Source organism: Candidatus Spechtbacterales bacterium, from assembly GCA_040879145.1.
Taxonomy (GTDB): domain Bacteria; phylum Patescibacteriota; class Minisyncoccia; order Spechtbacterales; family 2-12-FULL-38-22; genus JAWVZY01.
Window position 1 is genome coordinate 5,239 of record JBBDKX010000021.1, and the last position, 98,734, is coordinate 103,972.

101 protein-coding genes and 7 tRNA genes are annotated in these 98,734 nt (G+C 40.2%); 14 read left to right on the top strand and 94 right to left on the bottom strand.

Annotated features, from left to right (window positions below; genetic code table 11):
• Positions 1 to 166 precede the first annotated feature (166 nt).
• From rplK to WDZ40_02040, 7 genes are all read right to left on the bottom strand, one after another.
• Positions 167 to 592 carry a 50S ribosomal protein L11 gene (gene rplK, locus WDZ40_02010; protein MEX0877623.1) on the bottom strand — a complete coding sequence of 142 codons (426 nt, stop codon included), beginning with the start codon at positions 590 to 592 and terminating at the stop codon, positions 167 to 169.
• A 90-nt stretch (positions 593 to 682) separates the two neighbouring features.
• Positions 683 to 1,228 (bottom strand): transcription termination/antitermination protein NusG, encoded by a 546-nt coding sequence (gene nusG / locus WDZ40_02015; protein MEX0877624.1) that lies wholly within the window; start codon positions 1,226 to 1,228, stop codon positions 683 to 685.
• A gap of 124 nt (positions 1,229 to 1,352) precedes the next feature.
• Complete coding sequence (gene secE / locus WDZ40_02020; GenBank protein ID MEX0877625.1) at positions 1,353 to 1,556, bottom strand: preprotein translocase subunit SecE; 204 nt, start codon at positions 1,554 to 1,556, stop codon at positions 1,353 to 1,355.
• A 624-nt stretch (positions 1,557 to 2,180) separates the two neighbouring features.
• A complete protein-coding gene (gyrB, locus tag WDZ40_02025) occupies positions 2,181 to 4,265 on the bottom strand; it encodes a DNA topoisomerase (ATP-hydrolyzing) subunit B (protein MEX0877626.1) in 2,085 nt (694 codons plus the stop codon).
• Positions 4,266 to 4,503: 238 nt separating this feature from the next.
• Positions 4,504 to 6,537: a phenylalanine--tRNA ligase subunit beta gene (gene pheT, locus WDZ40_02030; GenBank protein ID MEX0877627.1), complete on the bottom strand. Its 2,034-nt coding sequence runs from the start codon at positions 6,535 to 6,537 to the stop codon at positions 4,504 to 4,506.
• 1 nt (position 6,538) lies between these two features.
• Positions 6,539 to 7,600, bottom strand: a complete 1,062-nt coding sequence (gene pheS, locus WDZ40_02035) for a phenylalanine--tRNA ligase subunit alpha (protein MEX0877628.1) — start codon at positions 7,598 to 7,600, stop codon at positions 6,539 to 6,541.
• 131 nt (positions 7,601 to 7,731) lie between these two features.
• Positions 7,732 to 9,357, bottom strand: a complete 1,626-nt coding sequence (locus WDZ40_02040) for an acyl-CoA dehydrogenase family protein (GenBank protein MEX0877629.1) — start codon at positions 9,355 to 9,357, stop codon at positions 7,732 to 7,734.
• A 141-nt stretch (positions 9,358 to 9,498) separates the two neighbouring features.
• On the opposite strand from WDZ40_02040, the gene WDZ40_02045 reads away from it, so the two are divergent.
• Complete coding sequence (locus tag WDZ40_02045) at positions 9,499 to 9,915, top strand: hypothetical protein (GenBank protein ID MEX0877630.1); 417 nt, start codon at positions 9,499 to 9,501, stop codon at positions 9,913 to 9,915.
• A gap of 35 nt (positions 9,916 to 9,950) precedes the next feature.
• Here WDZ40_02045 and WDZ40_02050 read toward each other — a convergent pair whose 3' ends face one another.
• The 23 genes from WDZ40_02050 to pilM all read right to left on the bottom strand — a co-directional run bounded on the left by WDZ40_02050 (position 9,951) and on the right by pilM (position 27,417).
• On the bottom strand, positions 9,951 to 10,472 hold the full coding sequence (locus WDZ40_02050; GenBank protein MEX0877631.1) for a hypothetical protein: 522 nt from the start codon (positions 10,470 to 10,472) through the stop codon (positions 9,951 to 9,953).
• Entirely contained in the window at positions 10,459 to 11,085 is a 627-nt protein-coding gene (locus tag WDZ40_02055) for a methyltransferase domain-containing protein (GenBank protein MEX0877632.1), read from the bottom strand. The genes WDZ40_02050 and WDZ40_02055 overlap by 14 nt, the downstream gene beginning before the upstream one ends.
• A 207-nt stretch (positions 11,086 to 11,292) precedes the next feature.
• Positions 11,293 to 11,370: transfer RNA gene (locus WDZ40_02060), tRNA-Asp, on the bottom strand.
• Between the two features lie 30 nt (positions 11,371 to 11,400).
• Positions 11,401 to 11,473: transfer RNA gene (locus tag WDZ40_02065), tRNA-Met, on the bottom strand.
• A 26-nt stretch (positions 11,474 to 11,499) separates the two neighbouring features.
• Positions 11,500 to 11,570, bottom strand: a tRNA-Ile gene (locus WDZ40_02070).
• 36 nt (positions 11,571 to 11,606) lie between these two features.
• Positions 11,607 to 12,161: a hypothetical protein gene (locus tag WDZ40_02075; GenBank protein ID MEX0877633.1), complete on the bottom strand. Its 555-nt coding sequence runs from the start codon at positions 12,159 to 12,161 to the stop codon at positions 11,607 to 11,609.
• 5 nt (positions 12,162 to 12,166) lie between these two features.
• The gene (gene gatA, locus WDZ40_02080) at positions 12,167 to 13,585 is read right to left on the bottom strand and encodes an Asp-tRNA(Asn)/Glu-tRNA(Gln) amidotransferase subunit GatA (GenBank protein ID MEX0877634.1); all 1,419 of its coding nucleotides are present in this window, start codon (positions 13,583 to 13,585) and stop codon (positions 12,167 to 12,169) included.
• Positions 13,586 to 13,598: 13 nt separating this feature from the next.
• Entirely contained in the window at positions 13,599 to 13,916 is a 318-nt protein-coding gene (gatC, locus tag WDZ40_02085; GenBank protein MEX0877635.1) for an Asp-tRNA(Asn)/Glu-tRNA(Gln) amidotransferase subunit GatC, read from the bottom strand.
• A 3-nt stretch (positions 13,917 to 13,919) separates the two neighbouring features.
• Positions 13,920 to 15,968: an NAD-dependent DNA ligase LigA gene (gene ligA / locus WDZ40_02090; GenBank protein MEX0877636.1), complete on the bottom strand. Its 2,049-nt coding sequence runs from the start codon at positions 15,966 to 15,968 to the stop codon at positions 13,920 to 13,922.
• A gap of 6 nt (positions 15,969 to 15,974) precedes the next feature.
• Positions 15,975 to 16,382, bottom strand: coding sequence for a pilus assembly PilX N-terminal domain-containing protein (locus tag WDZ40_02095; protein MEX0877637.1), 408 nt, complete (start codon positions 16,380 to 16,382; stop codon positions 15,975 to 15,977).
• Between the two features lie 22 nt (positions 16,383 to 16,404).
• Positions 16,405 to 16,995: a hypothetical protein gene (locus WDZ40_02100; GenBank protein MEX0877638.1), complete on the bottom strand. Its 591-nt coding sequence runs from the start codon at positions 16,993 to 16,995 to the stop codon at positions 16,405 to 16,407.
• On the bottom strand, positions 16,982 to 17,521 hold the full coding sequence (locus WDZ40_02105; protein ID MEX0877639.1) for a prepilin-type N-terminal cleavage/methylation domain-containing protein: 540 nt from the start codon (positions 17,519 to 17,521) through the stop codon (positions 16,982 to 16,984). Before WDZ40_02105 ends, WDZ40_02100 begins: the two co-directional genes overlap by 14 nt.
• Positions 17,521 to 18,117 (bottom strand): type II secretion system protein, encoded by a 597-nt coding sequence (locus tag WDZ40_02110; protein MEX0877640.1) that lies wholly within the window; start codon positions 18,115 to 18,117, stop codon positions 17,521 to 17,523. The genes WDZ40_02105 and WDZ40_02110 overlap by 1 nt, the downstream gene beginning before the upstream one ends.
• On the bottom strand, positions 18,117 to 18,983 hold the full coding sequence (locus WDZ40_02115; protein MEX0877641.1) for a prepilin peptidase: 867 nt from the start codon (positions 18,981 to 18,983) through the stop codon (positions 18,117 to 18,119). The genes WDZ40_02110 and WDZ40_02115 overlap by 1 nt, the downstream gene beginning before the upstream one ends.
• A 75-nt stretch (positions 18,984 to 19,058) precedes the next feature.
• Positions 19,059 to 19,538 (bottom strand): type II secretion system protein, encoded by a 480-nt coding sequence (locus WDZ40_02120; GenBank protein MEX0877642.1) that lies wholly within the window; start codon positions 19,536 to 19,538, stop codon positions 19,059 to 19,061.
• Between the two features lie 307 nt (positions 19,539 to 19,845).
• The gene (locus tag WDZ40_02125; protein MEX0877643.1) at positions 19,846 to 21,051 is read right to left on the bottom strand and encodes a type II secretion system F family protein; all 1,206 of its coding nucleotides are present in this window, start codon (positions 21,049 to 21,051) and stop codon (positions 19,846 to 19,848) included.
• A gap of 167 nt (positions 21,052 to 21,218) precedes the next feature.
• Positions 21,219 to 22,289: a type IV pilus twitching motility protein PilT gene (locus tag WDZ40_02130; GenBank protein MEX0877644.1), complete on the bottom strand. Its 1,071-nt coding sequence runs from the start codon at positions 22,287 to 22,289 to the stop codon at positions 21,219 to 21,221.
• Positions 22,290 to 22,497: 208 nt separating this feature from the next.
• Complete coding sequence (locus WDZ40_02135; protein ID MEX0877645.1) at positions 22,498 to 22,869, bottom strand: response regulator; 372 nt, start codon at positions 22,867 to 22,869, stop codon at positions 22,498 to 22,500.
• 241 nt (positions 22,870 to 23,110) lie between these two features.
• On the bottom strand, positions 23,111 to 24,856 hold the full coding sequence (locus tag WDZ40_02140; GenBank protein ID MEX0877646.1) for a GspE/PulE family protein: 1,746 nt from the start codon (positions 24,854 to 24,856) through the stop codon (positions 23,111 to 23,113).
• 16 nt (positions 24,857 to 24,872) lie between these two features.
• Complete coding sequence (locus WDZ40_02145) at positions 24,873 to 25,259, bottom strand: hypothetical protein (protein ID MEX0877647.1); 387 nt, start codon at positions 25,257 to 25,259, stop codon at positions 24,873 to 24,875.
• Between the two features lie 4 nt (positions 25,260 to 25,263).
• Positions 25,264 to 25,812 (bottom strand): hypothetical protein, encoded by a 549-nt coding sequence (locus WDZ40_02150; GenBank protein MEX0877648.1) that lies wholly within the window; start codon positions 25,810 to 25,812, stop codon positions 25,264 to 25,266.
• A gap of 1 nt (position 25,813) precedes the next feature.
• The gene (locus WDZ40_02155) at positions 25,814 to 26,293 is read right to left on the bottom strand and encodes a hypothetical protein (protein MEX0877649.1); all 480 of its coding nucleotides are present in this window, start codon (positions 26,291 to 26,293) and stop codon (positions 25,814 to 25,816) included.
• Between the two features lie 83 nt (positions 26,294 to 26,376).
• Positions 26,377 to 27,417 (bottom strand): type IV pilus assembly protein PilM, encoded by a 1,041-nt coding sequence (gene pilM, locus WDZ40_02160; protein MEX0877650.1) that lies wholly within the window; start codon positions 27,415 to 27,417, stop codon positions 26,377 to 26,379.
• A 178-nt stretch (positions 27,418 to 27,595) separates the two neighbouring features.
• Here pilM and WDZ40_02165 point away from each other — a divergent pair, with 178 nt between their 5' ends.
• Positions 27,596 to 30,130, top strand: coding sequence for an ATP-dependent Clp protease ATP-binding subunit (locus WDZ40_02165; protein ID MEX0877651.1), 2,535 nt, complete (start codon positions 27,596 to 27,598; stop codon positions 30,128 to 30,130).
• Positions 30,131 to 30,212: 82 nt separating this feature from the next.
• The gene (locus WDZ40_02170) at positions 30,213 to 30,920 is read left to right on the top strand and encodes a phosphoribosyltransferase family protein (GenBank protein MEX0877652.1); all 708 of its coding nucleotides are present in this window, start codon (positions 30,213 to 30,215) and stop codon (positions 30,918 to 30,920) included.
• A gap of 50 nt (positions 30,921 to 30,970) precedes the next feature.
• Here WDZ40_02170 and WDZ40_02175 read toward each other — a convergent pair whose 3' ends face one another.
• The 14 genes from WDZ40_02175 to WDZ40_02240 all read right to left on the bottom strand — a co-directional run bounded on the left by WDZ40_02175 (position 30,971) and on the right by WDZ40_02240 (position 44,409).
• A complete protein-coding gene (locus WDZ40_02175; protein MEX0877653.1) occupies positions 30,971 to 31,438 on the bottom strand; it encodes a hypothetical protein in 468 nt (155 codons plus the stop codon).
• A gap of 127 nt (positions 31,439 to 31,565) precedes the next feature.
• The gene (locus tag WDZ40_02180; protein MEX0877654.1) at positions 31,566 to 31,889 is read right to left on the bottom strand and encodes a hypothetical protein; all 324 of its coding nucleotides are present in this window, start codon (positions 31,887 to 31,889) and stop codon (positions 31,566 to 31,568) included.
• Positions 31,890 to 31,960: 71 nt separating this feature from the next.
• A complete protein-coding gene (locus tag WDZ40_02185) occupies positions 31,961 to 32,569 on the bottom strand; it encodes a class I SAM-dependent methyltransferase (protein ID MEX0877655.1) in 609 nt (202 codons plus the stop codon).
• A gap of 66 nt (positions 32,570 to 32,635) precedes the next feature.
• The gene (locus tag WDZ40_02190; GenBank protein ID MEX0877656.1) at positions 32,636 to 33,169 is read right to left on the bottom strand and encodes a hypothetical protein; all 534 of its coding nucleotides are present in this window, start codon (positions 33,167 to 33,169) and stop codon (positions 32,636 to 32,638) included.
• 90 nt (positions 33,170 to 33,259) lie between these two features.
• Complete coding sequence (locus tag WDZ40_02195) at positions 33,260 to 33,886, bottom strand: AAA family ATPase (protein ID MEX0877657.1); 627 nt, start codon at positions 33,884 to 33,886, stop codon at positions 33,260 to 33,262.
• A gap of 69 nt (positions 33,887 to 33,955) precedes the next feature.
• A complete protein-coding gene (locus WDZ40_02200) occupies positions 33,956 to 34,333 on the bottom strand; it encodes a RidA family protein (GenBank protein ID MEX0877658.1) in 378 nt (125 codons plus the stop codon).
• Positions 34,334 to 34,348: 15 nt separating this feature from the next.
• On the bottom strand, positions 34,349 to 34,765 hold the full coding sequence (locus WDZ40_02205) for a hypothetical protein (protein MEX0877659.1): 417 nt from the start codon (positions 34,763 to 34,765) through the stop codon (positions 34,349 to 34,351).
• Positions 34,747 to 35,484, bottom strand: coding sequence for a winged helix-turn-helix domain-containing protein (locus WDZ40_02210; protein MEX0877660.1), 738 nt, complete (start codon positions 35,482 to 35,484; stop codon positions 34,747 to 34,749). Before WDZ40_02210 ends, WDZ40_02205 begins: the two co-directional genes overlap by 19 nt.
• Position 35,485: 1 nt before the next feature.
• A complete protein-coding gene (locus tag WDZ40_02215) occupies positions 35,486 to 36,772 on the bottom strand; it encodes a DUF2130 domain-containing protein (protein MEX0877661.1) in 1,287 nt (428 codons plus the stop codon).
• A gap of 18 nt (positions 36,773 to 36,790) precedes the next feature.
• Entirely contained in the window at positions 36,791 to 39,844 is a 3,054-nt protein-coding gene (locus WDZ40_02220) for a type I restriction endonuclease subunit R (GenBank protein MEX0877662.1), read from the bottom strand.
• Complete coding sequence (locus WDZ40_02225) at positions 39,834 to 41,015, bottom strand: restriction endonuclease subunit S (protein MEX0877663.1); 1,182 nt, start codon at positions 41,013 to 41,015, stop codon at positions 39,834 to 39,836. Before WDZ40_02225 ends, WDZ40_02220 begins: the two co-directional genes overlap by 11 nt.
• Positions 41,012 to 42,610, bottom strand: coding sequence for an AAA family ATPase (locus WDZ40_02230; protein ID MEX0877664.1), 1,599 nt, complete (start codon positions 42,608 to 42,610; stop codon positions 41,012 to 41,014). Before WDZ40_02230 ends, WDZ40_02225 begins: the two co-directional genes overlap by 4 nt.
• A gap of 4 nt (positions 42,611 to 42,614) precedes the next feature.
• On the bottom strand, positions 42,615 to 44,195 hold the full coding sequence (locus WDZ40_02235; protein MEX0877665.1) for a type I restriction-modification system subunit M: 1,581 nt from the start codon (positions 44,193 to 44,195) through the stop codon (positions 42,615 to 42,617).
• Positions 44,196 to 44,199: 4 nt separating this feature from the next.
• Positions 44,200 to 44,409, bottom strand: a complete 210-nt coding sequence (locus WDZ40_02240; GenBank protein ID MEX0877666.1) for a helix-turn-helix transcriptional regulator — start codon at positions 44,407 to 44,409, stop codon at positions 44,200 to 44,202.
• 64 nt (positions 44,410 to 44,473) lie between these two features.
• Here WDZ40_02240 and WDZ40_02245 point away from each other — a divergent pair, with 64 nt between their 5' ends.
• Entirely contained in the window at positions 44,474 to 45,235 is a 762-nt protein-coding gene (locus WDZ40_02245; GenBank protein MEX0877667.1) for a hypothetical protein, read from the top strand.
• A gap of 1,133 nt (positions 45,236 to 46,368) precedes the next feature.
• On the opposite strand, the gene WDZ40_02250 is transcribed toward WDZ40_02245, so the two are convergent.
• The 6 genes from WDZ40_02250 to WDZ40_02275 all read right to left on the bottom strand — a co-directional run bounded on the left by WDZ40_02250 (position 46,369) and on the right by WDZ40_02275 (position 48,659).
• On the bottom strand, positions 46,369 to 46,749 hold the full coding sequence (locus WDZ40_02250; GenBank protein ID MEX0877668.1) for a hypothetical protein: 381 nt from the start codon (positions 46,747 to 46,749) through the stop codon (positions 46,369 to 46,371).
• Positions 46,720 to 46,807: transfer RNA gene (locus tag WDZ40_02255), tRNA-Ser, on the bottom strand. Before WDZ40_02255 ends, WDZ40_02250 begins: the two co-directional genes overlap by 30 nt.
• A gap of 4 nt (positions 46,808 to 46,811) precedes the next feature.
• The gene (locus tag WDZ40_02260; GenBank protein ID MEX0877669.1) at positions 46,812 to 47,015 is read right to left on the bottom strand and encodes a hypothetical protein; all 204 of its coding nucleotides are present in this window, start codon (positions 47,013 to 47,015) and stop codon (positions 46,812 to 46,814) included.
• 85 nt (positions 47,016 to 47,100) lie between these two features.
• Positions 47,101 to 47,517: a hypothetical protein gene (locus WDZ40_02265; GenBank protein MEX0877670.1), complete on the bottom strand. Its 417-nt coding sequence runs from the start codon at positions 47,515 to 47,517 to the stop codon at positions 47,101 to 47,103.
• A gap of 38 nt (positions 47,518 to 47,555) precedes the next feature.
• Positions 47,556 to 47,640 (bottom strand) — tRNA-Ser (locus WDZ40_02270).
• A gap of 20 nt (positions 47,641 to 47,660) precedes the next feature.
• Entirely contained in the window at positions 47,661 to 48,659 is a 999-nt protein-coding gene (locus WDZ40_02275) for a hypothetical protein (protein ID MEX0877671.1), read from the bottom strand.
• Between the two features lie 77 nt (positions 48,660 to 48,736).
• Between WDZ40_02275 and WDZ40_02280 the strand changes: the two genes are divergently transcribed.
• The 4 genes from WDZ40_02280 (at position 48,737) to recG (ending at position 52,428) form a co-directional block, all read left to right on the top strand.
• Entirely contained in the window at positions 48,737 to 49,177 is a 441-nt protein-coding gene (locus WDZ40_02280) for a DUF5673 domain-containing protein (GenBank protein MEX0877672.1), read from the top strand.
• 39 nt (positions 49,178 to 49,216) lie between these two features.
• Positions 49,217 to 49,289, top strand: a tRNA-Arg gene (locus WDZ40_02285).
• Positions 49,290 to 49,314: 25 nt separating this feature from the next.
• A complete protein-coding gene (locus WDZ40_02290; protein MEX0877673.1) occupies positions 49,315 to 50,307 on the top strand; it encodes a DMT family transporter in 993 nt (330 codons plus the stop codon).
• Between the two features lie 9 nt (positions 50,308 to 50,316).
• On the top strand, positions 50,317 to 52,428 hold the full coding sequence (gene recG, locus WDZ40_02295) for an ATP-dependent DNA helicase RecG (protein ID MEX0877674.1): 2,112 nt from the start codon (positions 50,317 to 50,319) through the stop codon (positions 52,426 to 52,428).
• A 149-nt stretch (positions 52,429 to 52,577) separates the two neighbouring features.
• Here the strand turns inward: recG and WDZ40_02300 are convergent, their stop codons facing one another.
• The 9 genes from WDZ40_02300 to WDZ40_02340 form a co-directional block, all read right to left on the bottom strand.
• Positions 52,578 to 53,129, bottom strand: a complete 552-nt coding sequence (locus tag WDZ40_02300) for a hypothetical protein (GenBank protein ID MEX0877675.1) — start codon at positions 53,127 to 53,129, stop codon at positions 52,578 to 52,580.
• 276 nt (positions 53,130 to 53,405) lie between these two features.
• The gene (locus tag WDZ40_02305) at positions 53,406 to 53,687 is read right to left on the bottom strand and encodes a hypothetical protein (GenBank protein ID MEX0877676.1); all 282 of its coding nucleotides are present in this window, start codon (positions 53,685 to 53,687) and stop codon (positions 53,406 to 53,408) included.
• 5 nt (positions 53,688 to 53,692) lie between these two features.
• Positions 53,693 to 53,968 carry a BrnT family toxin gene (locus WDZ40_02310; protein MEX0877677.1) on the bottom strand — a complete coding sequence of 92 codons (276 nt, stop codon included), beginning with the start codon at positions 53,966 to 53,968 and terminating at the stop codon, positions 53,693 to 53,695.
• 355 nt (positions 53,969 to 54,323) lie between these two features.
• A complete protein-coding gene (locus WDZ40_02315; protein MEX0877678.1) occupies positions 54,324 to 55,922 on the bottom strand; it encodes a glycosyltransferase family 2 protein in 1,599 nt (532 codons plus the stop codon).
• 65 nt (positions 55,923 to 55,987) lie between these two features.
• Positions 55,988 to 56,461, bottom strand: a complete 474-nt coding sequence (locus tag WDZ40_02320; protein ID MEX0877679.1) for a DUF3920 family protein — start codon at positions 56,459 to 56,461, stop codon at positions 55,988 to 55,990.
• A gap of 138 nt (positions 56,462 to 56,599) precedes the next feature.
• Positions 56,600 to 58,198 carry a SpoVR family protein gene (locus tag WDZ40_02325; protein MEX0877680.1) on the bottom strand — a complete coding sequence of 533 codons (1,599 nt, stop codon included), beginning with the start codon at positions 58,196 to 58,198 and terminating at the stop codon, positions 56,600 to 56,602.
• Positions 58,195 to 59,574, bottom strand: a complete 1,380-nt coding sequence (locus WDZ40_02330) for a DUF444 family protein (GenBank protein MEX0877681.1) — start codon at positions 59,572 to 59,574, stop codon at positions 58,195 to 58,197. The genes WDZ40_02325 and WDZ40_02330 overlap by 4 nt, the downstream gene beginning before the upstream one ends.
• A gap of 96 nt (positions 59,575 to 59,670) precedes the next feature.
• Positions 59,671 to 61,764, bottom strand: a complete 2,094-nt coding sequence (locus tag WDZ40_02335; GenBank protein MEX0877682.1) for a hypothetical protein — start codon at positions 61,762 to 61,764, stop codon at positions 59,671 to 59,673.
• 191 nt (positions 61,765 to 61,955) lie between these two features.
• The gene (locus WDZ40_02340) at positions 61,956 to 63,446 is read right to left on the bottom strand and encodes an AAA family ATPase (GenBank protein MEX0877683.1); all 1,491 of its coding nucleotides are present in this window, start codon (positions 63,444 to 63,446) and stop codon (positions 61,956 to 61,958) included.
• 284 nt (positions 63,447 to 63,730) lie between these two features.
• Between WDZ40_02340 and WDZ40_02345 the strand changes: the two genes are divergently transcribed.
• Positions 63,731 to 63,805 (top strand) — tRNA-Glu (locus WDZ40_02345).
• 201 nt (positions 63,806 to 64,006) lie between these two features.
• Positions 64,007 to 65,266, top strand: a complete 1,260-nt coding sequence (gene tsaD, locus WDZ40_02350; GenBank protein MEX0877684.1) for a tRNA (adenosine(37)-N6)-threonylcarbamoyltransferase complex transferase subunit TsaD — start codon at positions 64,007 to 64,009, stop codon at positions 65,264 to 65,266.
• A gap of 84 nt (positions 65,267 to 65,350) precedes the next feature.
• On the opposite strand, the gene WDZ40_02355 is transcribed toward tsaD, so the two are convergent.
• From WDZ40_02355 to WDZ40_02370, 4 genes are read right to left on the bottom strand one after another with little or no spacing between them, the layout of a single operon-like run.
• The gene (locus WDZ40_02355) at positions 65,351 to 66,358 is read right to left on the bottom strand and encodes a hypothetical protein (protein ID MEX0877685.1); all 1,008 of its coding nucleotides are present in this window, start codon (positions 66,356 to 66,358) and stop codon (positions 65,351 to 65,353) included.
• 17 nt (positions 66,359 to 66,375) lie between these two features.
• Positions 66,376 to 68,691, bottom strand: coding sequence for a DUF87 domain-containing protein (locus WDZ40_02360; protein ID MEX0877686.1), 2,316 nt, complete (start codon positions 68,689 to 68,691; stop codon positions 66,376 to 66,378).
• Between the two features lie 2 nt (positions 68,692 to 68,693).
• A complete protein-coding gene (locus WDZ40_02365; protein MEX0877687.1) occupies positions 68,694 to 69,113 on the bottom strand; it encodes a hypothetical protein in 420 nt (139 codons plus the stop codon).
• Position 69,114: 1 nt separating this feature from the next.
• On the bottom strand, positions 69,115 to 69,765 hold the full coding sequence (locus WDZ40_02370; GenBank protein MEX0877688.1) for a hypothetical protein: 651 nt from the start codon (positions 69,763 to 69,765) through the stop codon (positions 69,115 to 69,117).
• A gap of 153 nt (positions 69,766 to 69,918) precedes the next feature.
• Here WDZ40_02370 and def point away from each other — a divergent pair, with 153 nt between their 5' ends.
• Positions 69,919 to 70,599 (top strand): peptide deformylase, encoded by a 681-nt coding sequence (def, locus tag WDZ40_02375; protein ID MEX0877689.1) that lies wholly within the window; start codon positions 69,919 to 69,921, stop codon positions 70,597 to 70,599.
• Positions 70,600 to 70,731: 132 nt separating this feature from the next.
• Positions 70,732 to 71,673 carry a methionyl-tRNA formyltransferase gene (gene fmt / locus WDZ40_02380; protein ID MEX0877690.1) on the top strand — a complete coding sequence of 314 codons (942 nt, stop codon included), beginning with the start codon at positions 70,732 to 70,734 and terminating at the stop codon, positions 71,671 to 71,673.
• 36 nt (positions 71,674 to 71,709) lie between these two features.
• Here fmt and WDZ40_02385 read toward each other — a convergent pair whose 3' ends face one another.
• From WDZ40_02385 to metG, 10 genes are all read right to left on the bottom strand, one after another.
• The gene (locus tag WDZ40_02385; protein MEX0877691.1) at positions 71,710 to 71,901 is read right to left on the bottom strand and encodes a hypothetical protein; all 192 of its coding nucleotides are present in this window, start codon (positions 71,899 to 71,901) and stop codon (positions 71,710 to 71,712) included.
• A 36-nt stretch (positions 71,902 to 71,937) separates the two neighbouring features.
• Positions 71,938 to 72,492: a hypothetical protein gene (locus tag WDZ40_02390; GenBank protein ID MEX0877692.1), complete on the bottom strand. Its 555-nt coding sequence runs from the start codon at positions 72,490 to 72,492 to the stop codon at positions 71,938 to 71,940.
• Positions 72,493 to 72,512: 20 nt separating this feature from the next.
• Positions 72,513 to 73,319, bottom strand: a complete 807-nt coding sequence (locus WDZ40_02395; GenBank protein MEX0877693.1) for a DsbA family protein — start codon at positions 73,317 to 73,319, stop codon at positions 72,513 to 72,515.
• 141 nt (positions 73,320 to 73,460) lie between these two features.
• Positions 73,461 to 74,336, bottom strand: a complete 876-nt coding sequence (locus WDZ40_02400; GenBank protein MEX0877694.1) for an alpha/beta hydrolase — start codon at positions 74,334 to 74,336, stop codon at positions 73,461 to 73,463.
• A 135-nt stretch (positions 74,337 to 74,471) separates the two neighbouring features.
• A complete protein-coding gene (locus WDZ40_02405; GenBank protein MEX0877695.1) occupies positions 74,472 to 75,113 on the bottom strand; it encodes a hypothetical protein in 642 nt (213 codons plus the stop codon).
• 88 nt (positions 75,114 to 75,201) lie between these two features.
• Positions 75,202 to 75,807, bottom strand: a complete 606-nt coding sequence (locus tag WDZ40_02410) for a uracil-DNA glycosylase (protein ID MEX0877696.1) — start codon at positions 75,805 to 75,807, stop codon at positions 75,202 to 75,204.
• Between the two features lie 99 nt (positions 75,808 to 75,906).
• Complete coding sequence (locus WDZ40_02415; protein MEX0877697.1) at positions 75,907 to 76,557, bottom strand: hypothetical protein; 651 nt, start codon at positions 76,555 to 76,557, stop codon at positions 75,907 to 75,909.
• 296 nt (positions 76,558 to 76,853) lie between these two features.
• On the bottom strand, positions 76,854 to 77,090 hold the full coding sequence (locus WDZ40_02420) for a hypothetical protein (GenBank protein MEX0877698.1): 237 nt from the start codon (positions 77,088 to 77,090) through the stop codon (positions 76,854 to 76,856).
• A gap of 65 nt (positions 77,091 to 77,155) precedes the next feature.
• Positions 77,156 to 77,566, bottom strand: coding sequence for a hypothetical protein (locus WDZ40_02425; protein ID MEX0877699.1), 411 nt, complete (start codon positions 77,564 to 77,566; stop codon positions 77,156 to 77,158).
• 75 nt (positions 77,567 to 77,641) lie between these two features.
• Positions 77,642 to 77,965 (bottom strand): methionine--tRNA ligase subunit beta, encoded by a 324-nt coding sequence (metG, locus tag WDZ40_02430; protein MEX0877700.1) that lies wholly within the window; start codon positions 77,963 to 77,965, stop codon positions 77,642 to 77,644.
• 148 nt (positions 77,966 to 78,113) lie between these two features.
• Between metG and WDZ40_02435 the strand changes: the two genes are divergently transcribed.
• Positions 78,114 to 78,410 carry a hypothetical protein gene (locus WDZ40_02435; GenBank protein ID MEX0877701.1) on the top strand — a complete coding sequence of 99 codons (297 nt, stop codon included), beginning with the start codon at positions 78,114 to 78,116 and terminating at the stop codon, positions 78,408 to 78,410.
• Between the two features lie 96 nt (positions 78,411 to 78,506).
• Here WDZ40_02435 and WDZ40_02440 read toward each other — a convergent pair whose 3' ends face one another.
• The 19 genes from WDZ40_02440 to WDZ40_02530 form a co-directional block, all read right to left on the bottom strand.
• Positions 78,507 to 81,203 carry an HAD-IC family P-type ATPase gene (locus WDZ40_02440; protein MEX0877702.1) on the bottom strand — a complete coding sequence of 899 codons (2,697 nt, stop codon included), beginning with the start codon at positions 81,201 to 81,203 and terminating at the stop codon, positions 78,507 to 78,509.
• Positions 81,204 to 81,211: 8 nt separating this feature from the next.
• Positions 81,212 to 82,306 (bottom strand): vitamin K epoxide reductase family protein, encoded by a 1,095-nt coding sequence (locus WDZ40_02445; protein MEX0877703.1) that lies wholly within the window; start codon positions 82,304 to 82,306, stop codon positions 81,212 to 81,214.
• Between the two features lie 54 nt (positions 82,307 to 82,360).
• On the bottom strand, positions 82,361 to 82,804 hold the full coding sequence (locus WDZ40_02450) for an ion transporter (protein ID MEX0877704.1): 444 nt from the start codon (positions 82,802 to 82,804) through the stop codon (positions 82,361 to 82,363).
• Positions 82,805 to 82,807: 3 nt separating this feature from the next.
• A complete protein-coding gene (locus tag WDZ40_02455; protein ID MEX0877705.1) occupies positions 82,808 to 83,794 on the bottom strand; it encodes a sodium:calcium antiporter in 987 nt (328 codons plus the stop codon).
• A gap of 120 nt (positions 83,795 to 83,914) precedes the next feature.
• Positions 83,915 to 84,385: a hypothetical protein gene (locus WDZ40_02460; GenBank protein ID MEX0877706.1), complete on the bottom strand. Its 471-nt coding sequence runs from the start codon at positions 84,383 to 84,385 to the stop codon at positions 83,915 to 83,917.
• A gap of 199 nt (positions 84,386 to 84,584) precedes the next feature.
• Entirely contained in the window at positions 84,585 to 84,830 is a 246-nt protein-coding gene (locus WDZ40_02465; protein ID MEX0877707.1) for a hypothetical protein, read from the bottom strand.
• A 79-nt stretch (positions 84,831 to 84,909) separates the two neighbouring features.
• Complete coding sequence (locus tag WDZ40_02470) at positions 84,910 to 85,803, bottom strand: PHB depolymerase family esterase (protein MEX0877708.1); 894 nt, start codon at positions 85,801 to 85,803, stop codon at positions 84,910 to 84,912.
• Positions 85,804 to 85,835: 32 nt separating this feature from the next.
• Entirely contained in the window at positions 85,836 to 86,843 is a 1,008-nt protein-coding gene (gene obgE / locus WDZ40_02475) for a GTPase ObgE (GenBank protein ID MEX0877709.1), read from the bottom strand.
• A gap of 13 nt (positions 86,844 to 86,856) precedes the next feature.
• On the bottom strand, positions 86,857 to 87,405 hold the full coding sequence (gene msrA / locus WDZ40_02480; GenBank protein MEX0877710.1) for a peptide-methionine (S)-S-oxide reductase MsrA: 549 nt from the start codon (positions 87,403 to 87,405) through the stop codon (positions 86,857 to 86,859).
• Positions 87,406 to 87,424: 19 nt separating this feature from the next.
• Positions 87,425 to 87,670, bottom strand: coding sequence for a hypothetical protein (locus WDZ40_02485; GenBank protein MEX0877711.1), 246 nt, complete (start codon positions 87,668 to 87,670; stop codon positions 87,425 to 87,427).
• Between the two features lie 42 nt (positions 87,671 to 87,712).
• Positions 87,713 to 88,075 carry a rhodanese-like domain-containing protein gene (locus tag WDZ40_02490; protein MEX0877712.1) on the bottom strand — a complete coding sequence of 121 codons (363 nt, stop codon included), beginning with the start codon at positions 88,073 to 88,075 and terminating at the stop codon, positions 87,713 to 87,715.
• Between the two features lie 151 nt (positions 88,076 to 88,226).
• Positions 88,227 to 89,270: a hypothetical protein gene (locus WDZ40_02495; GenBank protein ID MEX0877713.1), complete on the bottom strand. Its 1,044-nt coding sequence runs from the start codon at positions 89,268 to 89,270 to the stop codon at positions 88,227 to 88,229.
• Positions 89,267 to 90,151: a cytochrome c biogenesis protein CcdA gene (locus WDZ40_02500; GenBank protein ID MEX0877714.1), complete on the bottom strand. Its 885-nt coding sequence runs from the start codon at positions 90,149 to 90,151 to the stop codon at positions 89,267 to 89,269. Before WDZ40_02500 ends, WDZ40_02495 begins: the two co-directional genes overlap by 4 nt.
• A 1-nt stretch (position 90,152) precedes the next feature.
• The gene (locus WDZ40_02505; protein MEX0877715.1) at positions 90,153 to 90,662 is read right to left on the bottom strand and encodes a DUF1573 domain-containing protein; all 510 of its coding nucleotides are present in this window, start codon (positions 90,660 to 90,662) and stop codon (positions 90,153 to 90,155) included.
• A 70-nt stretch (positions 90,663 to 90,732) separates the two neighbouring features.
• Positions 90,733 to 91,185 carry a hypothetical protein gene (locus WDZ40_02510; protein MEX0877716.1) on the bottom strand — a complete coding sequence of 151 codons (453 nt, stop codon included), beginning with the start codon at positions 91,183 to 91,185 and terminating at the stop codon, positions 90,733 to 90,735.
• Positions 91,186 to 91,223: 38 nt separating this feature from the next.
• Entirely contained in the window at positions 91,224 to 93,386 is a 2,163-nt protein-coding gene (locus tag WDZ40_02515) for a heavy metal translocating P-type ATPase (protein ID MEX0877717.1), read from the bottom strand.
• A gap of 1 nt (position 93,387) precedes the next feature.
• Positions 93,388 to 93,657 (bottom strand): metal-sensitive transcriptional regulator, encoded by a 270-nt coding sequence (locus WDZ40_02520; protein MEX0877718.1) that lies wholly within the window; start codon positions 93,655 to 93,657, stop codon positions 93,388 to 93,390.
• A 99-nt stretch (positions 93,658 to 93,756) separates the two neighbouring features.
• Positions 93,757 to 94,176, bottom strand: a complete 420-nt coding sequence (msrB, locus tag WDZ40_02525) for a peptide-methionine (R)-S-oxide reductase MsrB (GenBank protein MEX0877719.1) — start codon at positions 94,174 to 94,176, stop codon at positions 93,757 to 93,759.
• Between the two features lie 62 nt (positions 94,177 to 94,238).
• Entirely contained in the window at positions 94,239 to 95,111 is an 873-nt protein-coding gene (locus WDZ40_02530) for a rhodanese-related sulfurtransferase (GenBank protein MEX0877720.1), read from the bottom strand.
• A 114-nt stretch (positions 95,112 to 95,225) separates the two neighbouring features.
• Between WDZ40_02530 and WDZ40_02535 the strand changes: the two genes are divergently transcribed.
• Positions 95,226 to 96,278 (top strand): AI-2E family transporter, encoded by a 1,053-nt coding sequence (locus WDZ40_02535; GenBank protein MEX0877721.1) that lies wholly within the window; start codon positions 95,226 to 95,228, stop codon positions 96,276 to 96,278.
• On the opposite strand, the gene WDZ40_02540 is transcribed toward WDZ40_02535, so the two are convergent.
• Together WDZ40_02540 and WDZ40_02545 are read right to left on the bottom strand one after the other, a co-directional pair.
• Positions 96,247 to 97,737, bottom strand: a complete 1,491-nt coding sequence (locus tag WDZ40_02540) for a hypothetical protein (GenBank protein MEX0877722.1) — start codon at positions 97,735 to 97,737, stop codon at positions 96,247 to 96,249. The two genes, WDZ40_02535 and WDZ40_02540, sit on opposite strands and share 32 nt — an antisense overlap.
• A 14-nt stretch (positions 97,738 to 97,751) precedes the next feature.
• On the bottom strand, positions 97,752 to 98,734 hold a 983-nt coding region (locus tag WDZ40_02545), incomplete at its 5' end, for an ATP-binding cassette domain-containing protein (protein ID MEX0877723.1).

Consider the following 98,734-nt stretch of genomic DNA (forward strand, 5'->3'; position numbering starts at 1 on the left):
CTATCATTGGTGGCCTTGTACTTGTAAAAAGCTCGACAATCAAGGATTTTCAGATTTTCGCTTAGTTCGCGGAGGCACCGAGTAGCGGAATAAGGCGTAGGTAATAACTACGCTGTCGAGCAACGCAGGCGCTGACAAAGAAATAAGCGAAAAGATAAATCCGCTATTATTTTTCTACATCTATTCCCATACTCTTTGCTGTACCGGCGATAATCTTAGAAGCCGCGTCAACATCGTTGGCACTTAAATCTTCCATCTTTTGTTCAGCTATTTGTCTCAATTGAGCTTTTGATATTTTTCCCGCTTTTACTCTAGGTACCTCTCCCGAACCCTTTTCCACTCCGGCGGCTTTGCGCAAAAGATCAGACGCGGGAGGCGTCTTTAATTTAAAATCGAAACTTCTGTCTTCAAAGATAGAAAGCTCAACAGGTATAATGTTTCCTTTTTTATCCTGGGTAGCGTCGTTAAATTTAGTTACAAACTCCTGAATATTAATACCGTGAGGACCGAGTGCGGTTCCCACAGGCGGTGCCGGTGTTGCCCCTCCGGCGGGTATCTGAAGTTTTACTACTGTTTTTACTTTTTTTGCCATGGTTTGTTAGTGAATACGAGCCCATGGCGAAGTGTGAACTTACAAACCATGAGCCCCGCCGTAGCTTCATGCGAAGGCGGGCCACTTATTTTATATCTTAGTTATTTGCAAATAGTCCAGTTCCACAGGAGTTTCGCGTCCAAACATGTTTACCAATACATATATCTTTCCTTTTTCCTCGTCTATGGAAGAAACTTTGCCGTCAAAATCCTTAAAAGGACCGTCATTAATTTTTACCGCATCCCCTTCCTGCACATCAATCTTGTATTTAGGCTCTTCAACACCCATTCTTTTTTGAAGACTATCTATCTCTTTTTGATCTATGGGTATAGGAGTCGTACCCGAACCCACAAAACCTGTAACGCGCGGGGTATTACGCACAACATACCACGAGTCGTCGGTAACTACCATTTCAACCAGTACATATCCGGGATATATTTTTTCCTCTATAATGCGCCTCTTCCCTCCACGTATCTTTATTTTCTTTTCTTTCGGAACAATAACATTAAATATCTTATCCTGCATACCCATAGACTCAATACGCTGAAGAAGGTTCTGGCGAACGGCATCCTCATATCCTGAGTATGTGTGTATAACGTACCAACTTTTACCTCGTTGTAGTTTTTGTTTAGGCATGTTCTTTCGCCGCTTTGCGGCTCAATCAAATTTAAAATTTAAAATGCAAAAGTAAAAATTTTGGTTGTCCGCCTGTGGCGGACTTTTCATTTTTCGTTTTTACTTTTAAATTTAGAAGTTTGTGCTATAAAACAAACTTCGCGAGTAGCCACTGGAAGAAAAAGTCCAAACCCCCAAGAAAAATTCCTGTGACAATTGAAACACTCAAAACCAGAAGTGTGTAATTTAACACTTCTTTCTTCGTTAACCAATTAACACGCTTCATTTCTATTTTCACCTCGCGTAAAAATCTGATTATAAAAAAAATAGGTTTTTTTACTAAATCCATTTTTAAAAGCCCTCGTGGGGCCCATTTATTTATCTGCCCTCAATAATAACAAAGAATGTGCTACTTTGTCAATGTTTTAAAAAGGCAAAACCAAATTTACTTTTAAGCAACCATACTTAAAACAGCAATAAAGAGCAGATTTGGCAGAGAGATTAACTATATATCAAGATTCTGTACCTTTTGCGCGTGGGTCTGTATAAACCTTTTTCGTGGCGCTACTTCTGAGCCCATAAGAATATCAAATAACGATCATAAAATTTTCCCCGACCCCCTTCTTTTAAAACCTTGCGGTCAGTCCCCTAATTAACAACTGAAATACGCTTTAGAAGCACAGGAATGAGTCAGATTCACGAAGCGAGGGTGAAGGAGTAGTTTATACTACTTCAATGCCCGACTGACTAGAAGATGGCTCATTCCTGTGCTTCCCGAAGGGCGGGTGTATATTTTCCATATCCTTTGTTTTCATCGCTCATGCACATCTGTGCATTTCACTCTTCAGGCCTAGGCTATGGAAAATATTCACTCCGCTAAATGAATTTCAGTTGTTACTTAGGGGGCAAAACGTTTTGCGCCTGCCGGCGCAAAGACTACTTCCACCACGGGGAAAATTTAATATTTGATATTCTATATATCAAGATTCTGTACCTTTTGCGCGTGAGTCTGTATAAACCTTTTTCGTGGCGCTACCTCTGAGCCCATAAGAATATCAAATATTTTATCTGCCTCTTCGGCGTCTTCAACATCAACCCTGAAAAGAACGCGGTTTTCAGGATTCATGGTAGTTTCCCAAAGCTGGGATGGGTTCATTTCACCGAGACCCTTGTACCGCTGAAGGCTTACACCGGACATGCTTTTTGCTTTTTCTTCAAGATCCTCCCCTCCTTCGGGAATGTCTTTGGGTTTTTCTTTCTTTCCTTCTTTAGCTACCTTTTCTGCCAGCATTTTTTTCAGTATATTTTCTTTTTGGGCTTCCGTATACGCATACTCAAAATGTTTGCCTTTTTGTATCTTATACAAAGGCGGCTGTGCTATGTAAAGATATCCACCCTCAATAATCGGTCTGTAATACCTATAAAACAAGGTGAGTAGAAGCGTTCTTATGTGCGCGCCGTCAACATCCGCGTCTGTCATAATAACCACTTTGTGGTAGCGTATTTTTTCCAAATTAAATTCTTCCGCTATCGCGGCGCCCAAAGCAATAATAAGGGTTTTAACCTCCTTGTTTGCCAGTATCTTATCCAAACGCGCGCGCTCAACGTTTAATATTTTACCGCGAAGCGGTAAAATTGCCTGAAACCTTCTATCTCTTCCCTGTTTCGCGGAACCTCCCGCTGAATCTCCCTCCACTATAAAAATTTCAGAATCTTCGGGCCTGCGACTTGAGCAATCTGCTAACTTTCCGGGAAGCGTTAAGCCATCGAGAGCCCCCTTTCTGATAACCGTATCTCGTGCCGCTTTTGCGGCTTTTCTTGCTTTAGCAGCCAAAAATATTTTCTCTATAATCTGCCGGGCATCTGACGGGTTTTTATCTAAATACTCTTCCAGGGCATCAGACACTACGGAATCAACCCCGCTTCTGGCTTCGGTATTGCCAAGTTTTGCCTTAGTTTGTCCCTCAAATTGCGGATCCGGCAACTTTACCGAAACCGCAACCGTTAAACCTTCACGAACATCCTCTCCTGTAAAGGCTTCATTGTTCTTCATAAGGTTGTTCTTTTGAGCATACGAATTCAAGCCACGAGTAAGCGCCGTTCGAAAACCTGTAATGTGCATTCCCCCTTCGGGTGTGTATATATTGTTGGCAAAAGCAAGTTCTTTCCCTTGCAGGTCATCTGTGTACTGAAACGCCACCTCTATAAGCAAGTCCTCATGCTCACGCTCCACATAAAAAATATTGTTGTGTTTTTTTACCTCACCGCGATTAAGATAATCTACGAAAGACACAAGACCGCCCTCAAAATAAAACTGGTATGAATAAGGGAGTTTTTCCCTTTCGTCTATAACTTTAATGTGCACCCCTTTTGTAAGATAAGACTGCTGTCGCAAATGATCAAGGATTTTTTTAAGGCGAAGTTCTCCCTCTTTAAATATTTCTTTGTCGGGTTCAAATGTTACGGTGGTGCCAGACTTACTCTTAGGACATGTTCCTACTTTTTTCAAAGCACCGAGAGGTTTGCCTCGCTTATACTCCTGCGCGTACCTTACTCCATCACGACAAACCTCTGCTTTGAGCCAAATAGAAAGAGCGTTTACTACAGAAACTCCCACTCCGTGCAACCCTCCGGATATTTTATAACTATCACCGCCAAATTTACCCCCCGCGTGCAGAGTTGTCATTACGGTCTCTAAAGCCGATTTTTTGGTTTGAGCGTGCTTTTCTACAGGGATTCCGCGACCATCATCTGAAACACTGACTTTTCCGTCTTTCAGTAAAGTAACTTCTATATTTTGTGCGTGTCCAGCCATTGCCTCATCCAAGCTATTGTCCACTACCTCCCAAACAAGGTGATGCAATCCGTCTTCTCCTGTTGACCCAATGTACATACCGGGTCTTTTACGAACAGGGTCCAAACCTTCCAAAACATAAATATCCTTAGCGCTGTATTCTCCATTTTTCTTTGGCGTCTCCTTTTTTGCTTTTTGTGCCGGTCCGCCTTTTGGCGCGGGCTTAGCCGAACTTGTAGATTTCTTTTGCGGTTGTTTTGCCATAATTTATTAGTAAGCGCGAGCTTCAGCGAAGCGCGAACTTATAAGCATGAGCACCCCGCACTTATTTTGCGTGGTGCTGCAAGCGGCGCAAGGGGCGAATAGCCCCTGCCCTATACGGGCACAGCGCCGCTATATTTAAAATATTTTTAATTTGTATTCCCGCTATTATTTGCTATGCGAAGCAAAATAAGTGCGGGGTAAGTTTCGCTAAATTCACTAACGTTCATTAAGCTCAACTTTATTTTATTTCCCATCCCTCGCGGGTTTTAATTTCTTTAATAATTTTTTCCATAATTTTATCTACCTCTTCAGACCTCAAAGTTCTGTCATAAGCCTGAAAAACCAAATGAAAGGCCATACTTTTTGATTCGGTATTACTATCCTCCTCATAATAGTCAAACATATCCACATCACGCAACAATTTCCCGCCTGTTGTATTTATTATACCAACAACCTCTTCCGCGCGGGTTTGTAATGGAACTATAAGCGATACATCTCGCACTACCTGCGGAAAACTTGATACAGGGTTGTAAATTTCCTCTTCCTCAGCCAGTTCTATAAGTTTGCTTAATTGTATGTCCGCAATAAATAAAACCCCTTTTAGTCCTTCCTCTTCAGCTATAGCGGGATGCACCTGCCCGATATATCCTAAAATACTATCTCCCGATTTAACAAGGGCTCTTCTGTTGCTGTGAAGATAAGAAAGGGCGGTTTCTTCGTTTTTATCTAAAACAGGGTCAAGCCAGATATCGGATATACCGATACTGTGGAATAAATCTTCAACCTCTCCTTTAAGCTCGTAAAAATATTCGCGATTATCCTGCCTTGAGGCAATAGACAAAGAGAGGCGCGCCTCCTCTTTACCCGTGTATCTGTAAAATACCTCCCCTGTTTCAAAAAACTTTACCTTATCATAAAACTTAATATTTTCACGGGCAGTCTTTAGCGCCAAAGGAGCAATTGAGGGCCGCATGTACTTAAACTCGTCATTTGAAGGATTTTGCAATTCCCATACTTCCGATTTTTGAAAACCCCACAACTTAAAAATATTTTCTGAGACGAAAACATAGTTATAAACCTCGTTAAAACCCGAAGCTGCCATGTGGCGGTTAATCTGCCTTAACCAGTAGTTTTTAACATTCCTCTTAGGGGGGTATAAAGCCGCCCTGGGCATTTTAGGCTCCGTGTTCTCATACCCCAAAATCCTGCCAATCTCTTCTATAACATCTACCTCTCTTTCTATGTCAAGCCTGAAATAAGGAGGTATAACCGTTAAAAATTCTTTCTCTTGGCGGACATCAAACCCAAGTCCTTTGAGTATTTTTTTGGCATCTGAAATTTTAACTTCAACACCGAGTAGAGATGATGCCCTGTTTATATCTGTCTTTATTTTTGAATGTGTAATTTCTTTTTCTAAAGTGTCTATAGCTGTCTTGTCCGCATTTCCTCCCGCAATATCAAGTATCAATTCTACTACGAATTGAAGTCCCTCTTTCGCGAAAGCCAGAGGAACTTCGTGTTCAAACCTCCACGACGCGTCTGTGTGCAACGCAAGCTTGCGCGTAGTATTTCTTATATTTACAGGAGTAAAGTTCGCGCTCTCAATTACTATATTTTGCGTATTCTTGTCTACCTCCGCCTTTTTACCACCCTTAACACCCGCGATGGCTAAGGGGTCTTTTTCATCCGCTATCACAAGAATACTTTCTTCTAAATCGTACTTCGCGTTGTCCAAAGTTGTAACAGATTCGCCCTTGCCTGCTTTTCTAACTACGATTTTGTGTCCCTCTAATTTATCATAATCAAAAACATGCAAAGGCTGGCCCGTTGCAAGCATTGCGTAGTTTCCGGCATCAACAATATTGTTTATTGAATTTATACCTATATTTTCAAGCGCGTCTTTAAGCCATTTTGGAGAAGGTCTTACTTTTACACCTTCAATTTTAACCGCCATATAGCGCGGACATAAACCCGGGTCTTTTACATCCACGCTAAGACCCTCAACTTTGTTTTTTGATGTTTTTAAAGCGGGATATTTTTTAAGCTTAAGAGCGCCTCCGCTCAGTAGCGCGGCTTCACGGGCAATGCCTATGTGCGATGCTGAATCATGCGCCCTGTTTGGCAGGATGTCTATATCTAAAATATGGTCCGCACCCTTCTTCTCCACTCCCTCAACCTCATAGGCGTGCATTGTTAAAAGCTCCGCCAGTTTATTAGGAGCGGGCAGCTTTTTATCTACGTATTGTTGTATAAAGTTATAAGAAAACTTCATATTACTTAAATTGCTCCAAAAAGCGTATATCGCCCGCATTAAACAGCCGCACATCGTCTATCTTGTACTTCATCATGGCAAGGCGATCTATACCGACGCCAAACGCAAAGCCCGCGTATTCATCAGGATTATACCCCGCGGCCTCAAAAACCCTTGGGTGTACCATGCCGGCGCCCATAAGCTCAAGCCATCCTGTTTGAGAGCAAACCGAGCACCCTTTAGCATCGCAGTTGATACAGTTTATATCTACCTCAAAACCCGGCTCTACAAACGGAAAAAAACTGGGCCTTAATCTTATACTTATATCTTTTTTAAAATATCGGCTTAAAAACTCTTTCATTACAGCGCGGAAGTTCGCGATACTTATGTCTTTATCTACCATAAGTCCTTCAAGTTGACGAAATTGTATCTCATGGGAAGCATCGGTCGCCTCGTATCTAAAAACCTGCCCGGGAGCGATAATCCTTATGGGAGGATTATTCTTTTGCATATACCTTATCTGCACAGGGCTTGTATGTGTGCGTAAAAGCATGCGCCCCGGATTCTGTTTTGTAACCGGTCCTTTAACTTCCTTATCTTGCTTCATCCAAAACGTATCCCAAAGGTCGCGCGCGGGGTGGTCTTCGGGGATATTTAAAGCTTCAAAATTATACCACTCATTTTCTATTTGAGGACCTTCTGCTGTTTCAAACCCCATAGCGCTAAAGATATCTTCAATCTCGGCGATAGTCTTAGTTATGGGGTGCACACTCCCTCGTAATTTTTTAGGTAGAGGTCGGGTAACATCGAGCCATTCGTTTATAATCCTGTTCCTATACTGCTCTTCACGAATCTTTGAAGAGTACTCTTCAAGCATAGAACCTATGTCCTCTTTGATTTTATTTAAAGCATTACCGTATTTTTTACGGTCCTTTTCGGCCATGTCTTTAAGGGAGCGAAGCTCTTGAGTAAGTTTCCCTTTTCTACCCAAATAGGCGCGGCGAATGTCGTCAATCTCGGTTAAATTTGATGTCTTTTTAAGGGCATTTTCGGCCTCTTTTTTTAGTTCATCCAGTTTGCTCATAGTGTTTAATACCCTTATATTTTACCGTATTTTAGCCCCAAAAACAAGCTGCAAATAAATGGGAAAACCGGCTTTCCCATTTAGCTAATTTCATATAAAAAACCCCGTAAAACGGGGTTTTTAAGTACTTTTTATAGATAAGTCTTTTCCAGCTGTTCAAATTCGCCGTCTGAAATGGCAAAGCACCTCTTAATGACTTCATTTGAAGCTTCAGTAAATTCTCCTGAGCCAAACTGCCGCCCTGCAGCCACAAGAGTAGAAGCTTCAAGGCTTCCAAACGCTCTTGTAAGCTCAAAATAAGGAGCCGGCAAATTATATGGGTCCGAAACCGGGTATTGACCGCTGGCATCCTGTAGTGCCTTTAAGAAGCGCTGGCGCCTCTCGTAGATATTGAAATCGCTTTCAATATCTACCCAGCCTTTTGCGCTCTCCAAGTTTACCGGAGAAAAAGGCCAAACTTTGACAATATCTGCAGGTTCCCCTGCTAATTCGCCTGACATGAATACCTTCATAAAACCGCGGGAAACAAGCATGCTTTGTATCTGGCTTGTGCCCTCATAAATTGCGGTAATAAAGGAATCCTTCAAGACCCTGCCTATCGGATATTCCAAAATATACCCGTTACCTCCGAATATCTGAAGGCCTGTCATAGCGGTAAGGCGAACATACTCGCCGGCTACAAGTTTTGCAAGCGAAGCTTGCATTTCATAGGGGCGTGTATCACCTTCGGGAAATGTATCCTTAAGCGTTGAAGATTGGAGCGTCAAAGCCCATGACATGCGATTGCGCGCTTCCATATCAAGAAGCATTGCCTTGACACCGTGCTTATCAATTATCTCACTTCCAAATTGGACTCTTTCATTGGCATATTCAAACGCAAGATCATAAGCTGACTCGCCAATACCTGTTGCCTGTCCTGATATCACAGTAGCGCGGGAACCTACCAAAGTAGGCAGGTTTGCCCGCTTATAGCCATCGTGTAACGGCCCTACATAAGCGAATGCCTCAGCCTCTGTGAACACCATTTCGGTGGTTGGAGAATGGGTTAAGCCAAGCTTATGCTCGTTCTTGGAACTATCAAGCTGTTTGGTTTTACCATCGCTTGCAAAATTCTTACGAGCTTCATCACAATCAACGACGAACAAGGTCATTCCCATAGAGTCGTTTGCTTTGTGCATTTCCTTATCAGATATAGCAAGTACTAACGCGTAATTCGCGTCCCAACCGCCTGTGATAAAACGCTTGGTTCCAGTTATGCGCCAAATTCCATCCTTACCCTGTACTGCCTTAGTCTTTATGCCTGCAACATGACTGCCGGCTTCAGATTCGGTCTGGGCAAATACGCCATCCTTTTTGCCTGAAACAAGCTCGGGTGCTAACTGCTGTTTAAGCTCTTCTGAGCCATGCGCGAACAAAGGCGCTTTGAAAAGCGAGTTGCCCGCTCCTACGGAAAGGCCGAGGTCAGCAGCTCCCGGAACTCGACAAACCTTACGCGTAAAGGATGTCGCCATACGAGAAGTTATTTTCTCTCCACCATATTCATCAGGGATACAGTGCTTATGCGTGCTAAATTTCTGGAAAATTTCTATAGACCTGTTGTATATATCTTCGCTAAATTCCTCATACTTAAGCGCATCATTTGCCAGAGGCTTTAAGTCCCTTTCGCAAAAATCATCAATAGCGGCATCAAATTCAGGCTCAAATTCACGAGCATCAAAAAGCTTTTTCTCTGTTAAAACTTTGCTGTCTCCAGCCATTTTAAACCTCCTTTGTTAAAGTGCTAAGTTCTGACTCTTTAATACCATTAAAGAGTCAGGTTTACAATGATTTTCATCTATTTCCTGTGCTTTTTATTCATGCTATACTTTTGGTAGTACTTGGTATCAAAGGAGACCAAAATGAAGCTCAAAAACGAGCCTTATCGTTGCGGAGAATGCAAACTTACACATAGAGTGCTTTTGCGGGATGAAAACGGCAGTCATCTAAAAGACAGTCTGGGAAATTATATTTATGATACATTTACATCTGATTCCGTAGATGAAGTGCTGGAGCACATGTTAAGCGAACATTGGGATGAAAAAAAAGATATTCAACAATGCCTTGATTGTCTTTATTTTTATAGCTATGATAATTTGCCTTGCGGATGGGACAGCGCCGGAGGTCTTATGGTTTGGTGCTACGACTGCACTCAGCGTCGCTGTTTAAGGTATGGCATCTTACGCAATTCTCTTTCTTCACTTTTGAAGGAGGACAATATTAAGCTTATGAGAAAAAGTAAACTAATTAAAGAAATAAAGGAGCTTCTGGATTCCTAAAACAAAAATGCCCGATAATCGGGCATTTTCAATGTTCAAAATATAGAAACAAATGTAATATCAGGGCTTGGGGAGTCGTATCTTTCGGGAACGCGGTTCGGCAGATATACCTTGTTCTCTCCGGGCAGTATATCTTCTGTAAAATAATCGCAAAAAAAATCTTCTTCCGTACCTTTATTATCCTCTTCCATGAGCCACTGCTCTACGGCGTTGAGGCGTTTGATCGCATCTATGTCGTGCAACTCAGGCTTTGGGAGTACCAACTCTCTCTTTAGAAGCAAGTATAAAGAGCTGTTATCCGCGGAGAGCTCCGCGAGAATAAAACATTCATTATACAGGCCGGAGTTTTTACCTTTCGCGCTTTCGGCTATTTTCTCCATTATACGCAATTCGTTCAGTACGATATTTTTTGAATCTTCCGTTTCATTAGCCATATTTTCCGTCAAAACTATATCGTCCACTACAGTTTCAAACAAAAGCTTACTTCCGAGGGGTAAAAGAACTTTTATAGGCTCAAGAGAACTATGAACTATATCAAAATATTCATCTGTTATCATCTGGACCTCCTTTTGTTGCCTTATTTTTTGCAATAACGTATATCCATCTTTTCGGTGGGTCAAAGTACGCTAAAACATCCTTAAACCCTGCCCGCCTAACCAGCAAGGCAAGTTCTGATATTCTCCAATATTGAAAAAACCTGGGAGCATTTAATTTATCCCTGCTCCACTCGCTCCCCTCGCCATGTTTCACAGTAAAAGCAAGAACTCCATTTTTATCCAAAGAATTGCATGCCTTGCTAAGCGCACAGGACAGATCTTTGGGCTTGAAATGCAAAAAAACAGCATTTGCAAACACCATATCAAACTCCCGGGGAATAACGTCTTTTAAAACGTTCAAAACCATAGCATCATAACCTTCGTTCTGCAGATAATGCACGAAACTAAGAGATGCATCGGTCCTCAGTACACTATGACCTAATTCTTCAAGATATTTTGCGTCGCGCCCGAAGCCCGAACCTATCTCCAATATGCTTGCTTTTTCAGGAAGCGAACCTAAAGCATCGTTTATCCATTTTTTCAACTCAGGGCTAACATCTTGGGGCGTTCCCGTGATATATTCATCCAAGTTTTCCTCATAGCTTCTTAAGGTTTTTTTGTTGTATGAATCCATTGGGAGGTCTACCTCCTTTCAAGGTTATAAAAGGGCTAAAAATAAAGTACCACTAAAAATTCTCTTTAGCAACTACGGGAAACCTAGGTTTCCCCGCTTACCCCCGCCAAAGGACGGGCAGGCACCTCTGGCAGGACCCCTTCCCGCCGGTTCAAATCCGGTCTTTATCAATAAAAAATATCCAGTTTTTCTGGATATTTTTTACTTTGGCGGACCCGACCGGATTTGAACCGGCGATCTCCTCCGTGACAGGGAGGCGTGTTAACCGGGCTACACCACGGGTCCACAAACTATTTTTATATATCCCCAGCTATGTGCCGGCGGGTGGAATTGAACCACCGACCTGAACTTTATGAGGGTTCCGCTCTAACCACTGAGCTACGCCGGCATGCGCTACAGCACTTCGCTCATTGTTGCGGGTGCAGGAATCGAACCCGCCGCGAGAGGGTTATGAGCCCTCTGTGCCCACCAGAGCACCTCCCCGCTACAATAATATACCAATAAAAAACATAAAAAGCAAGTTATTCAAAAATTTTGAATTCCTTCAGAATATCTTTATATATATTTATAGTTCTCTCCGCAGCTTCACGGGATAACGGATAAGAAGGGTCGTGCGCTATGAAGTTTCGCACCTTATGCACGCGCCAGGCATCATCCAGGCGCGGAAATTGTTCGGGCTTTATCTGCCTCATACGCTCCCCCATTACATTTCCTTTGTAACCCAGCGCTTTTATAACTTCGTCTAAAATACTGTCTGCCTCTAAAATTGCCAGCTTCCACTCCGCTTCCTGTTCAGAAGATATTCTTTCCTCTACCCGTTTCCACTGGGATACAAGCTTGCCTTTTGGAACAGGGCTTTCGTGCCAGGCATCACGCAACTGCGAGACCTTAGCTGTTATTATTCCTGTTTTTCTCAAAAGATGTATCCAGTACCAAAACAAAAAAGCAGATAATAAAAAACTAAAAAGCTGAACTATCAGAAAAAAGCGGGAATAAAGAATGCCGTTAATGGCCGATATCGGGTCCTCAGCGATATTTGATGGGAGGTTATTAAATATTTGTTGTAAAATTTCCATAATTTTTAGCTAACTTCTTTCTCATAAAGCCCTGCTATGTCTAAAAGTTCGTAATCTTTTTTATGAGGCGACATCAGCTGTAAACCCACAGGCAAATCTTTTCCGTCTTCAGAAACTGTCCCCACGGGTATAGATATCGCGGGCAAACCAACCAGATTAGCGCTTACCGTGTAGACATCAGAAAGATACATGGAAATAGGATTGTCTGTTTTTTCTCCAAATTTAAAAGGAAGTCCGGGGGTTGTTGGGGAAACTATAACATCTACCTCCTTAAAAGCTTCCGCAAAATCTTCTGCTATCATACTTCTTACTTTTTGCGCCTTCAAGTAGTAGGCGTCATAGTATCCGGATGAAAGGGTGTGTGTGCCAAGCATTATCCTTCTTTTTGTCTCTTTGCCAAGCCCCGCTCCTCTTACCTCAATATATCCATCAAGCAAGTCTCCGGTAAAATCTTCGGCAATATGTTTTCCGTATCTTATGCCGTCGTATCGCGCCAAGTTACTTGATACCTCAGATGGCATAATAATGTAGTAAACCGCAAGCCCATATGAAGCGCGGGGAAGACTTATTTCTTTAACCTCAGCTCCCAAGCTTTTGTACACATCAAGGGCCTCCATTGTTTTATTTTTTATTCGCTCATCCAATCCCTCTCCAAGAAATTCCTTAACTATGCCAATTTTCAGATTTTTCGGATTTTTTATATTTCCTTGCTCTTCTATTTCCAAGGATGTAGCATCCATCTTATCGCGCCCCAAAAGATACGGAAAAACTATCTTAGCATCTTCCACTGTGCGAGTGAGTGGTCCTATCTGGTCTAAAGAAGATGCCATAGCTATAAGCCCATGGCGAGATACCGCCCCGTAAGTGGGTTTAAAGCCCACAACACCGCAAAAAGCGGCAGGCTGCCTTATAGAGCCCCCTGTGTCTGAGCCCAGTGCCCATGGCGCAAGTCCCGCGGCAACAGCTGCCGCAGAACCTCCTGAAGACCCGCCGGGTACGCGCGCGGTATCCACCGGGTTTTTAGTTGGCCCGAAAGCTGAATTTTCTGTTGAAGAACCCATAGCAAACTCGTCCATATTTGTCTTGCCTAAAATTATAGAACCCTCACCTCTTAAATTTTTTACAACCGTAGATTCATAAGCGGCTGTATAATTTTCCAGCATGCGCGACCCGGCAGTTGCCGGAAGGTCTTTAGCAAGAATGTTATCCTTTACCGCGTAAGGAATACCAAAAAGCGGACTATCGCCACGCGCGGATAGTTTTTCATCAGCGCTCAAGGCCTCTTTTCGCGCCTCCTCATTTAAAGAAAGATAGCTTTTAATTTCCCCATCCGCCTCTTTTATACGCCCAAGATAATGCTCTACCAACTCGGCGCTTGATATCTCTTTTTCTTTTAATTTTTTTATTATCTCCTTAACTGTCATTATATAAATAACATTAATTGCGATCCTTAAATACGGATTTAACTTTCGCAAATCCATTGTGCTTAAAAGGCACGGCGCGCATCAAAACCTCCACCGCGCGCGCTCTTATATTCGTATTAGATTCTTCCTGAATATCGTCCCTTAAAACAGTCTGTAAATTAACGGCCTGTGTCATCGGTTCCACCGACGAGGTGTCAAGCTCATCTAACTGCCGGGCATATTCAAGCACAGACGAGAGTTCCTCGGCGTAATACTCAAGTTCTTTTTCTTCTATATTCAGCCGTGACAACTCTGCCACTTTTTTAACCTCGCCTTTTGTTAGTTTTTCCATAAATTATTTTATCAACGCTAAAAATTGGTCTTCGTTAATTATTTTCACCCCAAGCTCTTGTGCCTTTTTGCGCTTTGAACCCAGACCCTTGCCTGCGACCAGATAGTCTGTATTTGATGAGACAGAACTTGCAGAGCTCCCCCCTAAGCTTCTGACTGCTTTTTCGGCATCATCGCGGCTCATACTCTCCATTGAACCTGTAAATACAAAGGTAGTTCCCGCAAGTTTTTCTTCTATTTTTTTTAGCGGAGGTACCACTTTAACTCCTGCTGCGAGTAAGCTTTCTACAAACCTGATATTTTCTTTTTTAGAAAACCACTCATGTATAGCCCCGGCTACCTTTTCACCTATGCCGTCTATGCGCATAAGTTCATCCAAAGAAGATTCTTTTAACTTCTTTATACTACCAAAATACTGAGCTAAATCAATCGCAGTCTCCTCTCCAACGTGTCTTATATTTAACGCTGTTATAAATCTAAATAAAGGAATTTTTTTACTTTTTTCTATAGAATCAACAAGATTTCGCGCGGATTTTTCAGAAAACCTTTCCAAAGGAAGGAGGTCTTCCTCCTCTATCTTAAATATATCTATAGGTCCTGCTATCACCCCCTCTTCCAGTAACTGATTTACTATTTTAGGCCCCATGCCGTCAATATCAAAGGCGGCCCTGGAAACAAAATAGTTTAAGTACTCCTGTTTTCTGCTTTCACATTTATCATTTGGGCAGTGAAGTATTACCTCACCCATATTTTTTACAAGGCCTGTTCCGCACTTGGGGCATTTTGTGGGCAACTTAATTTTCTTTGCGTTAAAGGGGCGCATCTCGCGCAAAACTTCCACAACTTTAGGAATTACATCGCCCGCGCGTTCAATTATTACAGTATCGCCTATTCGCGCATCCAGGCGCTCAATTTCTTCAAAGTTATGCAATGTCGCGCGGCTTATCGTAACCCCGCCAACCTTAACAGGTTTTAGAACAGCAAGCGGGGTTATGGCGCCTGTCCTGCCAATATGCATCTTTACATCCTCCAAAACAGTAGTTGCCTGCTTAGGTGTAAATTTAAACGCGCGTATTCCACGCGGACTTTTTCCCGCAACACCAAGTTCTTCAAAGAGAGAGTTGTCATTAACCGATATAACAACACCGTCTATCTGGTAAGGAATGTTTTCTCTAATCTTTTCTGTGTTTTGCCAATAGGCGTAAACCTCGTCAATATTGGCACACTTCCCGGATGTAGAATCTGTCTTAAAACCTATTGCATTAAGTACTTCGTGTTCCTGAGAGTGGTATTTAAAATTTCCACTTCCCACAATGTCGTACGCTAAAAACGAAAGAGGGCGCGAAGAGGCAAGTCCCGGGTCAAGCTGACGAACACTTCCCGCCGCGAGATTGCGCGGATTGGCAAAAAGTTCTTCTCCCTTATTTTTCCTCTCCTTGTTAAAATCCTCAAAATCTTTTTTTGCTATATAAATTTCTCCTCTAACCTCCACCTCTTCACTTAAAATTATCTCATTGGCTGTTTTTTGCAGTTCTTTATTATTAAGAGTGGAGTGAGTATGTAAGCGCAAGGGTATGCTTTCTATTGTCCTGGCATTACTTGTTATGTCTTCCCCTACTCTGCCGTTTCCCCGTGTTGCGGCCTGGTAAAGCACTCCTTTTTTATATTTTAAAGAAAGAGCAAGCCCGTCCGCCTTAACCTCGCAAAAATAAGATATGTTTCTTTTACCCGCAATCCTTTGCAGGTATGCCTCCCAGAAGTCCAGCTCTTCCCTGTTGAATATGTCATCTATAGACAACATCGGGTGTTCATGTTCAACCTTTTTAAAACCGGGGAGCGCGGCGCCACTAACGCGCTGTGAGGGAGAGTCCGCAGTAATAAGGCCGGGGAATTTATCTTCCAAGTCTTTAAGTTCATGTTTTAAGGAATCCAGGGCTTCATCAGATATCTCCTGATTATCCTCCACATGATACAAGTACCGGTGATAGTTTATCACCTCCTTTAATTTGGCTATTCGTTTTTCCGCTTCGTCTTTTGTAATTTTACCTGCCATACTTAATTAAAATGAAAGTTCAAAAGCACGACTTGTATCAGAGAAAGACCCTATTGAGCGAAGGCACTTAAACTTTCCCGCCGGACACCACAAAATATTCCCATCTAAAACAGTTACATTATAGGAAGCGTTGTTTACAAAAGGAGTTACACCGGCGTCCGATGAGGTTACAACGCAATCGCTTGTGGTGGTGCAAGGGTTCAGTCCTCCTGTTTTACGAAGCTTGTAGAGACCCCTTTCAATTCCGGCATCCGCGGCATATATATCTATAACAGAGTTACCAATATCCCTTGCCGTTCTCAACTGTCCCAGTGTTAATGTTGTAAGACCCATACCTATTGCCATAATAACGCTAAGCATCATTAGCGACATGTAAAGCGCAACACCGTCTTCTTTTTTTATAATGTTTTTCATGTTTTAATTCTTTGCCGAACCTTTAGCTGTCCGTTATTCTTGTAGAAACCGTAGTTTGCATTATCAGCACCATGTTCTGTGGATCAGCGGATGTTTGGGGCACACCAATTGCTTCAATGGAAATGGTTGCTCTGGGATGAGCTCCGTCCCCCGATGATTCACCGTCAATAACTATATCAAAACGATCTATTTGAACCAAATCGCTTATTATTAAATCAATATAATTCCTAAGACCTGGCAAGGGGGTGGCGTCAGAAGTATACTGCAACACAGTTCCCTGTATTCTAAACTCAACACAGTCGCCGTCAGTATTTACAAATTTTATAGTACTTGAATCGGGTGTACCGAAAGTGTCTCCAACCGGAATACAAGCACTGTTATCTGAACGCACAGCGGTGCGCATCTGCCTGCTCATAAACTCCACAGCAAAGTTTACATTTTCCGCTATGGTTTCTTCAAAAATAATTATTCTTTGCGCCTCTGTGGCATTCAAAAAAGCGCCTATGGACAGGGTCGATACTGTAATAAAAATGCTCATAGCAACCAGCATCTCTACTATGGAGTAACCGGCGGAGCTTGTTTTTGTCTTGTTTTTTAGTTTATTGCCAATCATATAATCTGTCTTCAACAGTTATGGAGCCGCCACCGGCTCCGCCCCAACTCACAACTGACTCAATCTGTATTAAAGGAGGATCGGGATCTACGGCGGGGTCATCCTCGGGATTAACTAAATATGTTATAAATATCCTTCTTTCAAAAGGTGTGGTGTCGGCACCCGCACTGTTGTGTACATAAAAACCTGAAGGATTGAGATAAAGCTTGTAACCATCTCCGCAGGGAGGAGATATTAAACCAGTTCCGTTATACTCAATACAGTAAGCGTTTATGGACTCTCCGAGTCCGGCATTATACGGATTGCCGTTTATCCAGTTTGTATCCCTAATATTTCTTACGACCTCTATGCCCTCCTGCGCCAGATATGCCGCTGTTACCCTGTTTCTTGTCATGTGAAGCCCTTGCAAGCTGCTGATTACCAATCCCGATGCCGACGTAACGGCAACAAGCAAAACGGCTATTGCAATAATTGCCTCAAGTAATGTAAAGCCCTCGTTCTTGTTCTTTTTTATATACTTAAGCATTATGGAATTACCATACGGGTAGCACCCGCCTTGTTAACGTATATTTGTATAACATTGCCCTCCTGTGTATTTTCCACCTCTATCATTACCTCGTCCTCGCTAAGAAGCAAAGGGCGAATCACAGCCAGGGCATTGGGGGGAAGAAATGTTATGTCCAACTGATTTATTGAACTATCTCCCTCTAAGGCGCTTATCCGCATAAAAGGCTCCAGTTGAATTGTTCTGTACAACTCCGGAAATGCCACTCCAAGGTCTGGAGACTCCACACACGAAGGAGCGGTTCCGCTGTCATCAAAGGTATTATTCTGATTACAGTCAGCGAATACAGTTATAAAATTATCCCCTGTCTCAAAGTGAATACCGTATCCCCCCTGGCTTACCGTGCCGTCATGTCTTTTTCCGCTTAAAGTATTATTAGCAGCCTGATTTACGCTTTGCAAAACCACCTGGGCAGAACGGCGTAACGCAAAATTCCTCTCTCCTGAGCGCGAACGGTAAAACACAATACTGCTAAGAATTGTAATCACGCTCATAGAGACGATAAGTTCTATCATTGTAAACCCCCGCTGTGAAGATTTTTTATTTAAATTTAGCATTAGTAAAAGAGATTAATATACCAGGATGAAAGAGATTCACTCCAAAAGAGCGCCATAAGTGTGCCTGCTACCAAAAACGGACCAAAAGGCACCCTGCTCTTCATTGTGCTCCGACCTAATACCATAAGACCCATACCTATTATAGCACCCATAAGAAAGGCTATAAACATGGCAGTTAAAACGGCGGGGTAACCCAAAAACAATCCCATGAAAAAAGCTAGTTTTACGTCGCCAAAACCCATGGCGCGCCCTTTTGACAAAAAGTGCATAAGGGCGAATGGAAGAACGGAAAGAACAGCAAGCGCGAGCCCGTTAAATACACTGCCTAAATCCAAAATGCCAAATTCCAAATACCAAATCCCTAGACCGAAGGCCGGGATGGCGGCCGAAAGCCTAGCCATAAAATCTAAATGCCAAATTCCAAAAAGCTCCGCAAACAGGACAACAAAAATTAAGGGCACCAAAATCTTATCCGGAATAAGGTAGTGCTTTAAGTCGTAAACAAAAATTACCAGTAATCCTCCTACTATAAACCACAAAAAAACAATTTCCGCTAACATTTCGAAGGACAATCCATTTGAAATTTGAAATTTGAAATTTGAAATTTGGAGAAATAACATAGCGGTCGATATCTCCACCAACGGATACTGTATGGATATCTTCTCTCCACATCCCCTGCACCTTCCTTTTTGCGCAATAAAACTAAAAACGGGCACAAGTTCATACCATGTTAAAACTCTACTACAGTCTATGCAGTGCGAACGCCCCTTAAGTACTGACTCTTCGGTATTTAAGCGATAAATAAGAGCATTTAAAAAACTCCCTACTATAAGCCCTAATCCCGCAATAAATAATATGAAAATCATACCCATATATCTATTCTACCACACAAAAAATCCCCCAGTCGGGGGATTTTTTGTGTGGTAGAATACGTGCTATTTTTAGCCTGTTAGACAGTAAACAGCTCCATCGCAATTGCAACCTTGAATAGTGCCATCCTTGTCAGGAGCAGCATTCAAAGCGTTGTGAGTGGCGTCCTCCAAAGTACCTCCTACTACATAAGTAGTAGCGGCACCAGCAATGCTGTCTGAGCCATATACATAGGTAGCTGTGGCAGTTGGGTCATTTACACCGTCTAGCCCAATAGCTACCATCACTGTATCCCACTCAGTTGCCAATGTTGTGCAAGCTGCAACACCACCGGCGGCGGGGTTATTAGGATAAACGCTATTGTCGTCATAATATATCTCCATCTGCAACTGCACCTGGCGAAGGTCACCAACTCGCTTTGTGTCACGAGCCTTTTGACGCGCGTCGTTAAGAGATACTAAAACAATAGTTGCTAAAATACCGATAATGGCGATAACAACTAACAGCTCAATAAGTGTAAAACCCTTTGATTTTTTTGTAAACATTTGCATATATGCTTTTTCTTTAGTTATTCTTCTAAGAATAAATCGGTTAACCGACCTTTTAAGTACGTTAAAATAAGCTTATAAAATTAGAACCAATACAACCATTATAACTCTTAAATCAAGGGCTATCAACCGAAGAAATCCACAGGTGCCATAAATAGTTAGCGAGTGTGGTTGCTTGCTTGCGCACACGAGCTTACATTTATGAGCACCGAGCACTCAATCTTAATTTTTTAAAAAATTAAGATTGAGTGCTCGGTAAGTAATCCTAAGCTCGCGCTTCGGCAAAATCTCACGCTCGCTAAGGATTACTTTAAAATGATGTGGTATTGTAAATCGGCAAAAGTACTCCCGCTATCAAAAAACCGACAGCGATACCTATTATTACAATCATTATGGGCTCTATAAGCGAAACGAGATTTTCCACTGTGTTGCTTATCTCTCTTTGATAAAATTTTGAAACATTTTCTAAAATATCACTTAGTTTTCCCGTACTTTCTCCCACCGATGTCATCTGAACCACCATGGAGTCTATTTCCGGGTGTACAGATAAGGCCTTAGCTATACTTTCTCCCTTGCTTACCTTTTCCTTCGCCTCTATAACTATCTCCTTGTAAACAACATTGTCTATAACGTTTGATGTAATCTCTAAAGCCCTGTTTACAGGTATGCCTCCCCTTACAAGCATTCCAAGGGAACTCGCGAAACGGAACATATATATGTTCTGAAATAATTTTCCAAAAACAGGCAGTTTTAGCTGTACCTTGCTCCAAAGCGTTTTGCCTGTAGGGGTTTTTGTAAACTTCCACAATCCAAACAATGAAGCTATTGTACCAACTATTAAAATGTGCCAGCTCTCTCTTACTATGTCAGATAAAAAGGCTATTCCTCTTGTAAGCACGGGGAGTTCCGCGTCTATATTACCCAAAGCGCCTAAAAGACTGGGTATAACAAAAGCGAGCATTAGTATACCTATAAGAAAGAAGACACCTACAATAAATGCCGGATATGTCATGGCGCCCTTAATCTTAGACATTATATAATAATCGCGCTCTGTATATTCGGCCAAATAAACTAAAACCTGGTCTAATGTTCCTGACTCCTCTCCCGCCCTTACCATCTGTATATAAAAATTTGAAAAAACATCCGGACTTTGTTCAAGCGCCTGGGAAAAGGGCATTCCTCCGTCCACATTAGATGCCGTATCCATAATTGTATCTTTCAATTTTAGGTTTTCCGCCTGGTTTGCGAGAGTGCGCAAAGAAACAACCAGGGGCACCGATGCCTGAAAAAGCGTGGAAAGCTGGCGTGAAAAAACAGATATCTCTTTCTTGTTAACGCGCTCAAACAGCTTAATGCGACGTGAAAAAATAAGGGCTTCATCTACAGACTCCAGTTTTATTACAATAAGGCTGTTTCTCTGGAGTATTTCTAAAGCAGCGTCTTTGCTGACGGCATCTACTCGTCCTGTCTGTGTTTCCCCCTCAGGAGTTCTGGATTCATATTCAAATAAAGGCATGGGTTTTGTTCCTACCTGCGTCGCATTCTGCAACGCGGCAGGCAGGCCTGCCTGCCGGCAGGCAGGCGCTAACGCTCATAATTAGGAATTAAGAATTAGGAATTAAGAATTAGGAGTTAGTCTAACACCTAAAAGCTAAAACCTGATACCTGCTCGCTTTGCGAGTTTTACTTACTTGTTAGCATTTTAAGCTCCGTTGGGTTAAGGGAGTAATCTTCGGCAACTTCCATCGCTATCTCTCCCTGCTTTACCATATTAGCAAGGTAGCGGTTCATTGATATCATGCCCTGGTCGGCGCTTGTTTCTATAACAAGCGCCAGTTCATGCACTTTGTTTTCTCTTATGAGGTTTCTTACCGCTGAATTAACAAGAAGTAGTTCTATTCCCGGTACGCGCCCCCCGTCTATTTTTGGCAACAAACGCTGGGAGACAACCCCCACTAAGGTAAGTGCTAACTGCGCCCTTATCTGCGACTGTTGTTCAGGTGGGAAACTATCTATTATACGGTCTATCGTTTGTGATGCGGAGTTGGTATGCAGGGTTCCAAATATAAGATGCCCCGTTTCAGCCGCTGTAATAGCAGTAGATATTGTCTCAGGATCGCGCATTTCACCAAGCATTATTACATCGGGATCCTGGCGGAACGAATCACGTAAAGCAGCCCGAAAACTGGGTGTATCTCTTCCGACTTCTCTCTGGTCAATAATGGACCTGTTTTGTGTGAATATGTATTCTATGGGATCCTCAACAGTTATGATGTGTTCAGTCCTGGTATTGTTTATCTCATCCATAATAGCGGCTAATGTTGTACTTTTTCCGTGTCCCGCGGGTCCCGTAAGCAGAACGAGTCCTTGTTGGTATTTAGAAAACTTGTGTAAAATGTCCGGCAAACCCAGCTCATCCAGTGTGCGTATTTTAGCAGGTATAAAACGAAGAGCTATGGATATAGTGTTGAACTGATAATAAATATTTATCCTAAATCGCGCTATATTTTTATACGCGTAGGAGAGGTCAACCGCCCTGTTTCTTTCAAGTGCCTTTTTTTGATCCTCGTTAAGCAAAACCTCCATAAAACCCTCAGTATCTTCCGGGGTTAAAATCTTACTCTTTTTTACAGGCACTAATCCTCCGTCTATGCGCAACGTAGGAATACGTCCCGCCGAAAGGTGGAGATCAGAAGCGCTTTGTTTTGCTACTGTCTCTAATAGTTCAAATAGTTGTTGTTCGTAAGCTGCCATAATATTTATTCGCTTCGCTCACAAAAAGTATAAAGTATACAGTATGAAGTATAAAGGGTACTTATAAAAATCTTTGCTCTATACTGTATACTGTATACTCTATACTTGAACGAGCGTAAAACGTGAGTTCTAAGCTCGCCTGTCTGCGTGCGTTCACCTGTCTGCCGTGCTTGCGGCACAGGTAGACGCACAGGCAGGCAAAGCGGGCTTATTTATTAATTACTTCTTCCACTTTTGCGACCACCTCGCTGGGAGTATATTGGCTTTTTATAAGATATCCCGCCGCTCCCAGCTCAATTGCCTTATTTGTATCCTCATCAGAACCCATATTGCTAAGAACAATCACGGGTATCCTTTTTAAAGATTCGTCTTTTTGCATTTGCTCCAGTATCTCAAGACCCGTCATTTTTGGAAGTATTATATCCAAAAGAGCGAGGTCGGGTTTTGACTCCTTGAGTTTTTGAAGGCCCTTTTCTCCGTCATCCGCCACCTCAACAACATAGCCCGACTCTTCAAATTTTGTAATATATATCTCGGACAAAAACGGATCGTCCTCAACTAATAGAATTTTTTTTGTCATAATTTTTTTGTCCCGATACCGCCCGAATCTTTGATTCGCTTGCGGTATCGTGGATCCTCGACGCTATCAAAATCTTTGATTTTGTTATAGCGTCGGGATTCGCTTCGTTCACAAAACAAGATTACACTGATAACAACTGATACCACTGATGATTTTTACATGCATCAGCATAATCAGCCATTATCTGTGATATCAAAGTGAGCTTTAGCGAGTTTATTCTTTACCTTATTGTACCATATTATTATATTTGCTCTTCAACCACGCGCAACACATCTTCCAAAGCAACAACTCCCAGCAACGATTTAATTATGCCGTCTTGTCGCATTGTTATCATACCTTGTCGCAACGACTCCTTTTCAATAGAAAGCGAGTTTGCATCATCTTCAAGAATTATATACTTTAACTCATCGGTCATTTGGAGCATTTCATAAATTCCAACCCTACCTTTTGTTTTTTTATTGTTGCATTTTGGACAACCCTTTGACTGCCACAATTTATACGGTCTCTGTATATTGAAATCCTGCATAACCTCCCTGGACAGGTTAGCAAGGCCTTTATCTATCATTTCAACTATTTTAGGGGTCGGCTGTACTTCGTACTTGCAGTAATTACAGAGCCTGCCCACAAGACGCTGCGCGATAGCAAGGTTTACGGCATTAGGTATAAGAAAGGGTTCTACTCCCAAGTCAACCATGCGAGGTATTACTCCCAAAGAGTCGTTTGTGTGTATGGTTGATAAAACAAGGTGTCCTGTAAGAGCGGCTTGTACCGCAAGACCTGCGGTTTCTCCATCACGTATCTCACCCACCATTATAATATCCGGGTCCTGCCTCAAAATAGAGCGTAATCCGGATGCAAAAGTATAATCTATCTCGGGTCTTATCTGTGACTGGCTTACACCCTCCAAAAAGTATTCCACAGGATCCTCCAAACTAACTATATTTACGCTTTCCTTGTTTACCTTACGCATGGCCGCGTATAGTGTTGTTGTCTTACCCGAACCCGTAGGACCGGATACCAAAATCATGCCAAACGGCTGTTCAAGTGCCCAGTTCATTCTGCGCCTGTTTTCCCCCACCAATCCAAGATCTTCAAATTCCAAAACAGCAGTAGATGGATCCAATACACGCATAACCACCTTTTCACCCATACTTGTTGGAAAAGTAGAAACACGAAAATCTATCTGCCTACCGTTAACCTTAGTGCTGAACCTTCCATCTTGAGGAATACGCGACTCGTCAAGGCGCAGATTTGATAATATTTTTATTCTCGCAACTATTGAATTATGTATGGCAGACGGCAAAATCAAGCTCGGATAAAGAATACCATCAACACGAAAACGAACTTTAGTCTCGGTATTCATCGCTTCTATATGAATATCGGAGGCATTACCCTCTATGGCGTGCTTTAAAATAACGGCAACTATCTTTGTGACGGGACTCTCTTTTATTTCCATCATTCTTTCCTTTATATCTGTTCCAACCTCCTTCTTTTCATCCAAGCTTTTTTCTATCTCATCCAAAGCGCTTTTTACCTCCACTTTTAATCCCGAGTAAAGCGTTGCTATTTTTTTAAAATCACTTTCGCTAATTGCCACTATAGACGGCTGCAAATCACTTCTTAGCAGTATAAACCTCAACGCCTGTTGGCTTTTTATGTTTGTAGGATCCACCATACCCACAGCAAGAACCTCTCCTTTCTTCTCCAATGGAACCATATGATACTGCTCTGCCGCTTCCTGTGGTACAAGGCGAAGTATCTCTTTTGCCGGAGGGTTAGACTCATCATAGTTCCACGCCGGAACCTCGCCGAGCTTTGCCCTTACCTGTAATATATCTTCCTCTGACACCTTTATTTTGCGAATAAGATACTCCTCAAAACTCAGGGGCGAAGTTCCTGATTTTTCTTTTACTTCATTGAATTGAGCCTCACTGATAATTTTTTTATCAGTGAGTGTCTTCAATATTTTTTCCTCAAATGGTGTCATCTATAAATGGTATTTATTACTCGCTTAAAATTTCTTCTTCCTCTTGAGCTTCAGGTTCTACATTAATTATTTCCTGATCTACAAATTCTGCAGGGTCAAAAGGAGAAAATGGGTTCTCTCTTCCCCATTGAGCAGGGGCTTTAATGGGTTCATAGGGTGTAAACTTCCCTAAAATGTCGCTGCCGAAAAAACCTTCAGGCAAAATAACTTCGTTCTTTATATTCTGAATTTGTCTTCTCAAAAGCTCGGAGGAGGCCTCTGAGCCTTCAAATCTTTCAGCCCCTTCTCCGCTTGCCTGTGTAGTTATAAGTAAAACAACTCCGCCTAACAAGACGGCGCCAAATATTAGCGGTATAAATTTCTTAACTTTCTTTTGGCTTTGTAATATAGATATTCCTGCCATAATTTTAGTTACCCGTCTCTGTAAAATATACATTACCCAGTATCTCAACGGAAAGAAGTCCGGGATTTTCAGCTTCCTCATCATTAGAATTTATGATTACGCGCTCAACATCAAATATTCTTAAACTATTTTCCGCGCGCAAGATAAAGGCCTTTACTGAAGAATAACTGCCTTCAGCTATAACGGTAACAGATATTTTTCGCAATATCTCACCCTCTGCCACGGGGGAATTTCCAGTTCTTATATCTTCAACCGAAAGTCCATTTTCCCTTGCAATTCTATCCAAAACAACAACCGCGTTAATCTCGTCTTTAAAGGATGGCGCCGCAAGCTCTATTAACTCCCGCTCATTAGGGCCCAGTGATGAAAAAAACGAAGCAGCCCGGTGAACTTCCGCGCGCGTTTCTTCTAAAAAGGCGACGTCCTCTCTTTCAAGTTCAATAGCTTTTTTTGCCGCATCAATACCCTGCAAAGAGGGCCACACAAAAAACCACGCAAATACAAGCGACACTACTATGGAAACAAAAAAGACTGTTGATCTTGTGTTAGTCATTTTATTTTAAGTAATCTTCTTTAATATCAAAGTCTACACTGAATACAACAATTCCGTCCTCGTCCCTACTAAAAGAGGTGAGTTGAACATCTTTAAACATAATAGATTCATCTTTCCATATAACAAACTGCTCTCCCAGAGATTCAAAATCAGGAGCATTCCCCGAAACAGATAACACACTGTCCGAAACAGAAAGCTCCATGCTTGTTATAAATATTTGAGAATGAATACTGCCCTCTACTGGCCGGAAAACTTTTGAACTAACAACGTGGTTGCTTATAACATTTTCAAGGGCTCGAGCCCTTGAAACAAGAGAGCCAAATTCCGGTGTTTGAGCTCTTTTTATCTCATTCTCCAAGCTTGTTTTTTGAGCCTGTAAAGAGTCATACTCAGATATTAGACCATTAAACCAAATAGATGTTCCTATATATATGCCTATTACTATTCCCAAAACAACAAGCGCGGGGAAAAAGTCTGCCATATATGACTTTACACCCAGCAGCACGCCAGCTATTTTCCCTTTATTCTTTTTATTTGGAATTAATGAAATTGACATAATCGCGGTTATCTTAGCGCAAGTCCTATTGCAACAGCATATTCGGGAGAATTAACACCCAAAGTGTGCTCCAATTCAGGAGGAATAATTATTTTTTTAAAAGGGTCGCCAACCTCTACATCAACACCTAAAGAACTCTTAAGATATTCAGTTAATCCGGGCATTCTCGCCTCTCCTCCGGTTAGTATTACGCGAACAACCTTTCTTCCGCCTTCTCTCACATAATCCTCAAACATCTGTTCTACCTCAAGTATTATCTTATCCATTGAGGGTTTTAACAGTTCGGATACTTCTCCGGCAGACTCCTGCACACCGTTTCTGCGCTTAAGCTCTTCTGCCCGAATGGGATCTATTGCCATGCCACGCGCGAGAACCTGTACAAACTTGGAAGAGCCAGTATCTATATTGTGATGCATTACAACCAGCCCTCCATCTACAACACTCACGTCTGTTGCCCTCGCGCCTATATCTAAAATTGCAACAGGATCAGGGGAAGAGTCTACAAGTGCGCGCGCGCTGCTAAATGTTTCCAACTCTACATTAACAAGCTCTATTCCAACCATTTCAGCCATCCTGTTATACTTCTCTACTATCTCATTTGGCACCGCCACAGTCAGAACCTTTATTTTTTTGGCGTTTGAAAGATGATCTACTTTAATCCAGTCAAATTGCACCTCCCCCATTGGGAGAGGAATATACTTTCTCGCTTCAAATCGGACTGCATTTTCAAGATCTTCATCGGCCATAGCGGGTAAATCTATTAGTGTAGAAAAGCTGGAAAACACAGGTAGTGATATTGAGGCCTCTTTTCCTCTAAACTTGGCGCTATCAAAAAGCCTATTAATAATAGTGGCTACCTGCGAATCTAAAATATTATAAGAACCGGCGTGAGCCGTTATATAGTTAGCTTTTGAAAAAAATTGGGCGTAATTAATCAAATAAACATCATTGCCTTTTTGCAATAACTCAACCATCTTTAAAGAAGATGTTCCTATGTCAATGCCGAGTTTATATTTATAAGATTTTTTACTAAGCGGATTCCATATCATATTGGAGTATGTTTTTATTTACTTTTCCGTCTCTATCCTCTATTATAACAGTAATATAAAGTAAGAGCTATTGCTATTATCCACACTTAAATAAGCTAAATGTTAGTATTTTGAACTCGTGCACACGATTGGATGCGCTTACAAGCAAGTACCTGCAAGATAAAGACGTATCATACATATGAAAAATATACCCACAAACTTAGAAAAACACCTGACAAAAAGAGCAAAAAATGCCTTGCGAAAATCTTTTAAGTTAGCCGCGCAATATCCCGATAAAACATCAAAAAACAAAGCAACACCAGCCCATCTTTTGTATGCCCTGGCGAAAGAGGAGGGTTCTATATCAAAAAACATACTTGAAGCTAATGACGTCAAAGCTACACGAATACTGACGGGGTTGAAAAAAATATCAGCTAAAAGCAGTTCAACAAACACAACGCCTGTAAGCGAGCTATCTCTTGATTATAAAAAGACCTTAAAAAAAGCGGCTAACTACGCTATGAACCAAGGGCACTATTTTATAGGCACCGAACACCTGCTATATGGAACCCTTAACAAATCGCAGGGTGTTGAAGGATTTACACAACAAAAAATGAAAAAAGTAAAAGAGCATCTTGATGATATGATGGCAAGTTATCTTTCTCTTGAAACAGGGCTAAACCCAAACATGCAAAAACTTAGTTCTCTTGTAAGCGAGCATGCAGACCATTCTCTTGAAGATGGCGAGTTGGAAGATGTTATTTTTTCAGATGTAAAGACAAAAACATCAAAAACCCCTGTGCTGGAATCTTTTTGTGAAAATCTTTCCCAAAAAGCTGCAGATGGGAACTTAGACCCTTTAGTTGGAAGAGAAGCTGAACTAAACCGCCTGGTAAGAATACTTTCCAGAAAAACAAAGAATAATCCCTTACTTGTAGGTGACGCGGGAGTTGGAAAAACAGCGCTTGTGCAGGGTCTCGCGCAAAAAATAAGCGAGGGTTATGTTCCGGCAAATCTTATAAACAAAACTGTGTATTCGTTAAACCTAAGCTCTCTTGTGGCCGGAACTCTTTATCGCGGGGAATTTGAAGAGAGGGTGCGCGACCTTCTTGAAGAAGCGGAAAAATCAAGTGTAATTCTTTTTATAGATGAGATACACATACTTCCCGGCGCGGGCTCAGCGCAGGGGTCGCTTGACGCGGCCAACATACTCAAACCGGCTTTGGTCAACGGAGCGTTTCAGTGTATAGGCGCCACAACATATGATGAGTATAAAAAAACCATAGAAAAAGATACAGCCCTGGACAGGCGTTTTCAAAAAATATTTATTAAGGAGCAGACTCCTCAGGAGGCGATAAAAACCCTGGTGCACCTCAAGCCCTTCTATGAACAACATCACAACGTTGCTATATCCGACAAAATTATTAACATGTGCGTTGATCTGTCTGTAAAATATATCCCCTCAAGATTCCTTCCCGACAAGGCGCTTGATATTCTTGATGAGGCTTCTTCGCTTACACGAACAGAAAAGATGATAAAAAAAGAGCATAGAGATATAAAGATACTGCAGGCAGAAATAATAGACGTAATTATGGACAAAGAAGAGGCTCTTAGAAAAGAGCATTATCAAAAGGCCATGCAACTAAAAAACAAACAGGAAGCGCTTGAGCAAAAAATATACAAGATGCACAAAGACAACCACGACCGCAATGCTTCGCCAAAAGTAACAGAAAAAGCTGTCTACGAAGTAATATCAGAGATAGCGGGGGTTCCTCTTCGTCAACTAACAAAACAGGACTCAGATGCGCTCTCCTCTATTGAAGCTCAAATTGGAAAACACCTTTTCGGACAGGATGACGCAATCAAAAAAGTTGCAAAAGCAATCCGCAGAAATCGAACAGGGGTTACCCGCGGAAATCGCCCCATAGCTTCCATGCTGTTCATGGGACCGAGCGGAGTTGGAAAAACAGAACTTGCAAAAATAATTGCCCACTCGTTTTCGGGCACAAACCCTTCCAGCGAGGGGGCTCCGGGAGCACTTATAAAACTGGATATGTCAGAATATTCAGAAGCGCATACAATATCACGCCTCATAGGCGCGCCTCCCGGATACGTAGGTTATGAAGACGCGGGTCTTTTGACAGACAAGGTACGCAAGCATCCCTACTCAGTGGTGCTGTTTGATGAAATAGAAAAAGCACACCCAAAAATATTCAATGTACTCTTACAGATACTGGAAGAGGGAACTCTAACTGATTCACAGGGAAAAAGCGCGAGTTTTAAAAATACATTTATAATACTCACATCCAACGTGGGGGCAACTCTTTTCGGTAAAAATTCGGGGTTGGGATTTTCAGGAGCAGATTCCACAAATCGTGAAAAGAGCGCAATGGGAGCTCTTAAAGAGTTGATGAAACCGGAAATAATAAACCGGCTTGACGGCATAGTTGTATTCAATAATTTAGATTCCGCCACACTGGAGAAAATAGCAGAGGTACAAATTCACGAACTCAAAGAAAGACTTAGCGACACAATTGAAATTACTTTCTCCAGTGCTGTCGCAAAATGGCTGGCACACAATACAGACGCGCAAGAAAAAGGAGCGCGTGGAATAAGAAAAGCAGTAGAAACACATTTAGAAGAGCCTATTTCAGACATCCTACTAAAAGAGAAGGTAAAAAACATAAAAATAGAAGTAAGACAAAATAAGCTTGTTGTTAAAACAAACAATTGAGACATTTTTCCCAAGCCAATGTTACCATTGTAAAGCCCCCGGAAACTACCTTTGCGGGGACTGTTTTTGGGGGTTGGCCGTTATGTACGAACCGGCATGCCCCCACTGTGAGACACGCCTTCCTTTCGGAGAACTGCCAAAAGAATGCCGGCAGGAAGTAAAGCTGCACCGCGTTTTTACCAGCGGGCTTTATTCAGACGCAACACTTAATGGTTTGATAAAAGACCTCAAATACAAAGGCGCCTGGCGCCTTGCGGAACCTCTTGCCCGCTTTGCGTATTGGCAACTTGACCAAGGTGGCTACGCCGAAGTTATAAAAGAAAAGGTTGATATTATAATTCCCGTACCCCTTCATAAAAATAAATTAAAAAGACGCGGGTTTAACCACACTCAAAAGATTGCGGAACATTTATCTGAATTGCTCGATATTCCCTTAGAGATTGACGCTTTAGTTAAGTCAAAAAAAACCGATTCGCAAGTTGAAACCGGCTCAAGAGAAGAGCGTGAAAAAAACCTTGCCGGCGCGTTCGCTATCACCAATACACAGGTTCAACCTGTGTATAAAACACCCCACACAGGTTCAACCTGTGTATCTCCTATTTTTAATAAAACCGTGCTTTTAGTTGACGATGTTATTACCACAGGCTCTACACTGCGCGAATGCGCTCTTGCCTTACGCTTTCCATATAAATGCGCAAACGCGAAGCATAAAACATGCGAGCTTGGCAGTAGGTGTTATATGAAACAGTACGTGAGGGAGGTATGGGGGCTAACTGTAGCGAAGGACTAAATAAAAAGACACTGAATATTCAGCGTCTTTTTATTTAATCCTTACAATATTTATTCTGACTCTTTCATTTCATCAACTCCTCTATTCCTTTTATTAGCCCTTTCAACCTCCTGCACTTCAGCTGCAAACGGATTCAAGCCTGTTACTTCCTCAGCTGTCGGGCTATCTTCATAATGTGAATAGGCATTAGCGGAGCCGAATTTATCCTCTGCTGTTTTGCGCGCATCAGAGACCATTTCCGGAAGGATCTTTGCCAGTCCTTCTGCTTGTTCCGGGGTCAAGTCAAAATGTGTTCGCGTGCCTTCCATAACCTTTCCATCTTCACCGATCACTCCTAAACTCACATCTAAGTGACCGTGCTTGTTGACATCAACATTAACCCTGTAGCCGTCCCTGGTTATCAACCCTGTCCTTTCGTGGTGAGCGTGAATTTCCGGCTTTATCCATCCGTTTCCAAGTTTTTCTTTAATGCTTTTTATTTTCTTCTCCCCTTGATTATCAAATTTTTCTACAGACATATTTTTATAATTATTAAATTAATTATACTACCCTCATACTACCCCCCCCCTGCTGTTGATGTCAACATAAAAACACGGTTTTAACCGTGTTTTTATGTTTTAGTAAATGAGGTGAGATTCAATATTCTTATACATTAACCTCAAATCTCCAATCCATTGGAATTAATGTCAAATTAACCGGATGATTGAACCCGCTTTCTGTTTTCCACTTTGAAATTCCATCTCGAATATCGTTAAATAATCTGTCTCGGTCATCTGTCTTTGACGCACTCATGCGAACAAAGACCTCAATCGGGGCAACACCGACCTTAATGCGCGCGCTATTGGCGTATACAAATACATCTTTTATTTGTGTTGCTTCTGAAACTATTTTCTGAACCGCATTTGAAACCGCGATGATATCTTTGTCATCAAGCTTTGTGTCGTCATATTCAATGTGAATCATTGGCATAATTGTTTTGATTATTTTATTTTATAATTAGTCTGAATTAACACCACGCACAGGTTCAACCTGTGTACCTTCTATTTTTTATAAAACGTTGCGATAAAATATGGGTGAATTTTTTTAAGGCGAAGTTTAAATTGGTTCCCCTCCCTGCTTCCAAAACGATTTTCAAACAAAGCTATATATTCTTCTTCGTTAAACCAGCGTTCAATTTCATTTACTCCGTCTGAATCAAGTTTTTTAAATACCCAATCAACAATTCCACCAAACACTCCATAACGACTTTTAAGATTGAGGAATGCGGGCTCCATCACAACCACTCGTTCTTTTGCATTTGAATACACAAGATCAAATAATTCTTTGAGCTTTTTTTCAGGAATATGATGGACAACATCTACAAGTACTACTGTATCGCTTTTTTTATATGCACCTGGATCAAAAATATTCCCTTTCTCAACCTGCCTTCCTCTTTTTTGAGCATATATAATAAATTCTTCATTTAAATCAATTCCTGAGTAAACATTGGAGGAATCAATATACTTCTCCATCTGTCCGAAACCACACGCTACATCAAAAACACTAACATTCTTGCCCACCTCCTCGCTAAAAATTTTTAAAACAGATTTGCGATGAATTATCGGAATTAATATTTTATATATCCAAGGATACTTATATTGTAGCATCATGTTTTATTATTTAAACGCTTAATAATTGCAGCTTCTGATTTGAAAATTTCTTCATTAAAATTCATATCATTTGAAGAGTTCAAACATCTCAGTATCGGAGTCAATCTTTTTTGCTTTGTTATGAGCATCATCAACAGACAACTTTTTAGCAAAAAGATGATAGTAAAAATTCAAAACATAAAAAAGCGAAGCGTTGCCCATGGGATAATCTTTTGGCGCAATATAATTTTTTGCACCGGCATTGAGAAACGCATCAGCAAAGTCTTTTATTCCTGTTTTGCAACCAGTGCTAACAACAATCTGCCCGTCAAGTTTCAAAAATTCCGAAAGATTTACTCCAGTAAGAAACTTATCGTAGGGTTGTTGTTTCGCAATTTCTTCGCCAAGCTCGGGCAATACTATTCCCTCATCAACGCCATGACACATAAGCAGAATGTGTGGTGACAATTTTTGCTTGCCATTCAAAATATCGACCAAATCTTGAGATTTGCCGATAAAAAAAGTTCTTGTAACAACTTGCCACCATTCTGCAGAAGCTCTCGCTGCGAGAGCTTCCAAGTCGTTGTCGATAACAATAATATCCAAAAAGTTTTTGTTCATAAGATTAAAAAATTTCTTTTGCCATTACAAAATATGGTTCGAGCCGATTTGTTTTCGGGTTCTTTGGCAGAAGATTCTTTATGGAAATTACTAGGCTTTCAAATGCTTTACTATTGCATTACATTGAATCTCAAAATCATTGTCCATATTGAAAATTTGAAAATCATATTTTTTAGCTTCTTTCTCAAAGTAGCGAGAATAACCAACAACCATTTTTGCAATCAACTCATACGTACTTTCATCTTTTGTTTTTCGTATAACCCAGTCATTGGGCGTAGTTGACTTGTGAATATCTTGAATGAATTTCTGTTCGTCATATTTTATGAGGAAAACCGCCTTGACATGTTCTTTACCAAACTTTTTGAAAATACTATCCACGATCTCAGGAGTAACCTGATATCCCTCAACAATAAAATCGTCTTTATCAGTCAGATACGTTTCTGCCATCATGCTGATAGCATCATAAGTGGTTTTCCCTTGGGTGATGTAATTCTCGATAATCTGTTCCGCCGAGTGCTCCGAGTAAAACCCATCATTACTTTCTTCACGAAGGTAACTATGAGGAAACAATGTAGAGTGTTTTTCTTTTGGAGTGTACGCCCAAATTATATTTTGAAGCGTATCAGCTGAAATCCAAGGAATCCGAAACTCATTAGCCAGTTTTTTCGCTAACGTTGTTTTTCCACATTTCGGAGGACCGCCTATTAGATAAATCATATTTTCGAAAATGTTTTACTGAAGACCACCTCCTGCCAAGACACAACGCGCCGAGGCAACCTTATTTAGTTAGTCTGAATTTTTTGCTGCAATGACATCTATCTCCAATGTCGCTCCAAGCGGAAGCGATTGGACACCAACAGCTGTTCTTGCCGGAAGCGGATGTTCAAAGTAATTTCCGTAAACTTTATTTAGCGCAGATAGCTCCCTAAGATCTGTCAGGTATAAATGAACCCTGATGACATCCGCCAACGTTAGTTCTGCTTCTGCAAGTATCTTTTCAATACGGCGTACCGTAATCTCAAATTTTTCTTCAATTGAGTCGCCGATAATATTCCATTCGTCATCGGCATGAATTTGACCAGATATAAATACAAGGCCATTGACTTCAACAGCTCCCGACAACGGGGCTCCTGATTCTTCAGATGATTGATAAACCTGTTTCATGATTTTGTTTAAATCTTATTTTGGCGGTGTTTTTTGATTGATGTTCGAACTTTTTTTGAGGAAAACCCCCAATAAGGAAGCCAGCCCCGCCACGGCTCGGAAACCTCGCCACACCACAGAAAAATACTCTTTGCTCTTTTCATTTTGCGCGCGCCGGATTTCTTTTTCTTCTAATGAAAAGAGTATTTTTCTGCGGTGTTCTGCCCTCCAAGTATTCGGGCAGGTGGCGGGGCTGTCCTCAATTTGATTTCGTAAAGAAAAAGCGGAATTCCCCCCAAACCCCCCTTCCGCTTTTTCTTTTCTCAAACGGAACGGGAACGGAAGCAGTCGGGCAAAAATTCCTTCCCCCCAAACCCCTTCCTTTTTGCCCGCCTGCTTGGGCTTCGCCCACAAAACTTTTCGGCGGGACGGCGTTATTTTATCAAATTCCAATTATCGAGGAAATATCCCATTTCGTGATCTTTATTTCCGAGATACACTTTTTCGTCTCTAAATTTGATATTCACTCGATAGCGTTTTCCATGCCCGACTTCCAAAATGGCTTTTTCGTGGACTTTCTTTTCAACTTCATGAAATGGCAAAATCAAAAAATTGTTTTTCTTCTCGCCGTGCAAAACAAAAATATAGTAAATATTTCCGTTGCTGTGGCGTTCAAAAGACACTTTGCGAATATCAAAAACATAAGTATCAAAACTATTCAAATTTGAGGTTTTAACCTGTATGCCAAACAATTGATTTTCTTTGACCGCCACAATATCCATTCCCACATCTACGCTCATTATACTGGCGTTGAAACCACGAAAAAGCAACTCGCTACAAACTAAATACTCGCCAGCTTTTCCGGTAAATCCACCAGCAATAACAATTTTTTCTTCTTCCTCTTTTTCCGCTTCAATAATCTTTGGCGTTTCTTTGATTTCTTTTTTGTTTGGATTGAGCGCAAAAGTTCCGGGTGCGGTTTTGATAAAATCCGAGCCTTCAACTTTGGTTTTAATATCTACCGTGATTTGCGCGTTCATTGATGCTTCTGGTGTTGCGCCTTCTGTTTCCAAAATACCAGACTCCAAAGCCAACCGAGTGATTTCGGTATAATGCAAGGGCGTTTTTGCCTTTTTCAATATTTCAATTGCCGATTGTTTGAATGTGTTCATATTATTCTAAGGTTTTATCGTTATCAGAAAGCTCTGCAAATTTAGCTTCCATTGTGGGATTTCCGCGCGTTAGTCTTTTGATTGTTAAATCTTCAGCTTTATTATTGGCAAGGCGAAGATTATTTTCAGAAGACAAGAGAGCGTCTTTAGTTTTTTGAAGATGATCAATGGTTCTGTCTATTTCTTCAATAGCGGTTTTAAATTTGCGACTAGCAAGATCATAATTTTTGGCAAAACCTTCTTTAAACTTATTTATATTATCCTCAAAGTTTGTTATATCAACATTTTGGCTTTTAACTAAAGCGAGTTCAGCTTTATATTTCAGTGAGTTCATCGCCGCGTTGCGAAGCAAGGTAATAATTGGAATGAAAAATTGTGGACGAACAACATACATTTTGGGGTATTTATGAGCAACATCAACAATTCCGGTGTTGTATAGCTCATTTTCAGCTTCCAAAAGCGAAACAAGAACGGCATACTCGCATTTCTTTTCAGTACGATCTTTGTCTAGTTCTCGCAAAAAATCGTCGTTTCGTTTTTTTGTAGCAGTTTCATCTCCCTCATTCTTCATCTCAAACATGATTGAGATAATTTCATTGCCGGTTTCGTCGGTCTCTCGATAAACATAATCACCCTTACTTCCTGTTTTTGAATCGTTATCTTTTTCAAAATAAGCGTGTTGAAAAGCAGTCGCGCGAAGTTTGTTAAATTCGGTTTCGCAATGCTGTTCAAGTGTTTCCCCAACCATTTTGGTTGAGAGCTTGAGCTTCATATCTTTGCGAAGGGCGATCTCATCATCTTTCATCTTTATAATATCGTCTTTGGTTTTAAGATCGGCTAAATACTTTTCAAGCAATGATTTTTCCAGCAGTTGTTTTTCGGTTTCTTTGCTTTTTAGGTCATTAGCCAGATCATCACGCTCTTTTTCAATCTTTTTGACTGCTTCGGTAACACTGAGTTTTTTCTCTACCTCAGATTTATCAATCTTTGATTTCATTTCGGCGAGTTCAGCTTCCTTCTTCGCCAATTGTTCAGCAAGACTGCGATCCTTCTCGGCTCTTAACTCCACCAGTTCTTTATCTTTCTTCGCGAGTTCGTCTTGTAATGTATTTTTGAGATTGGATTCGGCTAATTTAACAGCACTTTCTTTTTCCTTTTCCGCAATATTTAATCGCTCACGCAATTCTTCTTCAAATTTATGATCACGAACCTGTTTGAGGATATCAGCAAAACCAGCCTCATCGACTTTGAAAACTTTTTTACAATTTGGACATATAATATCTTGCATATTGATTATTTTATTTTGTTATAACTTACCACCTGAAATATCAAAGAATCGCTCAAAGAAACTTGTTAGCTTATACAAAACACTTTCTCGTTTCTGTGTTCTTTCACCAGTTGGAGAAAATCGAGACACGGGCGGTAATACTTTTGATATCGCAGTACCAGTTGTTGCAACGCTTCCGTCTCGAAAAGCATTTTTTATAAATTTATAGGTTGCCTCTTTATCAAGATTTTCATTTTCAATAATTTTTTCCAATTCCTCAATCTTCTTTTCTTCTACAAATTTTTGCCAATCTTCATCAACAATTGAATGCACATCAAGAGAGGTAATAAATTGATTAATGAGATCCTTTTTATTTCGGAGTTCAACGCTAGAATCAATCGCTTTATTAATATCAACCAAAAGTTCTTTATTCTTTGTATGATCTTCGTGATATCTTTTTATAAGCCCTAAAATATAATCAATATTAATCTCGACTTGCTTAATAAGCTCCATTTCAAAGACTAGATCGTCATTAACATTTTCTTGTTCTCCATCAACACCTTTGCGAAATTCATTATACAAATCAATATACATGCTGTGATAATCCTGCACATCACGCTCGGTCAGAATTTCATTACCTGCGAATTCATCAAAAGTTGTCAGGATATTTCGCACACGCAAAACCGCTCCATATAATTTGATAAAATCTTTTTGGTTCTGTTCTCCAACAATACTTTCACCGACTGGAAATTTCTCTAAAAGTTCGTCTATTAAACTTTTGTAACCCCGGACTTGTTTTTCGCCGTCTTTATAGCCATTGTAATAATCGGCATAGGCTTTCAGCAGGACAATGCCACATGCTTCTTTGTCTCCAAAAAGTGCAATAGATTCGTTAGTTGCTTTTTCTAGGTTGCGAAAACAAACAATATTTCCAAAGGTTTTTACACTGTTTAAAATGCGGTTTGTTCTGGAAAATGCTTGTAACAATCCATGTAAACGAAGATTTTTATCAACCCATAAAGTATTAAGAGTTGTTGCGTCAAATCCGGTCAAAAACATGTTTACCACAATCAAAATATCTATTTCTCTTTTTTTAACTCTTTCGCTTACATCTTTATAATAATTTTGAAACTTATCTGACGAAGTATCATAGGAAGTTCCAAACATCTTGTTATAATCAACGATAGCTTTTTCCAGAAAATCTCGAGAGCTGACATCAAGTCCGCTCGTATCTTCAGAATTTTCATCAATCATTCCGTCCGCGTCTTCATCATTGACCCCAAAACTAAAAATCGTAGCTATTTTAAGTCGTTTGTCGCTTGGCTCGTCGGTTAGTTGCTTTTTAAATTCAAGATAATACTTTTTTGCCACATCAATAGACGAAACGGCAAAAATAGAATTAAATCCCGCCAGTCTGCGATCCTGAATTTTATAAAAACTATTTCGTTTTGTCTTTTGGTCAAAATGTTCTCGAATATATCGGACAATATTTTCCAGTCGCTCTGGGGCGCAAAGTATAGCCTCGCGATCAATATCTTTCACTTTTGCATCTTCAATATTTTCCGCTTCACGAACTGTAGAAACATAATCAACCTTAAACGGCAAAACATTTTTGTCAGCAATTGCATTGACGATTGTGTAAGTGTGCAATTTTTCTCCAAAAGCTTGTTCGGTAGTTTTGAAATCAATGCGACCGCCAGATGAAGAATTTACCGCAAAAATTGGCGTGCCGGTAAAGCCAAAAAGATGATAATTGTTAAATGCTTTGACGATACTCGCATGCATATCGCCAAATTGTGAACGATGGCACTCGTCAAAAATCAAAACAATATGTCCGTCAAAAATAGTGTGTCCAGAGTTTCGATTGATAAATCTGTCTAATTTTTGAATCGTTGTAATAATTATCCGAGAATTAGAATTTTCTAATTGTTTTTTCAAAATAGCGGTACTGGTATTGCTATTCGCCGCCCCTTTTTCAAATTTGTCATACTCTCGCATTGTTTGATAGTCCAAATCCTTACGATCAACTACAAATAAAACTTTATCTACATAAGGTAATTTGCTGACGAGTTGAGCGGTTTTAAAACTGGTCAAAGTCTTTCCCGAACCTGTCGTATGCCAAATATAACCGCCTGCTTCTATTGTCCCTAGTTTTTTATAATTTGTACTAACCTCAACTCTGCTCAATATTCGTTCGGTAGCAACTATTTGATATGGTCGCATCGCTAAAAGCTGTTTATCGGTAGTAAACACACAATATTTAGTCAAAATATTCAAAATCGTATGCTTGGCAAAAAATGTCTTGGCAAAATCCATCAGCTCGGTAATTGGTTTATTTGTCGCGTCTGCCCACCAGCTCGTAAATTCAAAACTATTGCTCGATCTTTTTCCTTTTTTGATTTTGCCTTCGCTTGCTTCTTTTATGTGCTGTGATCTGGTTGTATTGCTGTAATATTTGGTATGCGTTCCATTGGAAATAATAAAAAGTTGTACATATTCAAAAAGTCCGCTGGATGCCCAAAAACTTTCTCGTTGGTAACGATTGATTTGATTAAATGCTTCTTGGATGGCGACACCACGGCGTTTTAGCTCGATATGAACAAGAGGAAGTCCGTTTACCAGAACTGTCACATCATAACGATTCACTCGCTGTCCGTCCTCGGTCGCATATTGATTGATCACCTGCAAGCTGTTGTTGTGAATATTTTTCTTGTCTATTAGATCAATATTCTTAAAAGTGCCGTCATCTCGGTCTAATATTTTTGTGCTATCTTCTTGAATAGTGGCGGTTTTTTCTTCAATGCTTTGATTTGGATTGGCAATAATACTGACAAAAAACTTTCCCCATTCGGTATCGGTAAAAGTAAAATTATTTAGTTTTTCCAACTGTTGACGCAGATTAAGAACAAGCTCATTTTCAGAAGTGATTTTCAAATATTCGTATGCTTGCGTTTCTAATTGTTTTATAAAAACACTCTCAAGATCGGCTTCACTTTGGTAGTGAGCCACTCTTTTGGTATCTGGAACATACTCGGCAACAACCGTGCTTTGAGTGCTTTCGGCGACTAAGTTGTATTTATTCTTATTTGGCATATTCTTTTTCTTTGAAAGTTAGAAGTTTCCCTCGGTAGTATTCATATTGTGATCGACGAGCTTTGAGTTCAGCCGGTAAGCCAATTGAAATATCATTTACAAGGGCATCAAATTTGTCGAGGATTGAAACAATTCGTTTTTGTTCGGGTAAGAGTGGAATAGGAATTTTAAACTCTTTTACCTTGGCATCTGAAATTGATGGATATGCAGAACCTTCTTGCTTCTGTTCAACATAATCATTAAAACGACTAGAAGCAATATTGAAATATATCCATTTTGGCAGAACTTTTTTTTCATCTGCTCTTAAAACACAATATCCAGTACTTGCAATCTGCCCGTCATAAACATCATCAATTAGAGTATATCGTCGTAGGGTTGGACGAGTGGTTGCAAAAATCACATCATCTTTTTGTATAAGTTTTTGCGCTCTACTAGGTGCGTTATTTGAATTAATTTCAACAGTTTCATTTATACTATGATCATCACGGCTAACAGATGTTAAATCAATATATTTATAAATTTTGTCTATTTCTTTCCATTTTATATTTTGAGTTGAGAATGTTACTTCCCCCAAAGTTTTATATTCTACATCTTTTATATTCAACAAATCATCTCGATAATGCTCATACTGCTTCTTCCTCGCCTCCAGCTCTGCCTCCAGCTCTGCCTCCAGCTCTGTAAAACTATCAAGAATTTTGACGATTTCTTGTTGGACTGGGAGGGGTGGGATGGGGATTTTGATTTTTTCCATTACATTACTCATTATCTTGGGATTTCCCATTCCAGCACTAACATATTTTTTAGATAATGTCGCCAAGATATATGAAAGGAACTTCATGTTCACATTCCTATCTTTAGCTTTCAAAAGTCCGCAAACATTCGTAATACTAAATTTTCCGTTACGATAGAAAATTGAACCAGCATATGCTCCGTCAGTTGTCCAAGTTATATACTCACCGTCATAGTCATAAGTATTGATGCGACCAAAAACACCGTTGTCCGCTGTTTGAGATGAATACACTGGATACTCGCCGGCATTTTCATTCAAATAATCTTTTGACATTACTCTCCCGCGATTGATTTGGCAGATTTCACCAATACTCTTTAACTCAATCCCATTCGGGCAAAGTTCAGCAATTAGTTTTTCGATTTTAGATTGATTAGTTATCATAATTTTTTAAGTGAATCGACATCGCTTTCTATATATCCTCTTAAGATATCAATTGACTCTTTCAGTTTTTCATCAAAATCACCCTTCTTGTTTGCCGGATAATGGATACAATTTCTAATAAATGTTGGCAATGTTACTTTCGCATTTTTTACTTTAGGTTTACTTGTATCAGTACAGTCTTTTTCAGCTTTTTTTATTTGTTTGAGATATTGTTCATCAAAAGCATTTATACCTATACTTTCAATATGCTTTGATTCATCTTTTTCTTTAGAGTTCTTGTCATTAACAAACCAATCTCTTAATTTATCGTAAAGTTCGTTGTGGTATTGTTCATCTAAAATGTCGAAAACTTCATATGACACTTCTGCATAGCTTGTTTGTTTTTTACCTAATTCATCAACCTCTCGTACATTTGTATATTCTTCATTATTTTGATTTTTTATCTTTTCAACTCGATAATATCTACCCAAATCTTTTTTATCAATCATGTAGTTCGAGTGTGTGGCGAATAAAACAATATTACTTTTGCTATTGTTTGTAATCTCTACAAGCTGAGCAAGTAAATGCTCTTGTGCTTTTGGATGTAAATGTGTTTCAGGCTCATCAAGTAAAATAATTGTATTTTGCAGTTCCTCATTTTTATTTTCTGCAACGACAGTTAATAAAAAAGAAATGAATTGCTTAAAACCATCACTCCGCATGTCTGATGTCTGAGCTTTTCCTTCTGTATCAATATCTTTAACATGAAAATTAATATGCCCATCCATTATCTTAAATGTAATTTCTATAGGATGTTTGGGCCAAGCTGTATTAATATGCTCTGTTACATTTTTGCCAAGTCTCTTTTCAAGATATTCACAAGTTGGAGTATCAGCTAAAGCATCCTCTAGTTCCTGTTTTATTTTATCTTGAGAAATTGAAGATAGTAAAAAACAGTTTCTCAGAGGTATTGAGGTGTTTGTGTCATTAATAAACTGTTCAATATTTATCGGTTTTGAAATTAGATAACGATCTTCTGCAGTCCAGAAAATTGTTTTATGTACATTTTCCTCTATAAAGTTATCAAATTCATCTTTGTTATTGATTTCAATTTCTTGATCTCCTTCAAAAACTGAAGTTGAATATTCAGGATCAGCACTAGCCTTAGAAAAACTAATAACATAATCTGCAATCAAAGAGCTCAAAATTTTATTCTTTGGTTTTTTAACTTCCTTAATTTTACTATCTTCAACATCTTGCGTCTGCCCACCTTCTATAGCAGAAACTTCTTTTTCTAAATTTGGGACTGGATTATCAACAGAATCTTCTTTATTTAAAATCTCGTACAATTCCTTATCCTCTTTCGAAGTAATACTATATCGATAAGTAATTTTTATTTCTTCTTTTAATCTAAAGTCTTTTAATAATGGAAGTTTTGTACCAGAGTCGTCAACTAATCCATCTTTTAAGCCAATCGCTTTTAATATAGATGATTTACCAGCTTCATTTATTCCTATTAATCCGTAAGTGAAACTATTGTCATCTCTTTTGATTATGTTAAAAGGAGTTTCTTTTATACTTCTATAATTTTCAATTGTAATTTTTGTGATTTTCATAAATTTATCGTTTAGTATTTTCAATATCCGCCACAATCTCATCAATCGCAGTACGCAGTTCATTTTGTCTTGACACGATCTTGGCAATTTTTTCGTTGAGTTCCGTTATATTCACCACCTCGCGTGTATCTTCCGCCATCACATAACTTGAAACCGCAATATTGTAATCATTCTCACCAATAGTTTTATTATCAACTAACTTTGCAAAATACTCTGCATCTTGTCGTAGCGTAAAAGCATCAAGAATTTTTTTGCGATTTCCTTCGCTCAATTTATTTTTATTTCCGCCCCGTACAAATTCAGCCGAGGCATCAATAAATAAAGTTTTGTTGTCTTTTTTGCTTTTTTTCAAAACAATAATGCAAGTAGCAATAGTCACCCCAAAAAATAGATCGGGGGGAAGCTGGATAACCGTATCAATATAGTTATTATCAACCAAATACTTGCGGATTTTTTGTTCAGCTCCGCCACGATAGAGAACTCCCGGAAATTCAACAATCGCCGCCGTTCCGCTGGTTGAAAGCCACGCAAGCATGTGCATGGTAAAAGCGAGATCAGCTTTGCTCTTTGGCGCCAACACCCCAGCCGGCGAAAAACGCGGATCATTAATCATCAAAGGATTGGCATCGCCGTCCCACTTTATCGAATATGGCGGATTAGAAACAATGGCGTCAAACGGTTCATCATCCCAATGTTTTGGATCAGTGAGTGTGTCGCCGTGAGCAATATCAAAATGATTGTAATTAATATCATGCAAAAACATGTTGATACGGCAAAGATTGTAGGTAGTGAGATTTATTTCTTGACCAAAAAATCCCTGCCTGACATTTTCCTTGCCAAGCACTTTTGCAAATTTCAAAAGAAGCGAACCAGATCCACAGGCTGGATCGTAGACTTTATTAACTTCTGTTTTGCCTGCTGTTGCGATTTCCGCCAAAAGCTCGCTCACTTCTTGAGGTGTATAATATTCTCCGCCAGATTTACCAGCATTAGATGCGAACATCGCCATTAAATATTCGTAAGCATCACCAAAAGCGTCGATTGTATTATCTCCATAATTACCAAGACGAAGATCGCCGATGGCTTCTAAAAGTTTTACGAGTTTTTGATTTCTTTTCTCTACAGTTCCACCGAGCTTATTTGAATTCACATCTAAATCGTCAAATAATCCTTTCAAGTCATCTTCACTATCAAATCCTTTCGCAGAATTTTCGATATTATCAAAAACATTTGAAAGTGTTTCGTTAAGTTTTGCATCGTTGCGAGCATTTTTACGAACATTTACAAAAAGAGCACTTGGTAAAATATAAAAACCTTTTTCTTTTATAGTGTCGGCTCTTCCAAATTCAGCTTCTTTATCAGAAAGTGAAGCATAATCAAAATCTTTGTTGCCGGTGCGTCGCTCATCGGCATTGATGTAATTTGTAAGATTTTCGCTGATGAAACGATAAAAAAGTATTCCAAGAACATATTGCTTGAAATCCCACCCATCAACGGCACCTCGCAAATCATTGGCAATCTGCCAAATAGCACGATGAAGTTCGGCTCGTTCTTGTTCTTTGGTTGTATTTAGATTATTTGCCATAATTTTATTTCATTAAATCATCAAGCGAAACGCCGAGAGCGTCCGCAATTTTTTTGACTGTATCAATAGTAGGGTTGGGAGTAGAGCCAGCTTCAATTTTGGCAATCGTATGAAAAGCCAAATCTGCTTTTTTTGAAAGCACATCTTGAGAAATACCGAGCTTGTTTCGGTATTTCTTTATATTCTCGCCAATTGTGGATTTTTCGTTTGACATATTCGTATAGTTTTACTATTATAGTTGTATAGTATTAAAAACATCACTTATTTATAGTTAGTATATGAAATTTTTAGCATTTAGTCAAACAAAATTAGGGAGTTCTTTTGACATAACGCGCGCACGGGTGGGTGGGGCAAGCGTTATCCCTCTTTTATCCTCTCTTTTGTTTTCTGTCCCGCCGTCCCGCCGAAAAGTTTTGGGGGCGAAGCCCAAGCAGGCGGGCAAAAAGGAAGGGGGTTGGGGGGAAGGAATTTTTGCCCGACTGCTTCCGTTCCCGTTCCGTTTGAGAAAAGAAAAAGCGGAAGGGGGGTTTGGGGGGAATTCCGCTTTTTCTTTACGAAATCAAATTGAGGACAGCCCCGCCACCTGCCCGAATACTTGGAGGGCAGAACACCGCAGAAAAATACTCTTTTCATTAGAAGAAAAAGAAATCCGGCGCGCGCAAAATGAAAAGAGCAAAGAGTATTTTTCTGTGGTGTGGCGAGGTTTCCGAGCCGTGGCGGGGCTGGCTTCCTTATTGGGGGTTTTCCTCAAAAAAAGTTCGAACATCAATCAAAAAACACCGCCAATTTTCACTTTTTGTGAAATCGTAAGGAATTGCCTCGGCGCAAAGCGCCTCGGCATGGTATTTTTCCGCAATTTTGAAGGCATTTTTGAAATCCAAAAACAAAGAGCGGTCGGCAATGCGGAAGTTCGCAGAGCGAAGCTCTGGCAAAATGAAATTTTGCAAACCAATCTTTTTTCTTTCGCTTTCAGCGAAAGGTTGAGCGTATTTTTCTTTGATTGCCCAAAAACTAATTTCAAAACAATATGGACAACATAAATTTACAAACCAAAAAGTTTTTCCTCTATGCCCGTAAATCCACGGACGAACCCGAAAGGCAGGTTTTGAGTATTGAAGCGCAAATTTTCGAGCTGAAAGAATACGCCCGAAAAGAAAATTTGCAGATCGTCCGTGAATTTGTGGAAAGCAAAACCGCCAAAGAACCCGGGCGAGAAATTTTTAATGAAATGGTGGCGGGCATAGAGAAAAACGAAGCCGAGGGAATTTTAGCGTGGCACCCTGACCGTCTTGCTCGCAATTCCATAGACGGCGGACGAATAATCTATCTTGTAGATACTGGAAAGATCACCACGCTAAAATTTCCAACTTTTTGGTTTGATTCAACTCCACAGGGAAAATTTATGTTGTCCATTGCTTTTGGGCAATCAAAATACTATGTGGATAATCTTTCGGAAAATATAAAGAGGGGTATTCGCCAGAAATTGCGAAATGGAATTTGGCCCGCTTGGGCGCCACTTGGCTATATAAACGATAAAAACGCTCGCTGTATCGCTGTGGACAAAGAAAAGGCGAAGTATATCAAGCGGGCTTTTGAAATGTATTCAACTGGCGAATATCCCCTCGCTCAAATCCGAAAGATTATCAATTCCTTGGGCTTGGTTGGCAAGAAAGGCAAAATGCTTTCCGTCTCAAATTATCAATATATGCTCAAGAACAAAATATATTTTGGCATGATTGAATATAACGGCGAATTGTATGACGGAAAGCATGAACCGATTATCACAAAGAAACTTTTTGATTCTGTTCAAGAAGTGATGATGAAAAAATCCAAACCGAAAACGCCAAAATTGAAACCGTATGTGTATAGAGGATTTTTCCGTTGCGGAGAGTGTGGCTGTTTCATAACTACCGAAACGCAGAAAGGTCATAACTACCTGCGATGCACTAAACGGAAAAATCCTTGCACGCAAAAATATGTTCGCGAGGAAATCATCACTTCTCAAATAAAAGAGGAAATCAAAAAAGTTTCTTTGTCTTCCGCTTGGGCAAACGCTTCAATCAATTATTTTGAAAATGAAAAATTGAAAACCGCCCAAGCGGAAAGCTCTTTTGCCCAAAAGTCGCGAGATGAGCTTGTGGAAACAGAAACAAAACTTGATCGTTTGCTTGATTTACATTTGGAAGGCAGTTTGTCGCAAACGGAATATGCTACTAAAAAGCACAAGCTCATTCTCGCAAAAAAGGATTTGGAAGAAAAAATCTCGTCTTTTGGGCGAAAGAGCAATAATCGGTTCGAACTTGCCATAAACTTCATAAAAGAAGCCAACCAAGCCGAAAAATACGCTCAACAAGAAAATCCCGAAAGGATTCGGGATTTTCTCAAAAAGATTGGTTCGAACTTCCGCATTGCCGACCGCTCTTTGTTTTTGGATTTCAAAAATGCCTTCAAAATTGCGGAAAAATACCATGCCGAGGCGCTTTGCGCCGAGGCAATTCCTTACGATTTCACAAAAAGTGAAAATTGGCGGAGGGGGTGGGACTCGAACCCACATAGGCTTGCGCCTGCCAGTTTTCAAGACTGGTTCCTTAGCCAATTCGGAGCACCCCTCCTTATTTATTTTTTCTTCTTTTTACCCTGAGTTCGTCGAATGGGCCAATCCTTTATCCTCAATCCTTTTCCAAATTTCTTAACAACCACCTTTTGATGCTCTTGCCATTTCAGTTCGCGCATTAACTCAATAGGGATGTTTATATGGTACATATCCCCTGACTTTTGTATATTCCTTATATTTTCTTCCTCTATCTTTCTTCTTGGCATAACAAAAAAAATAATATTATAAATAGTACTATTTATAATATTATTTTGGCGGTGTATTCTAAAAATAGCTTACTAAGATAAAAAATTATTTATCTTGCTCCGCCAATAAATTCCTGACCTTTTTCATTGCTTCGGCTAATTGTCGGCGAGTCTCAACCCTTTCTGGGTTATCGTTTTGTTGTTCTGCGTTTTGAGCATCCTGCACAAGCCAGTCATGAAGAACTTCATCCAAGTAACCCGGGCCATTGAAGCCCGCATCAACATACAGCATGGTTTTAGCGAGGTTAGTTCGATGTTTTAATTCATTGCTTCCTTCAGATCGTTTGTCTTCCTGTGCTTGCCACTTGTCAAAAAGCTCGTTTGCATCTTTTACTTCTGCGTTTTCAAAGTCTAAGTCATCAGGATTTTTAACGCCTTGCTCAACAAATTTCTTATACGCATTAATGACTTCTTCTCTTGTTATTTCTTTTTCTGATTCTGGCGATGGAAATGATTCCTTCATATAAAATATTAGCTTGTTCTGTTTAATTATTGCTGATGCGGAGGAGGTGGGATTCGAACCCACGGGCCGCTAACGCGGCACGGTTTAGCAAACCGTCCCATTTGACCACTCTGGCACTCCTCCTATTGTCCCCTGATTATACATTAATTGTTGTATTTTTTCAAATGTTTAGGATTATTACTGCTTATTGTATCAAAATAAATTTTCATGTCATGCTTACTATCCAAACGCACATCCCGCCCTGCCAGTCTTGGATTTAAGCCAGTATTGCGCATTATTTTGAAAACTGAATTTCTAAGGGGTTCTGAATAAGATGTAAATGACAGTTTTTTATAAGAGTACTCCTTACTCTTAACTCTATATCTATGAATAAAAATAGAGCCATCTGTGTCAACCAAGCCCCGCAGGCACGCAATTTCGAAATCTTTATCACCCATTATCCATTTCGGTATATCTACCTGCTTTTTTATTTTATTACCTCTTACTAAACCCAGATTATTTTCACAAAACCTTACTAACTCTACTCGAGATACCGCATAAATACACGCATTAGCATCTTTTCGTTCGTGAATTCCCACATATACTCCAAACAGATTCTCCATTAAATTTTTTACATATACGCCATATTTTTTATCATCTTTACTATGAAGTGTAACTGTAACCTGTTGATTAGATATACCCCCATCCCCTAACATTATTCCAACAAACTCTGCAAGGCTTTTTGAGTATTTAGGTTTTTTAATTTTTATTGGAGCACTTGTAAGCCCGCTTGACTTAAAACGCCCTTCTTTCTCCCACCATTCATACCATTTCTGTTTTCTGTATTTCTCATTTTTTGGCATTTCCCCATACTTACTAATAACAGCCTCCCACCCCAACTTTGCGCCTTCATGCGCATACCAATATTTATCTAACATCGTTATATCTTTAGGCCAAGATTGTTTAGATTTCTCACATAAAATTTTCAACGATTTTTCATTTATTAAAAATTTTTCACGTCGCCAATCTCTAACAGTACGCTCAGACCTACCACACCACTTTGCCATTTGTTCAACTGAAAACTCTTTTTCTATATTTTCTATAAAAGCTTTTTGTTTTCCTTTTGGAAATCTTATTCTGCTATCTTTAATCTTTTCAGCCATATCTCCATAATACACCATTCTAACACACTTTTCAATGTGCCCTTATAAATATAGACAAAATACGCTAAAATAAGTACATGGAAAACTTTAGATGGCAAATATCTAAAAAGGATAGAGCTACCCCTTGGGGCGTATTAAGTATTTTATTTGTTATATCTTTGGCCGCCGGAGCGTACCAATTATTAACAGAAAACTATTTTGGAGCAGCTCTCTTTGTTGTAGCTCCCGTTATTATGTTTATGGTATCTACACAAGGGCAAAAGGAATTTTACTGCGAAATAACTGATGAGGGAATAAAAGCAAACAACAAGTTTTACCCCTTTAAAAAATTGAACTTCTTTGCTATAATAGCGGACAGTTTAATAGTGAAGGTTAAAAAAGAAAAAGATGTTGTTTATATGCCCATACATTTTGAAGACGCGGAATTAATAAGAGAAGTTTTATCTCCGCAGCTAAAAGAGAAGGAGTACGAAGAGAACTTTTCAGAGATTGTAAACAGGTTTTTAAGGATACACTAACTGTCCCCGTGGCTTAACAAGACCCCGCACTAAAAATATGCGCCCGTAGTTCAGCGGATAGAACGCTTCCTTGCGGAGGAAGAGGCCGCAGGTTCAATTCCTGCCGGGCGCACAAATCGCATATTTTAGTGCGGGACATGTGCCGCGCAACTACAAAGTCGCAGGCGAAGTCCCGTCACCAAAAAAGTATTTTATTTTTGATTGAGCGAAGCGAAAGATATACTTTTTCTGGTGCGGGATTCGACTCCTGTCGGGGACGCCAAAAAATGATTTTTATAGCTACAATTGGCGGACTTGCCGCGTTAATATTTTGGGGCTTAAGTGACTACTTTGGAGGTAAAAGTAGTCAAAATGCAGGACCGCACTTAACAAATATAGTAATACAATTTTCAAGCGTTATAGCATTACTGCCTATTGTCTTGTTTTCAGGTATAGATTTTAATTTTAACCTTTCCTTTGTTGTGGTCATGGCTATAGCTGCTCTTTTCACTATTGCGTATGTTTCTTTTCTTAAGTCACTACAAATAGGTCCTTATGGTGTTGCAGCACCCGTTGCGAACAGTTACGCATTAATTACTTTGATAGTTAGTCTTTTAATTTTTAAAACCCAAATTTCCGGTTTACAACTTATAGCATTGATTATAATAATTATAGGAGTAATAATGCTTGCGATTGACAAAACAACATTCCATCATAAAAAAATTAAAGGAACTACCGCCTATCTTGCGGGTATCGCAGCCATATTTTGGGGAATAGGATTTGCCTTGATGGATACAGTTTTAGGAGACTTTACATGGTATCAATTATTTTTTCTGATATCTCTTTGGATGGTTATATTTGGGTCTATTTATTACTTGAAAGAACATAAAAAAATTCCAAAGAAAGAGGAGTTGACCACCGAAAAACTAAGGGAAGCCTGGATCGCCGGAATCCTAATTACTGTGGGTTCCTCAATATTTTTTATATCACTTGAAAAAACCTTAAGTGTTGCAGTTCCTGCAGTTATAGCATCCGCATCACCGCTGGTTACTTCGTTTACAGCCTGGGTAAAAGAACAAGAGCGCCTTTCTGTATATAAAAGAATAGGTGCTGTAATAATAGTTATTGGCTTAATGCTTTTAAACGTTTAGCCCGTTTATATGAATCTCTCCACTCCAACAGAAGAAATACAGAGGATAGGCTCAGTTTACGCAAAGCGTCTGAAGAAATTAGGGATTGAGAAGGTCCGGGACCTTCTTTTTCATTTTCCTTCCCGTTATGAGGACTACTCTAAAATAACGTCCATAGCGAATGTAAACCCAGATGATTTTGTAACCATACAGGGCAAAATAGTGCATATATCAGAGAGAAACTCATTTAAGAGAAATTTAAAAATTATAGAAGCCGTAATAGAGGATGAAACAGACACAATAAAGGCAGTCTGGTTTAACCAATCTTATGTAAAAAATCGGCTTGATACCAACTCCCCAGTGCTTTTGGCGGGAAAAGTAACACACGGCAAAGATGGAATTTATCTGTCTAATCCTGCATCCGAAGTAGTACGCTTAGACTCTGTCCCTATACATACAGGGCGCATAGTTCCTATATACCCCGAAACAAGGGGGGTAACTTCCAGATGGCTACGGTATATTATTTATAAACTCCTGCCACTTGCCGAAAACATAGAGGACCCTATGCCGGAGGAAATTCTAAAAGCTCACGACCTGCTCCCGCTTAAAGACGCTCTATATACTATACATTTTCCAGCAAATATGGAGATTGCGCAAAAAGCAAAAAGAAGGTTTGAGTTTGAACAGCTTTTTTATGTTCAACTCTCCGCCTTAAAAACCAAACTAGACCTGCAAAAAGAAAATTCTCCCAAAATTAAAACGGAGGTAGAACTTACCAAAAAATTTGTAAAATCGCTTCCTTTCACTCTTACAGATTCTCAAAAAAAGGCTTCATGGCAGATATTAAAAGACATGGAAAGAAAAGTGCCTATGAACAGAATGCTGGAGGGAGACGTGGGAAGCGGCAAAACTATTGTAGCGGCTTTAGCAGCTTTAAATGTTGCAAAAGCAGGGTTTCAAACAGCTTTAATGGCGCCCACAGAAATACTCGCGGAACAGCATTTTAAATCATTAAGTGAACTTTTTAAAAATCAAGATATACAAATTGCTCTTTTTACCCGCAGTCACCAAAAAACTACAATACACGAAAAAAAACTAACAAAAGAAACTATAAAAAAAGAGATAGCAACAGGCGCGGTAGATTTGATTATAGGCACGCATACTCTCGCGCAAGAAAATGTTAAATTTAAAAATTTAGGACTTGTGGTAATAGATGAACAGCACCGCTTCGGAGTCTCTTATCGAGCGGCGCTTGCCAAAAAAACAGGGCAATCCTCCTCCGCCAAGGCTTCGGCGAGACACGGAAAATCCTCCCCTATCCCCCATCTTTTGAGCATGACAGCAACTCCGATACCCAGAAGCTTGGCGCTTACAATATATGGAGATCTTGATATATCCCTGCTAAAAGAGATGCCGGAGGGAAGGAAGGAAATAATAACAAAAATAGTTCCGCCATCAAAAAGAAACGAAGCATACAAACTTATACAAAAAGAGCTTGATGTGGGAAGACAGGCCTTTTGCATATTCCCCCTTATTGAAGTTTCAGAAAAACTGGAGGCAAAAGCGGCAAAAGAAGAGTACGAAAAATTATCAAGCGGACCTTTCAAAAATTACAACGTAGGGCTTTTGCATGGAAAAATAAAAGCAAAAGAAAAAGAGGAAATAATGCGCGATATGAAGGAAGGTAAAATAGACTTGCTTGTTGCAACATCGGTTGTAGAGGTTGGTATAGATATTCCAAACGCCACCATAATGATGGTAGATGGCGCCGAACGTTTTGGATTGGCGCAACTGCACCAGTTCCGGGGAAGAGTAGGGCGTGACAAGCACCAGTCTTACTGCTTCCTCCTAACAGAATCTAACACAGACAGTACAGCGAAACGCCTCCAAGCCTTGACCAAGGCAAAAAACGGCTTTGAGCTTGCTGAATACGACCTGAAGTTCCGTGGCGCGGGAGATCTTTACGGTGTGCGCCAAAGCGGAATGCCAGATATCGCTATGGCATCTTTAAGTAATATGGAGCTTATTGAAGAGACAAGGGATAGCGCGAACAAAATTCTTGAAAAAGATGGTGATTTAAAAAAATGGACAGTACTAAAAGAAATAGTAGAAGAGATGCAAAAGACTATGCACTTTGAGTAAATTGATAAAACTGATAATAGTTGATTCACGCTGAAAACAAAAACGATTGAAGTTAAACTTCAATCGTTTTTATAAGTCGTACGCTTTTCGGCGACTATTGCTAATAAAGTGTGTATATCTCATATATCTTCATTATGAGGTATTGCACTTCAAACGAAACTAGAGAGATAAAGCTCTCCCTTTATCTTGCCCTCTTCTCTCATTTTTATCAGTTTTCCTCTTAAGTCAGGAGTTAGGGATGAGCAGCCTGTAAAATAAGCATCTCCGTTGAATATAATATTGTCGGGTATTTCTTTGAGAGATGTGCAGCCTCCAAAATAAGCCCTTCTTTCAAAGGTTGTGTTGTCGGGTATTTCTTTGAGAGATGTGCAGTGCCCAAAATTAGCATCTCCTTCAAAGGTTGTGTTGTCGGGTATTTCTTTTAATGTTTCCGCATAGGGACTAAAATCTATATTCTTGGACACGATGATCTTCTCTTTTTCTGTATCTATTTTAAAATTGGCTTCAATAAATTCTCCCGCCTCCTCTTCGCTGTTACCCAGGTTTTCCCGCGCCCATTGTATGAGTTTTTCTTTTTCTCTTTCTGGGTTGAACTCCTGTTCTTGAGCGCCACTATCTGCATTATCATATTTTTCTAATTCATCTAGATCTTGAGGATCATCATCCTGAGGCATCGCACCTCCTAGTTTTTCTATACTCATAATATTAAAATTTAATTCTACTCTTCCATAATACCCCCCCCGACCTAAAAATGCAAGCGTTTTTATACACAAAATTAATCTTAGCTCATGAAGCTTTTTAATCTATGCACTATCCGTAAGTTAAATACTCGCCATACAACAAGTACAACCTATTAAAAGAGAGACGGCCGTCTCTCTTTTAATAGGTTGTACTTGTTGTACAAAGCGCGGCACAAAAAAGAATGACCCATACATGTGAGTCATTATTTTTTGTAAGTAATCTAAAATATATTATGCTTATAGCACTTTATCTTTCTTCTTTTTACTGGAATACTGGTGCAAAAGAGAACTTATAAGCGTTTGGTAAGGCATGCCTTTTTCCACAGCTATTGCCTTTAACTTTTGAAGGTCGCGCTCAGAAAGGCGAATATTGATGCTCTTGGACTTGCCGAGAGTATTCTTGGCATACTTACCATAGCGCTCCTTTTCTTTTTCAATACCGCGCACACGCTTTAATTCCTCTTTGTCAAAATCTTCCAGTATCTTTTTTTCTTCTTTATTTAATTTAATGTTGTCCATATGTTTTAATTTAAGTTTATGTAATTTTGGGTTGCCTTGCGGCTGGGAATAATGGTCTTTAAAAATATTTTTTCTTCATCTTCAACAAACGGAACCAGATACGCGTAATCCTCTACACCTACAACAAATATTCGCTGCTGAGGATATTTTTCTTTATTATGATGTTCCAAAATATCCAAAAGGCCACCTTCGTTAATAGCCACCAACACCTCCTCAAAACTTATTCTTCTTTCCTTAATAAGTTGTTCGTTTTTCTCCGGGTCCCAGTCAAAATATTTCATATTGCTTTATATACATTGTATATACATTATTTATGAGTGTCAAGTGAAAAATCGGTTTCTGGATTAACTTGTACTTCCTTGTGCGCTACAAGTGATTTTGATATTTGGATGAAGCGCAAGGAAGCGCCGAGCAACGGAACGGAGCTTAGTTACTGCTAAGTGGAGTGAGTAGCGCAGGTACTGACACAGCGGTTCGCCAAATAGGAAATCGCTACTCCTCGCGATGCTTCGGAGTAACCCATCCCCACGGTCACTTGATTTTCCCCGACCCCCTTCTTTTAAAACCTTGCGGTTTCAACATTTTGCGCCTACTGGCGCAAAACTACTTCCACCACGGGGAAAATCGGTTTCTGGCTTACTCCTCTCGAAACTTCGGAGTAACCCAGAAACCCATATACTTACCGAACATTAACCTCGTTTGGGCCTCTATGGCGGGGAAAGCGCCGAATATTATTAAGTGAAAAGGAATTAAGAGCCACTGGAGAACCATAATTACATACTTATGCTTTCCGTATTTTGGAGGACGCGGAGGTAAAAGCAAAATACTCAAATATGCGGACGAGACAAGACCAATCATAGCTATGGTTAAAAGCCAGCGAACAGTAACTAACTGATTATATGACTGTAATGTGCTGTTATACTCATCACCTCCTAAAACAAGGGGCAACCAACCCATTATAAACAATAGTAAGGCATGTGTTGCCCAGGAGTAAAATCCCTCTATTTTATTAAACGCGTGGCGGAAAAACGACCAGAAAGGAATAATATTACCATTATCTCCTGACAACTTAGCGTTTTTGTGCGACTTATAATACCCAAACAGAAGATAAGGAATATTCTCCGCCCCGTAAGCCCACCTGCGCATTTGTTTATATATATTTTTTAAAGTCTTAAAATAGGAACCTGCAACATTGGCGTCCATTGCCACAGGATAATACAGGCTTGTAACCCGGTAATCTCCGCCATATTTTAAAAAGCATTGAAAAAATATCCTAGAATCTTCCGAAACCACATTTGTCTGCCAGAAGCCCACATCTACAAGTGTCTTAAATGGCATAGAATGAGACGAAAAAGTTGTTTGCTTCTCAGGCCGCTCCTGGCTTAAGGTGTGCCAAAAGGTGGTAGAAAACGCGCTTATCCTGCTTAAAGCCGGGGCTTGCCATATGTTATTTATAAACATTGGGATTGGCTGATAGCTTGAGCGATAAGGGTTTTCAATTGTGAGAAAATGATAACTTAAGCAGGAAAAATATCTAGGGTAAACAACGGTATCCACATCAAATGTAGATACAAGAATATTGTCATAAGGAATATTGTGGGTATCTAGTACCTCCTCTTTAACTCTTTTTGCGGCCCATGTTTCATTTGAACCCTTACCTGCAACTTCACCGGGCAAACCCTCCGGATGGCGTGTTACAAAAATCTTATAAAATTTATCACCATATTTTTTCTCAATTCGCGCAGCAACATCTAAAGCATGCTCCCCTGCCCTCTCTTCTGTTGCTAAAACAACTATCATCTTCTCCTTTGGCCAATCTGTATCAAGCAAAGACTCAAACGAGCCATCCACTATTTCAAATGACTCTGTGTACATAGGCAAAATAACAAGATGCCAGATGTCACTCCAGTCACCAACTTTTGCTTTATAGCTTTCCCTGGGTAAATGTTTTAATTTTTCTATCCAGTTTATCTTTTCGTGACGAAGCATTATCTTATAAGCGCTTCTTGTGTGAATAGCCAAATAAACAGATTTTAAAAGCCAAAAGAAAGCAAACGCGATAATAAGCATGCTCATCCACAAGGGCTTCCGCCATGAAAGAAACACAACAAAAATAAAAGTAAACCAAACCAAAAAGCCGGGTATCATCTCAAATGCCCTATATAATCTTCTCTCTTTTTTATCTTTTATGTCGGCGGCACGACCAACAAACAAATGTTTATACGAGTCTTCCATTACAGTGTATTAGTGTACACAATTAAACGCTGTTTTGCAATAAAAAAACCCCGTAAATACGGGGTTCAATTTCTTGCCAAAATTTTAAAACACCATGAAATAGCCTTTTCCTCTGCCTGTATTTCACATGTCCTTTCTTCATAATCTTTGGAGTAATCAATCTTAATTCCCTCGAAACCTTGAAGTGTGTGTGTAAGTTCATGAAACAGCGTCTCAAGAAAATCGCGCTCATCTTTTATGCTTTTAACAAACACAACAATGTCTCCCCAGGCAAAAGCGTTGCCTTCATCTTCTCTAAAGGTATGCGAGGCACGCCCCCACACCTTAGATTTTCTAAAAAGTATGGCAACTCTTCGCTCCTTACACAAAGGAAAGCCCTCTTCTTCAAAAAATTTCTCAATGTATTCAATGAGGCGCTCTTTTGATACGAATTTTTTGGCAAAACCAAAATGTCCCAAAAGAATGTAAGGATGTTCTGATAACTCAAAAAGGTCGGGGTCGTCATGACCTGTCATTACATAATCCGGGGCATCTTTCAAGTTAAACCTCCTTTATTGTATAAAGTAACTGCTTTGTCTATATCACAGAAAAAATTTTATGTCCAATATTAACGCTTTTAAACTACCTGCAAACCAAAATAAAAACCCCCTGCTACCAGGGGGTTAAAAATTAAAGTGCTAATCATCAGAATCTTCAACAGTTTTCTCTTTTTCTGTGTGATTTTTTCCATCATAAGAATGTACTATCACGCGCATATTTCTCATTACAACAACTTCAGATTTTCCATGCTTTGGCTTTACTTCCACCTCTTTTTCATCTAATATCTCTACAGTTTCCAGATGCACGGGCTTGCTCCACATTCTGTAAATGTGCTCAAGAGTTCCCGATTCAAACCTCGGATCAAGCTCAAATCCTGTGAAATGATGCTTCAGGTAAAGCTCGCCTCTGCGTTTGTAATTTCCATCTTCAACAGTAACCAGAGGGCTGTTGTAAAGGCCGTGGAAGTTCTTCAACTGTTGTCTTATAACTTCCGGGCGGTCTTCAACAATGACATCCACATATTCGCCATTCCAGTAAACCTGTTCCCAAATATACAGCTCCTGTTCTCTTATGAACTCGTCTGTAAAAAATTCCTCTATTGCCATCCTGTCGCTATAAGCAGTTCTTATTTCAAAAAGCTTTTCTCTGCCTTTCATAGCTCCCATATCCCAGGTTAAATGCTTACGCGGGTCATTAGAGTCTTCATACTCTATACCGAACTGTCCTTTATTCCATCTATCTTCAACATACCCGTACATGGCAACACCAATCCTGTACCAGTTCATAGATTTTTTGTTTTCCGCTAAGACTGCAGAGTTATACTGGTTGAAAACTCCATGCTCTCTTTCAGTTAAAAGACCTTCTTCAAAAAGTTGTCTGATTATCTTCGTGTGCCAGTAAGTGGCCCAACCTTCGTTAAGAAGTTTTGTTCTCCTTTGTGGAGCAAGATATCTTGCCTGGTGTCTTACAACCTGCAATACGTCGCGCTCCCAGTCGCGCAAGGGCTTTGGAGAGTGGTCTGTAATGTATTTGAGAACATCGTGCGTTGGCACGGGGGGTGTTCGGTATTTCAATCTCTTAAGACGGGAGTTTATACTGATTAATTCTTTATCAGTATAATTTTTCAAGTTAAACTCGGAGCTTAATCCGCCTTTTGCTCTTTCCAGTTTTGCGCGTTCTCTTTCCATAAGATCTTCTCTTACCGCTTCTTCATCAAGATCTTCCGCGAACGGATCAGGATCCTGAATCCACTGAATCGTCATAGCGGCATCTATCATCTGCTCTACGGCATCTACACCGTATATTTTTTCATATTCCTGAAAACGCTTTGCGGCATTGCGCGCTTCACGCGCCATGTCCGCGATTTCACGACCGCGATTTAGATACCTGCTTCCCAGAAAGAAATCAACATGGCCATAAACATGACACAAGATAACAACATTCAACGCAAACGGGTTGGTGTCTACAAGAAAGGCGCGCGGAGTATCAAAATTCCACACAACCTCGTAAGGTATTCCCGCACCCGTATGGTCATAAATTGTCCTCTGTCTCTCAAAGTCGCGTCCGCGACTCCAGTGTGAAAAGTTGGTTGGAAACCCGTAAGCCATGGCTTCTATCATTCTTTTTGGAGGTACAAGTTCAAAAATAATCTCAGTTGTTATAAGCCCGTTTTCTTGTGCTATCTCATGAACTCTTTTTTCTATGGTTTTTAAGCGTTCTATCTCCTCTCTATTCACTTTGACCACCTCTCTCTGTAAAGAAATTCGCGAATAACTGCCCATAACTGTTCTTTTTCTTCTATCTTGCACCCTATGAAAGGATATTCTCCCGAACCAACAATCATGTCTTCACCATCTCCGCCATCAGAACCCACATGGTTAAGAGGCATATTTAGATAAAACTCATTAAAGAGATTGCTCATGCTTTTGAAATATTCATCCACATGAATTTCCGCGTAACCAAACATGTTTATCTTCAACTTCTCTATCATCATCTTGGCGCCCTCAACAGCTTTTTCAGGGTTGAAGTCCCACCCGTCGGAAAATTGAAAAACATAAACATTCCATTGTTTGGTTGGATACTGCGTCTCTATCAGGTCAATGGCCTTTTTATGCGCCTCATAAGCCACAGTACCACCGCTCTCCATGGTGTGAAAAGCGGTGTGTTCATCTACAATCCTCGCGGTTGAGTGGTAAATTATAAAGCGTATTTCCACATTGTCGTAAATCTTGCGCAAAAACTCCGTGAGCCAAAACGCGATAGAACGAGCGAGATACTTCTTTACAGTGGTCATAGACCCCGAAACATCCAGCTCTATAATTATTACAGCATTGGATTCGTGAGTAGTCTGCTCCTCAAGATTGTGAAATCTTAGGTCTTCTTCTTCAAATATGGGGAAGGGATTGATGTCGTCTTCATCCCAATCATCATCTTCTCCGGCTAAAAATTCCGCATCCGACAAGAGCTCTCTTGCCTCATTAAGGTTTCCGTTAGAATCCTCAAGGGCTTTAGCGCAAAGGAATTTATTCTTTCCTGTTTCATCTTCCAGTATGTCCAAAAGCATATAAAAACGCTTGATACCTTCTCTGGCCGTCCTTTTTTTGAAAAGAAGGGCCGGAGGACCGCTCTTTCGCAATCCTGATATCTTAAATCCCATATCAATTTCCAGCTGTTCTACATCCTTCTTTTCAATGTTAGGCAGCCCGAGATCTTCAAGCATCATCTCTATAACTTCTTCGATATCAATCTCTGTTTCAATGAAATCTTCTCCGGGCTCTTCTCCGGCTTCTCCGGGCTCTCCCCCTCCACCGGGAGCGGGTTTGCGACCTATAACATCGCCTTGCTTGCCTTTGCCTTGGCCTATGCCACCTCCACCGGGATTGGCTCCCGAACCACCACCCTCTTCTTTCTTCCTTTTTCCCGGACGCAAGTCCGGAATAACAACACCTCTAATAGGTACTTTAACTTTTCTGCCCTTTTTATCGGTAATTATGTTTTCTTCAGAAATTATGTCGGGAAGTTTTTTGCGAATTATCTCTCTCTGCTTGTCTCTATGGCGCTTAGCGTCTTTTCTGCCGCGCTCACCCTTTGGACTTGAATGCACTATTGGCATTGCACTCCTCCTTTCTTATTGAGTGTCGTGTTAAAAAATAGGCGGGGTTCCCGACGCTCCCAGAAGGAACGCCGGGAAATCCCCGCCATAAGTACATTACTCATTAAGTATCTCAGAAGCGGTTCGCACCGCCTCTTTCGCGCCTGTTCTGCAAAATCCGCGCTCTTTAAGGCCATCATACAGATCTTTTGCTCTCTGCTTGATATCAGCGTCCTCTGGACGATCAGATGCCAAGACAAGTGTAAGAGATGTGCGGGAACGCTCCAAGAGCATTCTTTCCACAGCCCTTCTCAGGGGCTGATAATTGTCGTATCCAAAACCAGGCTGACTGATTCTCTCAAGGATTTCTCCCCTGAAAACATCAGCTTGATTCTTGGGTATAGGAATCTGGTCTTCAACCGCGCGCATGAATTTTTCATCAGGCTCGCTCGGCTTACCCGTTATAGGGTCACGCCTTATGTTGCTTTTATCTCCGCGTACAAATTTCCTCTTGCGCTCTCTATCGTAAGTTATCTCTTCAACATATTTATCAAAGATCTCTTCTGCCTGGTCACGATATGCTCCCAGGTAAGCGCGCTGTACCTCGTTAAGGATAAACTCCTTATAGAGCTCAATAACGCTTCCGCCTTCTTCTGAACTTAAAAGGTCCTGGAAAAACTTAATCTGCTCAGGCTCATAACCCATTCTATGGTTGAACACCTCACGCAGAGAACGAATCGCCTTAAGGGGTGTAAGACACCCATTTTCAGCACCTTCCTCTTTTACAAGTCCGTTGTTTAAAGCGGCAAGAATATCTCGACTGGAAACGCCGAACATTCCTTCCCGTTCAGCTATGTCATCGTTTTTTTGACCCTCTTCAATAAGAGATTCTATGTCAACTGCCTGATTTTCATCATCAACGGCGTCTGTAAAAATCTTTTCGCCGTTATACAGCTGAAGCTTAGTTATAGGATCAACATTCATGTTGCTCTTAACAAGACGTGACAACACCGCGAACGATGCGGCAAGCTTGAAAGTTCCGGGGCAAATATGGCAACTCTGAAGCTGATCCAGGTCGCTTTCGCCCTGAATTAGCTTTTCATAAACCCTGATTTCATCCTGCACTCTGAGCGGATAAGGAAAGGGTACAACATAGATTCTGTCGTGAAGGGCTTCATGAGCCTGATTACTTGAGAACCACTTGTATCCTGTAAGGTTGCAGTGGCCTACTACCACAGTATCCACGGATACATGGCTAAAGTTAGAACCCTGAACCTTAATTTCCTGCTCTTCAGCAACATTGATGAATACCCAGAGAATGCGCTCGTCAATACCTTTTTTGATAAACTCGCGACCTTCAACTATTCCACGGTTTCCTTTTTCTATCTCACCGTTTAAGTGGAAGGAATTTCTGTCTCGATAACCCTTTTTACTGCTTGTAACGCGGAAGTTCTCACGACCGACAAGGTCGCTTACATCCTGGCTTTTTTCATCACTTGGCTCAAAAGAGCCGATACCCTGACTTTCCTGCATAGAAAACGAAAAGGTTTCAACTTTAATCTCCCACCATCTCAAAACTCCGTCTTCATCTGCAAAATCTTCCTTCATCGCGATGCGGCAATGAGGGCAAAGATCTCCCTTGATATCAGAGATACCAAGCTCATCTTCAATAGGCTTATCGAGACCCACTTTTAACGCCTTCTCTTTGTCAAAATGACTTCGGCGCATATACCTGGGGAGCGCATGGAGCGGCTCCTCGTTCATAGGGCAGTTCATAATCCTGTAAACAGGCCTAATGTTGTAACCCTCAAGTGCTCTTTTGATAATATTAGCAAAAGAGCTCTTGCCGGATGCTGTAGGACCCACCAAGAGCAAAATCTGTTTACCTGTAGAAAGGCGATTTGCTCCCGCCTTAAGATATTCAAGCACCTGTTCGGTGGGCTTTTCTACTCCATAAAGAGTATCACTAATAAGTTTGCGCCTAACAGTAGAACCAAGCCACTGCTCATCATAAGGAATTTCCTCAAAACCCGCCTCTTCAAACAACTCCAGAAGCCGGGCCGGAGACACCTGTGAAACCTTCGGATCCTCCCTGACCACATCAAGATACTCACGCAGAGTCATCTCTACGTGGTCTTTCTTTTTGTTGCGCTTAATCTCCGCATCTTTTTGTATAATGGCATCAATATCAAAACTTCTTTCATTTGACATAAAGTCCTCCTTCCTTTCGTTCACCTCTTTAGATTGTTAAGGAACTGAAACTATCCCTATCATAGAAAAGAGAGGGTACTACGTCAATCTTGATAAAATTAAATTGTGTTGTATTATAGGTTGCTTTAAATAGAAGAGGGCACATTTTTAAAATAAAAAAAGACCCCTAAATAGGGGTCTTGGAACTGTTTTTATTCCTCTTCATCAGAATCATCATCATGGTCATATATATCAGAGTCGTCATCTAAATCATCAATGTCGTCATCAGAATTATCATCCGAAGAAGGTTTGGGAATTTTTCTCTTTATTCTTTGCCTTGCTTCGTCTTCAAGTATCATCCGATACACATCTCCAATGTCGCTGAAGAACTCTTTTTCAAGAGATTTTTCATCAACCTCTTTATGTCCTCCGGAAAGGGTATGAAGTTCCATGCCATCCAGACGGGGCATCATCTTGAGTTTAACCTCTTTATCTACAACGGTAACCAATACAACATCACCTGCCATAAAATCTCCAGAATTTATTCTTTTAGCCAACGGAAGGCGCATATATTTATCAATTAACCTTGACATCATTCTGGCTCCCTCTACGGAAGAATCCGCCTCTTCAAGAATAAAATCTTTAAACTCCTGTGTTACATGGACAAATAAAAAGTCTTCGCGAAACTCCTCTCTAACCTCATTTATCTCTTTTTCTACAATATTCTCAAATCCCCGCGCGGATAATTTATGAAACACCACTAAGCCATCATGCCCTATTCTGCTGTAAAGCTCCGGCGGAAGGTTTTTTTCAACCGCTCGCTTTACTGTTTCATATATACGCTGGTCCATATCCTCCACGGAACGCTTATCTTTTTTCAAGGAGTGAAAACCTATGGGTTTTTGGTCTATAAATTTTGATATCTCGCCTGTTCCTATATTGCTTGTAAAAATTATAAGACATCCCCTAAAATCTATAACGCGCGCCCTGTTGCTTCTTAACTGCAGGAAGCCATCATTGAGAATAGTCAAAAACTGCTTTTGCACCTCTTCGTGCATCTTTTCAAACTCATCAACACGCAAAACGGAACGATAAGGCATGGAGGTTTTTGATTCCTCTATATCAAGTAGCTTACGCTCAATAAACATCTCTTTAAGATCTTCCAGGGATTCCCTGTATTCATTGGGTGAGTTTCCGGTATACTCTGACATTTCGCTATTTACCCACTTCTCGCCTATCTCATCCAGAAGATAGTCGTTGCGGTACATATCAAATGTACCCAACTTTTCCAAGGGAGACTTGGTTGCCGCCGAACCGGAACCGCCATGTCCTATATATCCTGCAGGTGCGCCAAGCAACGCGGATATGGTATGGCTCTCTCTAAAGTTTTCACCGGCGATGCTTACAAGAGGACCATCCTCAGCACCTCTTGGTTTTCCAAGCCACGCATAGGCGGCAACTTCTGCAAGATAACTCTTTCCGCTACCGGGAGGTCCCGCGAAAAACAACGGCGATGGGCGCTTTTGTTTTCCTGAGTCTATAAGCGCTATGCGCTGTAAAACTTTTCTTATGGCTCTGTCCTGTTCAAAAACTTCACCGGATATCTTTTCTCGCAGTTTTTCAATATAGGGAGGGTCTCTGTCAGAAAGCTCCACAGTAAAATCCTCAAATCTGGGATTTGGCAAAACAAGGTCGGAGGACATAATTATCTCCTTTCTTTTTTAAGGTTCTATTTTCTGAACTTATCATACTTTCTATAAACCCCATACGTCAACTTGATTTTTTATAAAAACTTGGTAAAATAAATACACGTTACTGGTCCCATCGTCTTAGAGCCCGTTCTTTGCAATCTAAAATCAATTTGACGGAGCGAATTTTCAAATGAATGCTAGGCGTGAGGAGCGAAGCGATGCCAGGAGCATCGTGAGCAACGAACAACAACGCAGGCATTGAAAATTCGCCCGCCGACTCATTTAATTTACATTGCGGTCCCATCGTCTAGTCTGGCCTAGGACGCCAGGTTTTCATCCTGGTAACACGGGTTCGAATCCCGTTGGGACCGCAATGTACGTTAGTAAAAGGAAACAAAATAGTACGCCATCTGCTTCGTTACGCTTTCCTAGAAGTAATATAAATTACTCCTTCGTCACCGCGCCTACCATATGGCGCACTCTTTTGTTTTCAAATTGATTTTAGATTGCAAAGAACGGGCTGAAGCCTAGGACGCCAGGTTTTCATCCTGGTAACACGGGTTCGAATCCCGTTGGGACCGCCATATAAATTACCAAAAGGAAAACGGCTTATTAAGCCGTTTTCCTTTATAGATCAATTAATGAGAGTGCTTGGCATAGAAACATCATGCGATGACACAGCCATCGCCCTGCTTGAAGCCAAAAGAGAACTCCCCTCTCCCGAACTTAAGTTGCTTAAAAATATAGTATCTTCACAGGTAAAAATGCACTCCGAATACGGAGGAGTTGTGCCGGGATTAGCAAAGAGAGAACATCAAAAGAATTTAATTCCGGTGTTGTTTGAAGCACTGGAATTAAATTCCATGAAACATGAAACAGGAAACATGAAACAGGCCCAAAAAATTAAAAACATTGAAAAAATATTAGAAAGATATGATGACCTGCTTGAGGAATTTAAAGAAAAGGTAGTACCGATTGAAAAGCCTGCTGTAGATTTAATCGCTGTAACTCATGGTCCAGGGCTTGAGCCCGCACTGTGGGTGGGAGTTAATTTTGCCCGCGCTTTGTCCGCTTTATGGGATATTCCCATAATTGGAGTGGACCATATGGAAGGCCACATTGCAGTAAATTTACTGCAATGTGGAAATTCAAAATTCAAAATTCAAAATTCGAAATTAGCGAGAGAAATTGAATTTCCTGCAATTTCTCTCGCTGTATCGGGTGGGCATACCCAGCTTATACTTATTAAAAACTGGATGGATTATGAAATTTTAGGCGAAACTCTTGACGATGCGGCGGGTGAAGCATTTGATAAAGTAGCCCGCTTAATTGGGCTTGGATTTCCCGGAGGGCCTGAAATTGAAAAAATCGCAAAAAAGGGAGACCCTAAGGCCTTTGATTTTCCCCGCCCCATAATGAACAGGCCGGATTATAACTTCAGTTTTTCAGGCTTAAAAACTGCAGTTATGTATAAAGTCAAAGAAATGACAGAAAAAGAAATAAAAAGCAGGCAAGCCGATATTGCCGCTTCTTTCCAGCAGGCGGCAATTGATACACTTGTTAAAAAATCTATAAAAGCGGCAAAAGCGCATAATATAAAAACATTTATGCTTGCGGGAGGAGTTGCGGCAAATACAGCGTTGCGCGAACAAATGAAAGAAGCTCTAAAAAAAGAGCTTCCCGAAGCTCAGTTTATGGTTCCCGAAATAAAACTGGCAACAGACAACGGTGCCATGATAGCGGTTGCCGGTTACATGCGCTATAAAGCGGGACAAAAAAGCAACTGGCACACACTTAAAGCAGACAGTTCAAAGTTGATTACAGAGGAATAATTAACTCAATACTATGAGTTAATTATAATAATTAACTCATGCTCATGAGTTAATTATAATAATCGACTCACAGGCATGAGTCGATTATTGTTTAACAAGATTTTCAAATATTTTTTCCAACTTGTCTAAATCTTCCTGTAAATCTCCCAGCTCCGCGTCTTCACTATCAAGCGCTTCAATTATACTGTAAGCGCTTTTTATATTATCCAAAAATTCTTTGTCAGCATTTTCGCTTTGCTCCCCTATTTGCAAATAAACTTCAAGTTGTTTTTTTATCTGTTTTATAAAAAGCCACCGCGCGGGATGTTTTGTAGCCTCGCTTTTTAATTCCTGCAATTTTTCTATATTTTTTTCCAGCATTTCATCCTCTACAGAAGATAAAACCTCACCGGCTCTTTTTCTTTGATATAAAGCGCCGGCTATATTTTCAGCTCTCATTATTTCAGCTGTAGTTTTAAACATATCGCTCGCATTAGGGCCACTCAAAGATACCGCAACAGGTGGAAGATTGGATAGCCCCCCTTTGTACCTGTTTCCGTCTTTATCTTTTATGGCAGATTGAAAATAGTCTACCCGTGCAAAGGTGTCGGCATACGGCTTGCCCGTAGCTGTATTTGTCTCGCCCCTCACAGCTTTTGCAAATCTTTCGGCTTTTTTAGATAGACTGGCAAGACTTTTTCCACTATAAGCATCTATGGCAAGGCCTAATCTTTTTACCTCTTTATCTTCTAAGTCTCCGCCTATGGCGGAAAACTCTACCACCATGTCTATTCCATGGGCTATGTCGTCATATTCTGAAGTATTTACAGCATGTCCGCCCTCTCCAAGCCAGTGCATGTTTTCAATATAATACGCGGCTAAAATTTCAAGCGCCTTTGCTTTTTTTTCAATAATGTCATTATACTCTTCCATCTTAGCGCGTACTTTTTGAACATAACCTGTATCACGCTTTATTTTCTCCTCATCGTAAACATCTAAAAAATCTTCGGGGTTTGGCCGTTTTATCATATCTCCACGCGCAATAATAATATCCAGATATTTTTCAATATCCAAATCTTCACGTTTTTCTTGTTGTGGGAAGGTTTCGGGCATGTTGAATTTTAGTTTGATTACGAAATATTAATTCTAAACGGTCTTGTTGTCTGATTGTTTATTAAAAGTTTAGCATGCGCTTTAAAATTGTCTATGTTGCTTAAATCTTCTTCGGTAAAAGCCGGTTCAAATTGTTCTTTTAAAAATTGGGCATCTTCTATCCCCACGCGCAAAGCAAGCATGGAACCCACATTGCCAAACACAGCTTTTTGTATCTTATCTTCCAATTGCGCTATAAACTGATGCGCCATAATAAGATTCAGGTGGTACTTTCTCGCTTCAGATAAAATAGTAGCTATGCTGTCTGTAGAAAAATTTTGAAACTCATCCATATACAGATAAAAGTCGTTCCTAGTCTCCTCTTCTATGTCTACGCGCGAAAGCGATGCAATAAGCAATTTTCCCACAATAACAAGCCCTACAAGGTTGGCGTTAAGTTCGCCAAGTTTTCCTTTGCTCAGGTTCACCAGTATTATCTTCTTTTCGTCCATCGCAGTCCTAAAATTGAGCGAACTTTGCTTATGGCTTATTATCGGTCGTAGAAACTCATCCGAGACAAAACCGTTTATCTTGCTTGTAATATATGGCGCTATGTTTGCAAGGGCCGCATCCCCTCCCGCCTTTTCGGCTTCTTTCTCCCAAAAGTTCTTAACTACCTCGTTGGTTTCCCGGCTCAACTTATCACTTCTAAACTCGGAATCTGTAAGAACACGTGATACATCTAAAAGTGTGGGAATTTCATATTCGTAATCATCTAATAGAAGGAGGCAGGCATTTCTAAAATACTGGTCAAACATGGGACCCATTGTCTCTTCATGAAAAAGTTTGCGAAATATTCCCAGGAGTTCGTTCACCACAAGCGTCTTTTGCTGCGGACGACTTGTGTCATATTCAAGCATATTTAACCCGAAAGGACGGCTGGGGTCGCCCGGGTCAAACCACACAATATCATCCCAGCGCTCTTTGGGAACTACCTCAAGTATCTTATGCGCCAAATCTCCGTGAGGGTCTAAGAGTGCCACGCCTTCTCCATTAGCTATATCCTGCTTTATCATATTATAAATAAGCCTACTCTTACCGGTTCCCGTCTGCCCTATTATATACATGTGTCTGCGCCTGTCATTTTTTGATATTCGTACAAGATGCCTCTCACCCCTGTAAACATTTTCCCCGAGCACAAGACCTTCAGCAGGCAACGTGGGTGGTGGTGGTGCCGCCTTGCTACGCAAGCTGCGCATCTTTGTCATTTCTGTATCTACAACAGGAAAGTGGTAAAAACTTACAACTTCATCAATTGAAAAATTAGACGCGTTTGCCGAACGGGGTATTCTAAATGAATAATCAAAGATAAACTTACGCATACTTCTTGCCGGAACTTTTTTAAATACCAGAGAGTTGCCACTGGCTGAATTAAACTGCGCAAAAGCGGCTTCAAGCTCACTCAATACCTGCTCAGCCCTGCCTTTATCTTCAGCCGCGGAAACAAGGCGCAAATTAACATTAAAGTGCGTCTTATAAGCCTTATCGCGCACCATCTGTACAGTGTGTTCGTCTACCGGCTTGCGATACATTTCCTGTTGCTCTTCAGGTTTTGGAGGTTTGCTGGTAAACTCTTTAAACACATCCTTTGCCAAACTACCGCTGCCTTCATGCGATGCCTCGTTAAAGCTTTTACCTTTATACATCTCCTGCACTATCTTTTCCGCCATACTCTGTTGGTTTTTAGAACTTACCGGCTTTAACACTAACTGTACCACAACCCCCTCCCCTTCTGCTTTTAACTTGCTCATTGCTGTAGCTATGTTGTTAAGAGGGTCGGCATTCATTTCATGATAAGTTACAAGAGGAAGCACAGAAGGCCGGCGCAATTGGGCAAAAGATGCCGCTGAAGCGCCTCCGGGATTAAAAATGCTATAATCTTTTACCTGCTCCACCTCTGCGTGAGGGAAAAAACCATGTACCTGTTTTTCTAATATATTTTCCATATTGCGAGGCACAGCAATATATGTATGAATATGCTCGCCTTTGTGATGTACCGCCATCTCCAGTGCTATATACGGCTTACCGTAAAGAGTTTCTCTCAACCAGCCTCCGGCTTCCAGTGTACTAAAAGAGGCAAGGAGCTGTTCCATTAAAGATATCTTTTCTTTTACCGCCTCGTGACCCTGGCCTCCTTCTGCCTTATTTGCAAGCGGAAGAGTTACCAAAAAAAGACTCATGTTTAAAGAGCGGGTAACTACTCCGCGTTTTGCAAGATGGCGCATCCAAACTAAAACACCACCCATGAGAGCAAAAAGTAAAACAAGTCCTGAAATTATAAAAAACTGTGTCATATCTATAATTTTTCCAGTTTTCCCGTGTTGACTAAGTGGTCATGCAGCTCGTCAACTAAGGCATCGTGAAAAGCATCTATAAGCGCGGCGTCATCAGTTGCCCGCACCTCTTTTACAGCGCTGTCTAAATCTTTTTCAAATACACTATTAACAAGTTTCTGCACTCTCTCATGAAGCTCCGGTAAGTTGTAGGACTGCTCCTCACCTCCATGGGTGGCCGGCAGCTCTTCGTGCCTTTCTTCTTCGTGCGGTGAATGTTCGGTTTCACCATACAGTTTTTCACCGACAATATCATGCAGGTGCTCTTTTTCCGGCTTTGGTTCGGATTCAATACGGCGTCCATCCACGGGCAACTGCTTTCTCTTTTCTATTTCCTGCGTTAAGGTTTCAAGTTGTTGTTCTAATGTTTGGTTGTCTGCCATATTAATTTTCTGAGTTTATTTTTTCGTTATATTTTTCTAAAACTTTTTTTGCTTCTTGCTGCACAGCGGGGTCTTGGTCAGATTCGGCTCTTCTTTTTATATTTTCCAAAATAAAACCCTTGTCTGCACCCTCTGTAACTTCAAATAAAACCTCCGCATAAGCTTCCAGGTTTTTCAGCCTTTTGTTTACTTTTTTATCTTCTTCTTTAAGCATTTCTTTTATCTGTTTCATTCCTTCGCTCGCTTCTCTTTCCATCCCCTCCTCTGTGTTAGCTTTCAACATCTCCTCTATTTGCTCTATGCCTTCATTTGCTTCTTTCTTCACCCGCTCTTCTCTTTGTTGTTCTATATTAGCTTCTAATAGTTCCGTGATTCTTTCAGCCTCTTGTCGCACCTGATTATTTTCACCTTCATCATCCGCTGTTCTCATATAACTCTCTAAAACTTTTTCCTTGTCTGAAAAGGTCGCATCTTCAATCGCCTTCTCTGCAAAAAGACGCATATCTCTTATCTTGTTTTTAATATCTTGTTCTTGCTCGCGGGCTTCTTTTTTAAGAATATCTTCTAACTCCTCTATGCCCTGTTTCGCATAGTTTTTAAGATCTTTGCTTTTGTTTAAATCTTTGTTATTATCAAAATTTTCAAGTCCCATATTTTTGATTAATTAATTTTTTGCCTAATATTATTCTAACATAAAAACAGCTACAAAAATTGAAAAATCAGAAAATTAAGCTATAATGTAAAGGTTCGCGCTTTACGCGCTCAACTTTGAAAAATACAAAGCACGAAATCCGATATTCGGATTTTGAAATTAATTTTGTTGAGCGTTAGCGCCTGCCTGCCGGCAGGCAGGCCTGCCTGCCGCGCTAGCGTAGCGGCGCAGGTAGGAAATCCCGACGCTATCAAAATCTTTGATTTTGATAGCGTCGAGGATCCACGATACCGCAAGCGAATCAAAGATTTGGGCGGTATCGGGACAAAAATTATGGAAAAACCTGTTATCCAAGCGCCGGCAGAGGTTTTGCGCAAAAAAAGTGAACCAATAAAGCAATACAATACCCCCGATTTAAAAGGGTTAATTTCGGATATGATGGACACGGTTATAAAAGAAGACGGCGTAGGCCTTGCAGCTCCTCAAATAAATATCTCAAAAAGAATTTTTATAATACCCGAGGATTACGCCCCTGAGATAAAAAACCTAAACCCCAAAACATGGTTGCGTCCCAAAACGCAAACTGTATTTATTAATCCTGAAATAATTTTTTACAGCGATGTTAAAGAGGAGACAGAAGAAGGTTGTCTAAGTGTAAAAGGAGCAAATATGTACCACCCAACAAACCGCTCTTATGAAGTTGTAATACGCGCGCAAAATGAAAAAGGTAAAAAGTTCAAAATACGAGGACGGGGTTTTTTGGCGCGTATATTCCAACACGAAACAGACCACTTAAACGGAATTCTGTTTATAGACAGAATGCATGAAAAATAGACAAGCAAATTAACGATATATAAATTTAGACCGTTGCAAGCGCCTACCTTATAACCCAAATTTGTTATTAATGAATTCTAAGATAGAAAAAGTGGGGTCTAAATTTATATATCGTTAATTTGCTTTTACATAATGAAAAATAAATCAAAAATTATCTTCTTTGGAACTCCGAAATTCGCTGATATTATCTTAAAAGAGCTTATAGCTGCTGACTATAAGCCCTGTTTGATTGTAACAGCTCCCGACAAACCCGTGGGTAGAAAACAAGAACTTGTGCCGCCTGCAACCAAAATCACAGCAAAAAAACATGGCATAGAAGTTTGGCAGCCCGAAAAATTGGAAATTGGAAATTGGAAATTGGAAATTAACAAACTTGGTCATATTGATTTTGCTGTAGTAGCGGCATACGGTAAAATTATCCCGAAAGAAATTTTAGATACTTTAAAAAACAGATTTGCAAATATTCACCCCTCTCTTTTGCCTAAATGGCGCGGTCCCTCGCCTGTGCACTCCGCTCTTTTGCATGGTGATACAACAACAGGAAGTACAATTATTTTACTGGATGAAAAAATGGACCATGGACCAATACTTGCACAGGAGGCATTAAAAATATCGGAAACAGACACAACAGAAAGCCTCACAGAAAAACTCGCTATACACGGAGCTAAAGTCTTAATAAAAACTATTCCCGATTGGACAAGCGGTAAAATTAAATCAAAAGAACAAGACCACAACAGCGCTTCATACACAAAAATAATAACCCGTGAAGATGGGCGAGTAGATTGGCACGAGAGCGCGCCAAGCTTAGAGCGCAGGTTACGAGCTTTTACTCCTTGGCCGGGACTATTTACATACTGGGAAGAAAAAAGATTAAAAATACTATCATTAGACACAGAAAAAAACGAACAAAAAATAAACCCCGGACAGGTTGTACAACATAAAAATATTTTCGCAATACAAACCGGAAGGGGGCTTGTACTGCCGAGGGAAGTGCAGTTAGAGGGTGGCAAGCCAATGGAAGTAAAAGAGTTCTTAAAAGGCCACCCCGGCATAATAGGCGTTCAGCTTCTGTAAAAAATAAACGGGTCACTGCAGTGACCCGTTTATTTTTTACATATGTTTTTTTAAAAGATTAGTCAGCTCGCTTGTGTGCTCTTCCTTATCTTTTTGCATTTTTTCCCAAAAGGCTTTACAATCCGCGCACTCCCCTGCATCTTTTAAATAATTGTTTTTAATGCGCCACAAGGCCTTGTTCTCCTGCGTTAACTGCAACATTAAATTGTATAAATGATTATCTAACATAGTGTGTTTTAAATTTTAATTATATTTTTAATTATATCATTCTATTGGGCAAACTAAAGGATCATTAATCTTTTTAGCTAGTACGTATATTGAAACAAGAAGAAGCATAACCCCCAAAATGCCAAACTCAGCCCCTTTAAACGGCAAAATAACTAAAAGCCCTGTAGCGCCGAGGGATGCTAAAAGAGGAGTTAAAATAAGCGAGCCGCAAGCCGCACAGCCTACTCCCAAAAAACCGCTCATAGTACCGCCTATGCTTGAAAAGACTCCCCTCTTTTGTATTCTCTGTTTAGATAAACGATTTTTACTTATCATAAACACAAGCATTGGTATATTTACCCCTAAAAGAATTGATATCGCAATGGTGCTAAATGCGGACAAAGGAATAACACTTGTCTGTAAACCTCCCACAAGTCCCCAAAAAAAGTGAAGTTTATACCAAATACTTACAGTCGGTGCCATTAGTACCTTTCCCACAAGTGTGGCATTTGGCGCCAATACAGAAGTAAAAAAAACCAAAAACGAAACAGCCACTCCCATCACAACATAGAGTGGCTGTTTAAAAACCCGTTTTAAAGATTTTAGCAACATTATTGCTATATTATACCTCCTTAATTGGCCTGAAGCGCTAAGTCAACAATGGCCTTTATGCTGTCGTAAGGTTGTGCTCCATCTACAGGGTATGTTTCACCGTTAGGTGCTACAACTACACTGTAAGGAGTGCCCCTCAAGCCCGCGTTAAACGCATCTTCCAGGCTGTCTGCAACCTTATCTGCATACCTGCCACTATCTAAGCAAGTCTGGAAAGCTGACCTGTTAACACCCGCGTAAACCGCTATTTCCGGCAACTGAGAATCCGCAAGTCCATTATTCATTGGACCTACTTCAAACACTCTGTCAATAAAAGCCCAAAAAGCATCATTTCCGCCAAGCTCTCCCGCGCATTCCGCGGCCTCTGCCTCCCTCGGTGCTTTTGAATGCAGTTGTTCAAGAGGCGCGTGCCTGTAAACCCATGCCACCTGCCCGTCGTAATCTTCTACAATCTGGTTAAGTGTTGAATGTATTCTTTGGCAAAATGGACACTCTAAGTCTGAATACTCAACTATCTTTACAGGCGCGTTTGAATCACCTTTTATCCAGTCGTCAGAAGTTACTTCTTTCATCTCTATCTCAGCGGAAGTTCCGGGAGGTACCGGTTCTGCCGTGTTGCCGGGCTGGTTATTATTTGCCACCTGGTTAGTTCCTGTAGTAGCCCCTCCCGATAAATAAACAGCGGCTGCAATAAACATGCCCGCTATTATTATGGACAAAGGAATAAGAAACTGATTATTGTCTCCGCCTTTATCTTCTTTTTTGAGATCTTTTAACTTTGATTCAAGTTCTTTTATCTCGACTTCTGAAGTTTTTTTCTCTGTCATTGTTTGTTTTTAGGAATAAAATTTTTAAAAAATCCTATATCCAAATTAATTATTTATTTTATATGGCAACTTACCTAATTAAGTATATCACAATTTAAATAATTTATAAAAGCAAAAGCACCAGAAAAACTCTGATGCTTTTTATGAAGCTATAAATTCTTTCACCACTTTATTAAATTCCTCAGGATTTTCGCGGGCCGGCCAATGTCCGGCATTTTTGAATATATAAAGTTTGCAATCCTGAAAAAGTGTGGATGCTCTGCGGGCTTGCTCAACAGAAAACAGTGGATCAAGCTCTCCCCAAATAACAAGAGTTGGCACTTCAATACGATGAAGCTTGTCGTCTCTTCTTATCGCTTTTTTCTGTCCACGCAGGCCAAATCCGTGCCTGAACAGCTTAAGAAACGTACCCCTGTTCTCCTCTCGGGTATTTTTAAGCCGCGCGGGCTCAGGAGGAGTAAGGGCATATTCAAAAATTGCTCCCAATATCTTACCTATCTTCGGGACCGCACTTGCTCTGCTTATCCAGTTCTCCGCGTCTTCAATGCCATGATAGTCCAAATACTTCCATAGCTCCCCAACTCCAGGAAGGGTTAAAAGACGGTACGCAAACTTAATATCTTTACTAAGTCCCGCGCTACCCATAAGAATAAGTTTAGAAATATTCCCTGAAAACTCAAGGGCATAGTCCAGTGCCGCCAACCCGCCCAAAGAGCCACCAAGTAGCACGGGATTTTCTATATCAAAATGCCTGCGAAACTGCTCTATAAACACCGTTGCTGAAAATATTGACATCTCATGTCTATACAAAGGTTCGGATTGACCGAATCCCGGAAAATCAAAAGCGTAAACAGTGTTTGTTTTAGCAAGCTCAGGAAAATGTTCTTCCCACTGAAATAGAGACCTTCCAAGGCCGTGAAGAAGTATTATAGGAGGGCCACTGCCGGCCTTCGCGTAATGTATCCTTCTTCCCGCAATTTCTACAAAATCAGGTACAAATTGGAACTCTTCACTCAAGGTCAATCACCTCCTTTCTTTTACCCTAAGTTGTGTGATGAATTTTTATGTACTGTGTAATTTATATCACAACTAACTAAAAAAAACAAGGTTGACACCTTGTTTTTTTTAGTTAGTTGATATGTTTATTTGTATTTACTGCGTTATTGAAATTCCTGTTGCATAAGCATCCCTGTCTGTTGTGTTAATTGTGTATATTGCGTCCCAGTCCCAGTCATTATTTAAAAATACACTCTCACTGGTTATCCATCTCTTTGTTCCTGTGTCTCCCTTAGGAACAAGCATATACACTTTAGGGTCTCCCGCTGATGTGGCGCGTACAAAATTAGACGTCGTAAAAGAATCAAGAGTAGTCTTATTTACAGTCTGCACATCGTTCCAGTTAAAGTGCCCGTAGCTATCAAAAACATGGGGACTTAAAATAAGTCTCTTAAACTTCTCATTGCAAACATATTTTACAATGTAAATATCAATATCACCCTGTGCGCGTATAAGAGCGCCGTCAGTGATTCCTGTGATAGTTGTTGCTGCCTGATTAAACGCGCACACTTGGGAATTAACACCGCCCAAAGTATTGACTCCCGCAACCGTCCCTCCTGTGCTACCGGATGTGCTACCCCCTCCCGTATTGGGCACCTGATTAGCGCAACGATAAATATATCCGTTACTATCTTTGCAAAGATAGTTTGCAAAAACATCGGCGGGTACGATAAAAACACCCGCAATCATAGATATCGCCACCCAGAAAACTACTGTTTTTTTGATGTTTAATGTCATAATATTTTATTCTCACTAAGTGGACATATTATAACATGTAACTAATTATTTGTAAATACCTACGTATGCACACAAAACTTCCTTTACCCTAAGACAACTTATGCAATAAGTTTGATAGTATCTTTATATCTTTTTCTGCCTTTTCTTTTGTGGTTTTAGAGTAAAGAGAGGCCGCGGGATGGTACATAGGCACTAAATATGCATTTCCATATTCTGTTTTAACCCGTATAGAATGCCCGTGAATTTCCCTCATTGGCGCTAAACTATCTATGAGGCCATATTTTTTCATTAAGTACTCTGCCGAAAACCTACCAAGCGTTACAATTATAGCAGGTTTTATTATGTTTATCTCTCTGTCTAAAAAGGGGGCGTAAAGCTCTATTTCTTCAGAAGAAGGGTCTCTGTTTTCAGGGGGTCTGTCTTTAACTATATTTGTTATATAGACATCGCTTCTGCTTATTCCCGCAACAGATAAAAGTTTGTCTAAAACCCTGCCGGAAGCCCCGCAAAAGGGACTGCCTTGTTCTGCTTCGTTCTTTCCGGGAGCTTCGCCTACAAATACTATTTTTGCATCACAACTACCCTCGCCCATAACGTGAAGGTAGTCATTCTTTTTTCTATACTCATACAAAAGAGAGGTCCGCAGATTAGCGACCTCTCTTTTTATTTTTTCAAGTTCTTTTGCTTTATTCATATCTCAACGCTTCAATAGGACTCTTTTGGGCCGCCTGCCGCGCGGGGCAAATACCAAAAACTAATCCAACCAGACTTGATACCACAACTCCAAGAAAAGTTAACTTTTAGAAGCACGAATCATGAAAAGCCCTCCCACAGCAAAGGTGCCTCCAAATCCCATTATTAGAAGACTGATGAAAAAAGCAAATTGCGCCAAATAGTCAGCACTCACTCCCGCGCTAAGCTCTGCTAATAAGCCATGAACAAGCGGACTCCATGCAAGTTCCCTGACTTGAGAGTCCAGTGGATGCATGCGGTCAAAGTCAGACCAGTACCTGCCATCAACAGGAACATCATACTCCCCCGCTTCAAATACTTCTCCCATGTACTCAGCATCTTCTTCAAGAGTAACTGTATGTTCGCCGTGCATTACGTGATAACTAATTGTGGAAAACTGCACCATCAACTCATCAGATGTATTTACCAAAGGGTCGCCGGGATCCAAATTCCTTTCATTAAGCGGATATTTCCAATCATCTTTAAGCAGTGACAGAATTTCATTACCCGTATCCACGCTTCCTCTATCAACAAATTCGCCATTTTCGTTGTAGCTTAATTCTATCCCTTGTGCCTCATATACTGCACCCAGAGATTCCAGACCGGCCTGCGCTCTTAAAAACACAGCGCCTCCGACAGCCATAAAACCAAGTCCCGCCAACATAAATACAACCCCGGCAAGTTTTAGATTTTTTTGCATTTTATTTTGCATATGAATATTATTTTAATTTTTAACTGTAAATAATAAATTATAGCAAACAAACTTTGCGGCCTTTTTTATTATACACCCGCCTTAACAAAAGAGGAAATATCAGCGGTATTTTTATGAAACAAGATATTTATTTATAGCTTTCTAAGATACCATCTGAATCATGGCATATTGACCATAAGAGAAACCAACAAACATTATAAGAAAGCTGAGCAACAGAGCGTAAAATGCAGTTTCTAAGTATTCGTGTATGGTCTTCATGGTAATGTGTTAGATATTAAAATTTTTTATAACTTTATTCACATTATACAATCATACAAAATAACACGCAAGTCCTTAGTTACTTGCAACAACACGCCTGTGTCAGCGCTTTCACTCTTTATCTTCGTCCAAAGTTCCCTATATAGCTTGTTCATTTCTTTTTCATAAAACCAAACCCTTTGAAGAAGTTTTGGATACACCAAAAAAACAACTAAAACAAACACTACTCCATACAGGTAACGGTTTGGGTCGTCTATGCCAAAAAGAATTCTCAATATGGCCGTTACATATATTTTATAATGCCTATACTATAAAAACCCCGCAAAACGGGGTTTAAAAACTAACATCCGGGAAAACCGTCCTCCCAACTACAGGGTCCTGAGTGGTTTTCATAGTACTCACATATCGCAGAACGTCCGCAACCGCCGAGCTTTATCAATTCCTGAGAAAGCTTCTGTCTTGTGTAATCTGCCTCTTCAGACTGCTTTCTCATTACCTGCATAAACGAGCGTATAAGTGCCTTCTTCTTTAAGGGATCTGTCTCCCGCTCAACACTTGTGAACAGTTCGTCGTGCATGGCCTTTTTCATGTCACCTCCTATTTTCTCCCAATCACCCCTCAGGCGCTCACTGTCTGCTCCGTAATATTCTTCATATTTCCAATCAGCAGGACTCCAAAATGATGGGTAGAAAGAAAATATTTGGCTCATGCCGCGCAAAACGTTTTTCCATGAAATTCTAAACCTCTTCAAGTTATTCCTCCTTTTTATGTACTGAACTTAAGATACATTAGCTCCCCTGTTTTTGCAACTATTGCGTTAACGCGTCTAACTTACGGAACTACCGGGCTCTACATCTTTTTCCGGAATCAAAAGAACAGGACCATCCTCAGAGCTTGCGGCAAGTAGCATTCCCTGAGATTCAAGTCCCATTAATTTACGGGGCTCAAGATTGGCAACTACAACTATCTGTCTGCCGACAATATCTTGAAAATTATATTTTTTTGCTATTCCGGCAAGTACCTGCCTTTCCTCTTCTTCTCCAACATCTACCACCAGCCTGAGTAGCTTATCAGAACCATCTACATTTTCCGCGCTCTTTATCGTGGCTATTTTTAATTCAATTTTTGCAAAATCTTCAAAATTTATCATGATTTTATTTATTAAATTATAGATTTTATACTAACACCCAAAACAAAAAAAGGGAATTTATTATTGACGCCAAAAATCAAAAGTGGTATGCTATGTGCAGTTACTTAAACAAATAAATTTCTGGCACCAATACGAAAGGAGGGAGATAGTGACAACCATAAAAACAACATGCGACAATTGCAGGAATGTTGAAATCTTGGTCAAAGAAATGAAGGGTATAGTCCAAAACCCTGAAACAGGAAATGGTTTTTATATATTCTTGTGTGTGGAGTGTGATACGCACCAAAAAAATCCCGCGAACAAAGAGGTAATCGCAGTTCTCTCAGCTTTAGGTATTTCCATCACTCTTGAATTGACAGAAAAAGAAATTGATAATTTCTCCGTACAACTTGATAAATTGGAGGATGTAGTTGGCGCAATGGAAGCTGCCAAAAAAGAAAAATAGCACAAAAAAAATCCGCATACTAAATGCGGATTTTGTTTTGAAATTAAAAATATTTACCTTACGTCCCCTTCTGTTATATGCGTTTCCGGCATATTTTTAATTTATAGCGGGCTTTATTTCGGGATTTCCACCTGTTGCGCGATGAAATAATCCACCTCTTCGCATAACCCACTTTGTAAGCTCGATAAATAGTAATCTCACAATTCCCGATCCAAGAGCAAGAGATATGCCAAACATATCCAGAGGAACCGTTGAAAGCAATGTGTTTAACGCAGGTACATAAACTGAAGAAAACATAAGGAGCATACCTACAACAATACCCATTATCAGATATTTATTGTTGGTAATGGAGGAATGGAAAATAGACTTATGCAGCCGCTTTACAGAAAATACATATATTAGCGTGTCTGTTGCTACCGCTGCAAAAATAACTGTCTGAATATACTGGGTCGGGTAGCCGGCCCAAACCAGCCAAAGGAATAAGCCGACTAAAATTAAATTACTAAATATTCCAACAATACCGATAATGTACATCCCTAATCTGTCTAAAATAGGCTCTTTGCGCTTAAAAGGCTTTCGTTTCATTATATCTTCCTCTCCCGGTTCAAACGCAAGCGCTATGGCAGGTAAGCCGTCCTCAACAAGATTTGCCCACAGTATCTGCACTGCTGTAATAGGCAAAGGTAAGCGCAATATTAAAGCGGTTAAAACAAGCATTATCTCTGTAAACGCGTTTGAAATAACAAATATAGATACTTTGCGTATATTATCAAAAGCGATTCTGCCTTGGCGTATGGCCTCGCTTATAGTAGTAAAACTATCATTCATTAAAACCAAGTCAGAAGCTTCCTTTGTTACATCCATGCCTGTACCCAAGGCAACTCCAATATCCGCATTTTTTAAAGCCGGAGCATCATTTACACCATCGCCGGTCATAGCTACAACTTCTTCCTTCAACCGTAAGGCCTCAATTATCTGCATTTTGTGTTTAGGGCTGGCGCGAGAAATTATATCCACGTCCCCTATAATATTAGCCAACTCTTCCGCACTCATCTTGTCCAACTCACTTCCTTCAAGAATTGACTTTTCGGTATTCCTAAAACCGAGTTTGTCACCTATGGAGAGTGCTGTAAGCTTATGGTCGCCCGTTATCATAATTATCCTTATACCCGCCTCTCTGGCTGTTTGCAGAGATTCTGAAACATCCGACCTTATCGGATCACCAATAATAGCCGTGCCTGTATAAACAAGATTTTTAATCTCTTTTCGCAAAGATTCTGAATCTTCAAAATCCGTCTTTGCGCTATCTTCCAAAACGCGTTCGGCAAGTCCTATTAACCGATAACCACTACTTGCAAGCTCATCAATTTCTCCCTGAATTTTTTTCTTCTCAGCATCGCTTTTTGTAGATATCTCAAGAAGTTCTTCGGGCGCTCCTGTAACAAAAACCTTAGTACCCCCCTCTGAATTGTGAAAAGACGCTATATATTTAGAATCAGAGTCAAAAGGAAGTGTTGCAATTCGCGGCATCTCGTCCAATGCTTTTTCTAAATCCCCCCCATTATCTATAAAGTATTGTAATTTGGCTTTATCGGTTGATTCTCCGCTTATCTCACCACCTTCCATTATCATCGCCTCATTAGCAAAAGCGAGCGCGAAACCTGCATTGTGTGCTTTATCTGTGTGCTTAAGATCTTCAACTTTCATCTTGCCCTCTGTTAAAGTTCCGGTCTTATCTGTACAAATAACACTTGTAGAGCCCAAAATTTCCGCTCCAAGAAGTGTTTTTACTAATCCTTTTTTAGAAAGTATTCGCTGAGAAGCAACAGCAAGAACTACAGACATGGCAGCGGGTAAACCTTCAGGAATAGCGGCAACCGCAACCGCGACTGCAAGAGTAAACATCTCTGTAACATCCTCGCGCGCCAGCTCAGAAAAACTTCCGGCTCTTTCAAAAAGCCCTACTGCAACTATCACAGCAGCAAAAAATACAACAATCCAAGATATTTTCTTACTCAAGCCCTCAAGACGTTTTTGAAGGGGTGTTTTTTCTTCTTCAACACTCGCTGTAAGTTTTGCTATCTCCCCAAGTTCGGTGTGCTCTCCTGTTGCAACAACAAGTGCCACACCATCGCCCTTTTCTATTACAGTTCCCGCGTGAACCATATTTACGCGTTCCGCCAAGTCTGTTTTCTCATCTAAATCCGCAACCTCTTTTTTAACAGGCATAAATTCACCTGTAAGTAGGGCCTCGTTAGTCTCTATATTCTTTGCTTCTATAATACGCGCGTCAGCGGGAACTTTTACTCCGGCATGTAGTAATATAATATCCCCGGGTACCAATTCTTTAGAATCAACCTCTTTTAATCCGCCACCTCTTTTTACCTGAGCCTTTATGTTTACAAGTTTTTCAAGTTTCTCAAATAAGTTGTTAGAACGAAACTCCTGCCAAAAACCTATTAAAACGTTTATTAAAACGGCAAGAGTTATTACCAATGTATCTGCGTAAAGTTCTAAACTCCCGCTATGCCCGGCCTTGGATTCATGCACAGCAATCCACAAGGTAAGGCCGGCAGCTATCAGTAATATAAAAATTAAAGGGTTAATAAACTGACTAAAAAACATTTGCCACCAGTGTTTTTCTTTTCCGCGCGGAAGTTCATTCAAACCAAAAGAGACCTGCCTTTCAGCAACCTCTTTTGTGGAGAGACCTCTTTCTGTGTCCACAGAAAGCTTCTCTTTTATCTCATCAAGAGTTTTTAAGTGCCAAAGCACACTTTCTTGCTTGTCCATAAGTTAAATTAAACTAATTTTCCCCTGCTCACCCCCTTTTGCCACATCATCGCAACAATCACTGCTAAAGCTAAAAATACTCCGTACGCAAACAGCAATGTACCCAAACTATACCCTTTCACGTAATCCATAAAAAACGCGAAATACAAAGATGCCATAACTAACGCGCCGTTTACAAATATTGGCTTCCTTAAACTTGCCAGTACGGACGTTTTTTCTTTTTCCAAATCACCCGCTTTAAAAGGTACAGCTGTAGCAAGCGGCGCAAAAATTATCATTAAAACTGCCGCAAATCCTGCCGTAAAAAGTAAGGATAGTGTTTGTAAAATAAAGGCGGGAGATGATAATGTTGCATCGGCGTTCACAACATAGGATGCGAACTGACCCATGAGGGCAAGTCCCAACCCAACCCATACAATCTCAGCAATGCTCTGTATTGACCACATCTCTCTGTCGTCTAAACTAAAATCTCGCAGTGACCTGAAAAACACAAAAGACGCTATTGTGGTACCACCTAAACTAAGCGCAAAACCAAGAGAGTGAATTGAAGACACTAAATCTCCGACGCCCGCAAATGACCCTATATTTATACCGAGACTTTCAAGACTAACCAAAGACACTATGAATATCAGCATAGAGCACATTGACGCAAACAGACACCATATACACCACTGCCTTAACAAAAACGCCTGCACAAACAAGAGATAGCAGGAAAAAAGAAAGGCTCCCGCTGTAAATAAAAGCACCAGCCAAATGGCTGTAGTATTAAAGTAATCTAAAAAGAAAACCATAATCCCATATATAAGGAATATCAAACCATAATAAAGCATTCCCAAATACTCAAGATGTATGCCCATAAATTTTGCGAAGCGACTATTAACAACGGTGTTGCAATTAGAACCCGTAGGACACACAAGTTCTTTACCACTTCTTTTCGTTCTAAAAATATAGGTTGCTATACCAAAACCAACGGCCCCCACGGTCGCTACAAACGCGTAAAAACCCGCGGGCTTAGGCAAAAGAGGTAAAAAAGAAAACCCCACTATAGCAAGTAATAATAGAGAAAAGTATATATAATAGCTCTTGTTTATTTTTATTTTCATCATTTTAAATTATACCATCCATTGTTAATAATATAATATGGACAAAACCTATTTTTAAACCTTATCTCTATTCCCACCGACACCATTTTTCGAAGCACGTTTTTTATATAATTCCACAATTCCGCCTTCAATATTTTGCACGATATTGCCTGCCCGCAAAAGCCGCGTTAATCTGGCAAATCTCAATATTCTCAATGCCTGGAAAAATCCGTTTGAAAACGGTATAGAGCCGAAAAAATCCAATAAATTCTGTTTAATATGCCTCCACTTTTTAGGAGCAAAATATACTCCCGCGCTAAAATCAGCAAGGAATATATACGCTATTATAAGATCCAGCGCATTCATTCGCCTTAATGTTTCTTCCGTAACATTGTCGCCAAAAAACTCATAAGCAAGCATTCCCCCGCTGATAAGTGCTAATGCGGCTATGATTATTATATACCAAAGCTTTTCCCTTAATTCTATTACAAAATATTTTATTTTATTAATGTTTTTCATACATTAAAGATTAACAAACAGCTGTGAGGCAGCAAAAAGAATATATATAGCAACGAGAACAAAGCCCTCTTTTCTGCTAATAGTGCTTTTTTTCTTGCGTAAGAAAAAAAGCACTGTCAAAAATGCTGCCACTGTAAAAATAAGTCCAACAAAAAGGCTTAGTTTGTTCTCTAAATGTATTGGAGAAATTAAACTCACAATACCCAAAATCAAAGTGGAATTTATAACTCCGGAACCAAAAATATCGCCTAAAGATATGCCGCCCATTTTTCTGCGCACGCTTCTTATGCCTATTGTAAGTTCGGGCAAGCTTGTGCCCACACCTACTACTAAGACACCTACCAATATCCGGGATAAACCAAAGGCGACAGACAGGTTGCGCACACTATAGACTATAAGTATTGCTGCGGAAATTAAAAAGGTAACGCTTGCTAAAAATACGGCTAAATTCTTAAAAAATTCTTTCCTGGTTTCTGCTTTATGGTGCACATGCTCAGCCAGATGCGGGCGGAAAACTTTTTTGCCCAATATCATATCATCAACATCAAGAAGGCGGATTATATTCCACGTAAAAAGCAGAAGTAAAATAGTTCCGTCTATTCTTGAAAGAGCTCCATCAAGCATCAAAACAAGAGGCGAGAGAAGCAGTGCCAGCTCAAAAAATCTGTTCTTGCGGAAATGCTCATAGTCTTTGAGGGCAATGTTCCCTCCGACAATCGCAACTGTTCCTAAAATAAGAGTAAAATTTATAACATTGGTTCCTAAAATATCCCCGAACGAAAGTTCGGAAATCCCAAGAAGCGCGGAATTTATTCCTACAGTGAGCTCAGGCAAAGAAGTTGCAAAGGCGACAAGCACAAACGAAAGCACAAATTCAGATATGCCTAAAAACCGGGCCATAGCTCCCAAAGAGCCTACAACACGTTTTCCGGATTGGATTAAAAGGAATATTCCAACTACTATAGCTAATACTGAAAACCCTATATGCATGTTTTGTAATTATTTTTTATCTCTATTACTTTTAAATATAAATTTACGCGATATTACTCCCGTAGCTCCCAACACTACAAAAAGATGCTTATCCAAGTATTTAAAAACACAATTTTCATACTAATAAAACACTTTCATTATAACTACAACACTCCACCAGCACACAAAAGAAACCGTCGTCGATATGCCGGCTATTACCATAAACTTTTTCACGCGCGGAGTTTTTTGCTCCCACTCAGGCGCTAATTCGCTGAACTTGGGAGTAACCCACACATTCAGAAATATCCCGTTCAAAAAAAGTCCCAGCACTAAAAGCATTTTAAGCTTAAAAAGCCAGTACTGCTCTAAGCCCTCCAGGGGAATAAAGAGCAAAAAACCGCTCAAAGATATTAAAATCAAGCCGAGCCAAACTTGTATAGATAATATGGGCGCTACTCGTGAAATTACAGAAATAAGCCCGGGCTTAAGTTTAAAAAAAAGTAAAAGCAGGTCTGTCGCAGTAACAGCTCCAATGGCAATAATAGATCCGGCAATATGAGTGAAAAGTATCCAGTTGCGATACTCTACAGCAAATTCTGTAATAAGTTCCATGTTTATTATTATTATTCTTTTTCTTTATCACGATTTTCAAACTCGCGATAAATACCCGCGAACGCAAACCACAGCGAAGTTAAAAAAATTACAAGTGCGAATAAAATAATTAACTTGTACATATCTTTATTCTATCATGTGTAGGTGTTTTTACAGAAAAAAATGGCGCAAAATTGCGCCATTTTAATAAAAGAACTATTTATTCCTGTCCCCCAAAATGGTCAAGCCATTTTTTCTCTTCCGGATGGAGGACATAACAACCAAGATCTCTGTCATAGACTGTCACAACGTTCACAACAGGCTTAATGCCTACCCCCAAAAACTCTTCTGCCTGAACCCTTGAAAATCCATCCTCAAGCATTCTCGCTACTTTTTTAGCATGCCGCGCGCGCTTTATTTTCTCTTCCTCCGCTTTGACAAGCTGGAGTCTGAATTCGTCCGACATTTACAACCTCCGTATAAGGAACGTAGCGATTATAACATTGTAATTACTGAAAAGAAATACTTACTGTTATAAAAAACAATCAACTGTTTATCCAAAAATTCCATATATCTCGGGTAACTTCAGGGACCCTGTAATCAAAATCCCACACTCTCCTCTCTGGCCACGAGTGCTCCTGTCCAAAATACATGCGGAACAAAACTTTAACCTCATCATTATTTGCATATGTCTTTTCTTTGTACATATCTGTCTCTTTTTCTCCCACCAACTCCGCTTTGTAATGTTCCTGCCACGCCAAAAGTGTTTCCTCAGCGGAAATAAAATTAAAACCATCTATTGGTGTGTCACTCTTGTTTATTCTTATATATTTATCCATGTCTCCCTGTACAAGCATTATCGGCGCGCGCGCGTCCGAAATATCCAGTACACCTCCATCTGCTCCAACACCACTCATTAAAGAAGCGCCGGCTCTAAATATGTCCGGAGATTCGACAAGAAGTTTTTGTGCCAAAAGCCCTCCATTAGAAAACCCTGCTACATAAACTTTTGAATTATCTATTTTATATTTTTGTTTCGCATCCTCTACTACTTTTAAGATAAAACCCACATCATCTACATTGTTCTGGAAACTATACCCACAACAAAACCCGCCATTCCATGACATTTTCAATCCTTCTGGCAAAAGAAGCGCAAAACCTTTTTCCTGAGCCAAAATATTAAAGCCTGAATAGGCGCTTATCCACTCTGACCGGTCTTTAAACCCATGTAAAAGCACAAGGAGCGGCTGCGACGGACCATCTTCTCTCGCATTGAACACGCGGTATTTTCTAACAGTTCCATCTACTTCTATAGATGTTCGGCTCAACTTCACAACACTCCTGTCCACGGGTTTTAAAACAAAAAACCAGACATACAAAAGTCCTGCAACCAAAGCAAGTATTATCACCAAAACAAATACAGAAATAAATTTAACCATATATCCTTAATGTTACTATTTCAAAACTTACACTATTCTAATAACTTTAAAAGCTCGTCTCTAAAATTTTTCACTTCCCCATCATCCAAAACAGATAATGCATAAACCTCATCTGAAAACTCTTTCATTTTTTTAATGTGTTTTTTAACTTCCTTATCATCCATGGCAAGATCAGTCTTTGTTATTAAAATTATCTCCCGCTTTTTTAAAAGATTGGGGTCAAACTCTTCAAGTTCTTTTCTTACTGTTTTGTATGTAGCTTCCATATCACTATTCTCACACGATACAAGATGTACGAGTATCTTTGTACGTCTTATGTGGCGTAAAAATTTATGCCCAAGCCCTTTTCCTTGCGCGGCACCCTCTATAAGCCCGGGGATATCAGAAATTATGTATCCAAAACACTCGCCCAAAGCCGGCTCAAGCGTAGTAAAAGGATACGCGCCAACTTTTCCCGCGGCGCGCGTTAATTCATTAAGTAAGCTGGTTTTTCCCGCGTTTGGAAGCCCTATAAGCCCCACGTCTGCTATAAGTTCTACCTCTATATAAAACTCCCCCTCTTCACCAGATTTCCCTGTTGTAAACTTGTCAGGACTTCTATTTTTTGACGATTTAAAAGATTCATTCCCGCGTCCTCCCCTGCCGCCCTTTAATAGCAAAAACCTATCATCCTCTTTATCCAGTGAAATCTTTCCTCCGGTTTTGGTGTTTGTGATACGCGACCCTACAGGCAAAAGAATATCCAAATCTTCCCCGTTAGCGCCTTCCAGGCTGTTTCTGTCACCGTCTTCTCCGCGCTCTGCCGCAAATTCTTTTTTTGTACGATATTTAGAAAGCAGGTGAACATCGCGAACGGCGTGTACATAAACATCTCCGCCTTTTCCACCATCTCCACCAGTGGGACCTCCATACTCGGTATTTTTATCATGCCTCCAACGCACAACACCATCTCCCCCGTCTCCGGCCTTTGCATAAATTGTTATCTCATCAACAAACATATACATTACAGTACCATGTAAAGCAAAATAAAGAAAAACCAAACCTATCCCTGAGTTATTCTATGTTTTTGAGTTTTTCACTAAAGAGTTCTTTAATCTTTTCAATTTTTGGATTAATAACAATACTACAATAAGGCGCGCTTGTGTTTTTGTTGTAATAATCCTGATGATAGCCCTCCGCGGGATAAAAATTCTTAAATGGCAGAACTTTTGTAACTATTGGCTTATCATAAACACTCTCATCTTCAAGATTTTTTTTAGAACTTTCTGCCAAATCTTTTTGTTCATCATTGTGGTAAAGAATAACGGCCTCGTACTGCGGGCCCATGTCACTCCCCTGCCCGCCTGCCTGAGTCGGATTATGCGAAGTCCAAAAGATTTCCAGCAAATCGTTATAGCTTACTTCATCCGGATTATACTCTATTTGTATCGCCTCAAGATGTCCGGTGTCGCCTCTTGTTACCTGTTCATAGGTTGGGTTTTCTATATCTCCTCCCGAATAACCCGAAGTAACTGACTCAACGCCTTTGAGCATACGAAATACGGCATCTTGGCACCAGAAACACCCCCCTGCAAATGTAGCTTTTTGTGAATTATTTTCCATTTTTTTAAACAATACTAATCTACTTTCTGTTTATATCTTGCCAAAGCCATACTACAGCAAGAATGCCTACCACGAGCCATACAAGCCATGTAAGAAGTGCAAAAAATCCAAAGACTCCTCCTCCCATCATTCCTACTCCGTTACCCATATGCCAGTCCATCATGTGGAATGAACCTCCATCGCTGTAAGTATCCTCTGTGTGTGCCAATGTAAACATGGGAAATGCCAAAAAAAAGTTAGTTACAAAAATAAATGTTTTTTTCATGTTTTTTGGTTTTAATTATTAAACTTTTAATCTTTTCTTGCACTATAAAACCGGGACACTTCCTTCAGGAAGTGTTTCTCTGCCTTCCGAATTCCAATCATGCAAGCCTCCCGTTAACTCATAAACATTAGTATAACCCATATCAGCCAGTTTCTGAGCCGCAATCTTGCTCATAGAACCCGAGCGGCAATATAAAACAACTTTTGTATTTTTATTCTCAACAACAGACACTATGCTGTCTGTGTCGTTATAAGAAATAAAATAATCCGTTCCCGGAACATGACGCTGTTCTGGTGTGTGTACATCTATAAAAACAAAATCTTTATCTTCCAGCATAACTTCCAATTCCGACGAACTTATAGAAGTAAAGTCTTCCAACTCGTTTTTATCCTCCGATTTGTTCATAACGAAAAATATAAACACACTCAAGACAAAAAATACTACTGCAATTAATATAACCTTATTCTGCATATTAGCATAATCCTCTTTTTAGCAAACATAAATCAAATTGACTCATATTTGCTAAAAATTAAAGAGGATATAAAATTAATTTTAATTATACTCCACAACCACCTCCGCCTCCGCCCTTAACGGGTTCTACTTCCTCTAAAATTGCCCGAAAACCTGCTCCACTGGAATATGGGGAGCCCAAAACCTCTTTAGCATCTACTTTTTCCCATTCAACATCTCTTATCGCAAAATATTTAGCCAGCGTCAGGTAAGTATCCGGAAACCAGTAAGAATTTACCTGTAATGCTACTTTATACATTCCTGCTTCATCCACTCCTTGCGATGCCATTATTTCAAGGAGTCCAAGCATGGCCATACCGTGATTGCAATCTGGAAAATATACGGAGTTACCGCAACACGGCCTATAGATGTTCTTTGATATGCTCTCTACTTTTTCCTGCTGTTCTTTTGTCAATTTTACAAAATCATACCTGCTGTAATGATCCATAACATCGCCTTTTGCAAGTGTCCATCCTCCGGTTGAGGCAAATTTACTGGCATCTCCTCCGTAACGCTCATCCACCATCGGTCCATTATCCAATATCTCATTTTTATTTGATAGACCAAAAGCCCAAAAATAGTTAAGCAGGAAGTTGGCATTCTCTTCGTTCATAACTACTTTATCATTACTATCTCCGTAAATAAGCTCCTGCATCTGAGCATCAAACCCTCCTCTCTTTTGGTAAAGCTCCTGAAATTTATCTTCGTCAATTACGCCCGCGGCTATCATTTGCTTTCCAAAATTTCCAAGATCAGCAGGGAGAACTATTCCTTCTTCAGGCAAGACCTGATCTCTAAAACTTTCTACCAAAACAACTTCATCTGCAACAGCACCTGTTTTAGATGTCGTGACAGGGCCGTACTTGAAAATAAAAGTTGAAGTGATTATAGCAACGCCGATTATAAGCGCAGGTACAATCAAATTACCGGACGTTGATAAGCTAGTACTTTTTTCATTTTCAATTACATCTTCCACAGTATCCCGGGTGGCATCTTCTATATTTTTACTCACATCCTTTTCTTTTTGATCACAACATTCATGATTATTGTGGTGCTTTGTTTCTGTTTTTTCTTTTTTTCGTTTAGTCATTTTTTTGATCTTTTTCCCGCCTTTATTACAAAGAACAGAAAAAATCCTATAGTTATTACGCCCCAGATAACATCCGGAACAATACTTAATTTATTTGCGAGATTCTGTGAAATACTGTTTAACAATTCACTTATTCTAACCTGGAACTCAGGCGCCCAAAAAGTATTTCCACTTAATGCCATAAATATCAGCACAGCTCCCATAAGAAGAAACACAACCGCTGATATAAGATTAGTAGTGTGAACTATTATCTTCTTTGCTCCCAGCTTAAGTTCGACAAGCTTCCCTTTTATTATCTTTGTATTCTCAAGTTTAAACGTATCGTAAAAGTAAGCCGCAATAAACAGAGGAAATACCATCCCTAAAACATAAGCAAATACAACAATAAGGGCTTTCCAAAACGCACCTGAAATTACAGCAAGGGTCATAGCTCCCGCAAGAACAGGGGCGCAACATGAGGTTGCCGCACCGGAAAGCACGCCTAAGCTAAATACAGATTTTGAACCCAAAGCCTCTCCGGTTTGTCCACTTTTTAGAGTAGAGCCGCCTATTTTGCTTTTAAGTCCCGGAAATAAGGTCAAGCTTTTACTCAATATAGCCATTACCGCCAATACCACCATAAACAAACCACCAATCAAATACATCTCTTTGTGGAAATCTCTAAAAAACCCTGCAAGCCATGCCGCGCCCAAACCTATCGGAATTAGAATAACCGCGATACCGGCAAAAAACACGAGTGTCATACGGATAATCTTTGTTTTTTTCTTAAAGACTGATGCCATATACGCGGGAAAAATAAAACCAATACAACATGGTGCGAAAAGAGCAACCATCCCCGCCAAAAAAGAGGCAATTATAGAAGCTCCTAAAATTATATCCATACTATCTTGTCACCATCGCCCTAAAGGAAAGTTCCATTTTAGGCGATTGTGCTGAGTTAGTTTCTATATAAATCACTCTATCTGCCAAACCCACGCCTGAAGGTCCGTGTGCGGCGGGATCAAAAACAGCTTTAACTATTACAGTTTCTCCGGGTTCTACAGTCGCATTTAGCGCGGGGAGTCTGCCATGTCCCAACATTCCAAATGCTCCATACTCTTTGCCTTCTGCGTCGTAAATATAAGCTACGGTACACATGCACGAAGTATATGCCTTGGTAATAAGTACAGGCTCAACACTCTCATTTTTAATCTCAAATTCGTGTACGACATCTCCATCTTGCATGTCTATGGTTCCAAAATTAAAACTCTGTCCGGAACCCGCTAATGAACCCTGTGAATACTCAACTGCTTTACTGTCACTCTCTTCACTTGTAGAAGCAAGCCAGAAAAGCCCTGCAACAAAAACTACTACTCCTGAAAAAATTAATAAATTTCTTGTTGTATTTTTCATCGTTCAAAAAAAAGCGCCCACTTGTAAAGAAGTGGGCGCTTTTTTATTAGTAAATAATAAAACTTATATCTTATACAGATACAAAAATATGCGCCTTATTATAAGATTCTTTAGAGTTTAAATTTTTAGTACGCGATAGCCATGTTAGAAAATTCACAACTGCAACAAAAACCTCCTGGTGAAATTTTTTATAATTTTTAAAAATAAAAGTATAATGCCCGCTATTTTTTTCCAATTTCAAAATCTTAGGAACACAAGCGACAAGAAAAACTGCAAAAACCATTAGAATACTTACGCTAAACAAATCACTATTTAAAATAATAGCTAAAAAGCTATCCATCATACCAATGTGATGCAGTGCTGTAACAATTGCGCCTTCTTCCGGACAAGGCAAGGTGCCGGCAACAGAAAATGGACATTTTCCGTGTGTTTCATGGTTCATCGTACCCATAAACAAAAAGCCAAAAAGAGTGGTGAGCAGAAACACAAATAAAGTATAGGTTGTTATTGCTTTATAATTCATGGTTTACACAATCATTGTAACATCGGCAAAAGCGATGTCTATATCTTACTCTTTTTTAAAAGCATAGCGTTAGTAGCCACTATAACAGTACTCGCTGACATAAAGATGGCTGCTACCGCAGGCTGAAGCAAAATACCTTTAGATGCGAGCACACCCGCAGCAAGCGGAATGGCTAACACATTATATCCTGTTGCCCAAAAAAGATTCTGTATCATTTTCCTGTACGACATGCGGGATAATCTGATTATTCCGACAATATCTTGAGGATTGTTCCTGACAAGAATAATCCCCGCGCTCTCAATTGCAACATTTGTTCCAGCGCCTATGGCAATGCCAAGATCCGCCTGTGTAAGAGCAGGTGCATCATTTACACCATCTCCCACCATGGCAACCTTAAATCCGCGTTTCTGCAATTCTTTCACACGGTTTGATTTTTGCTCTGGAAGCACTTTAGCAAAATATTCATCCATACCAAGTTCTTCTGCGACCCATTTTGCGACATCCTCAGAGTCCCCTGTTACCATTGCAGTCTTTATCCCCATGCCATGAAGTGCATTTATAGCTTCTCTTGACTGCTCTCTTATAATATCCAAGAGAGCAATGGCGCCAATAAGCTTTTCATCTTTAATCACGTAAACAACCGTCTTACCTTGGTGGGAAAATTCATTCGTTTGCCGGTTAAAATCTTTATCCTGCTTTAGGGAAAGGTCTTCTACAATAGTGGCACTTCCAACAACAACCTTGCTTTCCCCAATTCGGGCCTTAGCGCCTTTACCCGGAATACGTTCAAAGTCTTTAACTTTTTCAAGAACTATTCCTTTTTTTTCTGCTTCCCCTGCTATTGCGTAAGCTATAGGGTGTTCTGAAAATTTGTTCACAGATGCCGCGAGTTTTAGTACTTCTTCTTTTGAAATATTTCCCCCTACAGGCATTACAGCATCCACTCCAAATTCACCTTTTGTGAGAGTTCCCGTTTTATCAAAAAGAACCATGTCTATATTGCGCGCTGATTCAAGTGCGATACGTTGTTTTACGATAAAACCTGCTCCTGCCGCTTTTGTAATAGAAATAGAAGCCACAAGAGGTATAGCAAGACCAAGAGCGTGCGGACAAGCTATAACAAGAACAGCCACCATACGAGTTACAGCAACATCCGGAGAGGAAATAGAAAGCCATACTCCAAAAGTAAGCCCTCCGACAGTTACCGCGATAATGGTGAGATAATAAGCCGCCCTGTCAGAAAGCATCTGTAAGCGACTTTTAGACGCTTGAGCTTCAGCAACAAGGCGCATTATTCCCGCGAGAAATGTTTCCTCACCCGCATTAGTGGTGTGTATAGTAAGTGAACCATCACCATTAATAGTGCCTGCAATTACCTCATCGTCTTTATTTTTAAAAACAGGTTTTGATTCTCCTGTTACGATAGATTCATTAACCTCAGAGGATCCTTCCAGTACAATACCATCCGTTGGTATTTTTCCGCCCGGTTTTACGATAATAATGTCATTTTCTTTTATCTCTGAAACAGAGACTGTAATCGTTTTACCTTCCCGTAAAACCTCCGCCTTATCAGGAAGAAGTTTAGATAACTCTTTCAAAGCTCCTTGTGCGCCCGAAACTGCTCTCATTTCAAACCAATGTCCAAACAGCATTATTGTAATAAGTGTTGAAAGTTCCCAAAAAAGATCGGGTCCGGCATCGAAAAATACTGTATATGTGCTGTAAAAATACGCCACACTTATAGCTAATGCTATCAACGTCATCATACCCGGTAGTTTAGCTCTAAGCTCACGGTAAGAACTTGCAATAAATATCCAGCCTCCATAGAAAAAAATAAATGTTCCGAGTACAAAAGGTAAAAACTCAGACCCCCTAAACACTGGCGCCTGATACCCAAAAAGTACGTCCATTATATCTGAATATAGTACAATGGGCACAGAAAGCACTAAACTTGCCCAGGCCTTATTTTTAAATGCTTTGGTGCTGTGTCCTTCATGCTTATCTGCTATATGTTCTTTATTTTTTTTGTGTTTATTTTCTTTTTTAGGCACCAAACTCATCCCGCATTCGCCGCACATTCCCTGTATCTTCTGAGCTACTTCGGGATGCATTGGACATGTATAAAAAACACTGCCCTCCTTGAAAGTTTCAACCGACCCAATATTCTCTTTATTTCTTTTATCATCACAACAATCTGACATATTATTTTTTACGTGATAATTTATATACTTTTAAAACTTCTTCAGTTGCCTTTTTGCTTTGTCCGCTTTTCATCTGCTCGGCGACATGAGTAGAAAGATGGTTCTCCAGAAGAAGCGCCTCAACCCCACTGAGTGCTTCTTTAACAGCTGAAGACTGTGTAATAATGTCTACGCAATATTTTTCGTCCTCAACCATTTTTTGCAAACCGCGAACCTGTCCCTCAATTCTTTTTAAACGGTTAATGGTCTGTTTTTTTATTTCTTGTTTCATATTATAATTATACCCCCCGGGGGTATGCTGTCAATAGGTGTCCATACACAGCCATTAAAAACCCTCGTAATATTACGAGGGTTTTTAATTATTTTTTTATTAATATTTAGGGCTCTCTTCGTTGTCTATCTTATCTAAGCATATAGAGTTTATGCAGTATCTTTTACCTCCGCGCTCCTTGGGGCCGTCGTCAAATATATGGCCCAAATGCCCGCCACACTTTTTACACATTACCTCCGTGCGCGCCATACCATGGCTTTTATCTTCGGCGTACTCCACACTACCTTTTGATAAGGGTTCTGTAAAACTCGGCCATCCTGTTCCCGAATCAAATTTAGCGTCAGAAGAAAAAAGCGGGTTTCCGCAGGCGGAACATTTATAAACACCGTCTGCTTCAGACAAAAAATAATATTTATCAGAAAAGGGCGCCTCTGTCTCCTTCTGGCGCATTATTCTGTACTGCTCAGGGGTTAATTTATTTTCCCACTCCTCATCGCTCTTTTTAATTTTTTCTACCATGCATCTATAATATCACAGATATACTATTTATACATTAAAAAATCAAGATTTTGGTAACAAAACTATTCAATACCCCTCTCTTCAGGACAAAATGCTAGTCCACTCTCGTCCCGGCAGTCTTTGCACGCAATAAAATGATTTGCGCAGCTTTTGTTTTTACAATCGGCATACATGTCGCTTGCCGCACCACACTTATCACACTTACCCACCACTTTATGCTCGGGGCTGTCTGTCTCAAACCCCATTGTTATTCGCTTGTCAAAAACATACAACTTGCCCTCAAAATCTTTGTTCGGATATTTTTCCATATAACTTACTATTCCCCCGTCAAGCTGGTATATATTTTCAAACCCCTGCTTCTTTAAATACCCCGTTGCCTTCTCGCACCTAACTCCTCCCGTACATACAGCGAGAACTTTTTTGTCTTTTATATCCTCTATCTCATCTTTAACTTTTGGAAGGTCGCGAAAATTGCGCATCGGCAAAAGGCGCGAACCGCGAAAATGTCCGCTTTTATATTCATAATCGTTGCGCATATCCACTATTTCAAAATCTTCATTACTTTGAAACCACTCATGCAATTCTTCCGGTGTAAGACGTTTCCCTGTAACTTCGCCCGGATGTAAATCCTCTTCTCCAAGCTGTAAACTCACTATTTCAGGCCGCACCTTAACGGATAATTTAGGAAAGGCATCTCCAATTCCCTCGCTGCGCTTAATGTGTGTGTCTTTAAACCGTTTATCCGAGGCAAGCGCTTTAACATATTTTTCTATATTTTCATTCGTACCTTCAAGTGTTGTGTTTATTCCCTCTTCAGCAATTATTATACGACCCTTCAATTCAAGTTCCCGACACAGCTTAAGCTGAGCCTCTTTAATGGTTTCGGTATCTTTTATGCGCGTATATTTATAAAAAAGTATTATTGTATATGCCATAACGAATACTATACTAACAGGAAAAAGATTTTTTCTCAATCCTTAAGTTTAAACTTCACCGGCTGTTCAGTAAAGTACACCAAAATTAATTAAATGTGCTAAAATATAAATATTATGGAAAGTCCAAATATTGAAAAGTATTTTCTTATATCCTTAGTTCTCGGCGGAGGTATCTTTCTGTTTGTTATATTTCTCCCTTATATGGGAGCACTTCTTTTGGGCGGGACTCTTGCTGTGCTGTTCAACCCTTTATACAAGAAAATGTCCGAAGCACTTGGGCAGCGTGATGCCCTGGCGGCGTTTCTCGCAATACTACTCGTAGTTACACTCCTTCTGGCTCCCATAGTTTTCTTTGGGTATCAAATATTTCAGGAATCACGCGATGTGTATGAAGCGATGAATTCAGGAAATAGAACACTGGAAGACATAATGTCCGCAGCCGAAAGTTCCGTTCAAAAAATTATACCCGGCGCACCCAATATATCCCTGAACTTTCGCGAAGTAACAAATCAGGTTGCCGAGTTTATAGTACGCAACATAAACAATATATTTTCCGGCATTGCTGAATTTACAATAACTCTGTTTCTGGGTATATTTGCTTTCTACTTCTTTTTAAAAGATGGGCGTAAAATAGTACTATACTTTACACACCTTAGCCCCCTTCAAGACAAGTACGACCACGAAATAATACACAGGCTTAAAGTTACAATAAATTCCGTTATAAAAGGTGCCTTATCTGTAGCTATTTTACAGGGGTTGATGACAGGAATTGGGTTTTTTATATTCGGCATACCAAATCCAACTCTTTGGGGTGGAGTTGCTGCAATTGCGGCGCTCGTACCTTCTCTGGGAACGCTACTGGTAATAGCTCCCGCGGTTGCCTATCTTTTCTTTTTTGACAGCGCGCTCGCCGCCTTAGGTCTCACGATATGGGGCGTGGTATTAGTAGGGCTTATAGACAACTTTCTCAGCCCGAGGTTTATGAAGCGGGGAGGAATAAACGTTAATCCGTTTCTTATACTTTTAAGTGTCCTGGGAGGAATATATACGTTTGGTATTCCCGGAATAATAATAGGACCGCTTGCTCTCAGTTTTTTTGTAGCAATAGTAGAAGTTTACACAAAAGAGTTTGAACCTACTTATACCCGGGGAAGTAATCACGCTTAATTCGCTTTAAAGGCATTTTTATTTTTGTAAGCACTCTTTCAATACTTTTTACCATGGGCTCGGGACCGGAAATATAAAAAGTCCTCTCTTCAAAATCCGGTACTTCTTTTTTTATTATATCCGCGTCAATACGTTCTGTAATATAAACGCTTTTCATTCCAAAGCGTTTTTTTGCTTCTTCAAAAATATCTCTAAACACCGCATCTTCCTTTTTGTTTACAGCATAAAGAAGTATTACATCGCGAGATTCATTTTTATCAATAAAATATTTAACCATACTCCTAAAGGGAGTTACCCCTATTCCCCCGGCAATAAAGACAAGTTTCTCCGCGGTGTCCGCGGGGGGAACAAAATCTCCTGAAATTTTTGCCGCAACCATTCTGTCTCCTTTTTTCATACTCCTGAGCTTGCGCTTAAAGCTACTGCCGGGAATGGAAAACTTTGTTGTAAGCAACACATCCTCCTCTGTTGGCGAAGATGCAATCGTAAAAAACCTACGCGAACCGCGACCTCCCGGGCGTTTGTGCTCAAGAGTATATTCAAGATATTGCCCGGGCATAAAATTAAAATGTTTTTCTCTCTTAAACCAGAAGTTTTCAATGTTAGGGGTAGCTACTTCTTTACGGGACAAAGTAAAAGTTTGTCTCATGTTGCGCTTCAAAGCAAGGGTGAAAAGATTTCCCGCTAAAAGAGAGAGCTCAAGAGAATAAGGTATCTGTGGGACAAAATTCTGAAGTGCAAACAAAACAGATGCTACAAAGACACCGTAATAGAGACGCTTATTTTTTGTCTCAGGCGCTGTAAGAGGTTCTACAAGCATAACAAACGCGAAGAAGAGAAGTGGTGCCGAAAAAGCAAAATTTCCCGCCTGAAAAAGGCTGTCCAAAAAAGGCATCTTTTGAACCAGTACAAAATAAAGCGCTAAAAGAAAAGCGTATGTGCCAAAAAATCCTGCCACCAAATTCAAAAACCGCGTCTTTAAAATAACCACCAACCCCCCCGCGAGAAGAAAGGGCACCATGCTGCTTGTTCCTATCCACCAGCTTGCCGGATATCCCATTACAAGAGCGGACGCTACAGCGCCAAAGGCGGCGGGGTTAAAAATATGAAGCTTATTTACTACAAAAATATACTTGGAAACAACAGCTGCCAGAGAAACAAACAACAAAACTTCCCAATCCCCGCTCAATGTTAACGGTCCCATTATGGCAGACAAAATAAGTCCTGTTATAACAGCGGATTCAGGGTTTATTTTTACTTTTAAAAGACGTGCTACGCCAAAATTAAATACTCCGCAAGCCAGTATAAAAAATATAGTTTGTAAAACAATGTTTGAAGTATTATAAGACACAAAATCCAACACGGAAAAAACTACAGCCACGCCAAGAAGCCCGCAAAGGAAAAACAGCATGCCCATGTACATGCTTATCTTACTTAAATATTTTGATACAAAATTCACTTATTTGTTTTGTATTATTCTCTAAAAACCTGCTCTTGTTCCTCAATAAACCCTCCCGATTGATGCGCCCAAAGCATAGCATAATGTCCGCTCTTTTCTAATAACTCCCGATGAGTTCCCTGCTCTATTATCTCTCCCTCGTTAAGCACAACTATCCTATCCATATTCTGTATCGTGCTTAACCTGTGCGCTATAACAATTGCGGTACGGTTTTCCATTAAATATTTTAATGCACCCTGAATAAGCTTTTCGCTTTCACTATCCAATGAACTTGTTGCCTCATCCAAAACCAATATAGGCGCATTTCTTATTATGGCACGCGCTATCGCGATTCTTTGGCGCTGTCCTCCAGAAAGCTTTACTCCTCTCTCACCTATCAAGGTGTCATATCCTTTGGGAAGTTCATCAATAAATTCAGTAGCGTGCGCCATGCGTGCTGCTTCTTTTACATCTTCTTCCGTAGCATCAAGACGTCCATATTTTATGTTTTCCGCAATGGTCCTGTGGAACATTATGGGTTCCTGCGGTACATATGAAATAAGATTGCGAAGATCTTTTTGTCTTATGTTTTTTATATTCTTTTCCCCTATTTTTATCTCCCCCTCTTGTACATCCATAAAACGCAAAAGAAGTTTTGTTATGGTGCTTTTACCCCCGCCCGACCGCCCGACAAGAGCCAACTTTTCTCCACTATTTATTTTAAGATCAAAATTCTTAAACAAATGCTGTCCTTCGCTGTCCTCGTAGAAGAAGCTTACGTTGCTAAACTCTATATCCGGCTTACTGAGAACAAACGGTTCTGCCGCTTCAGGGTCAAACACCTTAGGCGCATCCATTAGAAGTTCAGTAAATTGCGCCGCCTCGCTAAGGTTGGTTTCTATGTTTCTGTAAATATTGTTAAAGTTCCACATAACGCGGGTAAAAGAAGCATAGTAGGAAAATGTTACAAACACAGTCTCAAGCCCTGTCGCGCTCCCCTGGCTTACCCATATAGCTA

Excerpts from the sequence above, each read along its gene's own strand:
- WDZ40_02220 (MEX0877662.1), bottom strand. The coding sequence starts at position 39,844 with ATGCCAAATAAGAATAAATACAACTTAGTCGCCGAAAGCACTCAAAGC.
- WDZ40_02275 (MEX0877671.1), bottom strand. The coding sequence starts at position 48,659 with ATGGCTGAAAAGATTAAAGATAGCAGAATAAGATTTCCAAAAGGAAAA.
- WDZ40_02240 (MEX0877666.1), bottom strand. The coding sequence starts at position 44,409 with ATGTCAAACGAAAAATCCACAATTGGCGAGAATATAAAGAAATACCGA.
- WDZ40_02450 (MEX0877704.1), bottom strand. The coding sequence starts at position 82,804 with ATGAAAAACATTAATAAAATAAAATATTTTGTAATAGAATTAAGGGAA.
- pheT (MEX0877627.1), bottom strand. The coding sequence starts at position 6,537 with ATGAAGTTTTCTTATAACTTTATACAACAATACGTAGATAAAAAGCTG.
- WDZ40_02355 (MEX0877685.1), bottom strand. The coding sequence starts at position 66,358 with ATGCCCGAAACCTTCCCACAACAAGAAAAACGTGAAGATTTGGATATT.
- WDZ40_02395 (MEX0877693.1), bottom strand. The coding sequence starts at position 73,319 with ATGACAGAGAAAAAAACTTCAGAAGTCGAGATAAAAGAACTTGAATCA.
- WDZ40_02265 (MEX0877670.1), bottom strand. The coding sequence starts at position 47,517 with ATGAAGGAATCATTTCCATCGCCAGAATCAGAAAAAGAAATAACAAGA.
- WDZ40_02210 (MEX0877660.1), bottom strand. The coding sequence starts at position 35,484 with ATGAACACATTCAAACAATCGGCAATTGAAATATTGAAAAAGGCAAAA.
- WDZ40_02310 (MEX0877677.1), bottom strand. The coding sequence starts at position 53,968 with ATGAAATATTTTGACTGGGACCCGGAGAAAAACGAACAACTTATTAAG.
- WDZ40_02300 (MEX0877675.1), bottom strand. The coding sequence starts at position 53,129 with ATGAGTATAGAAAAACTAGGAGGTGCGATGCCTCAGGATGATGATCCT.
- pilM (MEX0877650.1), bottom strand. The coding sequence starts at position 27,417 with ATGATATGGAATCCGCTTAGTAAAAAATCTTATAAATATAAACTCGGC.
- gatC (MEX0877635.1), bottom strand. The coding sequence starts at position 13,916 with ATGGAAAAACTAACAAAAGGCGAGGTTAAAAAAGTGGCAGAGTTGTCA.
- WDZ40_02360 (MEX0877686.1), bottom strand. The coding sequence starts at position 68,691 with ATGACACAGTTTTTTATAATTTCAGGACTTGTTTTACTTTTTGCTCTC.
- WDZ40_02235 (MEX0877665.1), bottom strand. The coding sequence starts at position 44,195 with ATGGCAAATAATCTAAATACAACCAAAGAACAAGAACGAGCCGAACTT.
- WDZ40_02470 (MEX0877708.1), bottom strand. The coding sequence starts at position 85,803 with ATGGTTAAATTTATTTCTGTATTTGTTTTGGTGATAATACTTGCTTTG.
- WDZ40_02095 (MEX0877637.1), bottom strand. The coding sequence starts at position 16,382 with ATGAAAAACATTATAAAAAAAGAAGACGGTGTTGCGCTTTACATGTCG.
- WDZ40_02190 (MEX0877656.1), bottom strand. The coding sequence starts at position 33,169 with ATGAACAAAAACTTTTTGGATATTATTGTTATCGACAACGACTTGGAA.
- WDZ40_02445 (MEX0877703.1), bottom strand. The coding sequence starts at position 82,306 with ATGAAAATAAAAATAAACAAGAGCTATTATATATACTTTTCTCTATTA.
- WDZ40_02335 (MEX0877682.1), bottom strand. The coding sequence starts at position 61,764 with ATGTCAAATGAAAGAAGTTTTGATATTGATGCCATTATACAAAAAGAT.
- WDZ40_02515 (MEX0877717.1), bottom strand. The coding sequence starts at position 93,386 with ATGTCAGATTGTTGTGATGATAAAAGAAATAAAGAGAATATTGGGTCG.
- WDZ40_02215 (MEX0877661.1), bottom strand. The coding sequence starts at position 36,772 with ATGCAAGATATTATATGTCCAAATTGTAAAAAAGTTTTCAAAGTCGAT.
- WDZ40_02365 (MEX0877687.1), bottom strand. The coding sequence starts at position 69,113 with ATGGCAGACAACCAAACATTAGAACAACAACTTGAAACCTTAACGCAG.
- WDZ40_02170 (MEX0877652.1), top strand. The coding sequence starts at position 30,213 with ATGTACGAACCGGCATGCCCCCACTGTGAGACACGCCTTCCTTTCGGA.
- WDZ40_02415 (MEX0877697.1), bottom strand. The coding sequence starts at position 76,557 with ATGCAAAATAAAATGCAAAAAAATCTAAAACTTGCCGGGGTTGTATTT.
- WDZ40_02040 (MEX0877629.1), bottom strand. The coding sequence starts at position 9,357 with ATGGCTGGAGACAGCAAAGTTTTAACAGAGAAAAAGCTTTTTGATGCT.
- WDZ40_02500 (MEX0877714.1), bottom strand. The coding sequence starts at position 90,151 with ATGGATATAATTTTAGGAGCTTCTATAATTGCCTCTTTTTTGGCGGGG.
- WDZ40_02120 (MEX0877642.1), bottom strand. The coding sequence starts at position 19,538 with ATGCAAATGTTTACAAAAAAATCAAAGGGTTTTACACTTATTGAGCTG.
- WDZ40_02250 (MEX0877668.1), bottom strand. The coding sequence starts at position 46,749 with ATGTGGGTTCGAGTCCCACCCCCTCCGCCAATTTTCACTTTTTGTGAA.
- WDZ40_02405 (MEX0877695.1), bottom strand. The coding sequence starts at position 75,113 with ATGACATTAAACATCAAAAAAACAGTAGTTTTCTGGGTGGCGATATCT.
- WDZ40_02105 (MEX0877639.1), bottom strand. The coding sequence starts at position 17,521 with ATGCTTAAGTATATAAAAAAGAACAAGAACGAGGGCTTTACATTACTT.
- WDZ40_02230 (MEX0877664.1), bottom strand. The coding sequence starts at position 42,610 with ATGAAAATCACAAAAATTACAATTGAAAATTATAGAAGTATAAAAGAA.
- WDZ40_02225 (MEX0877663.1), bottom strand. The coding sequence starts at position 41,015 with ATGATAACTAATCAATCTAAAATCGAAAAACTAATTGCTGAACTTTGC.
- WDZ40_02185 (MEX0877655.1), bottom strand. The coding sequence starts at position 32,569 with ATGATGCTACAATATAAGTATCCTTGGATATATAAAATATTAATTCCG.
- WDZ40_02520 (MEX0877718.1), bottom strand. The coding sequence starts at position 93,657 with ATGAAACAAGAAATAAAAAAACAGACCATTAACCGTTTAAAAAGAATT.
- WDZ40_02315 (MEX0877678.1), bottom strand. The coding sequence starts at position 55,922 with ATGGAAGACTCGTATAAACATTTGTTTGTTGGTCGTGCCGCCGACATA.
- WDZ40_02505 (MEX0877715.1), bottom strand. The coding sequence starts at position 90,662 with ATGAAAAATACAACAAGAAATTTATTAATTTTTTCAGGAGTAGTAGTT.
- WDZ40_02155 (MEX0877649.1), bottom strand. The coding sequence starts at position 26,293 with ATGGCAGACTTTTTCCCCGCGCTTGTTGTTTTGGGAATAGTAATAGGC.
- WDZ40_02135 (MEX0877645.1), bottom strand. The coding sequence starts at position 22,869 with ATGACAAAAAAAATTCTATTAGTTGAGGACGATCCGTTTTTGTCCGAG.
- recG (MEX0877674.1), top strand. The coding sequence starts at position 50,317 with ATGAATCTCTCCACTCCAACAGAAGAAATACAGAGGATAGGCTCAGTT.
- WDZ40_02115 (MEX0877641.1), bottom strand. The coding sequence starts at position 18,983 with ATGATTTTCATATTATTTATTGCGGGATTAGGGCTTATAGTAGGGAGT.
- WDZ40_02100 (MEX0877638.1), bottom strand. The coding sequence starts at position 16,995 with ATGATTGGCAATAAACTAAAAAACAAGACAAAAACAAGCTCCGCCGGT.
- WDZ40_02370 (MEX0877688.1), bottom strand. The coding sequence starts at position 69,765 with ATGGGACTTGAAAATTTTGATAATAACAAAGATTTAAACAAAAGCAAA.
- WDZ40_02050 (MEX0877631.1), bottom strand. The coding sequence starts at position 10,472 with ATGATAACAGATGAATATTTTGATATAGTTCATAGTTCTCTTGAGCCT.
- WDZ40_02145 (MEX0877647.1), bottom strand. The coding sequence starts at position 25,259 with ATGGCAGGAATATCTATATTACAAAGCCAAAAGAAAGTTAAGAAATTT.
- rplK (MEX0877623.1), bottom strand. The coding sequence starts at position 592 with ATGGCAAAAAAAGTAAAAACAGTAGTAAAACTTCAGATACCCGCCGGA.
- gyrB (MEX0877626.1), bottom strand. The coding sequence starts at position 4,265 with ATGGCAAAACAACCGCAAAAGAAATCTACAAGTTCGGCTAAGCCCGCG.
- WDZ40_02490 (MEX0877712.1), bottom strand. The coding sequence starts at position 88,075 with ATGAACAAATCGGAGGATAAAAACGAGTTGGAAGACTTTACTTCTATA.
- WDZ40_02340 (MEX0877683.1), bottom strand. The coding sequence starts at position 63,446 with ATGTCCTCCGACCTTGTTTTGCCAAATCCCAGATTTGAGGATTTTACT.
- WDZ40_02290 (MEX0877673.1), top strand. The coding sequence starts at position 49,315 with ATGTGCCGCGCAACTACAAAGTCGCAGGCGAAGTCCCGTCACCAAAAA.
- WDZ40_02075 (MEX0877633.1), bottom strand. The coding sequence starts at position 12,161 with ATGGAAATTTTACAACAAATATTTAATAACCTCCCATCAAATATCGCT.
- WDZ40_02410 (MEX0877696.1), bottom strand. The coding sequence starts at position 75,807 with ATGAATAAAGCAAAAGAACTTGAAAAAATAAAAAGAGAGGTCGCTAAT.
- WDZ40_02195 (MEX0877657.1), bottom strand. The coding sequence starts at position 33,886 with ATGATTTATCTAATAGGCGGTCCTCCGAAATGTGGAAAAACAACGTTA.
- nusG (MEX0877624.1), bottom strand. The coding sequence starts at position 1,228 with ATGCCTAAACAAAAACTACAACGAGGTAAAAGTTGGTACGTTATACAC.
- WDZ40_02385 (MEX0877691.1), bottom strand. The coding sequence starts at position 71,901 with ATGTTAGATAATCATTTATACAATTTAATGTTGCAGTTAACGCAGGAG.
- WDZ40_02200 (MEX0877658.1), bottom strand. The coding sequence starts at position 34,333 with ATGAAACAGGTTTATCAATCATCTGAAGAATCAGGAGCCCCGTTGTCG.
- WDZ40_02180 (MEX0877654.1), bottom strand. The coding sequence starts at position 31,889 with ATGCCAATGATTCACATTGAATATGACGACACAAAGCTTGATGACAAA.
- WDZ40_02535 (MEX0877721.1), top strand. The coding sequence starts at position 95,226 with ATGGAAAGTCCAAATATTGAAAAGTATTTTCTTATATCCTTAGTTCTC.
- secE (MEX0877625.1), bottom strand. The coding sequence starts at position 1,556 with ATGGATTTAGTAAAAAAACCTATTTTTTTTATAATCAGATTTTTACGC.
- WDZ40_02130 (MEX0877644.1), bottom strand. The coding sequence starts at position 22,289 with ATGGCAGCTTACGAACAACAACTATTTGAACTATTAGAGACAGTAGCA.
- msrA (MEX0877710.1), bottom strand. The coding sequence starts at position 87,405 with ATGGAAAATAATTCACAAAAAGCTACATTTGCAGGGGGGTGTTTCTGG.
- ligA (MEX0877636.1), bottom strand. The coding sequence starts at position 15,968 with ATGGCAGGTAAAATTACAAAAGACGAAGCGGAAAAACGAATAGCCAAA.
- WDZ40_02175 (MEX0877653.1), bottom strand. The coding sequence starts at position 31,438 with ATGTCTGTAGAAAAATTTGATAATCAAGGGGAGAAGAAAATAAAAAGC.
- WDZ40_02140 (MEX0877646.1), bottom strand. The coding sequence starts at position 24,856 with ATGACACCATTTGAGGAAAAAATATTGAAGACACTCACTGATAAAAAA.
- fmt (MEX0877690.1), top strand. The coding sequence starts at position 70,732 with ATGAAAAATAAATCAAAAATTATCTTCTTTGGAACTCCGAAATTCGCT.
- WDZ40_02465 (MEX0877707.1), bottom strand. The coding sequence starts at position 84,830 with ATGTCGGACGAATTCAGACTCCAGCTTGTCAAAGCGGAGGAAGAGAAA.
- WDZ40_02510 (MEX0877716.1), bottom strand. The coding sequence starts at position 91,185 with ATGAATTATAAAGCAATAACAACCTATACTTTATTTGTGTTTCTGCTC.
- WDZ40_02390 (MEX0877692.1), bottom strand. The coding sequence starts at position 72,492 with ATGTTGCTAAAATCTTTAAAACGGGTTTTTAAACAGCCACTCTATGTT.
- WDZ40_02440 (MEX0877702.1), bottom strand. The coding sequence starts at position 81,203 with ATGGACAAGCAAGAAAGTGTGCTTTGGCACTTAAAAACTCTTGATGAG.
- WDZ40_02125 (MEX0877643.1), bottom strand. The coding sequence starts at position 21,051 with ATGCCTTTATTTGAATATGAATCCAGAACTCCTGAGGGGGAAACACAG.
- WDZ40_02330 (MEX0877681.1), bottom strand. The coding sequence starts at position 59,574 with ATGCCAATAGTGCATTCAAGTCCAAAGGGTGAGCGCGGCAGAAAAGAC.
- WDZ40_02055 (MEX0877632.1), bottom strand. The coding sequence starts at position 11,085 with ATGGATTCATACAACAAAAAAACCTTAAGAAGCTATGAGGAAAACTTG.
- WDZ40_02460 (MEX0877706.1), bottom strand. The coding sequence starts at position 84,385 with ATGGAACTTATTACAGAATTTGCTGTAGAGTATCGCAACTGGATACTT.
- gatA (MEX0877634.1), bottom strand. The coding sequence starts at position 13,585 with ATGACAGTTAAGGAGATAATAAAAAAATTAAAAGAAAAAGAGATATCA.
- WDZ40_02280 (MEX0877672.1), top strand. The coding sequence starts at position 48,737 with ATGGAAAACTTTAGATGGCAAATATCTAAAAAGGATAGAGCTACCCCT.
- pheS (MEX0877628.1), bottom strand. The coding sequence starts at position 7,600 with ATGAGCAAACTGGATGAACTAAAAAAAGAGGCCGAAAATGCCCTTAAA.
- msrB (MEX0877719.1), bottom strand. The coding sequence starts at position 94,176 with ATGGTAGAAAAAATTAAAAAGAGCGATGAGGAGTGGGAAAATAAATTA.
- WDZ40_02530 (MEX0877720.1), bottom strand. The coding sequence starts at position 95,111 with ATGGCATATACAATAATACTTTTTTATAAATATACGCGCATAAAAGAT.
- WDZ40_02305 (MEX0877676.1), bottom strand. The coding sequence starts at position 53,687 with ATGGACAACATTAAATTAAATAAAGAAGAAAAAAAGATACTGGAAGAT.
- WDZ40_02245 (MEX0877667.1), top strand. The coding sequence starts at position 44,474 with ATGAAATTTTTAGCATTTAGTCAAACAAAATTAGGGAGTTCTTTTGAC.
- metG (MEX0877700.1), bottom strand. The coding sequence starts at position 77,965 with ATGATAAATTTTGAAGATTTTGCAAAAATTGAATTAAAAATAGCCACG.
- WDZ40_02110 (MEX0877640.1), bottom strand. The coding sequence starts at position 18,117 with ATGCTAAATTTAAATAAAAAATCTTCACAGCGGGGGTTTACAATGATA.
- WDZ40_02165 (MEX0877651.1), top strand. The coding sequence starts at position 27,596 with ATGAAAAATATACCCACAAACTTAGAAAAACACCTGACAAAAAGAGCA.
- WDZ40_02495 (MEX0877713.1), bottom strand. The coding sequence starts at position 89,270 with ATGACTAAACGAAAAAAAGAAAAAACAGAAACAAAGCACCACAATAAT.
- WDZ40_02260 (MEX0877669.1), bottom strand. The coding sequence starts at position 47,015 with ATGCCAAGAAGAAAGATAGAGGAAGAAAATATAAGGAATATACAAAAG.
- WDZ40_02045 (MEX0877630.1), top strand. The coding sequence starts at position 9,499 with ATGAAGCTCAAAAACGAGCCTTATCGTTGCGGAGAATGCAAACTTACA.
- WDZ40_02485 (MEX0877711.1), bottom strand. The coding sequence starts at position 87,670 with ATGAAAAAAACATTTATTTTTGTAACTAACTTTTTTTTGGCATTTCCC.
- WDZ40_02150 (MEX0877648.1), bottom strand. The coding sequence starts at position 25,812 with ATGACTAACACAAGATCAACAGTCTTTTTTGTTTCCATAGTAGTGTCG.
- WDZ40_02455 (MEX0877705.1), bottom strand. The coding sequence starts at position 83,794 with ATGCATATAGGGTTTTCAGTATTAGCTATAGTAGTTGGAATATTCCTT.